Source organism: Leisingera sp. CC-HEC093 (genome assembly GCF_059429195.1).
In genome coordinates this window covers 3892433-4004281 of sequence record NZ_JCAIJR010000001.1, presented here as the reverse complement: position 1 = coordinate 4004281, position 111849 = coordinate 3892433, and the positions used below count along the sequence as shown (strand labels likewise).

General features: G+C 63.5%; 107 protein-coding genes and 5 tRNA genes (1 of these 112 running past the window's edge). 48 read left to right on the top strand and 64 right to left on the bottom strand.

The features are described from left to right. Positions 1-302, top strand: partial view of an ATP-binding protein gene (locus tag AC5STB_RS19720; RefSeq protein ID WP_495444468.1) — the 3' portion only. The gene continues 541 nt to the left of window position 1, outside the view; the window shows 302 of its 843 coding nt (coding positions 542-843); its start codon lies beyond the left edge, outside the window; it ends in the stop codon at positions 300-302. A 143-nt stretch (positions 303-445) separates the two neighbouring features. On the opposite strand, the gene AC5STB_RS19715 is transcribed toward AC5STB_RS19720, so the two are convergent. The 24 genes from AC5STB_RS19715 to AC5STB_RS19600 all read right to left on the bottom strand — a co-directional run bounded on the left by AC5STB_RS19715 (position 446) and on the right by AC5STB_RS19600 (position 23466). Beyond that, positions 446-1675 (bottom strand): peptidoglycan DD-metalloendopeptidase family protein, encoded by a 1230-nt coding sequence (locus AC5STB_RS19715; RefSeq protein WP_495444467.1) that lies wholly within the window; start codon positions 1673-1675, stop codon positions 446-448. A 102-nt stretch (positions 1676-1777) separates the two neighbouring features. Beyond that, the gene (locus AC5STB_RS19710) at positions 1778-2425 is read right to left on the bottom strand and encodes a protein-L-isoaspartate(D-aspartate) O-methyltransferase (RefSeq protein ID WP_495444466.1); all 648 of its coding nucleotides are present in this window, start codon (positions 2423-2425) and stop codon (positions 1778-1780) included. After that, positions 2422-3216, bottom strand: a complete 795-nt coding sequence (gene surE, locus AC5STB_RS19705; RefSeq protein WP_495444465.1) for a 5'/3'-nucleotidase SurE — start codon at positions 3214-3216, stop codon at positions 2422-2424. The genes AC5STB_RS19710 and surE overlap by 4 nt, the downstream gene beginning before the upstream one ends. A 155-nt stretch (positions 3217-3371) precedes the next feature. After that, complete coding sequence (locus AC5STB_RS19700; protein WP_495444464.1) at positions 3372-4019, bottom strand: SDR family NAD(P)-dependent oxidoreductase; 648 nt, start codon at positions 4017-4019, stop codon at positions 3372-3374. Between the two features lie 115 nt (positions 4020-4134). After that, the gene (locus AC5STB_RS19695; RefSeq protein WP_495444463.1) at positions 4135-4395 is read right to left on the bottom strand and encodes a hypothetical protein; all 261 of its coding nucleotides are present in this window, start codon (positions 4393-4395) and stop codon (positions 4135-4137) included. A gap of 195 nt (positions 4396-4590) precedes the next feature. Then, positions 4591-5178, bottom strand: coding sequence for a DUF2199 domain-containing protein (locus tag AC5STB_RS19690; protein WP_495444462.1), 588 nt, complete (start codon positions 5176-5178; stop codon positions 4591-4593). Between the two features lie 101 nt (positions 5179-5279). Next, positions 5280-6800 (bottom strand): amidophosphoribosyltransferase, encoded by a 1521-nt coding sequence (gene purF / locus AC5STB_RS19685; protein WP_495444461.1) that lies wholly within the window; start codon positions 6798-6800, stop codon positions 5280-5282. Between the two features lie 358 nt (positions 6801-7158). After that, the gene (locus AC5STB_RS19680) at positions 7159-7818 is read right to left on the bottom strand and encodes a hypothetical protein (protein WP_495444460.1); all 660 of its coding nucleotides are present in this window, start codon (positions 7816-7818) and stop codon (positions 7159-7161) included. 3 nt (positions 7819-7821) lie between these two features. Further along, positions 7822-9222: a selenium-binding protein SBP56-related protein gene (locus AC5STB_RS19675; RefSeq protein ID WP_495444459.1), complete on the bottom strand. Its 1401-nt coding sequence runs from the start codon at positions 9220-9222 to the stop codon at positions 7822-7824. A gap of 99 nt (positions 9223-9321) precedes the next feature. After that, a complete protein-coding gene (locus tag AC5STB_RS19670; RefSeq protein ID WP_495444458.1) occupies positions 9322-10002 on the bottom strand; it encodes a Hint domain-containing protein in 681 nt (226 codons plus the stop codon). A gap of 387 nt (positions 10003-10389) precedes the next feature. Then, positions 10390-10944: a CvpA family protein gene (locus AC5STB_RS19665; protein ID WP_495444457.1), complete on the bottom strand. Its 555-nt coding sequence runs from the start codon at positions 10942-10944 to the stop codon at positions 10390-10392. Positions 10945-10986: 42 nt separating this feature from the next. Next, positions 10987-12348 (bottom strand): DNA repair protein RadA, encoded by a 1362-nt coding sequence (radA, locus tag AC5STB_RS19660; RefSeq protein WP_495444456.1) that lies wholly within the window; start codon positions 12346-12348, stop codon positions 10987-10989. 200 nt (positions 12349-12548) lie between these two features. Next, entirely contained in the window at positions 12549-13331 is a 783-nt protein-coding gene (locus AC5STB_RS19655; RefSeq protein WP_495444455.1) for a DNA repair protein, read from the bottom strand. A 145-nt stretch (positions 13332-13476) separates the two neighbouring features. Continuing rightward, a complete protein-coding gene (locus tag AC5STB_RS19650) occupies positions 13477-13929 on the bottom strand; it encodes a paraquat-inducible protein A (protein ID WP_495444454.1) in 453 nt (150 codons plus the stop codon). Further along, the gene (locus AC5STB_RS19645) at positions 13926-14609 is read right to left on the bottom strand and encodes a hypothetical protein (protein WP_495444453.1); all 684 of its coding nucleotides are present in this window, start codon (positions 14607-14609) and stop codon (positions 13926-13928) included. The genes AC5STB_RS19650 and AC5STB_RS19645 overlap by 4 nt, the downstream gene beginning before the upstream one ends. Positions 14610-14624: 15 nt before the next feature. Further along, complete coding sequence (locus AC5STB_RS19640) at positions 14625-15371, bottom strand: ABC transporter ATP-binding protein (protein ID WP_495444452.1); 747 nt, start codon at positions 15369-15371, stop codon at positions 14625-14627. Next, entirely contained in the window at positions 15368-16150 is a 783-nt protein-coding gene (locus AC5STB_RS19635) for an MlaE family ABC transporter permease (RefSeq protein ID WP_495444451.1), read from the bottom strand. Before AC5STB_RS19635 ends, AC5STB_RS19640 begins: the two co-directional genes overlap by 4 nt. Further along, a complete protein-coding gene (gene alr / locus AC5STB_RS19630; RefSeq protein WP_495444450.1) occupies positions 16147-17184 on the bottom strand; it encodes an alanine racemase in 1038 nt (345 codons plus the stop codon). Before alr ends, AC5STB_RS19635 begins: the two co-directional genes overlap by 4 nt. Positions 17185-17288: 104 nt before the next feature. Beyond that, on the bottom strand, positions 17289-17414 hold the full coding sequence (locus AC5STB_RS19625) for an agmatine deiminase family protein (protein WP_495444449.1): 126 nt from the start codon (positions 17412-17414) through the stop codon (positions 17289-17291). 90 nt (positions 17415-17504) lie between these two features. Next, positions 17505-19031: a replicative DNA helicase gene (locus AC5STB_RS19620; protein WP_495444448.1), complete on the bottom strand. Its 1527-nt coding sequence runs from the start codon at positions 19029-19031 to the stop codon at positions 17505-17507. A gap of 334 nt (positions 19032-19365) precedes the next feature. Beyond that, a complete protein-coding gene (locus tag AC5STB_RS19615; protein ID WP_495444447.1) occupies positions 19366-20043 on the bottom strand; it encodes an orotate phosphoribosyltransferase in 678 nt (225 codons plus the stop codon). Positions 20044-20200: 157 nt separating this feature from the next. Continuing rightward, positions 20201-21244, bottom strand: a complete 1044-nt coding sequence (pyrC, locus tag AC5STB_RS19610; protein ID WP_495444446.1) for a dihydroorotase — start codon at positions 21242-21244, stop codon at positions 20201-20203. Between the two features lie 64 nt (positions 21245-21308). Further along, positions 21309-22265 (bottom strand): phosphoadenosine phosphosulfate reductase, encoded by a 957-nt coding sequence (locus AC5STB_RS19605; protein WP_495444445.1) that lies wholly within the window; start codon positions 22263-22265, stop codon positions 21309-21311. A gap of 139 nt (positions 22266-22404) precedes the next feature. Beyond that, on the bottom strand, positions 22405-23466 hold the full coding sequence (locus AC5STB_RS19600) for a glycosyltransferase family 2 protein (protein WP_495444444.1): 1062 nt from the start codon (positions 23464-23466) through the stop codon (positions 22405-22407). 209 nt (positions 23467-23675) lie between these two features. On the opposite strand from AC5STB_RS19600, the gene AC5STB_RS19595 reads away from it, so the two are divergent. From AC5STB_RS19595 to AC5STB_RS19565, 7 genes are all read left to right on the top strand, one after another. After that, entirely contained in the window at positions 23676-24581 is a 906-nt protein-coding gene (locus tag AC5STB_RS19595; RefSeq protein ID WP_495444443.1) for an AAA family ATPase, read from the top strand. A gap of 58 nt (positions 24582-24639) precedes the next feature. Continuing rightward, positions 24640-25890 carry a vWA domain-containing protein gene (locus AC5STB_RS19590; protein WP_495444442.1) on the top strand — a complete coding sequence of 417 codons (1251 nt, stop codon included), beginning with the start codon at positions 24640-24642 and terminating at the stop codon, positions 25888-25890. A gap of 72 nt (positions 25891-25962) precedes the next feature. Then, complete coding sequence (locus AC5STB_RS19585; protein ID WP_495444441.1) at positions 25963-26943, top strand: XdhC family protein; 981 nt, start codon at positions 25963-25965, stop codon at positions 26941-26943. After that, the gene (locus AC5STB_RS19580) at positions 26940-27941 is read left to right on the top strand and encodes a molybdopterin-binding protein (protein ID WP_495444440.1); all 1002 of its coding nucleotides are present in this window, start codon (positions 26940-26942) and stop codon (positions 27939-27941) included. Before AC5STB_RS19585 ends, AC5STB_RS19580 begins: the two co-directional genes overlap by 4 nt. Before the next feature lie 164 nt (positions 27942-28105). Beyond that, entirely contained in the window at positions 28106-28591 is a 486-nt protein-coding gene (locus AC5STB_RS19575; protein ID WP_495444439.1) for a (2Fe-2S)-binding protein, read from the top strand. 99 nt (positions 28592-28690) lie between these two features. Then, positions 28691-31060 (top strand): xanthine dehydrogenase family protein molybdopterin-binding subunit, encoded by a 2370-nt coding sequence (locus AC5STB_RS19570; RefSeq protein ID WP_495444438.1) that lies wholly within the window; start codon positions 28691-28693, stop codon positions 31058-31060. A gap of 86 nt (positions 31061-31146) precedes the next feature. Further along, complete coding sequence (locus tag AC5STB_RS19565) at positions 31147-31935, top strand: FAD binding domain-containing protein (protein WP_495444437.1); 789 nt, start codon at positions 31147-31149, stop codon at positions 31933-31935. A 55-nt stretch (positions 31936-31990) separates the two neighbouring features. Here the strand turns inward: AC5STB_RS19565 and AC5STB_RS19560 are convergent, their stop codons facing one another. Next, complete coding sequence (locus tag AC5STB_RS19560; protein WP_495444436.1) at positions 31991-32629, bottom strand: methyl-accepting chemotaxis protein; 639 nt, start codon at positions 32627-32629, stop codon at positions 31991-31993. A 126-nt stretch (positions 32630-32755) separates the two neighbouring features. Then, on the bottom strand, positions 32756-33217 hold the full coding sequence (infC, locus tag AC5STB_RS19555; RefSeq protein ID WP_495444633.1) for a translation initiation factor IF-3: 462 nt from the start codon (positions 33215-33217) through the stop codon (positions 32756-32758). A 457-nt stretch (positions 33218-33674) separates the two neighbouring features. On the opposite strand from infC, the gene AC5STB_RS19550 reads away from it, so the two are divergent. Then, complete coding sequence (locus AC5STB_RS19550; protein ID WP_495444435.1) at positions 33675-34244, top strand: hypothetical protein; 570 nt, start codon at positions 33675-33677, stop codon at positions 34242-34244. 98 nt (positions 34245-34342) lie between these two features. Here the strand turns inward: AC5STB_RS19550 and AC5STB_RS19545 are convergent, their stop codons facing one another. The 7 genes from AC5STB_RS19545 to cobA all read right to left on the bottom strand — a co-directional run bounded on the left by AC5STB_RS19545 (position 34343) and on the right by cobA (position 39880). Beyond that, a complete protein-coding gene (locus AC5STB_RS19545; RefSeq protein ID WP_495444434.1) occupies positions 34343-34849 on the bottom strand; it encodes a hypothetical protein in 507 nt (168 codons plus the stop codon). A gap of 135 nt (positions 34850-34984) precedes the next feature. Beyond that, on the bottom strand, positions 34985-35851 hold the full coding sequence (locus tag AC5STB_RS19540) for a ferredoxin--NADP reductase (protein WP_065269372.1): 867 nt from the start codon (positions 35849-35851) through the stop codon (positions 34985-34987). A gap of 141 nt (positions 35852-35992) precedes the next feature. Further along, positions 35993-36388: a DUF934 domain-containing protein gene (locus tag AC5STB_RS19535; protein WP_495444632.1), complete on the bottom strand. Its 396-nt coding sequence runs from the start codon at positions 36386-36388 to the stop codon at positions 35993-35995. A gap of 5 nt (positions 36389-36393) precedes the next feature. After that, positions 36394-37155 (bottom strand): phosphoadenylyl-sulfate reductase, encoded by a 762-nt coding sequence (locus AC5STB_RS19530; RefSeq protein WP_495444433.1) that lies wholly within the window; start codon positions 37153-37155, stop codon positions 36394-36396. Positions 37156-37159: 4 nt separating this feature from the next. Continuing rightward, on the bottom strand, positions 37160-38824 hold the full coding sequence (locus AC5STB_RS19525; RefSeq protein WP_495444432.1) for a nitrite/sulfite reductase: 1665 nt from the start codon (positions 38822-38824) through the stop codon (positions 37160-37162). Beyond that, complete coding sequence (locus tag AC5STB_RS19520; protein ID WP_495444431.1) at positions 38817-39125, bottom strand: DUF2849 domain-containing protein; 309 nt, start codon at positions 39123-39125, stop codon at positions 38817-38819. Before AC5STB_RS19520 ends, AC5STB_RS19525 begins: the two co-directional genes overlap by 8 nt. Continuing rightward, on the bottom strand, positions 39125-39880 hold the full coding sequence (gene cobA, locus AC5STB_RS19515) for a uroporphyrinogen-III C-methyltransferase (RefSeq protein ID WP_495444631.1): 756 nt from the start codon (positions 39878-39880) through the stop codon (positions 39125-39127). Before cobA ends, AC5STB_RS19520 begins: the two co-directional genes overlap by 1 nt. Positions 39881-40089: 209 nt before the next feature. Between cobA and AC5STB_RS19510 the strand changes: the two genes are divergently transcribed. Then, on the top strand, positions 40090-40557 hold the full coding sequence (locus tag AC5STB_RS19510) for an Lrp/AsnC family transcriptional regulator (RefSeq protein WP_495444430.1): 468 nt from the start codon (positions 40090-40092) through the stop codon (positions 40555-40557). Positions 40558-40578: 21 nt separating this feature from the next. On the opposite strand, the gene AC5STB_RS19505 is transcribed toward AC5STB_RS19510, so the two are convergent. Then, on the bottom strand, positions 40579-40860 hold the full coding sequence (locus AC5STB_RS19505; RefSeq protein ID WP_495444429.1) for a hypothetical protein: 282 nt from the start codon (positions 40858-40860) through the stop codon (positions 40579-40581). 86 nt (positions 40861-40946) lie between these two features. On the opposite strand from AC5STB_RS19505, the gene AC5STB_RS19500 reads away from it, so the two are divergent. Further along, positions 40947-41873: a LysR substrate-binding domain-containing protein gene (locus AC5STB_RS19500; protein WP_495444428.1), complete on the top strand. Its 927-nt coding sequence runs from the start codon at positions 40947-40949 to the stop codon at positions 41871-41873. 168 nt (positions 41874-42041) lie between these two features. On the opposite strand, the gene AC5STB_RS19495 is transcribed toward AC5STB_RS19500, so the two are convergent. After that, positions 42042-43223 (bottom strand): cytochrome P450, encoded by a 1182-nt coding sequence (locus tag AC5STB_RS19495; RefSeq protein ID WP_495444427.1) that lies wholly within the window; start codon positions 43221-43223, stop codon positions 42042-42044. 59 nt (positions 43224-43282) lie between these two features. Between AC5STB_RS19495 and AC5STB_RS19490 the strand changes: the two genes are divergently transcribed. The 5 genes from AC5STB_RS19490 (at position 43283) to AC5STB_RS19470 (ending at position 50100) form a co-directional block, all read left to right on the top strand. Further along, positions 43283-45025: a sensor histidine kinase gene (locus AC5STB_RS19490; RefSeq protein ID WP_495444426.1), complete on the top strand. Its 1743-nt coding sequence runs from the start codon at positions 43283-43285 to the stop codon at positions 45023-45025. Beyond that, a complete protein-coding gene (locus AC5STB_RS19485) occupies positions 45022-46251 on the top strand; it encodes a sigma-54-dependent transcriptional regulator (protein WP_495444425.1) in 1230 nt (409 codons plus the stop codon). Before AC5STB_RS19490 ends, AC5STB_RS19485 begins: the two co-directional genes overlap by 4 nt. A gap of 693 nt (positions 46252-46944) precedes the next feature. Next, on the top strand, positions 46945-47946 hold the full coding sequence (locus AC5STB_RS19480; RefSeq protein ID WP_495444424.1) for a DctP family TRAP transporter solute-binding subunit: 1002 nt from the start codon (positions 46945-46947) through the stop codon (positions 47944-47946). A 100-nt stretch (positions 47947-48046) separates the two neighbouring features. Then, entirely contained in the window at positions 48047-48724 is a 678-nt protein-coding gene (locus AC5STB_RS19475; protein WP_495444423.1) for a TRAP transporter small permease, read from the top strand. Continuing rightward, on the top strand, positions 48724-50100 hold the full coding sequence (locus AC5STB_RS19470; RefSeq protein ID WP_495444422.1) for a TRAP transporter large permease: 1377 nt from the start codon (positions 48724-48726) through the stop codon (positions 50098-50100). The genes AC5STB_RS19475 and AC5STB_RS19470 overlap by 1 nt, the downstream gene beginning before the upstream one ends. Positions 50101-50288: 188 nt before the next feature. Here the strand turns inward: AC5STB_RS19470 and tpiA are convergent, their stop codons facing one another. From tpiA to AC5STB_RS19450, 4 genes are all read right to left on the bottom strand, one after another. Beyond that, the gene (gene tpiA / locus AC5STB_RS19465; protein ID WP_495444421.1) at positions 50289-51038 is read right to left on the bottom strand and encodes a triose-phosphate isomerase; all 750 of its coding nucleotides are present in this window, start codon (positions 51036-51038) and stop codon (positions 50289-50291) included. Between the two features lie 138 nt (positions 51039-51176). Continuing rightward, positions 51177-51536, bottom strand: coding sequence for a HesB/IscA family protein (locus tag AC5STB_RS19460; protein ID WP_495444420.1), 360 nt, complete (start codon positions 51534-51536; stop codon positions 51177-51179). A 166-nt stretch (positions 51537-51702) separates the two neighbouring features. Continuing rightward, complete coding sequence (locus AC5STB_RS19455; RefSeq protein WP_495444419.1) at positions 51703-52926, bottom strand: glycerophosphodiester phosphodiesterase family protein; 1224 nt, start codon at positions 52924-52926, stop codon at positions 51703-51705. Between the two features lie 119 nt (positions 52927-53045). Next, positions 53046-53408 carry an SUF system Fe-S cluster assembly protein gene (locus AC5STB_RS19450; RefSeq protein WP_495444418.1) on the bottom strand — a complete coding sequence of 121 codons (363 nt, stop codon included), beginning with the start codon at positions 53406-53408 and terminating at the stop codon, positions 53046-53048. Positions 53409-53651: 243 nt separating this feature from the next. On the opposite strand from AC5STB_RS19450, the gene AC5STB_RS19445 reads away from it, so the two are divergent. Further along, a complete protein-coding gene (locus AC5STB_RS19445; protein WP_495444417.1) occupies positions 53652-54404 on the top strand; it encodes a hypothetical protein in 753 nt (250 codons plus the stop codon). Positions 54405-54460: 56 nt separating this feature from the next. Here the strand turns inward: AC5STB_RS19445 and AC5STB_RS19440 are convergent, their stop codons facing one another. The 3 genes from AC5STB_RS19440 to rimK form a co-directional block, all read right to left on the bottom strand. Then, positions 54461-54736 carry an NfeD family protein gene (locus AC5STB_RS19440; protein ID WP_495444416.1) on the bottom strand — a complete coding sequence of 92 codons (276 nt, stop codon included), beginning with the start codon at positions 54734-54736 and terminating at the stop codon, positions 54461-54463. Further along, positions 54736-55626: an SPFH domain-containing protein gene (locus tag AC5STB_RS19435; protein ID WP_495444415.1), complete on the bottom strand. Its 891-nt coding sequence runs from the start codon at positions 55624-55626 to the stop codon at positions 54736-54738. The genes AC5STB_RS19440 and AC5STB_RS19435 overlap by 1 nt, the downstream gene beginning before the upstream one ends. 257 nt (positions 55627-55883) lie before the next feature. Then, positions 55884-57290, bottom strand: a complete 1407-nt coding sequence (rimK, locus tag AC5STB_RS19430; RefSeq protein ID WP_495444414.1) for a 30S ribosomal protein S6--L-glutamate ligase — start codon at positions 57288-57290, stop codon at positions 55884-55886. Between the two features lie 70 nt (positions 57291-57360). Here rimK and tgt point away from each other — a divergent pair, with 70 nt between their 5' ends. The 4 genes from tgt to lon all read left to right on the top strand — a co-directional run bounded on the left by tgt (position 57361) and on the right by lon (position 63157). Continuing rightward, on the top strand, positions 57361-58491 hold the full coding sequence (gene tgt, locus AC5STB_RS19425; protein ID WP_495444413.1) for a tRNA guanosine(34) transglycosylase Tgt: 1131 nt from the start codon (positions 57361-57363) through the stop codon (positions 58489-58491). Positions 58492-58630: 139 nt separating this feature from the next. After that, positions 58631-59716, top strand: a complete 1086-nt coding sequence (locus tag AC5STB_RS19420) for an alkene reductase (RefSeq protein ID WP_495444412.1) — start codon at positions 58631-58633, stop codon at positions 59714-59716. Positions 59717-59849: 133 nt separating this feature from the next. After that, positions 59850-60509, top strand: a complete 660-nt coding sequence (locus tag AC5STB_RS19415) for a hypothetical protein (RefSeq protein WP_495444411.1) — start codon at positions 59850-59852, stop codon at positions 60507-60509. Between the two features lie 236 nt (positions 60510-60745). Next, positions 60746-63157 carry an endopeptidase La gene (gene lon / locus AC5STB_RS19410; protein WP_495444410.1) on the top strand — a complete coding sequence of 804 codons (2412 nt, stop codon included), beginning with the start codon at positions 60746-60748 and terminating at the stop codon, positions 63155-63157. Between the two features lie 318 nt (positions 63158-63475). On the opposite strand, the gene AC5STB_RS19405 is transcribed toward lon, so the two are convergent. Then, on the bottom strand, positions 63476-64531 hold the full coding sequence (locus AC5STB_RS19405) for a Glu/Leu/Phe/Val family dehydrogenase (RefSeq protein WP_495444409.1): 1056 nt from the start codon (positions 64529-64531) through the stop codon (positions 63476-63478). A 132-nt stretch (positions 64532-64663) separates the two neighbouring features. Between AC5STB_RS19405 and AC5STB_RS19400 the strand changes: the two genes are divergently transcribed. The 9 genes from AC5STB_RS19400 (at position 64664) to AC5STB_RS19360 (ending at position 68334) form a co-directional block, all read left to right on the top strand. Beyond that, positions 64664-65119, top strand: coding sequence for an Lrp/AsnC family transcriptional regulator (locus AC5STB_RS19400; RefSeq protein WP_495444408.1), 456 nt, complete (start codon positions 64664-64666; stop codon positions 65117-65119). A gap of 136 nt (positions 65120-65255) precedes the next feature. Further along, positions 65256-65732, top strand: a complete 477-nt coding sequence (locus tag AC5STB_RS19395) for an HU family DNA-binding protein (RefSeq protein WP_495444407.1) — start codon at positions 65256-65258, stop codon at positions 65730-65732. A gap of 13 nt (positions 65733-65745) precedes the next feature. Next, a tRNA-Val gene (locus AC5STB_RS19390) sits at positions 65746-65820 on the top strand. A gap of 116 nt (positions 65821-65936) precedes the next feature. Next, the gene (locus tag AC5STB_RS19385; protein ID WP_495444406.1) at positions 65937-66506 is read left to right on the top strand and encodes a histidine phosphatase family protein; all 570 of its coding nucleotides are present in this window, start codon (positions 65937-65939) and stop codon (positions 66504-66506) included. A 74-nt stretch (positions 66507-66580) separates the two neighbouring features. Next, positions 66581-66656 (top strand) — tRNA-Val (locus AC5STB_RS19380). Positions 66657-66856: 200 nt separating this feature from the next. Continuing rightward, positions 66857-66933: transfer RNA gene (locus tag AC5STB_RS19375), tRNA-Asp, on the top strand. Positions 66934-67015: 82 nt separating this feature from the next. Further along, positions 67016-67092: transfer RNA gene (locus tag AC5STB_RS19370), tRNA-Asp, on the top strand. Positions 67093-67159: 67 nt separating this feature from the next. Continuing rightward, positions 67160-67236 (top strand) — tRNA-Asp (locus tag AC5STB_RS19365). A 114-nt stretch (positions 67237-67350) separates the two neighbouring features. After that, positions 67351-68334 carry a DUF922 domain-containing protein gene (locus AC5STB_RS19360; RefSeq protein WP_495444405.1) on the top strand — a complete coding sequence of 328 codons (984 nt, stop codon included), beginning with the start codon at positions 67351-67353 and terminating at the stop codon, positions 68332-68334. 18 nt (positions 68335-68352) lie between these two features. Here AC5STB_RS19360 and AC5STB_RS19355 read toward each other — a convergent pair whose 3' ends face one another. The 4 genes from AC5STB_RS19355 to AC5STB_RS19340 all read right to left on the bottom strand — a co-directional run bounded on the left by AC5STB_RS19355 (position 68353) and on the right by AC5STB_RS19340 (position 71715). Continuing rightward, positions 68353-68736, bottom strand: coding sequence for a DUF4440 domain-containing protein (locus AC5STB_RS19355; protein WP_495444404.1), 384 nt, complete (start codon positions 68734-68736; stop codon positions 68353-68355). A 62-nt stretch (positions 68737-68798) separates the two neighbouring features. After that, positions 68799-69020 carry a hypothetical protein gene (locus AC5STB_RS19350; RefSeq protein WP_495444403.1) on the bottom strand — a complete coding sequence of 74 codons (222 nt, stop codon included), beginning with the start codon at positions 69018-69020 and terminating at the stop codon, positions 68799-68801. 126 nt (positions 69021-69146) lie between these two features. Continuing rightward, the gene (locus AC5STB_RS19345; RefSeq protein WP_495444402.1) at positions 69147-70025 is read right to left on the bottom strand and encodes an alpha/beta fold hydrolase; all 879 of its coding nucleotides are present in this window, start codon (positions 70023-70025) and stop codon (positions 69147-69149) included. 298 nt (positions 70026-70323) lie between these two features. Next, positions 70324-71715: a M20/M25/M40 family metallo-hydrolase gene (locus tag AC5STB_RS19340; protein ID WP_495444401.1), complete on the bottom strand. Its 1392-nt coding sequence runs from the start codon at positions 71713-71715 to the stop codon at positions 70324-70326. 386 nt (positions 71716-72101) lie between these two features. Between AC5STB_RS19340 and hemA the strand changes: the two genes are divergently transcribed. The 3 genes from hemA to ispG all read left to right on the top strand — a co-directional run bounded on the left by hemA (position 72102) and on the right by ispG (position 75924). Next, positions 72102-73337: a 5-aminolevulinate synthase gene (gene hemA / locus AC5STB_RS19335; protein ID WP_495444400.1), complete on the top strand. Its 1236-nt coding sequence runs from the start codon at positions 72102-72104 to the stop codon at positions 73335-73337. A 131-nt stretch (positions 73338-73468) separates the two neighbouring features. Then, complete coding sequence (locus tag AC5STB_RS19330) at positions 73469-74698, top strand: helix-turn-helix domain-containing protein (protein ID WP_495444399.1); 1230 nt, start codon at positions 73469-73471, stop codon at positions 74696-74698. Positions 74699-74802: 104 nt separating this feature from the next. Continuing rightward, positions 74803-75924, top strand: coding sequence for a flavodoxin-dependent (E)-4-hydroxy-3-methylbut-2-enyl-diphosphate synthase (gene ispG / locus AC5STB_RS19325; protein ID WP_495444398.1), 1122 nt, complete (start codon positions 74803-74805; stop codon positions 75922-75924). A 77-nt stretch (positions 75925-76001) separates the two neighbouring features. Here ispG and AC5STB_RS19320 read toward each other — a convergent pair whose 3' ends face one another. Together AC5STB_RS19320 and AC5STB_RS19315 are read right to left on the bottom strand one after the other, a co-directional pair. Then, entirely contained in the window at positions 76002-76766 is a 765-nt protein-coding gene (locus AC5STB_RS19320; RefSeq protein WP_495444397.1) for a DsbA family protein, read from the bottom strand. Next, the gene (locus AC5STB_RS19315) at positions 76763-78142 is read right to left on the bottom strand and encodes a M48 family metalloprotease (RefSeq protein WP_495444396.1); all 1380 of its coding nucleotides are present in this window, start codon (positions 78140-78142) and stop codon (positions 76763-76765) included. The genes AC5STB_RS19320 and AC5STB_RS19315 overlap by 4 nt, the downstream gene beginning before the upstream one ends. Here AC5STB_RS19315 and AC5STB_RS19310 point away from each other — a divergent pair. The 4 genes from AC5STB_RS19310 to AC5STB_RS19295 all read left to right on the top strand — a co-directional run bounded on the left by AC5STB_RS19310 (position 78141) and on the right by AC5STB_RS19295 (position 84097). Beyond that, on the top strand, positions 78141-79286 hold the full coding sequence (locus AC5STB_RS19310) for a pyridoxal phosphate-dependent aminotransferase (protein ID WP_495444395.1): 1146 nt from the start codon (positions 78141-78143) through the stop codon (positions 79284-79286). The genes AC5STB_RS19315 and AC5STB_RS19310 overlap by 2 nt on opposite strands. A 92-nt stretch (positions 79287-79378) precedes the next feature. Further along, complete coding sequence (locus AC5STB_RS19305; RefSeq protein ID WP_495444394.1) at positions 79379-80608, top strand: N-acetylmuramoyl-L-alanine amidase; 1230 nt, start codon at positions 79379-79381, stop codon at positions 80606-80608. Between the two features lie 10 nt (positions 80609-80618). After that, complete coding sequence (locus tag AC5STB_RS19300; protein WP_495444393.1) at positions 80619-81407, top strand: phosphodiesterase; 789 nt, start codon at positions 80619-80621, stop codon at positions 81405-81407. Between the two features lie 188 nt (positions 81408-81595). After that, positions 81596-84097: a penicillin-binding protein 1A gene (locus AC5STB_RS19295; RefSeq protein ID WP_495444392.1), complete on the top strand. Its 2502-nt coding sequence runs from the start codon at positions 81596-81598 to the stop codon at positions 84095-84097. 267 nt (positions 84098-84364) lie between these two features. On the opposite strand, the gene AC5STB_RS19290 is transcribed toward AC5STB_RS19295, so the two are convergent. Beyond that, positions 84365-84586 carry a hypothetical protein gene (locus AC5STB_RS19290; protein ID WP_495444630.1) on the bottom strand — a complete coding sequence of 74 codons (222 nt, stop codon included), beginning with the start codon at positions 84584-84586 and terminating at the stop codon, positions 84365-84367. Continuing rightward, positions 84586-84813, bottom strand: coding sequence for a hypothetical protein (locus AC5STB_RS19285; protein WP_495444391.1), 228 nt, complete (start codon positions 84811-84813; stop codon positions 84586-84588). The genes AC5STB_RS19290 and AC5STB_RS19285 overlap by 1 nt, the downstream gene beginning before the upstream one ends. 175 nt (positions 84814-84988) lie before the next feature. Between AC5STB_RS19285 and prfB the strand changes: the two genes are divergently transcribed. The 3 genes from prfB to AC5STB_RS19270 all read left to right on the top strand — a co-directional run bounded on the left by prfB (position 84989) and on the right by AC5STB_RS19270 (position 88681). Then, complete coding sequence (gene prfB / locus AC5STB_RS19280) at positions 84989-86116, top strand: peptide chain release factor 2 (protein WP_495444390.1); 1128 nt, start codon at positions 84989-84991, stop codon at positions 86114-86116. A 191-nt stretch (positions 86117-86307) separates the two neighbouring features. After that, entirely contained in the window at positions 86308-87717 is a 1410-nt protein-coding gene (locus AC5STB_RS19275; protein WP_495444389.1) for a calcium-binding protein, read from the top strand. A gap of 193 nt (positions 87718-87910) precedes the next feature. Continuing rightward, positions 87911-88681: a DUF2189 domain-containing protein gene (locus tag AC5STB_RS19270; protein WP_495444388.1), complete on the top strand. Its 771-nt coding sequence runs from the start codon at positions 87911-87913 to the stop codon at positions 88679-88681. 2 nt (positions 88682-88683) lie between these two features. Here the strand turns inward: AC5STB_RS19270 and AC5STB_RS19265 are convergent, their stop codons facing one another. Beyond that, positions 88684-89481 carry a helix-turn-helix domain-containing protein gene (locus AC5STB_RS19265; RefSeq protein ID WP_495444387.1) on the bottom strand — a complete coding sequence of 266 codons (798 nt, stop codon included), beginning with the start codon at positions 89479-89481 and terminating at the stop codon, positions 88684-88686. 112 nt (positions 89482-89593) lie between these two features. Between AC5STB_RS19265 and AC5STB_RS19260 the strand changes: the two genes are divergently transcribed. Next, positions 89594-90070, top strand: coding sequence for a S1 domain-containing protein (locus AC5STB_RS19260; protein ID WP_495444386.1), 477 nt, complete (start codon positions 89594-89596; stop codon positions 90068-90070). A 30-nt stretch (positions 90071-90100) separates the two neighbouring features. Here AC5STB_RS19260 and ilvN read toward each other — a convergent pair whose 3' ends face one another. From ilvN to AC5STB_RS19245, 3 genes are all read right to left on the bottom strand, one after another. Next, the gene (gene ilvN, locus AC5STB_RS19255; protein WP_222475237.1) at positions 90101-90661 is read right to left on the bottom strand and encodes an acetolactate synthase small subunit; all 561 of its coding nucleotides are present in this window, start codon (positions 90659-90661) and stop codon (positions 90101-90103) included. An 87-nt stretch (positions 90662-90748) separates the two neighbouring features. After that, the gene (locus AC5STB_RS19250) at positions 90749-92500 is read right to left on the bottom strand and encodes an acetolactate synthase 3 large subunit (RefSeq protein WP_495444385.1); all 1752 of its coding nucleotides are present in this window, start codon (positions 92498-92500) and stop codon (positions 90749-90751) included. Between the two features lie 197 nt (positions 92501-92697). Continuing rightward, positions 92698-92904, bottom strand: coding sequence for a hypothetical protein (locus AC5STB_RS19245; protein ID WP_495444384.1), 207 nt, complete (start codon positions 92902-92904; stop codon positions 92698-92700). On the opposite strand from AC5STB_RS19245, the gene AC5STB_RS19240 reads away from it, so the two are divergent. Together AC5STB_RS19240 and AC5STB_RS19235 are read left to right on the top strand one after the other, a co-directional pair. Beyond that, positions 92903-93754, top strand: coding sequence for a HalD/BesD family halogenase (locus AC5STB_RS19240; protein WP_495444629.1), 852 nt, complete (start codon positions 92903-92905; stop codon positions 93752-93754). The two genes, AC5STB_RS19245 and AC5STB_RS19240, sit on opposite strands and share 2 nt — an antisense overlap. A 167-nt stretch (positions 93755-93921) precedes the next feature. Then, the gene (locus AC5STB_RS19235) at positions 93922-95070 is read left to right on the top strand and encodes a lytic murein transglycosylase (RefSeq protein WP_495444383.1); all 1149 of its coding nucleotides are present in this window, start codon (positions 93922-93924) and stop codon (positions 95068-95070) included. 12 nt (positions 95071-95082) lie between these two features. Here AC5STB_RS19235 and AC5STB_RS19230 read toward each other — a convergent pair whose 3' ends face one another. Together AC5STB_RS19230 and AC5STB_RS19225 are read right to left on the bottom strand one after the other, a co-directional pair. Then, complete coding sequence (locus AC5STB_RS19230) at positions 95083-95727, bottom strand: response regulator transcription factor (protein WP_495444382.1); 645 nt, start codon at positions 95725-95727, stop codon at positions 95083-95085. Positions 95728-95789: 62 nt separating this feature from the next. Continuing rightward, complete coding sequence (locus tag AC5STB_RS19225) at positions 95790-97217, bottom strand: cache domain-containing protein (protein ID WP_495444381.1); 1428 nt, start codon at positions 97215-97217, stop codon at positions 95790-95792. Between the two features lie 282 nt (positions 97218-97499). Between AC5STB_RS19225 and AC5STB_RS19220 the strand changes: the two genes are divergently transcribed. The 3 genes from AC5STB_RS19220 (at position 97500) to AC5STB_RS19210 (ending at position 102012) form a co-directional block, all read left to right on the top strand. Continuing rightward, positions 97500-98582 carry a TRAP transporter substrate-binding protein gene (locus AC5STB_RS19220; protein WP_495444380.1) on the top strand — a complete coding sequence of 361 codons (1083 nt, stop codon included), beginning with the start codon at positions 97500-97502 and terminating at the stop codon, positions 98580-98582. A 133-nt stretch (positions 98583-98715) separates the two neighbouring features. After that, positions 98716-99642, top strand: coding sequence for a TRAP transporter small permease subunit (locus tag AC5STB_RS19215; RefSeq protein ID WP_495444379.1), 927 nt, complete (start codon positions 98716-98718; stop codon positions 99640-99642). 15 nt (positions 99643-99657) lie between these two features. Further along, on the top strand, positions 99658-102012 hold the full coding sequence (locus AC5STB_RS19210; RefSeq protein WP_495444378.1) for a TRAP transporter large permease: 2355 nt from the start codon (positions 99658-99660) through the stop codon (positions 102010-102012). A 149-nt stretch (positions 102013-102161) separates the two neighbouring features. On the opposite strand, the gene AC5STB_RS19205 is transcribed toward AC5STB_RS19210, so the two are convergent. From AC5STB_RS19205 to AC5STB_RS19180, 6 genes are all read right to left on the bottom strand, one after another. After that, the gene (locus tag AC5STB_RS19205; RefSeq protein ID WP_495444377.1) at positions 102162-102545 is read right to left on the bottom strand and encodes a VOC family protein; all 384 of its coding nucleotides are present in this window, start codon (positions 102543-102545) and stop codon (positions 102162-102164) included. Next, positions 102545-103369 carry an arginyltransferase gene (locus AC5STB_RS19200; protein WP_495444376.1) on the bottom strand — a complete coding sequence of 275 codons (825 nt, stop codon included), beginning with the start codon at positions 103367-103369 and terminating at the stop codon, positions 102545-102547. The genes AC5STB_RS19205 and AC5STB_RS19200 overlap by 1 nt, the downstream gene beginning before the upstream one ends. A 130-nt stretch (positions 103370-103499) precedes the next feature. Then, positions 103500-103931: an RDD family protein gene (locus AC5STB_RS19195; protein ID WP_495444375.1), complete on the bottom strand. Its 432-nt coding sequence runs from the start codon at positions 103929-103931 to the stop codon at positions 103500-103502. 86 nt (positions 103932-104017) lie between these two features. Further along, positions 104018-104473 carry a DUF2852 domain-containing protein gene (locus tag AC5STB_RS19190; RefSeq protein ID WP_495444374.1) on the bottom strand — a complete coding sequence of 152 codons (456 nt, stop codon included), beginning with the start codon at positions 104471-104473 and terminating at the stop codon, positions 104018-104020. Positions 104474-104851: 378 nt separating this feature from the next. After that, entirely contained in the window at positions 104852-104956 is a 105-nt protein-coding gene (locus AC5STB_RS19185) for a hypothetical protein (protein ID WP_495444628.1), read from the bottom strand. 353 nt (positions 104957-105309) lie between these two features. After that, positions 105310-106155, bottom strand: a complete 846-nt coding sequence (locus AC5STB_RS19180) for a hypothetical protein (RefSeq protein ID WP_495444373.1) — start codon at positions 106153-106155, stop codon at positions 105310-105312. A gap of 1360 nt (positions 106156-107515) precedes the next feature. Here AC5STB_RS19180 and AC5STB_RS19175 point away from each other — a divergent pair. Next, positions 107516-110323 carry a [protein-PII] uridylyltransferase family protein gene (locus tag AC5STB_RS19175; protein ID WP_495444372.1) on the top strand — a complete coding sequence of 936 codons (2808 nt, stop codon included), beginning with the start codon at positions 107516-107518 and terminating at the stop codon, positions 110321-110323. Continuing rightward, complete coding sequence (locus tag AC5STB_RS19170) at positions 110304-110576, top strand: hypothetical protein (RefSeq protein ID WP_495444371.1); 273 nt, start codon at positions 110304-110306, stop codon at positions 110574-110576. The genes AC5STB_RS19175 and AC5STB_RS19170 overlap by 20 nt, the downstream gene beginning before the upstream one ends. 19 nt (positions 110577-110595) lie before the next feature. Here the strand turns inward: AC5STB_RS19170 and AC5STB_RS19165 are convergent, their stop codons facing one another. After that, entirely contained in the window at positions 110596-111729 is a 1134-nt protein-coding gene (locus tag AC5STB_RS19165; RefSeq protein ID WP_495444370.1) for a WD40/YVTN/BNR-like repeat-containing protein, read from the bottom strand. Positions 111730-111849 lie beyond the last annotated feature (120 nt).

Below are 111849 nucleotides of genomic sequence, written 5' to 3'. Positions count from 1 at the left end.
TGATGCCGCGGGACATGATCGAAAACGAACGCTCCAGTGCCATCAACCCGTCGGAGGCGGTGGAGGAGAAGGTGTCACTCAGTGACCGGTTTGGTCTGTGGCTCGGGTTCCATCCCTGTGATCAGGACGAGTACCTGATGATGATCGAGGGCTATTGCGCGGCGTATGGCGTCACCGTGGACGCCGAAGAGCTGCGCGCCGAGGCGGTTGAATGGCAGGCCACCCGCGGCGCGCGCTCAGGCCGGGTGGCCTGGCAGTTCTTCACCGATCTGGCCGGGCGGCACGGGGTGGCGCTGCGCTAAGGCACTGAGACACAGCGGCGTCCTGCAAGCGGCAGGCGCTGGGCTGGCGGCTTCGCCCTGGTCCGGGCCCGGATGTGCCCTGTGCAACAAAAAAGCCCGGCCAAACAGTCGGGCTTTTCTTTATTAACAGAGACTTGCCGCTGTCAGTTCAGGTAGTTCAGCGGGTCGATGCTCTCAAATCCGTCGCGCACTTCGAAATGCACATAGGCGTCGTCACCGCCGCGCAGCGACGCGATGCGCTGGCCGCGGGCCACGCTTTCACCCTTTTTCACGGTGATGTTGTCGACGTTCTGGTAAACCGTCAGCAGCTTCTGGCTGTGGCGGATCACCACGATCGGCACGTTGCTGGAATCTTTGGTGATCGCCGCCACGGTGCCGGCTTCGGCCGCATTCACCGGCGCACCGGCCGTGCCGGCAATGTCGATGCCGTCATTGCGGCCTTTGGAGTAGGTCTTGATGATTTTACCCTGCACCGGATAGTCCATGGCTGCGCTGCTGGCACGGGTGGGGGCCGGCAGCTTCGGCTTGGGCAGGGTCTCAGCGGCGGGCTTGACCGCAGCCGGTGTGACCTGTTCCTCCGGCAGCGGTTTGCTGGCGCTGGGCGGCACCGGGGTCTCGGACCCGCTGCCCGGCTCGGTCACCACCACGGGCGCTGCCGCCGGGGCCAGCCGGGCCGCCGGTTCCTCTTTCAGCGGGATCAGCAGGAACTGGCCTTCGCGCACCGCAAAATCGCTGCCCAGGCCGTTCCACTCCGCCAGCGACTTCACTGGCACCTGATACAGCCGCGAAATGGTATAGGCGGTCTCGCCCCGCTTCACCTTGTGGCGCACCGGTTCAGGCCCGGCCTGCACGCGGGCGGGCTGCGGCTGGGGGGTGGGCTGGATTTCGGTGGTCGTCACCGACCCGGGGTTCGGGGAGGTGAGCGGTGCGGTATCGATGGCCTGGCCCGCCAGGGTGGCGATATCCACTGATCCGGGGGTGCCGCCTCCGGGCAGGCTGCCGGGCGCGCGCCGCGGCAGCGCCAGAACCTCGCCCTGGCGCATCTTGTCGCCGGCCTGCATGCCGTTGAAGCGGGCGACGTCTTGCGGCGGCAGGCCGATGCGGGCGGCCACGTCGGCAACCGTGTCGCCGCGCTGGGCCACTGCGACCTGGTAGGAGGGGTATGTGATCAGCCCGCGGGCATCGGGGGACGGGCGGCTGGCGGTGGCGGACTGGGCCGCGTTGGTGGTGTTGAAAGCGCCAAGCTGGCCGCGCAGGTCGTAATCCAGCGGGCCCTGGCAGGCAGCCAGCACCCCGGCCAGCGGCAGCAGGGCCAGCAGCCGAGCACGGGGCAGCCCGCGGAATGCGGTCCGGGAGTGGGGGGTCCGGGTCATGTCGCTCTCCTCAAAACACGGTTCCCCTTTTTCGCGGGGATTCTCTCGCGTCAATCACTATAGCCCATGCGGTTGGCACATGCGCTGAATTCCGCCGCCAGTTTACGTGTCTTTCCCCAGACCCTCAAGCAGGGGCACAAACCGGACCGGGCGCAGTTCGTCATACTCCAGCCCGTCGCCGGTCTTGCGCACCCGGATCAGGGTCTGCACGTGGTCGGACTGGCCCACCGGCAGCACCATGACGCCGCCGGTCTTAAGCTGCGCCAGCAGCGGGCCGGGCGGGTCCTCGGCTGCCGCCGTCACGATAATGCGGTCAAAGGGCGCCTGTTCGCTAAGGCCGTGGCTGCCGTCGCCCACCAGCGAGGTCACATTGGAAAGCTGCAGCTGGTCAAAGACGGCCCGCGCCTCGCGCACCAGCCGGGCGTGGCGGTCGATGGTATAGACCCGGCGCGCCAGTTTCGAGAGGATCGCCGCCTGGTAGCCGGAGCCGGTGCCGACCTCCAGCACCGTGTCGCGGGGGCTGATCTGCAGCGCCTGGGTCATCATGCCGACGACAGAGGGCTGCGAGATGGTCTGGCCGCAGGCGATCGGCAGCGGCACGTCCTCATAGGCGCGTTCTGAGAAGATGCCGCGCACGAACAGCCCGCGGTCGATCTCTTCGATCGCTTCCAGCACCCGCTGGTCGGTCACCCCGCGCGAGCGCACGGAAAACAGGAACTGCATCTTGGTTTGCGCGTCGGGCCCGCTCATGCGCCGGTGCTCTCAATCGCTTTCAGCGCCTCCATGGCGTCCCGCGCGGTCAGATCGGCGCGCATCGGGGTGGCAGAGATATAGCCATCCAGGTTCACCGCCGCGTCAGAGCCGGGGGCGGTCTCCACATGCTGGTTGCCGCCGCGGATCCACAGGCAGCGGCGGCCGGTGGGCGACAGCTGCTCCTCGGCCGTAAAATGAGTGCCGCGGCGGAAGCCCTGGGGGGCAACGCGGGCGCCTTTTACATCTGCCGCGGGCACCGGCGGAAAGTTGATGTTGTAAAACAGCCGGTAGTCCTGGCTGTCCTGCGGCTGGGCCGCGAGGATCTTATTGACCAGAGCTGCGCCATGCACTGCAGCGGCTTCGAACGGGTTTTCGGTCTCGCGGTTGGCGGGGCCGTAATATTGCGACAGGGCCATCGCCGGGATGCCCTGCAGTGCGGCCTCCATCGCGCCGCCCAGAGTGCCGGAATAAAGCGCATTTTCAGCCGAGTTGTTGCCGCGGTTCACGCCGGACAGCACCAGGTCCGGTTTTGCGCCATGCATTGCCACGTGAATGCCCGCCAGCACGCAGTCGGCGGGCGAGCCCTCAGCGGCAAAGCGGCGCGCGCCAAGCTGGCTGAGCATGGTGGGGCGGGTGTAGCTGATGCAGTGGCCGACGCCGGACTGCTCGAACGCGGGCGCCACGGTCCAGACCTCGCCATCCGGGCCTGCAACCTCATGGGCGATGGCGTCCAGAACCTTCAGCCCTTCGGCGCTGATGCCGTCGTCATTGGTGATCAGAATGCGCATGGGGTGCCTGCCGTCTTCAACCGGGTTTTCGATTGAATAGGACCTGTGCCAGAAGGGGGCAAGGTTTTCGCAAGGAGAAGCCGCATCCGCCGCAAAGCGGGGCAGGGAGGCAACAGGCGGGAGGCGCCGGAATGCACCGGCGCCGGTCTCAGGCGTCAGTCCGCCAGGATCAGCGGCAGGAGGCGCGCGACCTCGTCCTGGATCGGGGTCAGCGCATCGCGGTCCTCGCCCGGGTGGAAACGGGCGCGCAGCGCAGTGGCCATCGGCTGCGGCTCCAGGATTTTCACCACGGGGCCGGTGCGCGCGGTCTCAGCCTGCCAGCTGCGGGCCAGCGCCATCTGCGCCGCCTTTGTGGCGCCATAGGTGCCGTAGAATTTTTCGCCTGCGCGCGGGTCGTCAAAGAACACTGCACGGCCTGACTGACCCAGCAGCGGCGCCACGTAGGGGATCAGCACAGAGGCGGCAGTGGCATTGATCGCCACGGCCTTGGTCCAGTCCTTGGGCGCAACCGACGGTGCCGGGCACAGCGCAGTGGCATGGATCGCGGTGTGCAGCCACAGGTCCAGCTTGCCCCAGCGGTCATGGATGCCGCGGCAGAGCGTCGCCATCGCTTCTGGCACGGTGATGTCCATCGGCGCCAGAGTGGCAGAGCCGCCCGCCGCCTTGATGCGGTCGTCCAGCTCTTCCAGCGCGCCGGTGGTGCGGGCGACGGCAACAATGTGATGGGTGGGCGCAAGCGCCTCGGCCAGGGCCGAGCCCAAGCCGCGCGATGCACCGGTGATGAGAGCGATTTTGTCTGTCATGGCCGCCTTCTTGGGCTGCCCGCGCGGGCAGGTCAAGGGGCGGCGGCCCGGCCCAGGAATTTTCGAAAATTCCTGGCAATTTTCTTTCAGGAAATTTGCGCTGAACGCGGCGTTGTCAGCTGCCCGGCACCACCAGGCGCTTGGTTTCGCCGCGCTGGTTCAGCACCAGACCGTGCATGTCGACGGCGATAACCTGGCCCTGCGACAGGCGGGTGCCGCGGGTCACAGCGCGGGTGCGCCCGGAGGGCAGGCGAACCAGTGCGGTCATGCTGTTTTCCGGCCCGTAGATGCCCAGCAGGCTCAAGTTGCTGCGGTTCACCGCGTTGGGCTGGGTTGCCAGCCCTGCCACTTTGGCGGAGGTCTGATCGTTCGCCATCTTGTCCGTCCTTCGTTGATCCGGATGGCATCTGGCGTGTCGGCGCAGGTGTTTCAAGGAGGCGAACCGGGTCTCGGCGGAAAGCCGCAGCAGGCTGAGAGGAGGACCGCCGATGACCCGCGTCAGGGTGCGTGCGCCAGGTCTCGCGCCGGGCTTCGCGTCAGTCCTCAGTCCTCAGTCCTCAGTCCTCAGTCCTCAGGCGTCAAACACCAGGGATGGCAGGTCGTGGCCATAGGCATAGAGCAGCTCCAGCAGCTCCTCCAGCGCGGCGCCGTCCTTTTGCAGGGGGTAAAGCGGGTGGTTCTGCTCGGTGACCTTCAGCTCCGGATACTGGCCGCCGGGGCGCATTTCCAGCATGCAGCCCGCAGGCATCGGCATATCCGGCGGGATGGCATTGGCCAGCCAGGCAGGGCGGTCGCCCAGGTTTTCGGTCTCGCGCATCTCGAAGAGATCGAGATAGGCGTCGAAATCATCCCGGCTGAGGCTGGCCCAGGTGCCCAGGATGAACTCCTCGCCGCGGGTGCCGGACAGCGGAATCGCCAGCACCGCGCGGACAAAGCGCAGTTCGCCAAGGCGGCAGAAATCCTCGGTCAGGATGTCGCCGCGGGTGGCCAGCACCGCAGAGTTGTCCTCTACCTCCATATCCTCGGAGCAGATATCGGGCCGGTCGCAGCTGAGGCTGAGCAATTGCGCAAACGTCGCGCCGCAGCAGCGGCACTGGCGCGGGGAGGTCAGCATGCGGGCAAGATGCGCGTCCAAAGGGAGGCCTTTCGTCAGGAGCATAGGAAAAGGCGCGGGCCGTCATGGCCAGCGCCTTTCCATACAGAATTCCCGGCCCTCATACGCGGATGCGGACGGAAGTTCAAACCCCTGTTGGCGGAGCCTCAGCCAGTGGCCAGTTTGGACGCGTTCCACGAGGCGCCGGGGGCCGGCATGTCCTGGATCTTGGCGCTGACGCGGCTGCTGCCTTCCAGTGCGGCCAGGTATTCACCGGTGACGCCGGTGATGTAGTTGCCGTCAAAGCAGGAGCAGTCAAAACCCTGGATGTCCGGGTTGCCTTCCTGCGCCGCCCAGATCAGGTCATCGAGCTTCTGGTAGAACAGCGCATCCGCACCCAGCTCGTCGCGGATTTCCTCGATGCTGAGGCCGTTTGCGATCAGCTCGTGCTTGGTCGGCATGTCGATGCCATAGACATTCGGGTATTTCACCGGCGGCGAGGCAGAGGCGATATAGACCTTCTTGGCGCCGGCTTCGCGGCACATCTGCACGATCTTCTTGATGGTGTTTCCGCGCACGATCGAATCGTCGATCAGCAGCACGTTGCGGTCCTTGAACTCCAGCGGGATCGCGTTCAGTTTGCGGCGCACCGATTTCTGCCGCTCTGCCTGGCCCGGCATAATGAAGGTGCGGCCCACATAGCGGTTCTTCACCAGCCCCTCGCGGTAGCGGATGCCGGTGGAGTTGGCGACTTCCAGCGCCACGGGGCGGGCCGAATCAGGCACCGGGATGATGCTGTCGATTTCCAGGCCTGACTCCTGGATCTGCTTGGCCAGTGCCTGGCCCATGCGCAGCTGGGTCTTGTAGACGGACACGCCGTCCATCATCGAGTCCGGGCGCGCCAAGTAGACATATTCGAAAATGCAGGGGGTCAGTTTGCCCTCGACCGCCTGGAAGGTATGCAGCTTGCCGTCCAGGTCGATCAGCACCGCTTCGCCGGGTTTCACATCGCGGACTTTTTCAAAACCGTTGATGCCGAATGCCACGTCCTCAGACGCAATGCAGTAATCGTCGCCGTCGCCCTGCGCCGGGCGCTTGCCCAGCGACAGCGGACGGATGCCATGCGGATCGCGGAAGGCCAGCATGCCGACACCGGCAATCATGCACAGCACCGAATAGGCGCCCTGCACCCGCTCCATCGTCATCTTCACACCGGCAAAGATGTTGCGGATCGGCTCGGCATTACCATTGACCTTGATCGCATCGGCGACCTTGTCGGCCAGCACGTTCAGCAGAATTTCCGAATCCGAGGTGGTGCGCAGGTGACGGCTGTATTTGCCGGTCACTTTCTCGCGCTGCTCGGCGGTGTTGGTGATATTGCCGTTGTGGACCAGATAGATGCCGTAAGGCGCGTTCACAAAGAACGGCTGCGCCTCTGCCGCGCTGAGCGAGCCTGCGGTGGGGTAGCGCACATGGCCCATGCCGACGCGTCCAGTCAGGGTGTCCGCGTCGGCGGGGCCGAACACATCCTTGACCAGCCCGTTTGCCTTGCGCTCGCGGAAGAACTCGCCGGTGTAGGTTACGATACCCGAGGCGTCCTGACCGCGGTGCTGCAGCATCAAAAGCCCGTCATATATCTCTGCAAAGACTTCTGTGTCCCGGCTTGCGATCCCCAAAATCCCGCACATTGGCTGGCTCCAATCCCGATTAGGTCGATAGCTGATGGAAGCGGTGGTGGCGGCAGTCTAGCGCATTTTTCCGCGCCCGCGCCATTCTGGAGGCACCACAGCAGCTTGCCGGCAATACGTCCGGAGCCTGATGGCCGGTTGCAGCTCTGATCCCCGGTGCCAAGCGCATCAGGTCAGGTCCACAAGGGCAGGCGGGCAGCGTCTGCAGCAGCGGCAAGGCGGTGTGGCTCCGAATCCGTTTCCTGTTCGCGCCCTCACATAGAGGCTTTCGCTGCGTCTGTCATCAAAGGATCACATTTCCCTTCTGCGCTGCGGCAATAGGGCGGGCAACTGTGCTGGCCTGCCCAGGCTGCCCGCATCAATGCAGCGTCAGCAGTGACACCGCGCCGACCAGGACCAGGCTCAAAGCCCAGACCAGATCCAGGTTGAACCAGCCCCTGGACAGGAACTTCAGCCCCAGCCAGTGATAGATGCCAAAGGCCATCGCGCCGCCCGCCAGCGTCATCGCCAGCGTATGCGCCACGGCCACCAGCGCGGCGATGCCCGCGCTGCCAGTCATCAGCGCCCCTGCGGCGGCGTGGCCCGTGCCGAATTCCACCGTGGCGCATATCCCCAGGTAGATCGGCACCAGCATCAGCCCGGCGCCGTGCGCCATCGCCGCCAGGAACGACCACAGCGCCAGCCGCGACGGCGGCACCCGCGCCAGCATACGCGGGTGGCGGCGGTTCCACAAAAGGTACAGCCCCAGCGCAATCACCAGGCAGGCGGCGCCGATCTGGATCTCGCGCTGCCACTCTGCCAGCACCAGCAGCGCCGAGAATGGAAACAGCACCGCCGCCATTGCCAGCAGATGCCCCGCCGCCAGCGCGGCCAGCGCCCGCCACAGGCTGCCCTGCGACCGGTCCATCAGCGCGGCTGAGACCGCCAGCGGCCAGCCCATGCCGGGGTTCACACCGTGATACACGCCCGAAAGCGCAACGGCCCCCCACAGGGCCGCCGCCGTGCTGATCTCTGCCACGCGTCAGACGGAGGGGTAGCAGAAGCTGTCAGTGGAGCAGTCGCCGCCCTCCAGACGGATCTGGTGGCTGCGGTAGCCCTCGGGGAACTCGACATAGAAGTCCTTGTCCAGCTCCAGCCCGCCGTTTTCGCCGACGTTGGCCATCACCATCTGGCCGCCGCCGCTGTCCGGGTAGAACTGGTCGTCCCAGGTGGAGTAGAGCGAATTGGTCCAGTAGACCCGCTTGCCGTCGCGGCTGATCTCCACCATCTGCGGCCCATAGGCAAAATCCTTACCGTTGGGATGCTTGGCGCCCCGCGCAATGCCGCCAAGCTCCACCTTGCCGGCCAGCTTGGGGTTCATCGGATCGGAGACGTCGTACTGGTGCATCTCGCCCAAGCCCAAGCAGGCGACGTACAGATACTTGTCATCCAAGCTCAGGTCGATGTCGGTGACCAGCGGCGGCACCGCCTCAAACCCCTGCAGCAGCGGCGGCAGGTTTTCTGCCTGTTCCGGGCGCGGGTCGATGGTGATGGTTTTTTTGGCTTCAAACGTGCCGTCGTCCTTCTGCCACCAGGTAAAGATCGAACCTTGCAGGTTGGTGGTATCCACCACCACGCCGCAGAACCCGTAATCGCGCGAGGGATCATGGGCGGGCCGGATCTCCAGCGCCATCTGGTGGTTCTCACCCAGGTCGATGGTCTGCACGTTCTTGCGCTGGCGCAGGTTCCAGAAGTGGATCGAATGGCCATACTTGTTGCTCAGCAAGTCCTCTGCCACGATGCCATTCTCAAACTGCGGCGGCAGGCCCCATTCTGAACTCACCATGTAGTCCCGCGGCAGGTTCCACCAGAAATCGTAATGCTTGTCCTGCTTGCCGCGGTCCATCTCGTAACGGCCCAGGATCTCGAAGGTTTCGCAATCCATGATGAAGATGCCCGGCGGCCCGTCGGTGCCATCTTCGCCGCCGCCGCCCAGGGTCGAGACATAGATGCCCTCCGGGCCGCAATGGATGGTGTGCGGGCGGGAGTAGCCGGTTTTGGCAAAGACTTCCTCCGGTTCGATGATCTTGTGGATCTTCGCCTTCAGCGGCTCCTTCACGTCCACCACGTAGATCCGGCTGGAGCGGATGCCGGGAATGATCAGGTAGCGCCGCTCCAGGAACGCATGGCCCGACAAGGGGGACAGGGAGGAAGAGCAGGCGTTCCATCCGAAATGATGAAACTCATCGCCCTTGTTGGGCATGATCAGCTGGTGCACGATCTGGCCGTAGGTGTCTGACCCAGGGTCGACATCAACCACCGCCAGCCCGTCCGGTTGCGAAAAATCGGGACTCAGCATCAGGGTAAACGCCAGCTTTTCCGCCGGGGCCTCCATCGCCAGCTTGGGTGTTGCGTGAAATGTTGGGTCAGGCCGCAAATTCATCGTCAGATCCTCCCTTGGTACTGGCGCCGGGTGCTCTGCGGCGCCAAAGGAAAGGCCCGCACGAAGGCGGGCCCGAGGGGGGGAGGAATAGCGGGGGGCTCAGGCTGCCAGAATACGGTCCAGCAGGTTGTCGAACGGGCCGGGCAGGCGGGCATCAACTGCACCCATGCCGGTTTGCGACAGCGCGCGGCCTTCGTCGCTGGCCAGAACCTGGCGGGTCTCGGTCAGCGACAGCTGGTGAAAGGCAGACTCCAGGGCCGTGTCTGCGGCGGGCAGCAGCATGCCGCTTTCGGCCCAGATCAGTTCTTCTTCCTCGAACTCAAAGTGGATGCGGCCCAGGCGCTCCGGCGCCGCGGCTTTAATGCCCTTATAGCCGCTCAGCGCGATCAGCTTGGCGACCACCACCGGCAGGCCGAACAGCCGTTCCGCGGTGTCCATCTCCAGGGCCACTTTCTGGTCCGAGGGCAGCATCAGGTCGGTGTCGTTGCCAAGCGCGCCTGCCGGGATATGCATCAGGGTGGTCAGGCGCGGCACTGCATGACGGACCGCCTTCACTTCCTGCGCGCCGCCATCAAAGGTGAACACCATGTCGCCGGGTTTCACGTCGCGGGCCTGCTTGAAGCCTTCTTCGGTCTCTACCAGCGTATCGGGCAGAAAGCCGCCGCTGCGGATGCGGGCGCGTTTCGGTGCCGGGGCAGGGGTGCGCGGCAGGGGATTGTCCAGCAGCAGAACATCAACCGGCAGGTAGTCGGCGAAATCTGTGGTGTGATCCAGCTGCATTTTCGTGTCCCTTCTGAGCGTCTTTAGCCCGGCGTTTTGCCGTTGAAGCCATGTGGCCCCCGAATTGGGACCAAATTGGGGCGGGCTTGCGTCCCATTTCGGGATGGCGCGATTTTTTGGCGACAAAACCCGCTTTTTCAGGGGGATTGTTAACCTTTTGACCGGCGAGGGTGAGGATTTGTTAATTTTTGCCGCAAATTTGACGGTCCGGAAATTTGCCGCCCGATCTGCGATTCTCTTTGGTTAACAATGTCTTAATGAAAAGTTGCGCCGTTAACGATTGCGCCGTCCGCCCTGTGGATAACCTTGTGAACACATTGAAACCAAAGCAAAACGGGCGCCCAAGAGGCGCCCGCGTATCTGGCTTTTTGGGGTAATCCCTTGGACTTACTGGCCGCAGGCGCCGATCAGCGATTCATATTGCTCAGTGACCCAGCCCAGGGCCTGTTCCGGATTGCGCTCCTCAATCTTGCCGGTCATGCGCTCGAACACCACGGCAGATCGGCTTTCGTCAACAACTGTAAAGCTCTGGCCGGTCATCACCACGTCATAAAGGAAGAAGGCAATAGCGACCAAAAGGATGCCGCGCAGCACACCAAAGAAGAAGCCGGCACCCTGGTCCAGCCCGCCAAGCGCCGAACGCTGCACCAGGGTGGAGAACAGCGGGGTGAAGAAGGAGACCACGATCAGCGCCAGGGCGAACACCGCCGCAAAGGCGGCAATGATCGACAATTCGCAGCTGTCAGCGATGAACTCGCCAATCACCGGGATTTCCGCCATCAGCGGCTCCACCTGCGGGGCGAAGAGGAAAGCCAGCACACCGGCGGCAATCCAGCCGGCAATTGCCATCGCCTCGCGCACGAAACCGCGCGAATAGGCCAGCAGTGCCGATACGACAATGACCAGGGCGACCACCCCGTCGATGATTGTGAAACCTTCCATGTCCCTCGCCTGTTTGCCTGCGATCTCAAATTTTTTGCGACTTTAACCGGCCCCGAAGAATTCGCCAACAAAACCTGCCAGATCGCCCGACTTTCGCAAAGAAAGGCCGTTTACGGACACGGTTTTGCTGCCGCCAGGGGCAATCGCCGCCGTGAAACCAAGTTTTTGCGCCTCTTTCAACCTGTTTTCGGTCTGCGGCGCGGGCCGCAGCGCACCGGATAGCGAAATTTCTCCGAAAACCACCGTATCGGCGGGCAGGGCGACGTCTTCCCGCGCACTCAGCAGTGCTGCCGCAACGGCAAGGTCGGCGGCCGGTTCAGAGATCTTCATGCCGCCCGCCACGTTCAGATAGACGTCCAGGCCCGCAAAAGGGATGCCGCAGCGCGCCTCCAGCACCGCCAGGATCATCGCCAGCCGCGAGCTGTCCCAGCCAACCACCGCCCGGCGCGGCTGCGAGTGGGGCGAGGGCGCAATCAACGCCTGCATCTCGACCAGCACGGGCCTGGTGCCTTCGATGCCGGCAAACACCACCGATCCAGGCGACGGTTCGCCGCGCTCTGACAGAAACAAAGCAGAAGGGTTGATCACTTCGCTGAGACCGCTGCCGGTCATTTCAAACACGCCGATTTCATCCGCCGGGCCAAAGCGGTTCTTGACCGCGCGCAGGATGCGGAATTGATGGCCCCGCTCGCCCTCGAAATAGAGCACGGTATCGACCATATGCTCGACCACCCGGGGGCCGGCGATCTGGCCCTCCTTGGTGACATGGCCGACCATGATAATGGAAATCCCGTGCCGCTTGGCAAATGTGGTCAGCTCATGCGCCGCGGCGCGCACCTGGCTGACGGATCCCGGCGCGCTGTCCACATGGTCGGCCCACATGGTCTGGATCGAGTCGATGATTGCCAGCTGCGGCTTCTCCGCCTCCAGCGTGGTCAGGATATCGCGCAGGTTGGTTTCCGCGGCCAGTTGTACCGGTGCATCCGCCAGCCCCAGCCGCTGCGCCCGCATCCGCACCTGTGCGCTGGCCTCTTCGCCGCTGACATAGACGGTTTTGACGCCGGCCTGGGCAAACCGTGCCGCCGCCTGCAGCAGCAGGGTGGATTTGCCGATGCCCGGATCACCGCCCACCAGGATGGCGGAGGCGGCAACCAGCCCGCCGCCCAGCACCCGGTCAAGCTCGCCAACGCCGCAGCAGGCGCGCGGCGGCGGTGTTTCCCGCGTCGACAGGTCGGTCAGCTGGATAGTGCGGCCCCGCTTGACGCCCAGTGACTTTTTCGAGGGGCCGGAAGACAGCCCCTTGTCTTCAGTGATGGTATTCCACTCGCCGCAGCCCTCGCAGCGGCCGGACCATTTGGAAAAGCTGGCACCGCAAGCGGAGCAGGAGAAAGATGTTTTTGCCATGCTGGATCAGTGGCAGATGTTTCTGTTTTGTTCAAGGGGCTGCGGGTTCTGGACCGGCAGATGCGAGGCTCTGCCTCGCGCTCCGGGATATTTGGGGCCAGATGAAGAGGCGGGCTTCCTTCTTCTGGCTGGAAATATCCCGGGGGAGGCCCGTCAGGGCCGGGGGCAGAGCCCCTTTATCAGCTGCGAAGTGCGGCAGGTCAGTCGGCGCGCCGCGGCGGCTGGATCGGCACCACGCTGCTGCCCTCAGGGCCGGAGCCGTCCGGCTGGCCCTGCAATTGTGCCCACAGTTCCGGCAGCAGTTCGAACAGCTCGCCGCGCAGCCGTCCCAGATGCGACTTGGCGATGCTTTCCTCAATCTCCACGTCGCGGGTCCATTGGCGCAGCTCATGCATGATGATCTGCGCATCTTCCAGCCGCGCCTTGAAGGTCTCCAGCTCCTCTTGGCGCTGTTTCAGGAATTGCCGGGCGCGGGCGACCTTGGCATCGGAATAGGTTTCCGCCAGCTCGCGGCTGACCTGGCTCATCTGCGCGGCGATCTCCAGCACATCCGGTTCCAGCCCGGACAGATCCGGGTGAGACCGCAGAAACGCCAGCCGTTCCTTCACCGCGTCAAACTCCGAGGCCAGCGTGAACACGCCCGCGCGGTCGCCGGCATGAGCCAGCTGATAGGCCTGCAGCACGTCCTCCATGCTGAGCGCAAACCGCCGGTGCGAGGTCTCCAGCGCCAGGATGCGGGTGTTTGCGGGCAGAAAGAACACCAGCATCACTGCCAGCGCCGTCAGTGCGATCTGGGCCAGCATGCCGGCCTGCGGCATCACCTCGCCATCCAGCCCGGCCTGCAGCGACAGCCAGGGCCAGATCCCCAGCGCTGCCATCGCGGTAGCTGCCAGCGCCGCCGCGGCGGCAAAGCAGATCAGCAGGAAGGACAGCCGCATCAGCACAGTCTGCGCGGTGAACAGAATAGGTAGAATGCCGGACATAGCGCCCCCTCCAGCAGCAATACAAAACAAATGCCGGACCCGGCGGCCGGAGGGGGAGCCCAGCAGAAGGGCGCAGCAAGCCGGTCCCGTGCGAAACAGGTGTCGAAGTTTATGAAATGGGGCGGTTTACTGCCGGATCAAGGGTTTACCCCGTCTGCCGCTGCGCCCTGGCGGCGCGCTCCGTCAGCAGCCCCAACACGATTGAGGCAAGGATGCAGGCGGTGAACAGATAAAGCCCCCAGGCGGTCTCAACGGTGGCAAGGCCAATGCCCTTGGCCAGCGTGATGTAAAGCGCGATCAGGAAAATGTCGGCCATCGCCAGCTTGCCCAGCACATGCAGCACTTTCTGCACCCGCGCGTCCATCAGCTGCCACTGCACCAGAGCGGTGCCGATGGTTTTGAGGTAGGGGGCAAAGATCGCAAAGAAGGTGACGATCAGCGCCAGCACCGCGTCGCTGCCCCACAAGGACTGCAGCCCGGTGATCACTGAGATCTCGCTGAGGCCGAAGATCGGCAGCAGCCCCGCCCGCATCAAGGGCGCAAACCAGGCGAGGGGGTAGAGGATCAAGAGCGACAGGGTGAGGAGGCGGAGGGTCATTCGGCCCCAGTGTCTCGCTTGTCTTCGATCTGAAGAGGATCGGCATCCTTTTCAATCGCAGTTGCTTGTTTTCTCTGCCCTCTAATTGCGTTGGCAAGTTGTTCCACTCTGTCGAATGCCGGTTTTGCTTTCTTACCAGCTTTCCCTAGAGCCTCCCCCAAATCCACAACCTTTCCCAGAACTAGGTGAAAGTTGCTGAGTTCCTTATCGACTTCGGCTTGAACTGAGTTAACTGAACCTAGAACTCTTTGTTTTCGCTCGTCGCCGAGCCAATCACTCTTATAAACGACTTCACGCAGCTCTGAGATGATCTTGTGAATGCTGGTTTTGTGGTTCGTATCAAAGACAATGGCTTCCGAGAACTCACTGTTTGTTTCTTCATACTCGAGTGCAGCTTGAGCTTCGAGTTCAACAGCCAGAATTCTTGTCCTCCAATTCTGAACGTGCTCGTCGAACCGTTGTAGGATTTCTCCCATTTGGTCCTCCTCGCTACCAGTTGGCAAGTCCTCAGGGTACTCAAAGCCCGCCAGTTTTGCGGCTTTTCGGAAGCGAATGTCAGCAATTAGAAATGACTGATAAAAACTGGTATCCCAACTGTTGTCGTTGCTGGCCTTTTCTTCACCGTGCTTAGCTTCCTCGAATTCGTTAATGTGGCTAAGCAAAACTGAAAAATGATGCATTCTAAAATCCTTTGTCTACCGCACCGCCTCGATCGGACCCTCCGCGCGGCCGTGGATGAACTGCTCCACATAGGGATCGCCCGACTGGTCCATCTCGGCCACCGGGCCGGTCCATTGGATCACTCCGCCATGCAGCATCGCCACGTTGTCGGCAATGGCGCGCACGGATGTCATGTCATGGGTGATGGTCATGGCGGTTGCGCCCATCTCCACCACGATCTCGCGGATCAGGTCGTTGATGACGCCCGACATGATCGGGTCGAGGCCGGTGGTCGGTTCGTCAAAAAAGATGATCTCCGGCTCCGCCGCAATCGCGCGGGCCAGGCCGACACGCTTCTGCATCCCGCCCGACAGCTCGGCAGGCAGGCGGTCAGCAACATCTGCCTTCAGACCCACCCGGCGCAGCTTCTCAATGGCGATTTCCCGCGCCTCATCCGCCGGGCGTTTCAGCGCGCCGCGCAGCAGGCGGAAGGCGACGTTCTGCCAGACCGGCAGCGAGTCAAACAGCGCACCGCCCTGAAACAGCATGCCAAAGCGGGCCAGAAACTTGTCGCGGTCACCCGATCCGGCAGGTTTGCCATCGACATAGATCTGGCCCGAATCCGGCTGGATCAGCCCCAGAATGCTTTTCAGCGCCACCGATTTGCCGGTGCCGGAGCCGCCGATGATCACCATCGAAGTGCCCTGGGCGATCTCCAGGTTCATGCCGTTCAGCACGCGGTTGCCGCCAAAGGCCTTATGGACGTTTTCCATGCGGATCATAGCGAGAAGAACACCCCTGTGAGGACAAAGTTGGCGGCGAGGATCAGCACCGCGGCGGATTCCACTGAACCCTTGGTGGCGCGGCCCACGCCCTGGGCGCCGCGGCCCGACTGCATGCCGTAGTAGCAGCCCATCAGTGCCGCGATGGTGCCAAAGGCCGCGCCCTTGACCAGAGAGGAGATAATGTCGAGCGCTTCCAGGAAGTCGACCGTGTTCTTGAGATAGGCCGCCGGGTTGAAGCCGAGGTTCTGAACCGCCACCGTGTAGCCGCCCATGATGCCAATGACATCACCTGCGCCGACCAGAACCGGAACGGTGATCAGCGCGGCCAGCACCCGCGGCGCCACCAGGTATTTCATCGGATGGGTGGAGAGTGTCACCAGCGCGTCGATCTGCTCGGTCACCTTCATGGTGGCGATCTCGGCGGCAATCGACGAGGTGACGCGCGCGGCGATCATCAGGCCGACCAGCACCGGACCCAGCTCGCGCACCATGCCGATGGCCACGATTTGCGGCACCACGGCTTCGGCGTTGAAGCGGGCGCCGCCGGCATAGATCTGCAGCGCCAGCGCGCCGCCGGTGAAAATCGCGGTGAGGCCGACAACCGGCAGCGACAGCCAGCCGACGTTCAAGAGCGCCTGCAGGAATTCGCGCGGGTAATAGGGCGGGCGAACCATATGGCTGAAGGCCGAAAGCGCAAACAGCGCCGCGCGGCCAACCGCGGCCAGCGACGCCAGCGCCGTGCGGCCCAGCCGGGCCAGGAGGGCAACAGGGGTCATCCCAGATAGGTCCTTGCGGAGCGGTGGCCGGAGGAGGTCAGAATCTCATAACCGATGGTGCCGGCCGCATCGGCAAGCGTGTCCACCGTCTGACGCTCGTTAAGGATCGCCAGCATATCCGGCACCTCTGCCAGATCAGTGACATCCACGGTAATCAAATCCATCGAGACGCGGCCCACAACCGGGCAGGGGGTTTCGCCTGCATAGACGTGAATGCCGCCCGCACCCATCGCCCGGTGCAGCCCGTCGGCATAGCCCGCGGCAACGGTCGCGATGCGGCTGGGGCGCTGTGCCACCCAGGTATTGCCGTAACCGGCGCTTTCGCCCGGCTCCATATCGCGTACCTGAATAACCGGCAGATCCAGCTGCACCACCGGCACCGCATCGGTGAACGGCAGCCCGCCATACAGGCCGACGCCGGGGCGGCAGAGGTCGAAGTGGTATTCCTTGCCCAAAAGCATGCCGCCGGTCGCCGCCAGCGAGCGCGGCACCTCCAGCCCGTCGGTCATCTCTCGGAACACCTGCAGCTGCTGCGCGTTCATCGCGTGGCCCGGCTCATCGGCGCAGGCCAGATGCGACATCAGGAGAACCGGGTTCTGGCCCAGGGCGATCTCAGCCACCGCGGCCCATTCGCTGTGTTCCATGCCCAGCCGGTTCATACCGCTGTCCAGCTGCACGCCAAAAGGGTGGCCCGGCAGCGCCTCGAAATGGCGCAGCATCTGGTCCAGCGAGTTCAGCATCGGCGTCAGCTGGAAATCCTTCAAGAGCTTGGCGTCGCCCTCCATATGGCCGGAAAACACCGAGATACCGGGGCCCGGCCCCAGCGCGCGGCGCAGCGCGCCGCCTTCCTCGGCTGCCGCCACAAAGAAGTTGCGCGCACCCGCCTTGGCCAGCGCTTTGCCCACCCGGCCTGCATCCAGGCCATAGCCGTTCGCCTTGACCACGGCTGCGGTCTCGCAGCCGGTCAGCGCATCCAGATTCCGCCAGTTGGTGACCAGCGCATCCAGGTTGATTGTCAGTTTTGCCGTGCTCATGGCGTGTTCATGACATGGGAGGTGCGCAGGTCAAGGGGGAAAACCCGCCAAACTGGCCGATTGTTGCCTGCTTTCAGAGGGGTGAGCGGCCTGCGGCAGGTGCTTCAAGCAGGCATCTGCTGAGTGGCGCAATGGATGCCGCCGCCGAGTTCTGCCTGCAGGTCAGTATCGAGCAACACCAGTTCGCGTCCAGGGTAGAGGCGGCGCAGTGCCTTTGCGGCCAGCATCATCAGCACACGGTTTCCGCCATTCCCGATCCTCCTGCCGAGGACAGCGTGGCAGTCCCCGCAGCACCGGCCCCGGCCAGAAACCGGCGGCAGTTAATAGCCGCCGTCCTCGTGACCCTGCTGCCAGGCCTTGGCGAGGTTGCCGAAGCGGGTGAACTGCGCCTCGAACGACAGTTCCACCGTGCCGATGGGGCCGTGACGCTGCTTGCCGACGATCACCTCGGCCTTGGCGTGCAGCCGCTCCATCGCCTGCTTCCACTCTTCCATCTTCTCCAGCTCGTGGTCGCCGGGCTTTTCCCGTTCCTTATAATATTCCTCGCGGAACACGAACATCACCACGTCGGCGTCCTGTTCGATCGAGCCCGATTCCCGCAAGTCGCTGAGCTGCGGGCGCTTGTCCTCGCGGTTTTCCACCTGGCGCGACAGCTGCGACAGCGCGATCACCGGGATGTTCAATTCCTTGGCAATCGCCTTCATCCCCATCGAAATTTCGGCAATCTCGTTCACCCGGTTGTCCGACATGCCGCGGCACAGCTGCAGATAGTCGATCACCAGAAGGTCCAGACCGTGCGTCCGCTTCAGGCGGCGCGCCCGCGCGGCCAGCTGCGAAATCGGAATCGCCGGAGTATCGTCGATGAACAGCGGGCAGCTTTCCAGATCCTTGGCCGCCTGCACAAAGCGGCGGAATTCGCTTTCGGTCATGTCGCCCTGGCGGATCTTGTGCGAGGAAATCTCCGACGCCTCCGCCAGAATACGTCCCGCCAGCTGCTCGGCGCTCATCTCGAGCGAGAAGAAACCTACCACGCCGCCATCCAGCGCGCCTTCGGATCCGTCGGGTTTCACCCCGCGTTTGTATGCCTTGGCAACGTTGAAGGCGATGTTGGTCGCCAGCGACGTTTTACCCATAGAGGGGCGGCCTGCGAGGATAAGAAGGTCCGAGGGATGCAGGCCGCCAAGTTGTTTGTCGAGGTCTGTCAGGCCCGTCGAGACACCGGCCATGCCGCCGCCCCGCTGATACGCCTCGTTGGTCACATTGACCGCTTCTGTGACGGCCTTCAGGAATGACTTGAAACCGCTTTCCGTCTGGCCCTGCTCTGCCAGCTGGTAAAGCGACTGCTCTGCCTCAACAATCTGCTCTTTAGGTTCTGATGCCACGTCTACGCGGCGCGCCTTTTCTGCAATCGATTGGCCCAGGGCAATCAGCTCGCGCCGGATTGCCAGGTCATAGATCATCTGCGCGTAATCCCGCACCGCAAAGGCAGAGATTGATGCGCCGGCGAGCTTGGCCAGATAGGCAGGCCCGCCCAGTTCCTTCAGCCCTTCGTGGTCCTCCAGGAACGCCTTCAGCGTCACTGGCGACGCCAGCGCGTTCTTGGAGATCCGCGCCGCCGCCACCTCATAAATGCGGGCATGGACCGGATCATAGAAATGCGACGAGTCGATGATCAGCGCGATCTTGTCATAGACCTCGTTGTTGGTCAGGATCGCCCCCAGCAGCTGCTGTTCCGCCTCCACCGAATGCGGCAGCTCGTTGTCCGGCATCGCCTGGCTTGCTTGCGCAGGTTCAGGCATCGGGGCGGGGGGCGGCATATCGCCGTCAAAGGGGGTAATCTCGTTCATCACTGCTCTCGTCACTCGGCCCGCTTATACGGTGCCGCGCGGGTTTCTCCTATCTGGGAATCTCTGTGGATGCCCTGTGGATAACCGCGCATGGTTTGTGGGCCGTTTACCATGTTAGGCCAGTAAGCCTGTCCTGCTCAGGCTACATGATGCGGTATAATCTGGAAAGGCCCCAATATCTGTGTCTCAACCTGAGCGGGAAGCGATTCGGGCCGGGCTTGTCCACAGCCCGGCCTGTAACGCTTTCCCCAGCGTCAGGCGGTTCGCCGCCTGTCCGGCCGCTGACCGCAGAGCGGCGGGCAATCCGCCCGCCCTCCGAAGCCTTTGATCCGGTTTAGGCTTTATGCGCTTCCTGCCAGGCGCGCGGATCCTTCAGGAATTTCTCCACCTCGGCCAGAGTTTCCTCGCTGAAGCTCTTCTGCGCTTTTGCCTCGGCCAGAACATCCCACCAGGTGCACAGGTAATGCAGCTCAACGCCGTGGTCGCCCAGGCGTTTGGTGGTTTCGGGGAAGATGTCGTAATAGAAGATCACCGCGGTGTGGCCGCAGGAGGCGCCGGTTTCGCGGATCGCATCCACAAAGGACAGTTTGGAGCCGCCGTCAGTGGTCATGTCCTCCACCAGCAGCACCCGCTGATCCTCGGTCATCACCCCTTCGATGCGGGCATTGCGGCCATAGCCCTTGGGCTTTTTGCGCACATAGGTCATCGGCAGCGCCATGCGCTCGGCCACCAGCGCGCCAAAGGGAATGCCGGCCGTTTCGCCGCCCGCAATATTGTCAAACGCCTCGAAACCGGCGTTGCGCATCACGGTCACCGTGAGGAAATCCATCAGCGTGGTACGGATCCGCGGAAATGAGATCAGCTTGCGGCAGTCGATATAGCTGGGCGAGGGCAGGCCGGAGGCCAGCGTATAGGGTTCATCCGTATTGAAGTTCACCGCGCCGATTTCCAGCAGCATCCGGGCCGACAGGCGGGCGATTTCTTCTTTGGACGGGTACGAGGTGGGGATCATGTGGCAGCTCCGGAAATTGAATATCTTTCCCCTTGCGCAGCCCAAACGCTGCGCAGGTTTGCGCCCGGCCCGGGGGCGGGGGCGTATTCGCGCCCGCCCTGGGGGGCGGGTCGGGCGCAAACCGGACCGCAAGCGGTCCGGGGGATTTTCGCAATGGTCACGCCTGAACCGACCAGTAGACCGGGAATCCCGGATCAAACACGGTGACAGGCCCGTCGCCGCTCTCGATCTTCTCGGGGAATTGCACCGGAGCATCGCCCTTGCTCAGCGTCAGGCTCTCGCCGCTCACCGGCAGGCCATAGAACGCCGGGCCGTGTTCCGAGGCAAAGCCCGCCAGCTTGTCCAGCGCGCCCTCTTCCTCGAACACATGCGCCAAGAGGGACATGGTGTTGGTGGCGGTGAAACAGCCGGCACAGCCGCAAGCGCTTTCCTTGTTAGGGTCGGTATGCGGCGCCGAGTCGGTGCCCAGGAAATAGCGTGCATCGCCAGAGGTGGCAGCGGCGCGCAGGGCCAGACGGTGCTCTTCGCGCTTGGCCACCGGCAGGCAGTAATAATGCGGCTTGATGCCGCCGACCAGAATGTGGTTGCGGTTGATGATCAGGTGGTGCGTGGTGATCGTCGCGCCCAGATCCTTGTCCTGGCTCGCCACATACTCCGCAGCGTTTTTGGTGGTGATATGCTCCATCACCACACGCAGGCCGGGGGTTGATTTGCGGATCGGGTCCAGCACCCGGTCGATGAACACCGCCTCACGGTCAAAGATGTCGATATCGTGGTCGGTCACCTCGCCGTGGGTGCACAGCGGCAGGCCGATCTCGGCCATCTTCTCCAGCACCGCGCGGACGTTATCGAAATTGGTCACACCCGAGGCCGAATTGGTGGTCGCGCCTGCCGGGTACAGCTTCACTGCCTTGACCAAACCGCTGGCATGGGCCGCGGCGACATCGACCGGATCGGTGTCCTCGGTCAGGTACAGCGTCATCAGCGGCTCAAACGCCATCCCGTCCGGCAGCGCTGCCAGGATACGCTCGCGGTAGGCCGCGGCCTGGTCCCCGGTCACCACCGGCGGCACCAGATTCGGCATGATGATCGCACGGCCGAAATGGCGGGCGGTTTCGGGCAGCACGGCCTGCAGCATGGCGCCGTCGCGCAGGTGCAGGTGCCAGTCATCGGGGCGGGGGATGGTCAGCGTGTCGGTCATGCGCGTGCGTTAGCACATGGCGGCGGCGAAACAAAGCGGCGGATTGCGCCGATGCTGCAGGTGGTCAGCGCTTTGGCGGAATCCGGAATTCACCGCTTTCTGCGCGCTGCTCCAGCTCCTGCAGGCGGCGGCGGAACCGCGGCGCCCGCATCCGCTCGGTCACATTGCGGCACAGCAGCGCCACCAGATAGCTGCGCTCCTCCCGCTCCAGCCGGCCCAGCAGGCTGCGCAGGTAAAAGGAGTTGTTGCGGCGGCTGCGGAACAGCTTGCTGAAGGCGGCGCCGCTCAGCCGGCCGCTGCCGGCCAGCGACAGGATGTGATAGAGCATCTCCATCTCGATCAGCCGGGTTTGCACCGCGTCACCCATATAAGGCGCCCGCAGCAGGGTTACGTTCGCGCGGGCAAACAGCGACGCATGCATGGCGTCCAGCCGCTCCTGCGGGTCGTAGATCACATAGGCCTGGCCGGCCGCATCGACCATGTCCGGCGCATAGCCATAGCGGTCAGTAAAGGACAGGCGGCGCATCTCGGCAAAGCGGTCGTCCCATTCGGTCATCCGCGGGTCCAGCGTCGCCTGCGGCTGTACCGCCACCACGGTGGCGCCGGGCGCGGCCACCGAATAGGCCGCCGCCGCATAGCCGCAGGGGCCTGCGCCGTAGAAAATCACATTGTCGAACTCGTCAAAGAATCCGTCGTCGATCAGCTGATCAAAAAACCCGTAGATGAGATCATCGCGGAACCAGGTGTCGCCGTCAGAGATCACGCACATATGCGACCAGCCCAGGTTCTTCACCAGGTCGAACCCCAGGGGCTGCGCCTGGTCCGACAGGTTGTGGATGCCTTGAATGGTCTCAAACGTCACCAAAAGGGTGTTGCCCTGGTCGATAAAGGTGGCGAAATGCTTGGCTCCCAGCGCCTGGTACATGCCATGCTCTTCGGCCAGCGCTGCCATCCGCGCCTTCCATTGGGCCGGATTCAGGCCGGAGAGATCTTCATCCAGATTTTCAAGTCCGTCCTGCATGACTTCCACCTTTGGTACCCCCATACGCCTCGCGGCGCGTTTGTATGTTTACGGTTAGGTGACAAATAAGGCTAAAATTGGAAAATCTCAGGCCGCTTTACTGTCTGGCGGGCTGCCGCCGGCGGGCAATTGCCGGCCGCTATTCCGCCTGCCTGCCGTCCTCCGCGGCCTGGCCAAGCAGCGCAAAACGGCGCATCTGACCGCCCTGAGCCGCATCCAGGGGCCGCGCGGGCGGTGTCATCAGCAGCCGGGCGAACAGCGCCCGGTTCTCCTCCGCCAGCATCAGCTCCCGGAACCGCGCCTTGCGCCAGTCCACGGCCTCGCGGTGCAGCTGCGCCAGCCGGGCATCCGCCATCAGCCCAGCCTGCAGCGCGCCGCGCGGGGCGGCATAACGGGCAATCGCGCGGTCCTCGCAGGCGGCGTAATTGCGCTCCACCCAGTAATCCATGCCCAGCCCGGCCTGCCGGTTGACCCGGCCGCGGTCGGCCTTCACCACATAACTCTCCATCGCGCCGAGCGGATAGTGGTTCAGCTGCGCCAGCCGCGTGTTCGGCTGGCCGTAATCTGAAAACAGCCGCTTGGTCTTGAAGGCCGCGCCCAGCTCCCGCCCCTCGCAATCGAACCAGCGAAAGCGCTCCAGCCGCGCCTTGTCCTTCAAACTGCGGGGCCGGTGGACGCCGCATTTCCCATAGGTGCCATCGTTGCGGTAGAGCGTCTTGAACATCACCGCCCGCCAGGGCCAGTGGATCACCTCCGGTGCGCAGCGGGTAAACTGCCCGGTGACCGGGCGGTCCTCATAGTCCACCACGCCGCCATTGCCGAACAGCCGCCAGGTCAGGGTGATGGCATCCGCATCCGGCAGTGCCGCCAGCAGGTCCGCCACCGTCCCGCCGCCGGTCTTGATGCAGGGAAACTCGTCGATATCCGCGACCAGCACCCAATCCGCCGCCTGCATCAGCGGGTGCTTGTCCGCCATCTTCAGCGCGGTAAACTGAATACCCTCGCGTCCATAGGGCCCGTCGTTGCGCACATGCACCAGCTGCCCCGTCTTTTCCAGATGGTCCAGCATCACATCCGTGCCGTCCTGGCAATCGTTGGAAAACACCAGAAAGTCGGTGAATCCCGCCGACCGGTAATGGGCCAGCCATTCCAGAAGAAACGCGCCCTCATTGCGCACGCAAAGGACCGCCAGAACGCGCATCGTCAGACGCCCCCGCAGCGCCGGGCTGCTGGTTGGAACCGCATCTGGGGTGTCTTGCTCATGCCTCGGCTTTCCTTCTTGTTACGGCCAGTCTTACCCGAAGGCGGCTGCGATACAAACCCTGCCGCTTCGCCGCAGCGTCGCGGACGCCCGCGCTTGACCGATGCGCCTGCCCATGGCCTGTTGGGCGGGGTTAGGGGAGGTCAGACATGCAGGCACAGTCCATCGAACAGGTCCAGGAACTGCTCTCAGCCCAGGGCTACGTCTGCGGCCGCGCACTGGCCACCGTGGTGTTCCTGTCGCTGAAATTGGGCCGTCCTCTGTTCCTGGAGGGAGAGGCCGGAACCGGTAAGACAGAGATCGCCAAAGCGCTCGCCGCCGCGCTGGGCCGCCGGCTGATCCGGCTGCAATGCTACGAAGGCCTGGATGCCGCCAGCGCTGTTTATGAATGGAACTTTGCCGCCCAGATGGTCGCCATCCGCACGGCGGAAGCTGCGGGCAGCGCCGACCGCGCCGCGCTGCAGAACGAACTGTTTTCCGCCGATTACCTGATCGAACGTCCGCTGCTGCAGGCCATGCGCCCCGACGAACATGGCGCCCCGGTTCTGCTGATCGACGAGCTGGACCGCACCGATGAACCGTTTGAGGCCTTCCTGCTGGAGGCGCTCAGCGATTTCCAGGTCACCATCCCCGAGCTCGGCACCATCGAGGCGCCGGAACCGCCGATCGTCATCCTCACCTCCAACCGCACGCGCGAGGTGCACGATGCCCTGAAACGCCGTTGCCTCTACCATTGGGTCGACTACCCCGGCTTCAGCCGCGAGGTGGAAATCCTGAACGCCCGCGCACCGGAGGCCAGCGCACAGCTCAGCCAGGAGATCGTCGCCTTCGTGCAGGCCTTGCGCACCGAAGACCTGTTCAAGAAACCCGGTGTTGCCGAAACCATCGACTGGGCCAACTGCCTCTTGGCGCTCGACGTCATCGCCCTCAGCCCTGAGGTGATCGCCGACACCCTTGGCGCCATCCTGAAATACCAGGACGACATCGCCCGCCTGCACGGATCAGAGGCCAAGCGCATCCTTGATCAGGCCAAAGCCAGCCTGGACGCGGCCTGATGCTTCATCTTTCTGGAAATACTCCGGGGGTATGGGGGCAGCGCCCCCATGGCAGGTAATGCCTGACTATCCGCCGCTCTCTCTGCCTGACGCCCCTAAACTGGCCGTGAACATCACCCATTTCGCGCGCGCCCTGCGCAAGGCCGGGCTGCCGGTTGGCCCGGGCCGGGTGCTGGATGCGGTGCGGGCGGTGGCAGCGGCGGGCTTCACCAGCCGCGAGGATTTCTATTGGGCCTTGCACGCCTGTTTCGTCGCCAAACCGGAACAGCGCAGGGTGTTCGCCCAGGTCTTCCGCCTGTTCTGGCGCGATCCCCGCTATCTTGAACAGATGATGGCCGCGATGCTGCCCGCAATCCGCGGCGTGCAAGAGGAACGCGCTGCCAAGCCTGCGGAGAAACGCGCGGCAGAGGCGCTGCTGGACGGTATGCTCGGCCAGCCGGACACGCCGGAGGAAGAAGCGCAAGGAACCGAGATTGAGATCGACGCCTCCCGCACCATGTCAGCAGAGGAGCGGCTGAGGACGCTGGATTTCGAACAGATGAGCACGGCCGAGGTTGCCGCCGCCAAGCGCATCCTGGCGCAGCTGAAACTGCCGGTAACACCCGTCCAGTCCCGCCGCCTGATGGCCGCCCCGCGCGGGCAGCGGGCCGACTGGCGCAAAACCTTACGCGATGCGGCGCGGCAGGGCGGCGATTTGCAGACCATCGCCCGCGCCAAGCGCCGCATCCGCTGGCCCGATCTGGTGGTGCTCTGCGACATTTCCGGCTCGATGAGCCAGTACAGCCGCATCATCCTGCATTTTCTGCACGCCGCGGCGAATGCAAAGGGGCAGGGCTGGGCGCGGGTGCATGGCTTCACCTTCGGCACGCGGCTGACCAACATCACCCGTCATCTGGCGCAGCGCGACGTGGACGCGGCGCTGGCGGCCGCCGGGGCAGAGGCGCAGGACTGGGAGGGCGGCACGCGGATCGGCGATTGCCTGCATGCTTTCAACCGCGACTGGTCGCGCCGGGTGATGGGGCAGGGCGCGGTGGTGCTCTTGATCACCGACGGGCTGGACCGCGGCGACCCGGACGGGCTGGCGCGCGAAATGCAGCGCCTGCAGCTGTCCTCCCGCCGACTGATCTGGCTGAACCCCTTGCTGCGCTGGGACGGCTTTGCCCCCAAAGCGCAGGGCATCCGCGCCATGCTGCCCTATACCGACAGCTTCCGCGCCGGCCACTCCATCGCCTCGCTGCAGGATCTGGCACAGGCGATCTCCAGCCCCTCAGACGCGGGCGAGAAGGCCCGGCTGATGGCGCTGCTCTAGCCGCCGCTTGCAATCTGCCGCCCAAGTGCCGATTTTGATTGCAAACACCCCCGGAACCCGGAAGGCCCGCCGATGCAATCCATGACCCCGTTTGAGCATGCTCCGGAAACCGCGCTGGCGTGGCACCGTTCCGGCACCGGCGCGGCGCTGGCCACCGTGGTCCAGACCTGGGGCTCCGCCCCGCGCCGCACCGGCGCGCAGCTGGTTGTTTCCGGCGATGGGCAGATCGAGGGCTCTGTATCCGGCGGCTGTGTCGAGGGCGCGGTGGTGGTGGAGGCGCTGGAGGCGCTGCAGGACGGCCAGCATCGGCTGCTGGAATTCGGCGTCAGCGACGAGGACGCCTTTGCCGTGGGCCTTGCGTGCGGCGGCACCATCAAGGTGCTGGTGGAGCCGGTTGGCTCTGCCCTGCCGGAGGCGCTGCTGGCGGAGCTGGTAGAAACCCGCGCAGCCCGCACGCCCGTGGCCTATGAGGTGAACCTCGCCACTGGCACGCGGCAACTGCTGCGCGGCGAATACCCGGACCGGATGCGCATGGACCGCTCCGGGCTGGAAGACGACGGCGAGACTTTCGTGGCAGTCCACAACCCGCCGCTGCGGCTGGTGGTTGTTGGCGCGGTCCACATCACGCAGGCGCTGGTGCCGATGGCGCGGATTGCCGGCTACGATCCCGTCATCATCGACCCGCGCGCAGCCTTCGCCTCGGCGGAGCGTTTCCCCGGCGAGACGCTGATGGACGACTGGCCGGACGAGGCGGTCCAGAAGCTCGGCCTCGACAGCCGTACCGCGCTGGTGCTGCTGACCCACGACCCGAAACTGGACGACCCGGCGCTGCAGGCGGGCTTGGCGGCTGACGTCTTCTACATCGGCGCGCTGGGCAGCAGGAAAACCCACGCCGCCCGCGCCGCCCGGATGCAAGACGCCGGCTTCACCGACGCTCAGATCAACCTCATCCACGGCCCCATCGGCCTGGATATCGGCGCTGCCAGCCCGGCTGAAATCGCTGTTTCGATCCTGTCGGAAATGACCGCCGTCCTGCGCGGCAAGCAGCCATGAGGTTCGGCCCGGTTCCCCTGCACGACGCCAAAGGCGCCATCCTCGCGCATTCCCTGCAGGGCGCAGCGCGCAAGGTGGCCAAGGGTACGGTGCTGAGCACGGACGACCTCGCCGACCTCGCCGCCGCGGGCCATGAAACCCTGACCGTTGCCCGGCTGGACCCCGCCGACATGCACGAGGACGCCGCAGCAGAGGCGCTGGCGAACGCTCTGGTGCCGGACCCCTCCGCGCAGGGCATCCGCATTTCCGGCGCAGGCACAGGCCGGGTTAACCTCTATGCCACCGGCGCAGGCTTGGTGCGGCTGAACCGGGATAAGCTGGAGGCCGTCAACGCGGCCGATCCGATGATCACCGTCGCCACCGTGCCGGATTACCACCGGGCGGATGCGGGGGGCATGCTGGCAACAATCAAAGTCATCTCCTATGGCGTGCGCGCCGACGCCATCCGCCGGGCCAGCGAGGGGGCGGGGGACGCAATCCAAGTCCTGCCGCCGGTCCTGACTTCCGCCACGCTGATTGAAACAGCGGTCACAGAGGACACCCCTTCGGACAAGGGCCGTGCCGCAATGGCAGGCCGTCTGCACCGGTTGGGTCTCAGCCTGTCGCCGCGGGTGGTGGTGCCGCACCGGGAGGCGGAACTGGCAGCGGCCATCGCTGAGGCGCCCGGGCAGCTGGTGCTGATCCTCACCGGTTCCGCCACCTCTGACACCCATGACGTGGCGCCTCAGGCCCTGCGCAAGGCAGGCGGCACCGTGACCCGCTTTGGGATGCCGGTGGACCCTGGCAACCTGCTGTTTCTGGGCAAGCATCAGGACAAGCCGGTGATCGGCCTGCCGGGCTGCGCGCGGTCTCCAGCCCTCAATGGCGCCGACTGGGTGCTGGAACGGATCGTCTGCGGCCTGCCTGTCCGCTCTGCCGATATCGCCGCCATGGGTGTCGGCGGCCTGCTGAAGGAAATCCCCACCCGCCCGATGCCGCGCCGCGATGCAGAAGGCTGAATGCGGCGCTGCAGCGCGGGATCTGTGACGCAAGGTCACAACCCCGGGTAGGCCCGGCTGACGCGAATTTGCAATTCTGCTCCCCCGGAAAACACTTCGCGGAACGGGGGTGCCCGTGCTTAACTCCCCTCAGCCAGAATAAAATCAAGCTAAGGGAGGGTACTATGGCCAAGGTCGAAATGACCGTGAACGGCAAGGCTGCCAGCGGCGAGGTTGAAGGGCGCACGCTGCTGTCATCATTCCTGCGCGAGGAACTGGGGCTGACCGGCACCCATGTGGGCTGCGACACCAGCCAGTGCGGCGCCTGCGTGGTGCATGTGGACGGCAAGGCGGTGAAGGCCTGCACCATGCTGGCGCTGGAGGCCGAGGGGGCGGAGGTCGCCACCATCGAAGGCCAGGCCAATGCCGACGGCTCGCTGAACACAATCCAGCAGGCGTTCCAGGACCACCACGGGCTGCAATGCGGTTTCTGCACGCCGGGCATGGTGATGTCGGCGGCAGCGCTTCTGCAGGACAACCCCAAGCCGACTGAGGCTGAAATCCGCAATTATCTGGAAGGCAACCTGTGCCGCTGCACCGGCTACCACAATATCGTCAAGGCGATTATGGCGGCCTCAGGCCAGGATGTTTCCTCCATCGCGGCGGAATGACCGGACGACCCCAGGCCGGAACCGGCCTGAGCTGAACAAGGAGTGACTGATAAAGAGGTGCGCCCCCAAGGCAGCACCCTCCAGGGAGGAAGACCAGACATGCCCAAGGACAATGACAGCGGCATCGGCGCCAGCCCCAAGCGGCGCGAGGATGTGCGGTTCCTGACCGGAGCCGGGAACTATACCGACGATATCAACGTGAACGGCCAGGCCCATGTGCATTTCCTGCGCGCAGATGTGGCCCATGCAACCATCAACTCCATCAGCACATCTGCAGCGGCTGAGATGCCCGGCGTGGTGAAGATCTTCACCGGGGCCGATTTCGCCGAGGTCGGCGGCATCCCCTGCGGCTGGGGCGTCACTGACCGCCACGGCAACCCGCAGCAGGAGCCGCGCCACCCGATCATCGCCGATGGCACCATCCGCCACGTGGGTGAAATCGTCGCCGCCGTGGTCGCCGATACAGTGGAACAGGCCCGCGATGCGGCCGAAGCGATTGAGCTGGACCTCAGCGACAAGCCCGCGGTGGTCAATATGGCCGCGGCGCTGGGTGACGATAGCACCAAGGTGCATGAGGATCTGACCTCAAACCTCTGTTATGACTGGGTGTTCGGAAACGATGATGACGACGCGGTGCAGGCGGCCTTTGACAGCGCCGCCCATGTGACCACGCTGGAGCTGGTCAACAACCGCCTGGTTGCCAACCCGATGGAGCCGCGGGTGGCGATCGGCGACTACAGCCGTGGCACGGATGAATACACGCTCCACACCACCAGCCAGAACCCGCATGTGATCCGCCTCTTGATGTGCGCCTTTGTGCTGGGCCTGCCGGAACACAAGGTGCGGGTGATTGCGCCGGACGTGGGCGGCGGCTTCGGCTCCAAGATCTTCCACTACGCCGAGGAAGCCTTTTGCACCCATGCCGCCAAGGCCTGCGGGCGGGCGGTGAAATGGACCTCGACAAGGTCCGAGGCGTTTATCTCCGACGCCCATGGCCGCGACCATGTGACCAAGATCGAGCTGGCGCTGGACAGCCACAACAATTTCACCGCGCTGCGCACCAACACCATGGCCAATATGGGCGCGTATCTGTCGACCTTCTCGACCTCGGTGCCCAGCTACCTGCACGGCACCCTTATGGCCGGCAACTACAAGACCCCGGTGGTGCAGGTGAACGTGAAGACCGTGTTCACCAATACAGTGCCGGTGGATGCCTACCGCGGGGCGGGCAGGCCGGAGGCGACCTACCAGCTGGAACGTGTGATCGACAAAGCCGCGCGCGAGCTTGGCGCCGACCCGATTGCCTTGCGGCGTCAGAACTTCATCACCGAGTTTCCCTATGAAACTCCGGTGGCGCTGACCTATGACACCGGCGATTACGTGGCGACCATGGACAAGCTGGAGCAGGTCGCCGATGTGGCAGGCTTCGCCGACCGCCGCGCGGAGAGTGAAAAGAACGGCAAGCTGCGCGGCTTTGGCATCAATTGCTACATCGAGGCCTGCGGCATCGCGCCCTCCAACATCGTCGGCATGCTGGGCGCGCGCGCGGGGCTGTATGACGCCGCCACCGTGCGGGTGAATGCCACCGGCACCATCAGCGTCTTTGTCGGCGCCCATAGCCACGGGCAGGGGCATGAAACCTCTTTCCCGCAGGTTGTTGCTGACATGATCGGCATTGATGAGAGCATGGTCGATATCGTGCATGGCGACACCGGACGGGTTCCGTTCGGCATGGGCACCTACGGCTCGCGCTCCATCGCCGTCTGCGGGTCCGCCATGGTGCGGGCAACCGAGAAGATCATCAGCAAGGCCAAGAAGATCGCCGCCCATCTGATGGAGGCCTCCGACGCTGACATCGAGCTGAAGGACGGCCAGTTCACCGTTGCGGGCACCGACAAATCGGTGGCCTGGGGCGATGTCTGCCTGACGGCCTACGTCCCCCACAACTATCCGCTGGAGGAACTGGAGCCGGGGCTGGAGGAGACCGCGTTTTATGATCCCGCGAACTTCACCTATCCGGCCGGCGCCTATGCCTGCGAGGTGGAGGTGGACCGGGATACCGGCAAGGTCACCATCGAGCGGTTCTCCGCCGCCGATGACTTCGGCAATATCATCAACCCGATGATCGTCGACGGCCAGGTCCATGGCGGACTGGGGCAGGGCATCGGCCAGGCGCTGCTGGAAAACGCCGCCTATGACGAGGACGGCCAGCTGCTGTCGGCCTCCTACATGGACTACGCCATGCCGCGCGCCGATGACGTGCCGTTCTACCAGGTGGACCATTCCTGCCAGACCCCTTGCACCCACAATCCGCTGGGGGTGAAGGGCTGTGGCGAGGCCGGCGCCATCGGCTCGCCGCCGGCAGTGGTCAACGCGGTGATCGACGCGCTGCAGTCGGGCGGCAAGAACGTGGCCCACATTGACATGCCGCTGTCGCCTGCGCGGGTCTGGGCGGCGATGAATGGATGAGGTGTTCGCGGGGGCGCTGCCCCCGCACCCCCGGGATACTTCCAGCCAGAAGAAGAGCCTGAACGCTCTTTGGAAAGGAAAAGAAGATGTATGAATTCGAGTTCGAAAAGCCCTCAACCGTTGCCGAGGCGGTGGCCGCGCTGGCGGATGAGGACGCGCAGGCGCTGGGCGGCGGGCAGACGCTGATTCCGACGCTGAAACAGCGGCTGGCGATGCCGTCGAAGCTGGTCTCCCTCACCGGCATTCCGCAGCTGAAGGAACTGAGCGACAACGGCGGCATGCTGACCATCGGCGGTGCGGTCACCCATGCCGAAGTGGCCGAAGCCGCGGCTGGCAGCTATCCGGCGCTGGCTTCGCTAGCAGGGCGGATCGGCGACCCGGCGGTCAGGAACCGCGGCACCATCGGCGGCTCGCTGGCCAACAACGACCCGGCGGCCTGTTACCCGGCGGCGGCGCTGGGCAGCGGCGCCACCATCGTTACAAACGCCCGCGAGATCACCGCGGACGATTTCTTCCGCGGCCTGTTTGAGACCGCCCTGCAGGAGGGGGAGATCATCACCGCGGTGCGCTTCCCGGCGCCGCAGAAGGCGCATTACGAGAAGTTCATCCAGCCGGCCTCGCGGTTTCCGATGGTTGCAGTCTTCGTGGCGCAATACGCTGCCGGGGTGCGCGTCGCGGTGACCGGCGCCTCCGAGGAGGGCGTGTTCCGCTGGCGGGAGGCCGAGGCGGCGCTGGATGCCAGTTTTGCACCGGACGCCCTGGACGGCCTCAGCGTGGACGCCGGCGGCATGATCGGCGATCTGCACGGCACCAAGGAATACCGCGCCCATCTGGTGGGGGTAATGGCCAGACGCGCGGTGGCCGCCGCAGCCTGAAGCCGGTCCGCAGGGGAGATGCAGCAGGCACCGGTGGCCCGGTGCCTGTTTCGCCTCAGTGCTTCAGGTAGCCTGACATTTCCTCCAGCAGGGTCTGGGTCTTGCCGGACAACTCGCGGATTTCGGTCGCGATGACGGCAAACCCCTTGCCCATGTCGCCGATCCGGGCTGCCTCGATCGAGGCGTTGAAGGAAATGAACTTGATGTTCTTGCCGACACCCTCGGCATTGGCGATGGTGGCGCGCATCCGGGCATCGCGCTCTTCCTCGCGCTGCTGCTGCGCCTCGCGCAGTGTTTGCACCATGTCCTTAAGGAACGCCGACACCGCTGGTTCCAGCCGGTAGAGGCAGAGGGAGGTGAGGTCCGGCACTGCGCGCACCTGTGCCAGCGCGCCGCCATCTTCGGCAGTTACGGCGTGATGCAGCGGTGCCAGCAACTGCAGGCAGGCCTCGCGTTTTTCCTCAAGCTCAGCGGGCAGGGCGTAGCTGCACTCCGCCAGCAGATCCTCCAGACCGCTGCTGAGCATGCCGTGCGCCGCGCAAATGCGTTGCACCGAGAGGGCCAGGGCGTCCTCTGCATTGCCGCCGCCGGCGTCTCCCGGCGCCTGCGACAGCGCCAGCAGCGACAGGGCGGCGATGCGGCTGGGGCCGATGGCCATGAAGGCGGTGTTCTGGACGTCGGTCAAATTGGTCATGCGGGTGCCTTCATTGAGAATGGCACCTGTATAGCGGGCATGCATTAAGGCAGCGCTAACCCAGGAAAATAAAAACCCCGCAGGCGGCGGCCTGCGGGGCTGTGCCCTGCACCAGCGGTGCGCGGCTTACTTCTTGGCCAGCGGTCCGATCATCATGATCATCTGGCGGCCTTCCATCTTGGGCATGTTCTCGACCTTGCCCAGTTCCTTGGTGTCCTCGGCAACCCGTTCCAGCAGCTCGCGGCCGAGGTTCTGGTGCGCCATCTCACGGCCGCGAAAGCGCAGGGTGACCTTCACCTTGTCGCCGTTTTCCAGGAACTTGTAGACGTTCCGCATTTTCACATCGTAGTCATGAGTGTCCGTGTTGGGACGGAACTTGACCTCTTTGACCTCGATGATCTTCTGCTTCTTGCGGGCTTCGCTCTCGCGTTTTTGCTGTTCGTACTTGAACTTGCCAAAGTCCATGATCTTACACACGGGCGGATTGGCGTTGGGCGAGATTTCTACCAGATCAAGTCCGGCCTCAGCCGCCATGTCCATGGCTTTGGCCGGGTGCACGACCCCGACGTTTTCGCCATCGGCGCCGATCAGGCGGATTTCGGAGGCACGGATTTTTTCGTTGACGCGCGGGCCGGTGTCACGTTGGGGCGGCGCGTTATGAGGTCTGCGGGCTATGACTGCGATCCTTCTGTCATTGCAAAAAGTGCGGGAACGCTACTGCCCCCGCGCGTATGATTCAAGCGTTATGGGCGGTATGGCTGCAGGAAAGCCGCATTTCAAGGCCGCATATTGCAAATGGCGCTGAAATCGGCGGCGGGCAGCGCGCGGCAGCTGCTTGAAGGCTGCGGCGCAACAGCCTGAAAAGCCGGCATTGCGGCGGCGTTCCGCCAGTTTTGGGCAGATTGGCGGCAGCGGGCCGCCCGTGACGCGTATGGCGCAAACTTCCCCCTTGAGCTGTGCCGCGCGCTTCGCCATCTGGCAGGGCAGATGCCGCGACAACAGCGGCCCCGGCCTGCCGCAGGCCGGCAGGAGCAAGGAGAGGATTATGAAACAGTTGTTGATCGTGCTGGGGCTGGGTGCCGCAGCGGTGGCCGCCTACCTGCTGGTGGCCGGCCAGGACGCGCAGGAGCCCGCCCCGGCAGAAGCCCCTGCAGTGCAGGAAGAGCAGAGCAGCACCGCACCGGAAACCGCAGTGGAGCCGGCAGCGGAAGCTGAAGAGGCGGCACAGGACGCGGCGGAGGCCGTGGAAGAGGCCATCGATTCCGGTGCTGAGGCCGCAGGTGCTGCGGTTGAGGCGGCGCAGGATGCCGTGAACCAGGCTGCCGACGCGGTTTCGGAAACCGTGGGAGACGCGCTTGACGGCGCTGCGGAAGCGTCCGGAGAGGCCTCCGGCACAGCAGCAGATGCAGCCGCCACTGCGATTGACAGCGCCGCCGGTACCGCTTCCGGCGCGGTTGACAGCGCTGCGGACACTGCCGAAGGCGCGGCGGATGCCACCCAGGACGCCGCAAGCGAGGCGCTGGACAGTGCAACCACTACCGCTGATGAGCTGTTGAACCAGAGCGGTGCCGGCAGCACTGGCACTGCTGAAGAGGCCGCAACCGCGAGCGAATGAGACCGGCTGCTAAAGGGTCAGGTAAAGAAGAGGCGGCCGGGAATTCCCGGCCGCCTTTTTCGTTCAATCGGGTGTTTGCCCGGTCTGGCTGCGGCTGATCAGTTCGGCCGCGCCTGCGCCTGCTGCGCCAGGCGTGCCATGTGGGCTACGGGCGGCTGGGCTTCGGCCGGTTCCTGCGGCGGCATCACAAATGCCAGGAAGCTCTCCCAGCCGGCGCTGCTGCCGCCCTGCTTGCGGGCGCGCTGAATCTGCAGCTGCGCCACTGCGATCAGGTCCAGCTGCCGGCTGCTGTCATAGGCGCTGCCGGACAGGCCTGACAAATGGCTGCGGAAGCGTTCGCCCATGGAATTCAGCAGCAGCATCGGCGCGGTCATCGGATGGCCTGCCTGCACCAGCGCGTCGAACAACTGGTCGATCTCCTGCGGCCCCATGGCGCGCGTATCAAAACGCGCCTTGATGGCGGCAATCTTTTCCGGGGTTGAGGGCTGCACCTGGCCGGGGCGGTTCTGAAAACCGGCAACCGCCGCGTTGATACGGGCCTTGCCTGCCTCGCTTCTGACGGACTGAAAAAGAGGGGAGTGCCCGGGGGCCGTTTCGTTGTGCATCTGCTGTTGCTCCATTCTGGATCTCAGCAACCGGGATACCGATTCATCCCCAACAAAAGATAAACGGGAGGCGGCAGCCTCCCGTCAAATTCGTGTCAAAAATGGGGCTTGCCGCGGAGGGCGCCCGGTCTGGCATCAATCCAGAAACGCCTTCTCCACCACGAAATGCGCAGGCTTGGAATTGGCGCCCTCTTCGAGGCCATAGGTGTTCTCGAACAGGTCCTTGAGCTCCAGGTTGAAGGCCAGGTTGCCGCAGATCATCGCGCGGTCGCTTTCCGGGTTCAGCGGCGGCACGCCGAGATCCGCAAACGCCTCGCCAGAGCGCATCAGGTCGGTGATGCGGCCCATCTTGGGGCTCTCTTCGCGGGTGGTGGTCGGGTAGTATTTGATCTTCTTCCAGAAGCCCTCGCCGATCACCTCATTCAGCAGTTCGTCGTCCTTCAGGCTCTCGATCAGCTCGCGGCCATAGGTCAGCTCGCCTGCTTCGCGGCAGGTGTGGGTGATGATCACTTCATCGAATTTCTCATAGGTTTCCGGCTCGCGCAGCAGCGAGGCAAAGGGCGCGAAGCCGGTGCCGGTGGCAAAGAACCAAATCCGCTTGCCCGGAACCAGCGCATCATGCACCAGGGTGCCGACGGGCTTGGGGCGCAGAATGATCTCATCGCCTTCCTTGATGTGCTGCAGCTTGGAGGTCAGCGGGCCGTCCTGCACCTTGATCGAGTAGAACTCCATTTCCTCGTCCCACGACGGCGAGGCGATGGAGTAGGCGCGCAGCAGCGGTTTCTGCTTGCCGGTCTTGGGGTCCGGGTCGTTCATCAGGCCGATCATCACGAATTCGCCGGAGCGGAACCGCAACGACGCAGGCCGGGTGCAGCGGAAGGAGAACAGCCGGTCGGTCCAGTGTTTCACCTGGGTCACGGTCTGCGCATCGGGCAGGGCCGGCACGGCTTTGGCCGGTTTCGGGTCGGTTGCAGTGTCGGTCACGGGTGTCATCTCATTCATCGGGTCCACTGCCGGAGGAGTAGCCGGCACCTCTGATTAGTCTTTGATACAGGTCAGGAAAACCCCCTGTTTTGCGAAACCGGCCCCGCGTTTGACGCAACGGAGCCGGTTTCAGGGAGTGTCCCGGGTTACGGGGCTGGCTTAGCGGGCAGCGGTGCTGCCGCGCAGGCGGGCCTGATAGCTGTGGTCTTTCCAGTTGGCGCGGGCCAGCCACTGGTCCTCGGGCTGGCGGGCGGCGAGGTCGTCGCTCAGCTCCACCTCGTCAAAGCCGGAGCGGCGGACCATGGCGTACTGGTCGGCAATCACATGGCCAAAGGCGCGCAGGCGGCCCTCATAACCCTTCAGCCGCAGCTGACGGGCCAGGGTAAAGCCGCGTCCGTCGGCAAAGCTGGGGAATTCAACCCGCACCAGCTTCACGCCGTCCAGCGACACGTCATTCAGATTGGCGTCGGAAGCCAGCTCAAGCACATCCGAGCCCTCAAAACCGGTGGTCCAGTCGTCGGCCGCAAAGCCGGTGTCGGTCACGATAACAGTCATCTCACTCACGCTCCTGTGCGTACGAATTTGCCATCCACAACGTGGATGCCGCATTCTTCCTTGTTTTCCCCGCGCCACCGGCCGGCGCGCGGGTCTTCGCCATCCTTGACCGGGCTGGTGCAGGGGGCGCAGCCGATCGAGGGATAGCCCTTGGCGACCAGCGGATGGCGGGGCAGGCGGTTTTCATCCATATAGGCGCGCACGTCCTCGGGCGCCCAATGGGCCAGCGGGTTGATCTTGAGCCGCCCGGTGCCCTCTTCGACCTCGAAGAACTCCAGCGCGGCACGGGTGCCGGCCTGGAACCGCTTGCGGCCCGTAATCCAGCCGTCATAGCCCGCCAGCGCCTTTTGCAGCGGCACGGTTTTGCGCAGGGTGCAGCAGGCATCCTTGTCGCTGAACCTGAGCGCCCCGTAGGGGTCCTTCTCGGCGATGTCATCGGCGCGGATAATGCGCACATTGCGCAAGCCCAGCCGCTCGCTCACTTCCTGCTGATAGATCAGCGTCTCGGTGAACAGCAGTTCGGTGTCCACAAACACAACCGGCGTCATCGGGTCGATGACCGCGGCCATGTGCAGCAGCACCACGGATTCCGCGCCGAAAGAGGAGACCAGGGCGATGTGTCCTGCGTCCCGCAATGCGCCCTCCATCACCGAGGTGGCCGAATGGTGGCGGAAGCGCGAATTCAGCGCCTCCGCCTTGGCGGCCAGCTCCCGGTCCCGGAGAAGCTCGGCTTCTCCGGCGGGCCTATTTCCGGCTGAATGGAACATCAGATCAGGCGACCTTTTTCTGAGCCTCGGGATAGAGGGCTGCCTTGAACGGCTCCATGCCGATCCGGCGGTAGGTTTCGAGGAAGGTTTCCTCTGCGCTGTCACGCTGGGCCATGTAAACCTCGACGATTCGCTCCACGGCGGGAACAATCTCGTCATAGGCAAAGCCGGGGCCGGTGCGGGTGCCGATGGCAGCCGTCTCGGTGGCGTCGCCGCCCAGGGTGATCTGGTAGTTTTCAACACCGGCGCGGTCCAAACCAAGAATGCCGATATGGGCAACATGGTGGTGGCCGCAGGCGTTGATGCAGCCCGAGATCTTGATCTGCAGATGGCCGATGTCGTGCTCCATCTTCAGTTCGTCAAAGCGGGTTGCAATTTCCTGCGCGACCGGGATCGAGCGGGCGGTTGCCAGCGCGCAGTAATCCATGCCCGGGCAGGCGATGATGTCCGAGATCAGGCCGATGTTGGCGGTGGCCAGGCCGTTTGCCTTCAGCGTGGCGTGAATTGCCGGCAGGTCGTTCTTGTGGACATGCGGCAGGATCACGTTCTGCTGGTGGCTGATGCGCAATTCGCCATAGCCGTACTGCTCAGCCAGGTCGGCCATCACCCGCATCTGCTCCGCCGATGCGTCGCCCGGGGTTGCCCCATGCGCCTTGATCGAGATGGTGGCGATGGCGTGGCCCGCGGCGCGGTGCGCGTGCAGATTGGTGTCGGCCCAGGCACGGAACACCGGGTCGTTTGCATAGGCTGCATCGAACGCATCGGTCGGGGCGGAGCGGAATTCCGGCGCCTGGAAATGCGTCTTGATCTCTTCCAGCAGCTGCTGGTCGGTGCCGTCGTACTGGCCGCGGATCGCCATAAAGGCTTCCTCGGTCATCGCGCGGTAGGTGTCGATGCCGTTCTCGGAGACGGTGATCTTGATGCGCGCCTTGTACTTGTTGTCGCGGCGGCCCAGCACGTTGTAGACGGTCAGAACCGACTCCAGATAGGGCAGCAGATCCGCCTGCGGCAGGAACTCGCGCAGCACCTGGCCGATCATCGGGGTGCGGCCCAGGCCGCCGCCGACGATGACCTTGAAGCCCACCTTGCCGTCCTGTTCCACCACCTGCAGGCCCACGTCATGCGCCTTGATCACGGCGCGGTCAGCGCTGCTGCCGGTGATGGCGATCTTGAACTTGCGGCCCAGGAACTGGAATTCCGGGTGGTCGGTGGACCACTGGCGGATCAGCTCGGCATAGGGGCGGGGGTCGGTCAGCTCATCCGCGGCGGCACCGGCGAAATGGTCGGCGGTGGTGTTGCGGATGGTGTTGCCAGAGGTCTGGATGGCGTGCAGGCCGGCCTCACCCAGCGCATCCAGCATGTCCGGGATGTCGCGCAGCTTGGGCCAGTTGTATTGGATGTTCTGGCGGGTGGTGAAATGGCCGTACCCCTTGTCCCACTTCTCGGCCAGCAGCGCCAGCGTGCGCATCTGGTTCGGGTTCAGGGTGCCATAGGGGATCGCAACCCGCAGCATATAGGCGTGCAGCTGCAGGTAGACGCCGTTCATCAGGCGCAGCGGCTTGAATTCGTCCTCGGTGAGGGAGCCGTCGATGCGGCGCTCGACCTGGGCGCGGAACTGGGCGTTGCGTTCCGCCAGGAAGGCTTCGTCAAACTCGTTGTACTTATACATTGGCTTGCGCCTCCTGCTTGCCATGGAAGTAGTTCGAGGGGCCGGTGCGGCGGAAGTCCTCGCGGAAGTGGGTCGGCTCAGGCCCGTTCGGGCCTGCCTTGGCGTCGGCCAGATAGGCGCCGACGATCTTGATGTTCTGCTTCTCCGCTTCCAGCAGGCGCAGCTGGGCGTCTGCCTCGTCGGTGATCAGCTCAGCCTCCGACAGCTCACGGGTCCAGGTGTCCTGGGCGGTGAAGTAGATCACGTCGCCCTCAAGCAGGTCGTTGGCGGTGATGACTTTGGGTGTAAAGGCGCGGGCCATTATGCAAGCTCCGTTTTAAGATCGTTCAGGGCTGCCGCCGCCTGGCGCGGGGCAAGACCCAGGAAGGTGAGGGCAGGACCGTCGAATCCTGCCGCGTCCAGGTCGGCGGGCAGGCGGTCCAGTGTTGTTTCCAGCACCCGCTGATCGGGGCGCGAGGCGTTTTCGATGATCGTCACCGGCGTCGCGCGGTCGGCGCCATGCATGATCAGGCGGCCCTGCACGAAGCGGGCGGATTTCTTGCCCATATACACGGCTGCAACCTCGCCCGGGCGCGCCAGTGCCGCCCAGTCGTGATCGGCAAAGCCGGTCATCGCGTGGCCGGTCAGGAACCGCACTGCGGTATTGCGGCCGCGCTGGGTCAGGCTCTGGCCGATGGCGGCGGCGGCGGCCGACGCGGCGGTGATGCCGGGGATGATGCTGTAGGCAATGCCGGCCGCCTCGCAGGCGCTCAGCTCCTCATCCAGGCGGGCAAAGATCGCCGGGTCGCCGCCCTTCAGACGCAGTACCTTCTTGCCTTCCTTCGCCAGTTCCACCAGACGGGCGTTGATGTCCTCTTGCGAAACCTGGGCACCGAACCCCTCCTTGCCGGCATCCTCCAGCGCGGCCTGCGGGCCGGCCAGCGCGAGGATTTCATCGCTGACCAGACGGTCGTGCAGGATCACGTCGGCGGCTTGCAGCGCGCGCAGGGCTTTCAGGGTCAGCAGCTCCGCATCGCCGGGGCCGGAACCCGCAAAGGTCACCTGGCCTGCCACCATACAATCCATGCTGCCACGGGTGCGAGTGGCGGCATTGGCGGCATGTGTCGATGGTGCGGACATTCCTGTACCCTCTGTGCGTGTTTGACTTGAGGGTAGATATAGGAAATATTCCCGGTATTGCGCTATATGGGCGCGGAAATAAGAACATTGGTTTTGCCGCGGCGGGACATCGGGCCGATTGGTCCTCACATAAGGAGAAAACAGGAATGACGGTGCGGATCGACGGCACGGACCGGAAAATTCTGGCTGAACTGCAGCGCGACGCCAGCCAGTCGCTGGATGAAATAGCCCGCCGGGTCGGGTCTTCCAAGACCCCGGTGTGGAATCGCATCCGCAAGCTGAAGGAGGCCGGGGTGATCGGACAGCAGACAGTGCTGCTGGACCCGGAGGCGCTGGGGTTCGAGGCCTGTTTCTTTGTCCTCATCCGCACCTCGGAGCATGAGGCGGAATGGCAGGCCAAGTTCCTGAAGGCGCTGCAGGAACGCCCCGAGGTGCAGGAGGCGCACCGGCTGGCGGGCGACATCGACTATATATTGAAAGTGCGGGTGCAGAACGCGCGCGCCTATGATGTCTTCTATCAGGCGCTGATCTCCGAGGTGAAGGTGCACAATGTGACGGCGCTTCTGTCGATGGAGGAGATCAAGTCGACCACCATGCTGCCGCTGGGCGGCTAACGGGCCGCCCGTTCCTATCTGTCACAGCGGCGGGCGCAGCAGCAGGTGGCGCCCGTCCTGCAGCCGCCAGGGGGATGTCTCGCCAGAGGCAGCCTCCGGCATCACGCCAATGTCAGCCAACAGATGCGGAGATGTTTCCGTCAGCCGTTGCAGTTCGAGACGCGGCACCTGTACCGCGTTCGGGCCCGTTGCTGCACGAGGCTTAGTTTTCTTGTGCCCTAGGAGGGCGGCGAACCAGCCAAGGGCACCACGGGCCGGGGGGCTGATGTGCTGCACGCCTGCTTTCTCAATATTTGCAATCATGGCTGTTCCTCTGGTTTGGGCCTAAGGAATAGGGCCGCAGGGGGCTTGCGCGCAAACCAGTTAATCTCCACCATGGATCAGGAAAAATGACCCATGGTGATCTGATGCGTCTGCCGCCCCTCAATTCCTTACGCGCCTTTGAGGCCGCCGCCCGCCACCAGGGCTTCATCGCCGCTGCAGAGGAGCTGTTCGTGACCCGCGGCGCCATCAGCCGCCAGGTGAAGATCCTGGAGGACCACATCGGCGTGCAGCTGTTCCACCGCAATGCCCGCGGGGTGGAACTGACAACGGCCGGACAGCGGCTTTATCCGGTGCTGACTGAGGCTTTTGCGATGATGCTGCGCGAGGTGGAGCAGATCGCCGCGGATGCATCCGAGCTGCGGGTGATCTGCCCGCCGACGCTGTCGCTGCGGTGGCTGCTGCCCCGGATTGAACAGTTCCGCGCTGCGCATCCTGAGATCAAGCTGAGGCTGGCAACCGATTTTTACGGCAGCAAGGGATTTGACAGGGCCGAATACGATCTTGGCATTTCGCTTGAGAACATCCGCGGGCGGCCGGAGGATATCGAGGTTATGCCACTGTTCGGCATGATCCTTTCCCCGGCCTGCGCGCCCGCGCTGCTGCCGGTTTTGGCCGAGGGGCCAGCGGCGCTGGCCGGACTGCGGCTGCTGCACGAAACACCGCGCCGCGAGGATTGGTCAACCTGGCTGCGCCATTTCGGGGTGGAGGGAGTGGACCCGGCCGGCGGCGAAGTTTTCCCGAACCTCGACATGGCCACCCGGGCCGCGGTGCTGGGGGCGGGCGTGGTGATGGCGGATCTGGTTCTGTGCCGCGAGGAACTGGCACGGGGGGACCTGGTGCTGCCGTTCCCGGAGATGACCTGCGGCACCCCGTCCGGTGCCTATGCCCTGATCGGAGAGCGGCAGAAGTGGAATGACCCCAAGGTGGCTGTCTTCCGGGACTGGCTGCTGAACAGCTCCGGCCTGGCCGGAGCCCCGGGGGAGCTGGAGTAGCCCCCAAGAGGGGTATGGCAGGGGGCGCTGCCCCCTCGGCGCCAAGGCGCCTCACCCCTGGAGTATTTTTCCAAAGGTGAAATGGGGGCGCCGCGCCGCGTCAGCGGCGCCTGGCCCAACCGGGCAAAGGGATCTGTGATCCCTGCAGCGCGGGCGGGAGTGCTCCGGTCAGGCAGAGACCGTCAGCCGGGTCAGGCCGTGGAAGTGGTAGGTGTTCGAGTATTCCGGGTCTGCCGCCAGCTTCAGGTCCGGGCAGCGCTCAAACAGGATCGGCAGGGCGATCTGCATTTCCAGCCGCGCCAGCGGTGCGCCAACGCAGAAATGCAGGCCCCCGCCGAAGCTCTTGTTCACCTTGGGCGGCCGGGCCGGGTCAAAACGGTCCGGGTCGTCCAGTGCCTTAGGGTCGCGGTTGGCGGCACCCAGCAGCAGGGCCACCTGATCGCCGCGCTGGAAGGTGTGGCCGAACACCTCTGCCTCCTCATAGGCGTAGCGGGTGAACATGTGCAAAGGCGGATCAAAGCGCAGGATCTCCTCCACCAGCCCCTCGATCCCCTCAGGCGCCAGCCAGTCCGGCTGCCAGCCCTGTTGCAGCATCGTCTTCACGCCGTTGCCCAGCGAATGCACGGTGGCCTCATGGCCCGCGTTCAGCAGAAGGATGCAGGTGCCGATCAGCTCGTCCGTTGACAGCTTGTCGCCTTCCTCCTCAGCCGCGATCAGCCGGGTGATGAGGTCGTCGCGGGGATCATTGCGGCGCTCTGCGATGTAGCCGCGCAGAAAGTCCGTGAACGCCTGCGAGGCCTGCGCCGCGGCGTGTTCGGTCTCTTGCGTGCGCGACGCCTGATACATCGCCACCATCCTGTGCGACCAGTCCAACAGCTGCGGCGCCATCTCCTCCGGCACCCCCAGCAGGCGGCAGATGGTGATCACCGGCACTTGGGTGCAATAGGCGTCCAAGAGGTCAAAGGGCTGGTCCGGGAAAGCGCCGATCAGCTGGTGGCACAGATCCTTGATGCCCGGCTCCAGCGCCGCGATCTCGCGCGAGGTGAAGGCGCGCAGCACCAGGCGGCGCAGGCGGGTGTGGCGGGGCGGCTCGGCATCCAGCATCGAATGCGCCTCCACTGCCAGGAAAGGGGCAAGATGGGCTGGGCCGTCCTTGCGCAGCTCCTGAGGCACCTCGCGGCCAAAGCGGCGGTCGCGCAGCAGCATATGCACCGCGGAATGGCCGAAGGCGGCAACCATGCCGTAGTCCTGCCAGTGGTGCATCTGGCCCTCTGCCTGGGCCGCCGCATAGAAGGGATAGGGGTCCTGCACAAAGGCCGGATCGGTGGGGGATTGGATTAAAGTCTTCATACACCGGTTTTTGCCGCTGCGTCTGGTCAATGCAAGGGGCGCTTTGATAACGTGCCGCAATGAAAACACGCAAACTTCTTCGCTGGAGCCTGCCTGCCGGGTTCCTTGTGGCTGTGGCGGCGCTGGCGCTGGCAGTCTGGTCTTATGGCTACCGCCAGGCGCTGGACAGCCTGGCAGAGCGCAGTGCCGCGGATCTGGCGCTGGCGTCGGACCGCGTCAGCACTCAGCTGCAGGTCTATCAGGAACTGGCGGTGCTGACCGCAGAACACCCGGCGCTGGCGAATCTTTCCACCCCCGCGGCGCGGGAGGCCGCGGCGGAGCTGCTGCGCTCGGTTGCCGACAAGACCGCGGCGCTGGATGTGTTCTATGCTGCCGCTGACGGCCGGGTGCTGGCAGCCGCCGAGGGGGTGTCCGGGTCTGATGTTTCGGATCAGGCCTATTTTACCCGCGCCATGCAGGGGGCCATGGGCACCGGTCACGCGGTTTTGCAGCCGGGCGGGCGGCGGTCGTATTTCTATGCTGCGCCAGTGTTCCAGCCCGGCGGTGTGCGCGGGGCGCTGGTGGTGGCAGCGGATGTGAATGACGTCGAGCAGACCTGGCGCGGCTCGCTGCCGGCGGTGTTCTTTACCGGGAAGAGCGGCGAAGTGTTCATTTCCAACCGGTCCGAATTGCTGTTCTGGCAGCGCGGCGCGGAGGGGGAGATCCCGAGTGTCATCAGCCGGGACCGCTATGCCGGACATGCAATCTGGAGTCTTGAGGGCAGCCCCTATCTGCCTGACCGCGCACTGCATCTTTCCGTGGATTTGCCGCTGATCGGGATGACAGGGGAAATCCTGGTGGATGTGGCGCCGGCGCGGCGGATCGCGGCGCTGCAGGCGGCGGCGCTGGCGGCGGTGTGCCTGGCTCTGGGTGCCATGCTGTTCATTGTGATGGAGCGGCGCCGCACCCTGGCTGAGGCCAATGCGGTGCTGGAAAGCCGGGTCGAACAGCGCACCCGCGACCTGTCGGCGGCCAACACCCGCCTGCGCCGCGAGGTGCGCGAACGGGAGGAGGCTGAGGCGGCCCTGAAACGCGCGCAGGAGGAGCTGGTGCAGGCGGGCAAGCTGTCGGCGCTGGGACAAATGTCGGCGGGGATCAGCCACGAGCTGAACCAGCCCCTGATGGCGATCCAGCAATACGCCGAGAACGGTGCCGCCTTCCTGGAGCGCGGCAAGGCGGAGCGCACCGGCGAAAACCTGGGCCGGATTGCCGACATGGCCGCGCGGATGGCGCGGATCATCAAGAATCTGCGCGCCTTTGCCCGCAACGAGAGCGAGCCGATGGGGCAGGTGGACCTGGTGCAGGTGATCGATGCCGCGGTGGAGCTGACGGCGCCGCGGCTGAAGGCGGATTGTATCGACCTGCGCTGGCGCTCCGAAGCCTGCGGCGGGCCGGTTTATGCCTGGGGCGGCGAGGTGCGGCTGACGCAGGTTTTCGTCAACCTGATCAACAATGCCGCCGATGCGATGCAGGGGCAGGTGGAGAAGGTGATCTCGATCTCTGCTGACATTGGCCCGCGGCTGCAGGTGCGGGTGCAGGACAGCGGTCCCGGCATCAAGGAGCCGGAGAAGATGTTCGATCCGTTTTATTCCACCAAGGCGGTGGGCAGTTCCGAGGGCATGGGGCTTGGGCTGTCGATCTCCTATGGGCTGGTGCAGAGCTTTGGCGGTAATATCCGCGGCGCCAACACCGGCGGCGGCGCGGTGTTCACGGTGGAGCTGGAGCCGTGGCGCGAGGGCGCCGAAAAGGGGGATGCCGCATGACCCGCAAGGTGCTGCTGGTGGATGACGACGCGGCGGTGCGCGAGGCGCTGGCACAGACGCTGGAGCTGAACGATCTGGATGTGGTGGTCTGCGGGTCGTTTGTGGCCGCGAAGGATCACATCACCCCGGCGTTTGACGGCATTATCGTTTCCGACATCCGGATGCCGGGGCGGGACGGGTTTCACCTGCTGGACTATGCCCGCGGCGCGGATGAGGAACTGCCGGTGGTGCTGCTGACCGGCGAGGGCGACATTCCGATGGCGGTCAAGGCGATGTCGCAGGGGGCGTTTGATTTTCTGGAAAAACCCTGCGCGCCCGCTGATTTCCTGCCGGTGCTGGAACGCGCCCTGAAAACCCGTGCGCTGGTGCTGGAGAACCGGCGGCTGAAGCACCAGCTGGAGACCGGGGACCCGGCGGCGCGGCTGCTGTTCGGAACCTCACCGCAAGCCAAGGAAATGCGCCGGCGGGTGCGGGCGGTGGCACCGACAGGCGCAGAGGTGCTGGTCACCGGTGCGCCCGGCAGCGGCATTTCCAAGGTGGCGGAGGTCATCCACCTGATGTCACCCGCCGCGCAGGGACCGTTTGTGAAGCGTCCCGCTGCAGGGCTGGCGGCGGACACCGTAGCGGAGCTGTGCCAGGAGGCGGCGGGCGGCTCGCTGTTTCTGGATGAGGTGCAGGCGCTGCCGGAGGCGGCGCAATATGCGCTGCTGGCGCAGCTGGAGCAGGGCGGCGGGGTGCGGATCATCGCCGGCTCCAGCGCGAATCTGGCGGAACTTGCGCAGGCGGGCAACTTCAGCGCCGATCTGTTCTACAGGCTGGATGTGATGCGGGTGCGTATCCCGTCGCTGGCGGAGCGTCCCGGAGATATTCCGGTGCTGTTCCGCCACTACGTCGCTCAGGCGGCGGAGCAGGCGGGGATCGAGCCGCCGGAGATCAGCCAGGACCATCTGGCGGCACTGATGGCGCAGGACTGGCCGGGCAACGCGCGCTCATTGATGTCGGCGGCGATGCGGTTTGTGCTGGGGATGCCGGAGGAGGCGGCTGCTGCTGCGGGGCTGGGGCTGGCAGAGCAGATGGCGCAGGTGGAACGCTCCCTGCTGATAGCCGCATTGGGCCGGGCCAACGGGCGCGCGGCTGCGGCCGCGGAAGCCCTGAAGCTGCCGCGCAAGACATTCTATGATAAGCTGGCCCGCTATGGCATCCGGCCCGAGGATTACCGCCGCTGAGGGCGCTGGGTTCGGAGCCTTGCGGTTCGTTCTGTCCGGCGCTTGGGCCGGGGCCGTTAAGGAGGCGGCGCCGCCGGAAAGCCCCATCGGGGCCATGGGCGGAGGGAGGACGGGGGTCGCAAGCCCCCATGTCCGCTGAAGCCTTCGGTGCGGGACGCCCCTGCACCCAATGAAGAGGTGGTCTCGGGGGCCCTGTGATCTCCTGGTGGTGCGGGGTGTCAGCCCGCACCGGTGTCGCGACGGGATTAAGTATCGCAAACCGGGGTTAAAGAGCGGAAAGCGGTGCGTACGGCGGGTGCGCAACACCCCGCGGACGGCGTTAGGCTGAGAGGCCGGATGCCTCCCCCTCCCGGCGGCATAACCGCCTGACGAGCAGTGGGACGGGGATATTTTCAGCCAGAAGAAGGGCGGCGATTCCCTTGCAGTTCTGTCCGGCGCTAACATTTGTGCGGATTTCCGCACAAAGCCCGGAAGGCCCTGTGCGGGATTTCGCACAGCCTGCGTCAGGCGTTGATGACGCGGTTTTGAGTCGCCTCGCAAGCCTATGCAATTATGCGGAAAAACCGTGTTTTCAGTGATTCTCGAATCAAATGTTGAGCGGTTTTCCGCAACTTGGGATGCTTTGGTCAGGCCTCAGCCATGTGCTGAGCGCACCATCGGATTTACAGACGATTTTTCTGGGAGGAAAAGACCATGAAATTCCTGACAACTGCCGCTACCGCTTTGGCCCTGGCTGTTTCCGCAGGCGCAGCTTCTGCCGCCTGTGACGACGGCGAGATCGTGGTGAAGTTCAGCCACGTTACCAACACCGACAAGCACCCCAAGGGGATTGCCGCATCGCTGCTGGAAAAGCGCGTGAATGAGGAAATGAACGGCACCATGTGCATGGAGGTCTATCCGAACTCCACGCTGTACAATGACAACAAGGTGCTGGAGGCGATGCTGCAGGGCGACGTGCAGCTGGCCGCGCCGAGCCTGTCGAAGCTTGAGAAGTTCACCAAGCAGTTCCGCCTGTTCGACCTGCCGTTCATGTTCAAGAACATCGAAGCAGTTGATGCGTTTCAGGCCTCCGAGACCGGTCAGGAGATGCTGAACTCGATGCAGCGCCGCGGCCTGCAGGGGCTGGGCTACTGGCACAACGGCATGAAGCAGATGTCGGCGAACAAGCCGCTGGTCGAGCCGTCGGACGCCAACGGGCTGAAGTTCCGGGTGCAGTCCTCCGACGTGCTGGTGGCGCAGATGGAAGCAATTGGCGGCAGCCCGCAGAAAATGGCGTTCTCGGAAGTTTACGGCGCGCTGCAGCAGGGTGTTGTGGACGGGCAGGAGAACACCTGGTCCAATATCTACGGCAAGAAGTTCTTTGAGGTGCAGGACGGTATCACAGAGACCAACCACGGCGCGCTGGATTACCTGGTGGTGACGTCCGTTGACTGGCTGGACAGCCTGGACCCGGCGGTGCGTGACCAGTTCGTGACCATCCTCAACGAGGTGACCGCGGTGCGCAACGCCGAGTCGACCAAGGTGAACGGCGAGGCGCGCCAGGCGATCATCGACGCCGGCGGCGTGGTGCGCGAGCTGACCCCCGAGCAGCGCGCGGCCTGGGTCGAGGCGATGAAGCCGGTCTGGGAGAAGTTTGCAGGCGACGTCGGCCAGGAAAAGATCGACGCCGCGCAAGCCATCAACGCTGGCCTCTAAAGGCCACATCCGGGGTGCCTTTACGGGCGCCCCGTGACCGCAGGCGGCACGGGAATCCGCCGCCTGCACCCCTTCTTTCCGCAAAACTTGGGAGGCAGCCATGGCGGGGTCCAGAACCGGCCCGAGCGGGCTTATCAATTCACTCGAAGAAACTCTGATCGCGCTCCTCCTGGGGCTGATGACGGCAATTACATTTGCCAATGTGATCGCGCGGTTTGTGTTTAATTCCAATATTCTGTGGGCGCTGGAGCTGACTGTGTTCCTGTTTGCCTGGCTGGTGCTTCTGGGCGCGTCTTATGCGGTCAAGACCCACGCGCATCTGGGCGTCGATGCCATCGTCAACATGCTGGCGCCCGGCGTACGCAAGGCGGTGGGGCTGTTTGCTGCCGCCTGCTGCATCGTGTTTTCGCTGCTGCTGCTGAAAGGCGCCTATGATTACTGGGCAGTGTTTGCCGACCTGCCGCCCACCTCGGGCCGCTGGTTCCCGACCGGGCTGGACATGAAGGCGCGCAGCCAGAGCTTCTATGAGGTGCAGGACGTGCCGATGGTGGCGGTCTTCCGGTTCCTGGAGGATCTGATCAACTACGGCGAGTCTTACGAGAAGCTGCCGAAGGTGGTGCCGTATGTGGTGCTGCCGGTGTCGATGCTGCTGCTGGTGTTCCGCTTTATTCAGGCGGCGTTCCAGATCGCCCGCGGCGAGGCCGACCGGCTGGTCGCCAGCCATGAGGTCGAGGATGAAATCGCCCAGGTGCAGGCACAGCGCGGGGAGCATGACTGATGGAAGTGGTAATCCTCTTTGCGATGGTGATTGGCCTGCTGCTGATCGGGGTGCCGATTGCGGTGTCCCTGGGTCTCAGCTCCACCATCTTTCTGCTGATCTACTCCGACAGTTCGCTGGCCTCTGTTGCAGGCACGCTGTTTGAAGCCTTTGAGGGGCATTTCACCCTGTTGGCGATCCCGTTCTTCATTCTGGCCTCCAGCTTTATGACCACGGGCGGCGTGGCGCGGCGGATCATCCGCTTCTCCATCGCTTGCGTGGGCCATCTGCCGGGCGGGCTGGCGATTGCGGGCGTGTTTGCCTGTATGCTGTTTGCCGCGCTGTCCGGGTCGTCTCCGGCAACTGTGGTGGCCATCGGCTCCATCGTGATCGCAGGCATGCGGCAGGTGGGCTACACCAAGGAGTTCGCGGCCGGTGTGATCTGTAACGCAGGCACGCTTGGCATCCTGATCCCGCCGTCGATTGTGATGGTGGTCTATGCGGCGGCGGTTGAGGTCTCCGTTGGGCGGATGTTCCTGGCCGGTGTCATACCGGGGCTGCTGGCGGGCCTGTTCCTGATGGTCACCATCTATGTGATGGCCAAGGTCAAGAACCTGCCCAAGGGCGAGTGGAAGGGCTGGGGCGAGATCATCACCTCCGGCCGCGAGGCCGGCTGGGGGCTGTTCCTGATCGTGATCATCCTGGGCGGCATCTATGGCGGTATCTTCACGCCCACTGAGGCGGCGGCGGTGGCGGCGGTCTATGCCTTCCTGATTGCGAGCTTTGTCTACAAAGACATGGGGCCGCTGTCGAACGGCGAGGGCGAAGCCAAGACGCCGCTGATCAAGAAGCCCTATGCGCTGGTCACGGCGTTCTTCCACAGCGATACCAAGCACACGCTGTTCGAGGCGGGCAAGCTGACCGTTACGCTGCTGTTCGTAATCGCCAACGCGCTGATCCTGAAGCATGTGCTGACCGATGAGCAGGTGCCGCAGCATATCGCCAATGCGATGCTGTCGGCGGGCTTTGGACCCATCATGTTCCTGGTGGTTGTGAATGTTATCCTGCTGATCGGCGGCCAGTTCATGGAGCCCTCGGGCCTTTTGGTGATCGTCGCGCCGCTGGTGTTCCCGATTGCCATCGAGCTGGGTATCGACCCGATCCATCTGGGCATCATCATGGTGGTGAACATGGAGATCGGCATGATCACACCGCCGGTGGGCCTGAACCTGTTCGTGACCTCGGGTGTTGCGGGTATGCCGATGATGGGGGTGGTGCGCGCGGCCCTGCCGTTCCTGGCGGTGCTGTTCGTGTTCCTGATCCTAATCACCTATGTGCCCTGGCTGTCCACGGTGCTGCCAAACGCGGTGATGGGGCCGGAGATCATAACGAAGTAGGCTAATAGCCCTGCAAAAAAGGAAACGCCCCGGGAGACCGGGGCGTTTTTTGTTTCAGGGAAGGGGCGCTGCCCCTTTTGGCCCGTCGGGCCAATTCACCCCGGAGTATTTGGGCAAAGATGAAAACCGCCCGGGCTTCATCTTTCCAGAAAATACTCAAATCCGGGGCCAGCGCCGCAGGGCGCCGGTTAGCTGGCTTCCAGCGCGGTGATGATCGGGGAGAAATCCGCAGCCTTGAGGCTGGCACCGCCGACAAGCGCGCCGTCGACGTTGGAGACGGCGAAGATATCGCCCGCGTTGGAGGGTTTGACCGAGCCGCCGTAGAGCAGGCGGATGCTGTCCGCAGTCTCAGCTCCGAAGCGGGTGCTGAGTTCGGCGCGCAGGAAGTCGTGGACTTCGGCAATCTGTTCCAGCGTCGGCACCTTGCCGGTGCCGATGGCCCAGACCGGTTCATAGGCGATTACGGTGTTCTCGCCGGTGGCATTCGCAGGGACGGAGCCCGCGAGCTGGGTGCCGGCAACCTTGAGCGTGTCGCCTGTTTCGCGTTCTGCAAGGGTTTCGCCGATGCAGATGACGGCGGTGAGGCCCTCTGCGATGGCAGCCTCGGCCTTGGCGCAGACCAGCGCGTCACTTTCGCCGTGGTCGGCGCGGCGTTCCGAATGGCCGAGGATCACGGCAGAAGCGCCTGCGTCCTTGAGCATGGCCGCCGACAGATCGCCAGTGTGGGCGCCGGACGCATTGGCGTGGCAGTCCTGGCCGCCGATGGCGACGGCGCTGCCCTTGGCAGCGTCCGCGGCGCGCGACAGCAGGGTTGCGGGCGGGCAGATCAGGATGTCGGCAGCGGTGGCGCCATGGCTTTCCGCAAGCGCCGCCAGTTCAGCGAGGTTCGTGCCGGTGCCGTTCATCTTCCAATTGCCTGCTGCCAGTTTCCGCCGCATGGGGGTGCCTCCGAATGTTCTGTTTGGGCGTGACTGGTAGCACCGGCAGCGGGGCGGCGCAATTCGCTTGGGCGCCGGTCTAAAAAGCAAAAGGGCGGGGAAAGCCCCGCCCGGTCTTTTCTTTCCGTGTGCACCGGATCAGGTGCCGGGTGCTTCCTTGAAGGAAATCGACTCGCCGCAGCCGCAGGCCTCGGCCACGTTGGGGTTGTTGAACTTGAAGCCGCTTTCCAGCAGCGTCACCTCATAGTCGATCTGGGTCCCGAACAGGAACATCTGCGCCATCGGGGCGATCAGGATGCGGGCGCCGTCCTGTTCGACCACTTCGTCGTTGGGGTCGGCCTGGTCGACATACTCCATGGTGTATTCCATGCCCGCGCAGCCGCCCTTCTTGACGCCGATGCGCAGTCCGGCGCAGCCGTCCTTTGCCATCAGCTTGGCGATCTGGGCCGCAGCCTTGGGCGTCATGGTCACCGCCTGTTTGCCGGGAATGCCGAACATGTATGTCTCCTTGCGCTTCCCTTGTTATCTAGGATGGCTGCCGGGGCGGCTCAACCCCGGATACGAGGGGGAAGCAATAAGATATACCCGGTATGCAGAATTAAAAGGGGCCGCCTCCTGGGCAGGGAGGCGGCCACTGATGGGGTCCATCATCGGGGGACGGTGGTCAGAGCCCCATGCAGTTCGCGTAATAGGTGGTGGTGGCGGGCCAGTCAGAAAACACGCCCGCGACGCCAACGTCCTGCGCCAGCACGTCCAGGAGCTGGTAGTACATGCTGTCGTCTGCGGTCAGGTCCGCGACGGACTGGAAGTACCAGCCGCCGCCGGTCGCCAGCGGGCCGGAGCGTTCCAGGGTCCAGGTGATCAGCTTGAGGCCGGCGTCTTTGGCCGCCTTGGCATAAGCCGAGGGGACGATCTTGCCATCCTCAGAAGTGACCAGCATCCACATCGGCGGCGCGATGTAGTTGACGCCCTTGGCGTGCAGACCGGCAAAGTCGTGCGGGAAGGTCGCCGGGTTGTTCGGGTCGAAATCTTCGAGATCGTAGCTGTTGTCCAGAAACACCGCCTGCTTGCCGAATTCCGGCTCGTTTTCAATCCAGTAGAGCACGTCATCGAGGTTGAAGCTTTGCGGCCAGACGTCAGAAGCGGGGATGCCGGCGGATTTGTATTCGTCGATCAGTTTCTGGGCGTAGTCGGCCTGGCTGAAGCCGTTGAAGGGCATCTCCACCGCGGGGGATTTCAGTTCCGGGGTGAACTTGGCGCCAATTGACCTGAACAGGGCGATCGATTCCGCGTGGGTCATCGAGGTGGCGCCGCCGGCAAACAGGGTGGAGCGCCAGTCCGCGGTGCCGCGCTGGTAGGCCGCCGGGGTTGTGGCGGTTTCATCCGCACTGTCCATTTTGGGCTGCAGCGTGCGGAACTGAGCCAGCGTGATTTCAGAGGTGCGGCATTCGGCAGTGGCAGGTGTTTCGCCGTCTGCGGGCGCGAAAGGCGTGATGCAGGTCTCTGACAGATCCGAAGTCAGAATATTGGTGGTCGTGTGCAGGTCGTTCTGGGCATGGCGGCAGACCAGCTCCAGATCCTTGGTGAAGGTGACATCGCATTCGAGGATGCCCGCGCCCATCTGGGCGGCGGCGATGTTGGATTCGGCGGTGTGTTCCGGGAACATCAGCGGCGCGCCGCGGTGGCCGATGGAGAAATCTGTGCGCTGGGGCGTCTGGCCCGCGCAAGCCTGCAGCTTTTCCTTTAGCGCGCCCTCCGGCAGCTTGGAGATCAGATAGGCAGGGCGGGGGCCGTAGCTGAGGCCTGCATCCGCCGGCACAGGGGGATTGGCGGCAAAGGCGGCGGTGGACATAAGCAGGGCGGCTGCCGACGTCAGGGCAAGGCGCATAGGGGTTTCTCCGGTTTGTCAGTTTGCGGCGAGTGTGGCGCGCAAGTGTAACAGCCGGATTGCGCCCGCATGACGGGCGCAAGACAGTCTTGTGACAAATTGGGGGGACCCCGGGTGGCTTACATGAAGCCCAATTCGAGGCGGGCCTCGTCGGACATCATTTCCATGCCCCAGGGCGGCTCCCAGGTCAGCTCGACATCGACGCTCTTGACGCCGTCAACCGGCGAGACCGCATCAATCAGCCAGCCCGGCATCTCGCCTGCCACCGGGCAGCCCGGCGCGGTCAGGGTCATGATGATCTTGACGTCGTTCTCATCGTTGATGTCGATGGTGTAGATCAGGCCCAGCTCGTAGATGTTCACCGGGATTTCCGGGTCATAGACGGTGCGGCAGGCGTCGACGACGGCTTCGTACAGCGGGTGGCTGACGGAGGAGGGCGCGATCAGCGGGGCGCCTTCAAGCGGTTCGGCAGGGTTGGTCATGGGGATCCCGGTTCTATTTTCCGACGATTTATATAGGAAATATGCAGCCCGGCGTCCAGAGGCGGCGGCCGCGCCTGCGGCAAAGGAATTGCACAGGAATTTGCCCGCAGATTTGATTTGGGCCAGTGGCCGCTCTAAGTTGTGGTTCCCCCACGATGTTTTTAGAAACGGCTGCCAGGCTGCAGCGGACCTGCATGTGAGTGCTGTCTGTTGTGCTGTGCCCGGCCGGCCATGGGAGGCGCCATGCGAAATCCTTCTGTCCTGCGAGCGGCCGTCCGCAGCGTGCTGGCGGCGGCGGCCATAGCCGGGGCCGTGACCGCGTCTGCCGGGGACAGCTGGGAGTGGCAGCTGACGCCGTTTGTGGTGGCGCCTGCGATCGACAGCACAACTGAGCTGGGCAGGGCCGGGGGCGATGTGTCGATTGATGCGGGCGATGTTTTGGACCAGCTGCAGGCCGGCGGGATGCTGCAGTTCGAGGGGGTCCACGACAGCAACTTCGGCTTCCGCCTGCGCTATGCGGTGCTGGATGCCGACGCGGATGTGTTCAGCCCGGAGGAGGCGGGCGGGGTGCGTTATGACCAGAACCTGGGCGAGGCGCTGCTGACCTACAGGTTCGGACGCGGCCGGGATCTGTTCGAGGTGTTCGGCGGTGTGCGCCACTGGGATGTGGATGTGACTGCCAGCTTGCCGGGCGCCACCCTGGGGCGCGGGGCGGACTGGACCGATCCGGTTGCGGGGATGCGCTGGGAACGCCGGCTGTCGGACGAGTTCAGCTTTACCCTGGAGGGGGATATCGGCGGCTTTGGCGCCGGGTCGGAGCAGAGCTGGTCATTGATGGGCGGGCTGATCCACCACCGCTGGAAGAACGCCTCGATCTACGTCCTCTACCGCGGGCTGGGGGTGGAGTATGAAGAAGGCAGCCGCGGCACGCCCCGGTTTTTCCGCCATGACGCGGTGACGCATAGCCTGCTGGCGGGGGCCGGGCTGCGGTTCTGAGGCCGCAGGGCAGGCGGGGTGTGCGGGCGGGGCGCGCGGGGCGCCCCGGCCAACGGTCAGTCGTTGATATCGTGGTTGAAGGTCTTCACCTGGCCCTTGGGCAAGGCAAAGAAGCGGCGCATGATCAGCCAGGCCGCCAGCGACAGCGCTGCAAAGATCAGCAGGAGCGGCGCCAGACCGATGCCGGCACCGGCCAGCAGCAGCAGGGCCACCACCGCGGCGCCGATGGCAAAGCCCAGGAACACAAAACCAGGCGCCAGCACCTCAAGTATCACCAGCAGCAGCGCTGCGGCGCCCCAGACCCACCACAAGGCCCAGAAAGCCGTGTCCATCACTTGCCTCCTCTCAGCAGTTTGAAGGCATCGCCGAAGGCCTCCAGCGCGTGGGCGGGGACCAAGATGGTCTGCTTGCCTTCGCCCTTGCCCAGGGCGTTCAGCGATTCCACCTGCTTCAGCGCGACCTGATACTGCGCTGCCTCCAGCCCGTTTTCGGCAATCGCCTTGGCCACGACCTCAGTGGCATAGGCTTCGGCCTCGGCCTGGATGCGGCGGGCCTTGGCGGTCTGTTCGGCGGCATAAAGCTCGGCATCGGCCTGCAGCTCGACGGCGCGTTTCTGACCCTCGGCCTTGGTGACCTCTGCCCGGCGGGCGCGTTCGGCGTTGAGCTGCTGCAGCATGGCGTCGCGGGTGGCCTGATCCAGGTTCACGTCCAGAATTTCGGCGCGGGTCACTTCGATGCCCCAGTCATCCACCGCGGTCTCAACCGCTTCCTGAATGCGGGTGATCAACTGGGAGCGGTTCGATTGCACCTCATCGAGGTCCATCTTGCCGATTTCCGCACGCACGATACCGGCCACGGTGGTGGCAATGGCGCCGTCCACGTCGCGGATCCGGTAGACGGTCTTTTCCGGCTCCAGGATGCGGTAGAACACCGAGGTGTCGATCTGCACCAGCACGTTGTCCTTGGTGATTGCGTCCTGAGTGGCGTTCGGGAGCTGGCGTTCAAGGATCGAGATCTTATGGCGCGCCACATCCAGGAACGGCACGATGAAGTTGATGCCCGGGCCAAGCACCGAATGCAGGCGGCCGAAGCGCTCGACCACGTATTTTTCTGACTGCGGCACGATCTTGACGCCCTTCAGGACGACGACAATCAGCAGCAGGGCGCCCAGCAGGTACAAAAGATTGCCGGCCAGCAGCTCAAGAATCAGGTCTTCGTTCATGTAAAATTCCTTAGGTTGGTCAGCGGGGGCCGCAGGAGCGGCCGGCGCAGTCTGCGCTGCCGGTTCCGGCGGCCCGCCGGGCAGGGGCTGTGCGCCTGGCATTTTAGCCTTGTTCAATGGCACGCACCCTTGTGTGCAATGGTATACAAATGGGTTTAACCGGTCACGGATTCAAGACTTGGCCGGTGTCAAACGGGTATATGGCGCAAGGCGATGCAAGCTGGCAAGCCCCCGCAGTAAGGGACTGCCGCGCGGTGTCAGCTGCTGGAGGATTTGAGGCGGCGCACCGGTGCCGGGCGGACACGGTTCTCGATCTCCGCATAGATCAGCCCGGCGAGGTTCTTGGAAGAGGTCTTCTCGATCCCTTCCAGCCCGGGAGAGGAGTTCACTTCCAGCACCTTGGGGCCGGCTTCGGAGCGCAGCAGGTCGACGCCCGCCACATTGAGGCCAAAGGCGCGGGCTGCGCGGACGGCGGTTGCGCGCTCCTCCTTGCTGATGCGGACCGTCTCGGCGCTGCCGCCCAGGTGCAGGTTGGAGCGGAAGTCGCCCTCAGCCCCTGAGCGTTTCATCGACGCGACCACCTTGGAGCCGACCACAAAGCAGCGGATGTCGACGCCCGCGGCCTCTTTGACGAATTGCTGCACCAGGAAGTTAGCCTTGAGCCCGCGGAAGGCGGTGATGACGCTTTCGGCGGCTTTCTTGGTTTCCGCCAGCACCACGCCCTTGCCCTGGGTGCTTTCCAGAAGTTTCACGATCAGCGGCGCGCCGCCGACGATCTGGATCAGGCTGCCGGTGTCCTTGGGCGAGGCGGCAAAGGCGGTGGCGGGCATGCCAATCTTGTGGCGCGCCAGGATCTGATGCGCGTGCAGTTTGTCGCGGCTGGCGGTGATGCCTTCGGAGCCGTTGACGCAAAAGGTGCCGAGCGTTTCGAACTGGCGCAGCAGAGCGGTGCCGTATTGGGTGACAGAGGCACCGATGCGCGGGATCACCGCGTCGTAGCGGGGCAGGCGCTTGCCGTCATAGTGGATTTCCGGCGCCAGCGCATTGAGCGCCATGTAGCAGCGGGTGGTGTTGATCACCTCCACGGTGTGGCCGCGGTTTTCGCCCTCTTCCACCAGGCGGCGGGTGGAGTAGTTGTCCTCGCGGCTGAGCACGGCGATGCGCAGGGCGCGCTTGGGTGCCGATTTGCGGATATTGGAAGATGCGTAGACGGAATAGTCCAGCTCCTGCTGGCACATGCGTTCGCCAGGGACAACTGTCACGTTTTCGGTCAGCGCCTGGCGGCCCAGCAGCATATGCTTGGCCATGCCGCGCCGGTCGGTCAGCGTCAGCTCCACCGGCCAGGACTGGCCGCCGATCTCCATCGGCGTCTCGATCACGAAGCGCATTTCGCTTTCGCCATTGGAAGACGTCACCTCGCGCCGGTCCTTGATCAGGGCAGAGCAGGGGATTTCCAGATCGTACTGGCCGGGGATCGGGTGCACCATGAAACGCACCTTGGGGGCGTTTGCGGGCCCGAAGGTTTCAATCCCGGTGGCATGCAGCGAGGAGGTGCGGGCGCCCGTATCCACCTTAACCCGCAGGGCGGGCAGGCCGAGGTCCGGCAGGCTGACCCATTCCTCCCAGCCGAGTTTCAGTTGCGGCGCGGCGTCGGCTGTGGACATGGAGTTGGCTCCTTGGCATTAGGGGTGAATCACCGGGGTGCCGGTTTGATTGTAACGGCAGGAATACGAGATGGCAGAGCTTTTCAACTTTGAACTGAAGGCAACCGACGGCAAGGCGCGCACGGGCGTTATCAATACCCCGCGCGGCGAAATCCGCACGCCTGCCTTCATGCCGGTTGGCACTGCCGCAACGGTCAAGGCGATGATGCCGGAGAGCGTGCGCGCCACCGGGGCGGATATCCTCTTGGGCAATACGTACCACTTGATGCTGCGCCCGACGGCGGAGCGGATCGATCGGCTGGGGGGCTTGCACAAGTTCATGAACTGGGAGCGTCCGATCCTGACTGACAGCGGCGGGTTTCAGGTGATGTCGCTGGCCGGTCTGCGCAAGCTGACTGAGAAAGGCGTGACCTTCAAGAGCCATGTGGACGGCTCCAAGCACGAGCTGACGCCGGAACGCTCGATGGAGATCCAGCGCTTGCTGGGGTCGGACATCGTGATGTGTTTCGACGAATGCCCGGCGCTGCCTGCGGACCGCGACCGCATCGCCGAGTCGATGCGCCTGTCGATGCGCTGGGCGGAGCGCAGCCGCGAGGCCTTTGGCGACCGTCCGGGCCATGCGCTGTTTGGCATCATGCAGGGCGGACTGGAGCCGGACCTGCGCGAGGAAAGCGCCGAAGCGCTGAAAAAGATCGGTTTCGAGGGCTACGCGGTGGGCGGTCTCGCCGTGGGCGAGGGGCAGCAGGCGATGTTTGATTGCCTGGATTACGCCCCCGGTTTCCTGCCCGAGGACAAGCCGCGCTACCTGATGGGGGTGGGCAAGCCCGACGATATCGTCGGTGCCGTTGCCCGCGGTATCGACATGATGGACTGCGTGCTGCCGTCGCGGTCGGGCCGCACGGGGCAGGCGTTCACCCGCTATGGCGTCGTGAACATCAAGAACGCCCGCCATCAGGACGACCCGCGGCCGCTGGATGAGCAGTGTTCCTGCCCGGCCTGTTCAAACTACTCCCGCGCCTATCTGCATCATGTGTTCCGCTCGAACGAGATGATCTCCGGCATGCTGCTGACCTGGCACAACCTGCATTACTTCCAAGAGATTATGCAGGGCATGCGGGATGCGATTGCTGCCGGGACGTTCGAGGCCTGGCAGAAGGGTTTCCGCGACACCCGCGCGCAGGGCGATATTGAGCGGCTGTAAAGCCGCGCAATTGAACAGTTTGCTGTGCGCAGGTGAGCAGCAGTTCTGGCCGCCCCCTGCTTGAACGCGTGGGGCAGAATGCTCAGGTCTTTCCGGCAACGTTCCTGTTGCTGGAAACTTTGACCGGAGGGAAATCCCCGTGAGCCAAGAATTGTTTTCCGCCAGCACTGCTGGTGCAATCGAGCTGCGTAACCGCATTGTCATGGCGCCGCTGACCCGCAACCGGGCTGACGACCAGACCGGCGAGGTTCTGGACCGGCATGCGGAATATTATGCCCAGCGGGCGGGCGCAGGCCTGATCATCACCGAGGGCAGCCAGATCAGCCCCGAGGGCAAAGGGTACATCCAGACCCCGGGCATCCACACGGCAGCGCAGGCCGCGGCCTGGCGCAAGGTTACCGATGCGGTCCATGCGAAGGGCGGCAAGATTGTCGTTCAGCTGTGGCATGTCGGGCGGATCACGCATGACTCGCTGCTGCCCGAAGGTACCAAGGCCGTGTCATCCACCGATGCCGCGGCTGAGGCCCAGACCTTCACCCGCAATGGTTTTGAGCCGACGGCCAAGCCGCAGGCGCTGAGCATAGCTGGCATCCAGAGGGTCATCGCCGACTATGTACAGGCGGCAAAATACGCCAAGGATGCAGGGTTCGACGGTGTCGAACTGCATGCGGCCAACGGCTATCTGCTGGAGCAGTTTCTGAAAGACGGTGTGAACACCCGTACCGATGCTTATGGCGGATCGCCGGAAAACCGCGCCCGGATCGTTTTCGAAATTCTGGACGGGCTGCTGACGGTTTGGGAGGCCGGCCGCATTGGCCTGCGCCTGTCGCCCTTTGCTACGTTCAACGATGTGTCCGACAGCGATCCGGGGGGCCTGTACACACCGCTGATCCAGCGTCTGAACAGCTATGGCCTGGCCTATCTGCACATGGTCGAAGGGGAAACCGGCGGTGCACGGGACGGTGATTTCGACGCTCTGCGCAAGCTTTACACCGGCACCTACATGGCCAACAATGGCTATGACCGTGAAACCGCGCTGGCGCGGACGGCTTCCGGCGAGGTCGACCTCGTGGCCTTTGGGCGCCCTTTCATCGCCAACCCGGACCTGGTTGACCGGCTGGCAGCGGACGCGCCGCTGAACGAAGGCAATCCGGAAACCTACTATGGCGGCGGAGACGAGGGCTTTACCGATTACCCGGTGCTGGAGCAGGTAGCGGCCGAATAGCCCGCGTTCCCTCAGATCAGGGGTTTGCGGCCGGGCAGAACACGCCCGGCCGCCGTTAGCGGGCCATGCGCCCGCGTTCACCTGTTATGAAGACCTGATCCGCTATCCTGCCGCCAAAATGCGGAGGATGGCGATGACATTGTTGCGTTTGCTGGTTATGGCCGCCCTGCTGGGCAGTGCTCCGGCGGCAGAAGCGCAGACTGCGCAGAGCAACACAGCACCGGGGTCGCTGGCAGAGGCATCGAGTTTTTTCAAAGCACCGCCGCTGGATGGCTGCCGCATATCCCTGGAAGACCTGATCAAGGGCGGCTCGGAGGCGCTGCGCGGGCAGTGGATCGTGCAGAAGGGGCCGGGTGAAATCTCGCTGAATACCGGCGGGCGCATCGAAATGGTGCCGCTGCCGCAGCGCACGGGCGAGGTGCTGCGCTTGGCCTTCCGCAACGGCCGGATGGTGGCGGATTCCGCTGCTCTGGGGTTCCTGCCCATCGGGGTGGAGGACCGTGCACCAGTGAAGCCGGGCACCGGGCTCAGGGCCGGGAGCGTGGGCCGCGGCGACCTGGCTGAGGGCACGGAGGTTTTTCTGGATGAACTGACGCTGGGCGCGCTGCCCTGCAGTGCGGATCAGCTGTTACGGCTGAACCTTCTGGCAGAGCATGATTCCGGTACTGGAGAGGTGCTGCGGCAGGACATCCGCCTGTTTCTGATCGACCAGACCCGGATGAGCGGCACCTACCGGGAAACCGGTCCGGGCGGGCGGCTGGAGCGCGGGTTGATCACCCTGCTGCGGCGCTGATGGCCCTTGCGGAGTTATCCACAGGACCGCCTCTGCGCGGCCTTCATTATTTGCTCACCCTTCCTGCATTTGCGCCCTTGTGGTCCCGGCGTGCAGCAGGCAAGGTGAGCCTCAGCCTTGAGGTGCCGCGGTTGAAAAAACCGGGCCGCCCCACCAAGTAAAGACATCCAATGAGGAGACGGGCCAAAGCTGCCAATACCGGGGCCGGGCCGTCTTGCCTAACCAAAGGACCGAGTATGCAAGAGCCACTCAATTCCTCCTACCCAGTCCTGCCGCTGCGCGACATCGTGGTCTTCCCCCATATGATCGTGCCGCTGTTTGTGGGCCGGGAAAAATCGGTGCGCGCCCTGGAAGAGGTGATGGCCGACGACAAGCAGATCCTGCTGTCGAGCCAGATCGACCCCTCTGAGGACGATCCCGAAACCGATAGCATCTACACCACCGGCGTGCTGGCCAATGTGCTGCAGCTGCTGAAACTGCCCGATGGCACCGTCAAGGTGCTGGTCGAGGGGCAGGGCCGTGTGAAGATCACTGAATTCCTGGAAAACGACAACTTCTTCGAAGCCAAGGCCGAAGAGCTGAGCGAGATCCCGGGCGACGTCACCACCACCGAGGCGCTGGTGCGCACTGTGGGCGACGAGTTCGAGCGCTATGCCAAGGTCCGCAAGAACATCCCCGAAGAGGCGCTGTCTGCCGTTGGTGAAACCGCGGAGCCTGCCAAGCTGGCTGACCTGGTTGCCGGCCACCTGGGCATTGAGGTGGACCGCAAGCAGGAGCTGCTGGAGACGCTTTCTGTCAGCGAGCGGCTGGAGAAGGTCTATGGCCTGATGCAGGGCGAAATGTCGGTCCTGCAGGTCGAGAAGAAGATCAAGACCCGCGTCAAATCCCAGATGGAGAAGACCCAGCGCGAGTACTATCTGAATGAGCAGATGAAGGCCATTCAGAAGGAGCTGGGCGACGGCGAGGAAGGTGCCGGCGAGATCGCCGAGCTGGAAGAGAAGATCGCCGCCACCAAACTGTCGAAAGAGGCGCGCGAGAAGGCGGATGCGGAGCTGAAGAAGCTCAAGAACATGTCGCCGATGTCCGCCGAAGCGACCGTGGTGCGCAATTACCTCGACTGGATGCTGTCGATCCCGTGGGGCAACAAGTCCCGCGTCAAGAAAGACCTGAACAAGGCGCAGGAGATCCTGGATGCGGATCACTATGGCCTGGAGAAGGTCAAGGAGCGGATCGTCGAGTACCTGGCGGTGCAGCAGCGCTCGGCCAAGCTGAAGGGGCCGATCCTCTGCCTCGTCGGTCCTCCGGGCGTGGGTAAGACCTCGCTGGGTAAATCCGTGGCCAAGGCAACCGGGCGCGAGTTCATCCGCATTTCGCTGGGCGGCGTGCGCGACGAATCCGAGATCCGCGGCCACCGCCGCACCTACATCGGCTCGATGCCCGGCAAGATCATCCAGGCGCTGAAGAAGGCCAAGACCACCAACCCGCTGATCCTGCTCGATGAAATCGACAAGATGGGCCAGGATTTCCGCGGTGACCCGGCGAGCGCCATGCTGGAGGTGCTGGATCCGGAACAGAACAACACCTTCATGGACCACTACCTGGAGGTGGAATACGACCTGTCGAACGTGATGTTCCTGACCACCTCGAACAGCTACAACATGCCCGGGCCGCTGCTGGACCGGATGGAGATCATTCCGCTGTCCGGCTACACCGAGGACGAAAAGCGCGAGATCGCCAAGCAGCACCTGATTTCCAAGCAGGTGAAGAACCACGGCCTGAAGGCCAAGGAGTTCGAGCTGACCGATGAGGCGGTGACCGAGATGATCCGCACCTACACCCGCGAGGCCGGCGTTCGGAATCTGGAGCGCGAGATCGCCAAGGTGGCGCGCAAGTCGCTGACCAAGATCGTCAAGAAAGAAGCCGACAGCGTGACGGTGACGGCGGACAACCTGGATGACTTCCTGGGCGTCAAGAAGTTCCGCTATGGCCTGGCCGAGCTGGAGGACCAGGTGGGGGTTGTCACCGGTCTGGCCTATACCTCGGTCGGCGGTGAGCTGCTGTCGATCGAGGCGTTGCGGCTGCCGGGCAAGGGCCGGATGAAGACCACCGGCAAGCTGGGCGACGTGATGAAGGAATCGATTGAGGCGGCGTCGAGCTATGTGCGCTCGGTCAGCCCGCAGATCGGCGTCAAGCCGCCGCAGTTCGACCGTCTGGACATTCACGTGCACGTGCCGGATGGCGCAACGCCGAAGGATGGCCCGAGCGCCGGCCTGGCGATGGTGACCGCGATCGTATCGGTGCTGACGGGCATCCCGGTGCGCAAGGACATTGCGATGACCGGCGAGGTTACCCTGCGCGGCAATGCCAGCGCTATTGGCGGCCTCAAGGAGAAGCTGCTGGCGGCGCTGCGCGGCGGCATCAAGACGGTGCTGATCCCGCAGGAGAACGAAAAGGACCTGCCGGAGATCCCGGACAACGTGAAGGAGGGGCTGGAGATTATTCCGGTGTCCCATGTGTCCGAGGTTCTGGAGCACGCGCTGGTGTCCAAGCCCGAACCCATTGAATGGGATGAGGAGGCGGAGGAAGCCGCAGCAGCCAAGGCGGCGCTGAAAGGCTCCGGCGAGGGGACAGGCGCCACCGCGCACTGATCCGCTGATCAGGTGAAAAGTCAAAAGGAAAGGGCGGTCCGAGGGGGCCGCCCTTTTTCAGTTGTCTCTTCCGTTCTGGCCCTTCTTGCCGGGGCGTATGATCTTTGGCGTCTGCATGGCATCGCAGGGGCTCCCGCCCGCTGCAGGCAGCGCATTCTGCGCCGCCTGCAGCGGGCGTGGCGCCGCACCCCGGGTGCGGCGCGCGGCCTGCCCAGCGAAGGGCAGGCCGCCGGGCCCAAAATCCGGATGGGCACCGGCCGCAGGCCGGGGTCCGTGCGGGTGCGGGAGTGCCCCCTGCGGCCCGCAGGGAGGTCCGGGTCAGGCCGCCTTGCTGGCGTTCGCCATCTTGGCTTGCACGGTGGCAATGGCCATTTCCGCCGGGCTGACGTCCGCCGCCTTGGCCTGGGTCAGGATCGCCGCCATGGTCTCATCCAGCGCCTGCAGCTTCTCGGCGACAAAGCCCTCGCGGTCCTTGATCTTCTGGATCTCGGTCGCGACATTGATGATGCCGCCGCCGTTGGCCACGAAATCGGGTGCATAAAGAATGCCGCGGGCGTGCAGTGCGGCGCCGTCCTCAGGTGTGGCCAGCTGGTTGTTGGCGCCGCCTGCGACGATATCCGCCTTCAGTTGCGGGATGGTCTGGGCGTTCAGGATTCCGCCGATGGCGCAGGGCGCAAAGACGTCCGCTTCGGCGCCGTAAATTTCCGCCAGCGGCACTGCCTTGGCGCCGAATACCTCGATTGCCTTCTCGACACGGGCGTCGTCGATGTCGGTGACCACCAGCTTGGCGCCGGCCTCATTCAGGAACTGGCAGAGATACCAGCCGACGTGGCCCAGGCCCTGCACCGACACGGTGATGCCGGCCAGATCGCGGCTGCCGTGCTTGTGGGCGCGGGTGGTGCGGATTGCGTTGAAGATGCCGCGCGCTGTGATCGGCGAGGGGTCGCCGCTGGCGAACTCACCGTCCGCGAGGCCGGCAACGAAACGGGTTTCCTCCGCCAGGACCGCCATGTCGGCGGGGCTCATGCCCATGTCCTCGGCGGTGATGTAGCGGCCGTCCAGCCCCTCGATGGCGCGGGCAAAGGCGCGCAGCAGCTCCGGCGACTTGTCCTTGGCCGGGTCGCCGATGATCACCGCCTTGCCGCCGCCCAGCGTCAGGCCTGCCGCCGCGTTCTTGTAGGTCATGCCCTCGCTGAGGCGCTGCACGTCGGTCAGGGCTTCGTCCTCGCTGGCATAGGGGCGCATGCGCAGCCCGCCGGCCGCCGGGCCGAGCTGGGTGGAATGCACGGCGATAAAGCCGAGGAGGCCGACGGAGGGCTCCTCGACGCGGTAAATCTCTTCGTGGGTGCTGGACGCAACGGCGGTCACTGTCATCTGGATGGCTCCTCCAAAACTTTTCCCGATAATATCAGCGCGCAGACGCCGGTTTTCACCAAAAAGCACTGACCGTGCGGGAGTGTTTGGTGATAAGGTCCAGAGATCGTGTAAGTTTTAGGGGAAAGCTCCATGGATTCGATTGACCGCAGGATTGTGGCTGCGCTTCAGCGTAACGGGCGGCTGAAGATTTCCGAACTGTCGGAAATGGTCGGCCTGTCAGCCACACCCTGCGCCCGCCGGGTGGCAAACCTGGAGGATAGCGGCGTGATCAGCGGCTATTCAGCGCGGGTGGATCAGGCCAAGCTGGGGCTGCCGGTGACGATTTTTGTGGCGGTGGAGCTGGAGCGGCAGTCCACCGACGCGCTGCAGGCCTTTGAGAAGGCGGTGCGCAAGTTCGACCAGGTGATGGAATGCTACTTGATGACCGGCACCCGGGACATTCTCCTGCGGGTGGTGGCTGAGGACCTGCCGGATTTCGACCGCTTTCTGGAGGACCGGCTGATGCGGGTGCCGGGTATCCGCAACACCCGTTCCAGCTTCACCTTGCGCACCATGATCCAGCGTGACTCGCTGCCTGACTGCTGACCGGTTCACGGCGGCGGGGCGGGTATGCTAGGCTGATAGGCACAAGACAGGCCCGCCAGCGGGCTGCCGCTTGCATCAAGGGTGCGGCAGCAGAACCGGCAGGAGCGGGCGATCATTCAGGCGAGAAGGGCAGAAGATGGCAAGAACATCCAGCAAAGGCACGAAATCCGCGCGCAAACCGGCCGCAGGCAAGACTGCCGCGCCGACCGAAGGCGCGGCTAATCCGGAAGATGCAGCACCGGCAGCACGCGAACCGGTTGTTGTTGCCGCCGCCGCGCCGGTGGTGCAGGCTCCGGCCTTGGCCAAGAAGGAACTGGTGGAGCAGGCGGTTGCGCGCTCCGGCGTTAAGAAGAAGGACGCCAAGCCGGTGGTCGAGGCGGTCCTGGCGCTGTTGGGGGAGGCGGTTGCAGAGGGGTGCGAGCTGAACCTGAAGCCCTTTGGAAAACTGCGCATCAACCGCAGCCAGACGCGCGGCAACGGCAGGGTGTTCGTGTGCAAGCTGCGCCAGCCGCCAGCGGCCGCGGGAGCGGCAAACGCCGCGGCAGAAGAAAATGCGGAAGAAGGCCGAAATTCTTCCGTTGACCCTCTTGCAGAGCCGGCGGCAGACCGTTAAAAGCCTGCCTCACGGGTGATTAGCTCAGTGGTAGAGCGCTTCGTTCACATCGAAGATGTCAGGAGTTCAAATCTCTTATCACCCACCATCATTTCTGAAAGGCGCTCCCTGAGAAGGTTGAGCGCCTTTTGTTTTTCCGGGGTTTCGCCGGGGGATTTGTGCCGTTACCACTTTGCCTGAAAGAAAACGGGCAGGGGGCGTGTCATGCAATTTCCGAAAATCTGGCTGCTGCGGCACGGGCAGACCGAATGGAATGCAGAACACCGCATACAGGGCCAGCTGGAATCGCCGTTGACGCCGTTGGGGGTGGAGCACGCCCGCAGGCAGGCTGTACTGATGGCGCCGGTGGTGGCGCAGAAACCGGCCTGTTACGCCTCGCCGCTGGGCCGGGCACAGCAAACCGCTGATATTGTCCTGGGCGGTGCGCCTTTTCTGACCGATCCGCGCTTGGCGGAGGCTTATGCCGGGGTGTTTCAGGGCATGACGCTGGAGGATGTGGCGGCACAGTATCCACAGATCCACGGTGCCAACCCGCGCAATCTTGACCTGTTCTGCGCGGCGCCAGAGGGTGAGGGCTATGACAGTTTCCACGCCCGGATCCTGGACTTTATGCAATCTCTGGATGGCCCGTCGGTGGTGGTGGCGCATGGGCTGCTGGGGCAGGTGATGCGCGGTATAACTTGCGGGCTCACCCGCGACCGCATGGCGGCGCTGCCGAACGGGCAGGGGTGCGTTTATGTGCTGGAAAACGGGGCGGAAACGGTTTTGGAATAAGCCGCCCAGGCAGAGAAAAAATCTGCGATGCCCCCTTGCGCTGTCCGGCGGCATTGTCTAAATCCCCGCTCATCGGGTCGTTAGCTCAGTTGGTAGAGCGCTTCGTTTACACCGAAGATGTCGGGAGTTCGAGCCTCTCACGACCCACCATTCCCCACCCTCTCGGTTTTGATTAACCGCTTGCGCAAATGCTTGCCGTGGCCATGTTTTCCGTTCTGTTTCAACGTGTTATCCGGAGCGGATCATTTTTTTCCCGGAAAGTCCGGAAAAAGTCAAAACACTGCTTGACGGTGCAGGGGGCGAAGAATATTACAGCCCAACATTCAGCAGCGATGCTGGATGCGCAGCGGGCGGTTGTAGCTCAGTTGGTTAGAGTACCGGCCTGTCACGCCGGGGGTCGCGGGTTCGAGCCCCGTCAACCGCGCCACTGCTGTGCCCCGTCCCGGGGCTGAACAGGGACCGCCCCGGAGGGGAACAGGACCGGAAACGGTCTGCCGTAAGGTGAAAATGCGGTTGTAGCTCAGTTGGTTAGAGTACCGGCCTGTCACGCCGGGGGTCGCGGGTTCGAGCCCCGTCAACCGCGCCATTTTCGCCCGCCGCCCTGGCGTTTCAGGGTCCGCCCCGGACGGGGATAAAAGCCGAAAGGCCTATGCGCGGTTGTAGCTCAGTTGGTTAGAGTACCGGCCTGTCACGCCGGGGGTCGCGGGTTCGAGCCCCGTCAACCGCGCCACTTTCCTTTCCTATTCTCAGAACTCCTCATCAATCGGGTTGGCCTGTGATACATTCGCTGCGCGGCGGCTGGCCGCGTATTGTTGTATGTATTTACCATAAGGGGAGGCAGGCGATGGGCGTCGACGTGAAGGTCAAGCTGCCAAAGCCATCGAAGAAACCCTACAAAGTCTCAGCCATCGACATTGACGGTCTGCGTGATGCGCTGGACAAGAAGGATGCCTGGGGCAGCTATAATCCGGCTCCGGTGTTTGTGCCTAAATTCGCCAAGGACAAATCGGTTAGCCAGATCACGGTGTCCTGCAAGCCGGTGGTCAGGCAGCCCTCCTGGGCGGAATACGGCAAGACAACCAAGAAGCGGCAGGCGGAATGGGACAGGATGGTCCAGGCGCTGGAGAGGTATCTGACCGCGCTGCACAATCTGGCATTGGAATCGGCGGCGAAATTCGCGGCTGCGATGCAGGCCCGCAAGGAGCCGCTGCAGAAGGATGAGCTGAAGGCGCTGTTCAAGGATGCCAAGGAAGCGATGCTGGCCGCGGTGGAGGGGTATGCCTCGAAGACCTCGAACGGTTACACCGCGGGGGTCAAGCTGAACGACGTGCCGCCGGATCCTGCAGTGTTCAAGAAGACCATCCCCAAGCCCAAGGACGTGTCCTATTCAGTCAGCGGAAAGACCATCGAGGCGGTCTTCAAGGCGCTGAACAAACGCAGTTTTTGGGGGCGTTACCGGTCAAATGCCAGCTACTCGGCAAGTTTTCAGCTGGACGGCCATGTGAAGGAGTTCAAGCTGACCAGCAAGCCGGTCATCACGATGCCCAAGTGGAAGGAATACGGCAAAGGCAACAAGGGGCAGAAGGGCAGCTGGGACACGATGTGGAAGAAGCTTTATGCCCATGAGAACAACCACCACACGATTTTCACCGATTGCGTGACAGCGCTGGAGGCCAGCCTGGCGGCGGGGAATGTCCTGAAGGCGGATCTGAAGTCATTCTGGGAGACGGAAACCAAGGATTGGCAGAAGAAGCAGGATGCCTACGACAGCAAGACGGACCACGGGGTGAAGGAGGGGGTTGAGCTCGACGTCTCGCATGACCCCTGAGGCAGACCGGGCGGCCGGTCAGGCGGTTGGGGTGTCCTGGCTGAAGGTGTTGAGCCAGCCCTCTGCGCCCAGTTCCCAAAGGGAGGAGATCAGCATTTCCTTCCACTCCTGGCTGGCGGCGGGGCGGTAGGCGGCGCGGTAAGACAGCAGAACAGCCGCCCTGGTGATGACACGCAGCTGTGCGCCGCTGAGGCGGAATTCGGCCATCACCGGTCCGCTGGCCAGCTGCCCGCAGTGGCCGGCCTTATCCGAAAAGCCGCTGGGATAGACGCCGAGAAAATCAGCCGACAGCATCCGGCCGTCGGCCTCCGGGTCGCCTGCAGCCAGCGCATCCCAGACCTTGGTTTCAAGAGTGAGGAATTCGGCCAGCTGGGGTCCGTCGGTCAGTATCTTTGCGCTCATGGCGCCAGCCTGCCGCCGACCGCCGGTTTATGCAAGCGGTGCGCGTGCATGCGGCGGCACCATCAGAGCACAGGCGGGTTCGGGTCGGCCTCTATGTCGTGGCGCCAGCCGGTCAGCTCGGTGTTTACCCATTTCTTGAGACGCTCCAGATCCGGTTTCGGGCTGGATTCCAGGTAGCGCAGCAGTGTCCGGGTGCCATGCTGATATCCGGCGCGATAACTTTCCTCCGGGTCGGTCTGGTTGCCCTCGAAGCCGGGCGGGCGGTTAAACCTGCTTTGTGTCATGTGCTGCCTCCGTCTGCGTGTCGCTGCTTGCTTGTGCAAGGGTAGGGCAAGAGCGATAAGCGAGTCTTAACCGGGTGCGTAAAGCGAACAAAAAACGGCGTGCTTCCGGCGGGCTGCGCCGGGGTTTCAGGGTTGCGGCAGCTGTGCAAGAAAATCCAGCAGCGCGGCGGCGGTTCCCTCTGGGGCGCTATCGATGAAGAAATGCCCGCCGGGCACGCTGCGCACGGTCATGGTCTGCAGCCGCGGCGCCCAGGTTGCGGCAATGTCGCAGGTGCGGGCCATGGCGCCATCGGCGCCGTACAACACCAGCGAGGGGCAGCGGACCTTGCGGCTTAGGTCACGGACATCGTCGTGGAAGTCCACTTCTATCGCGGCCCGGTAATCGTTGCACATGGCGTGCACGCAGTCCGGGTCCGCCCAGGCGCGGCGGTAGGCCTCCAGCGCGGCAGGCGGGAAATCCGAGAGCGATGCGCCACCCCAGCCCAGGAGGCAGCTTTCGAAATAGGCCTGCGGGTCGGCGCCGATCATGCGTTCCGGCAGCGGTGCGGGCTGGGCGAGGAAAAACCAGTGGTAATAGGCGCGGGCGACCTGCTGGGTCAGCGCGTCCAGCAGCAGATGGGTTGGGATGATGTCCATCACCGTCAGGCTGGCGACGGCTTCGGGCGCGTCCAACGCCAGCCGGTGCGCGGTGCGGCCGCCGCGGTCGTGTCCGGCCAGGTGAAAGCGAGGGTGCCCAAGCGCCTGCATCAGCGCCAGCTGGTCGGCGGCCATGCTGCGGAAGCTCATGGCGTTTACGCCTTCGGGTTTTGAGCTGGCACCATACCCCCGAAGGTCCGCCGTCACCACGGTGAAGCGGCAGGAGAGAGCGGGGATGGTATTCTCCCACATCTCCTTGGTCTGCGGAAAGCCGTGCAGCAGCAGAAGCGGCGGGCCTTCGCCGTGCGAAGTATAGGCGATCTGCTGGCCATTCACCTGTATAGCGCCGGTTTCTTTGGCGGCTGGCATGGTCCTCTCCCCGGACGGCGGGTGTGTCCCGAGCATTGGAGCCGGTGCGGCGTGCCGGATCAAGCCTGCCGCTGCGTTCGGGCGGAGGCGAGTGCTCCCGCGCCTTGGTGCGGCATCTGAAATGCCGCACAGCAAGACTTGGGCCCGGCGCCGCGCAAATGCGCGGCGCACGCCGCCGTTGGCGGCGCCATGCCCAACGGGAAGAGGGGCTCGTCAGAGCACTGATGACGGGCGGGAGAGCGTCCTTTTTGGGAGGGGGCGGTGGCGGGGCGGACAACTTGTCCGCCCCGCCAACCCTTTACTTCTGTGTCAGCGCGTCCAGGATGCGCGCCCACGACCGGATGCCTTTGTGGAAGCTCTTCAGGTCGTATTTTTCGTTCGGAGAGTGGATGGCGTCATCCTCGTTGGCAAAGCCGGCCAGCATCGATTCCATGCCCAGGATCGACTTGAAGAAGCCCGCAATCGGGATCGAGCCTCCCATGCCGCAGAACACCGCCTCGCGCTGCCATTCATCCGTGAGCGCGGCGCGGGCGGCGGCAAACTCGGGGCGGGTGATGTCCATGACCGACGCCTTGGAGCCTTCGAGATCATTGTCCCAGACCACCTTGCAATCCGGTTTCAGCCGGTCCTCCACATGTTTGCGGATTTTCACCCGCAGCGCCTCCGGGTCCATGTCGCCGACCAGGCGGCAGGTGATCTTGCAGTGCGCCTCCGACGGGATCACGGTCTTGGAACCGGCACCGTTGTAGCCGCCCCAGAGGCCGTTCACCTCCAGCGTCGGGCGGGCCCATTGCTGCTCCAGCACCGAGCGGTCTTTTTCGCCGTGCGCCTGGGTGTAGCCAGCATTGTCGAGGTAGTCCTTTTCCTCAAATCCGCAGCCCTCCCATTGGCGCAGCTGGTCTTCGGGCACCTCGTGCACGCCTTCATAGAAGCCTGCGACGGCCACCTTGCCGGTCTCCTCATCATAGAAGGAGGCGACGATGCGGCTGATCTCGCGCAGCGGGTTGAGGCCAGGACCGCCATAGTGGCCAGAGTGCAGGTCGATGCGCGGGCCGATGAGGGTGAATTCATCCTTCAGCATGCCGCGCAGCTGCGAGGAGATCGATGGAACCCCGCGCGACACCATCGAAGTGTCGCAGATCAGGGCGATGTCCGCCTTCAGCTCCTCGGCGTTAGCCTCCATAAAGGGGACCAGCGAGGGTGAGCCGCTCTCCTCCTCGCCCTCAAAGAAGAAGGTGATGCGGCAGGGCAGGGAGCCGTTCACGGCCTTCCAGGCGCGGCAGGCTTCGACAAAGGTCATCAGCTGGCCCTTGTCGTCCGACGATCCGCGGCCGCGGATCACCGTGCCGTTCGGGGTTTCCTCCAGCTGCGGTTCAAACGGCGGCGTGTTCCACAGGTTCAGCGGGTCGACCGGCTGCACATCATAGTGGCCGTAGAACAGAACATGCGGCGCGTCCGTGTTTTCCTCGCCCACATGGCCCACCACCATCGGGTGGCCCGGGGTGGCACGCTTTTCCGCTTTGATGCCGATGGAGTTCAGATCTGCCACCAGCCAGTCGGCAGCCTTGTCGCATTCGGCCTTGTAGGCCGGGTCGGTGGAAATCGACTGGATCCGCAGCAGATCCATCAGCCGTTCCGTTGCGGCGTCCAGCTCTGCGTCGATCCGGTCCAGAACGTCATTCAATGCCATCTCTTGCTCTCCTGCTTGTCCGGGAGGCCCCGGAAAGGAGCCAATTTGCCGCGGACCCTAGCAGCGAGGATAGGGAGGGGCCAGAGGTCTCATCGCTGGAAATTCCTGGCACTTTCTACTGCTGCGGTTTCCGATCCTGCACATTATATGGCAAAACTGGAAACAGATACGACGCAAACGGCCGCGGGTTGGCCGCAGCTGTCCTTGCCCGGCGCCTGTTTAAGTTTTATTTGACCTGCATCAATGTTGCGCACCCTGGGCGGCGCGTATGCAGTTGATCGAAGGGGACGGCTAAGGTAACCATTCGCGAACGTGATTGCGGCCTTACCGTCGATTGACCCGTGCCCTTTACACAGCCCGCGTGCTCTGCAAGAGCACATTTAGCTATGGAGATGCCGGTGGACTATACCGCGAAACTGGACGCAGCAATTGCCAGCCTTCACGAAGAGGGCCGTTACCGGACCTTCATCGACATTGAACGCAAGAAGGGCCATTTCCCGCATGCGGTCTGGAACCGGCCCGACGGCACCAAGCAGGACATCACCGTCTGGTGCGGCAACGATTATCTGGGCATGGGGCAGAACCCGGTGGTGCTGGATGCGATGCATGACGCCATTAACGCAACCGGCGCAGGCTCCGGCGGGACCCGCAACATTTCCGGCACCACGGTTTACCACAAGCAGCTGGAGGCAGAGCTGGCTGACCTGCACGGCAAAGAAGCTTCGCTGCTCTTCACCTCTGCCTATATCGCCAATGACGCAACCCTGAGCACGCTGCCCAAGCTGTTCCCGGGGCTGATCATCTATTCCGACGCGCTGAACCATGCCTCGATGATCGAAGGCGTGCGCCGCAACGGCGGTGCCAAGCGTATCTTCCGCCACAATGACGTCGCCCACCTGCGTGAGCTGCTGGAAGCCGACGACCCCGCAGCGCCCAAGCTGATCGCCTTCGAATCGGTTTACTCGATGGACGGCGATTTCGGCCCGATCGCGGAAATCTGCGACCTGGCGGATGAATTCGGCGCGCTGACCTATATCGACGAGGTGCACGCGGTTGGCATGTACGGCCTTCGCGGCGGCGGTGTGACTGAGCGCGACCGGCTGGCGCACCGTATCGACATCATCAACGGCACCCTGGCCAAGGCCTATGGCGTAATGGGCGGCTATATCGCCGCTTCGGCCAAGATGTGCGACGCCATCCGCTCCTATGCGCCGGGCTTTATCTTCACCACCTCGCTGGCGCCTGCCGTGGCTGCTGGTGCAGCGGCGTCTGTTGCCTATCTGAAGGGGGCGCAGGACCTGCGCGACAAGCATCTGGACCAGGCCAAGGTGCTGAAACTGCGCCTGAAAGGGCTGGGCCTGCCGATCATCGATCATGGCAGCCACATCGTGCCGGTGATTGTTGGCAACCCGGTCCACACCAAGGTGCTGTCCGACCACCTGCTGGAAGATTACGGCATCTACGTGCAGCCGATCAACTTCCCCACCGTGCCCCGCGGGACCGAGCGTTTGCGCTTCACACCGTCGCCGGTGCATGGGCCCAAGGAGATCGACGCACTGGTCCATGCAATGGACGCATTGTGGTCGCATTGTGCGCTGAATCGTGCCGAACTTGCCGGGTAACTTACTGATCAGTGTAAATTAACACTGAGTGTGTTACGCTGTTGCTAATCAATGAACGGATCTGAGTCGCAAACGTGATTCTTTCACCGTTTGGAAACGATGGCGGCAGGCATAGTTATGGGACGGCAGGCATGATCGGGCGCTTCACCCAGCGCAAGCAAGATGACCGTGGCGGAACGTCGGAGCCGAAGGGTTTTGACGATTTCGAACTCAAGCTCGGCGACGTGATGCGCGGCGAGCGGGCGACAATGGGCAAATCGCTGCTCGACGTCCAGCGCGAACTGCGGATCAAGGCCTCCTACATCGCTGCCATTGAAAACTCCGACCCTTCCGCCTTTGACACACCCGGATTCATCGCGGGCTATGTGCGTTCCTATGCGCGCTATCTGAACATGGATGCCGAGCTGGCGTTCCAGGACTTTTGCAGTGAAAGCGGTTTTTCGGTCGCCCACGGCATGTCGGCGGAAGCCTCCAGCCGCAAATCCGGCAGCGCGCCCGCCCCTGCATCAAAAGGGCTGGGCGGGGATGCCTTCGCCTCGCCGAACACGCCGTTCATTCCCGCGTCCAGCAGTATTCTCAGCCAGATTGAGCTGCGGGCCGTCGGCTCGCTGATGGTGCTGGCCGCGCTGATCGGCGGCATCGGTTACGGCGGCTGGGCAGTGCTGAAGGAGGTCCAGCAGGTGCAGTTCGCGCCGGTTGACCAGACCCCGGCAGTGCTGGCCGACCTCGACCCGCTCAACGGCGCTGTGCTGGCGGATGCCGGAGACGCCCAGGACCCCGCAGCGGAGGCGCTGGACCGGCTTTACCGTCCGCAGGCGCTGGATGTGCCGGTGCTGGTGGCGCGTGATGCGCCGATCTCCACCATTGACCCGTCCACGCTTGGCAATTTCGCAGCACCTGAACTGCCCACGGTGGCCCTGGCAGAGGCCAGCCTGCCGTTTGACGGCTTTGGCCCCCTGCAGCAGCAGAACGCCGAAGGCCCGCAGGTGCCGCAGGTCGTGGCCGAGATTGCACCGGGTGTGGAAATGGTTGCGGTGCGCCCCTCCTGGGTGCAGGTCACCGCGGCGGACGGAAGCGTGATCCTGGAAACCATCATGGACGCGGGCCAGCGGTTCCAGGTGCCGGTGACTGAGGACGCGCCGAAACTGCGCACCGGTGAAAGCAGTGCCATCTACTTTGCCGTCAATGGCCAGCATTTCGGCCCGGTCGGCGAACGCGGCCAGGTCACCAAGAATGTCGAGCTGTCGATGAATGCGATCACCGGCCGGTTTGAACTGGCGGATCTGCAGGATGGCAGCAACGCGGCGCTGGCCACCCTGGTGGCGCAGCTGCAGGCAGAAGTGCAGCAGCCCTCCGAGTAATCCCGTCGCAGGAATTCGCGCAAGACGCCCGGTGCCGCCATTGCAGCGCCGGGCGTCTGCACGTATCTAGGCGGTAACAGGATCCAGCCGGGACACCCGCCGCAATGTCGATGAACCACATCCGCCCCTGGCGCAATATCGAGCGCCGCAAAAGCCGCCAGATCCATGTCGGCAATGTGCCTGTCGGCGGCGATGCCCCGATTGCGGTGCAGACCATGACCAACACGCTGACCACCGATGTCGCTGCAACCGTCGCCCAGATACAGGCCGCAGCGGAGGCGGGCGCCGATCTGGTGCGGGTCTCCGTCCCGGATGAAGCATCCTCCAAGGCGCTGAAGGAGATTGTGCGCGAAAGCCCGGTGCCGGTCGTCGCCGACATTCATTTCCACTACAAGCGCGGCATCGAGGCAGCCGAGGCCGGCGCTGCCTGCCTGCGCATCAATCCGGGCAACATTGGTGACGAAAGACGTGTCGCCGAGGTCATAAAGGCCGCCCGCGACCACAATTGCTCGATCCGCATCGGGGTCAATGCAGGGAGCCTGGAAAAGCACCTTCTGGATAAATACGGCGAACCCTGCCCGGAAGCGATGGTGGAGTCGGGCCTTGACCACATCCGCATCCTGCAGGATCACGACTTTCACGAGTTCAAGATCTCGGTAAAGGCTTCCGACGTCTTTATGTCTGCCGCCGCCTACCAGCAACTGGCGGAGGCCACCGACGCGCCGATCCACCTTGGGATCACCGAGGCCGGGGGTTTTGTCTCCGGCACCATCAAATCTGCAATCGGCCTGGGCCAGCTCTTGTGGATGGGCATCGGCGACACGCTGCGCGTCAGCCTGTCTGCCGATCCGGTGGAGGAGGTGAAGGTGGGGTTCGAGATCCTCAAATCCCTCGGCCTGCGCCACCGCGGCGTCAACATCATCTCCTGCCCCAGCTGCGCGCGCCAGGGATTTGACGTGATCAAGACGGTGGAAACACTGGAAGAACGGCTGGCCCATATCCACACGCCGATGAGCCTGTCGATCATCGGCTGCGTGGTGAACGGCCCCGGCGAGGCGCTGATGACCGATGTCGGCTTCACCGGCGGCGGCGCGGGCTCCGGCATGGTCTACCTGGCGGGCAAGGCCAGCCACAAGATGTCCAACGAACAAATGGTCGACCACATCGTCGATGAGGTCGAAAAAAAGGCCGCCCAAATCGAGGCGGCCCAGGAAGCGGCGGAGTAAGCTTCCGCTTCTTCACCTTTGCGAAAATACTCCGGGGTCCGGGGCAAAGCCCCGGTACCTACAGATCAGCCTGACGCTTAGCTCTGCTGCTCGCGGATTTCAGCCACCATCAGTTCCATCTGATCGGCGGGCAGGTAGCCGCGCAGGAGTTCGGTGCCCAGCACAAATGTCGGAGTGCCGGAGATCGCCATCTTCTGGGCAAGAGCGCGGGTCTGGCGCAGCTCGGCAGTCACGTCCTCGCTATCCATCTTTGCGAAAATCGCCTCTGCATCCAGCGACAGCCCTGCGGCCAGGCGGCGCAGGGCGACCTCGTTCGGCTCGCCGCCAAACTCGATCAGGGCGTCATGCACATCCTTGTAGGCGTCACCGCCCGCCACATGCTTCGTGGCGACAGCAAAGCGCGCCGACAGCACAGAGGCGTCGCCCAGGATCGGGAATTCCTTGATCACTAGGCGGATGTTGCCGTCGCTTTCCAGCAGCTTGGCCACCTCGGGTGCAGCCCGGCGGCAGTACCCGCAACGGTAGTCCATGAATTCTACCAGGGTGATGTCGCCATCCGGATTGCCGCCAACCCAGGAATAGCCGTCGTTCTGAAGCTCTGCCAGATTGTCGGCGACCAGAGTGTCATCGCGAACTGCCTCGGCCTGCTGCTGGCGCTGCTCGAGCAGGTCCACGGCCTCAAGGATCAGTTCCGGGTTGGCCAGAATGTATTCGCGCACCTGCGCGCCAAAGGCCTCGCGTTCAGCCTCGGACATCGCGTTGATGTCAAAGGCTTGCGCCGGGGCACCCAGCAGGGCGAGGGCCGTGGCAGCCGCGGCGGCGGTGCGGGTGATAAGGGTCATTTTCGTCTCTTTCTCTTCTGAGCTTGTTCATAGGCCGACAGCACATCCTGCGCCCGGCGGGCGGTGGGGGACCCTGCCGGAAGCTGGGCAACGGCCCGTTTGGCATGAATGCCTGCGTCGTTCAGGCGCCCTTGCAAGGCATAGCGTTCGGCGGTGACCAGGGCGGCCATGCCGTTTTGTCCGGTTTTGGCATAGGCCAGCGACATGTCGCGCAACAGCACTGGATTGCGGAAATCAATGGCTCGGGCGCGTTCCATGGACTTGAGCGCGGCCTTCGGCTGGCCCGCGGCCAGCTGGGCGCGGCCATAGCCGGTCAGGATAAGCGGATCCTTGGGTGCAAGGCTCACAGCCTTGCCGTAGGCGGACAGCGCTGCGGACCATTGGCGGTTTTCAATCAGAATCTGGCCCTTGAGCTCATGATAGAACGGGTCGGAGGGCCGCACCGCCAGCGCGCCGTTTACCGCCTTCAGCGCCTTCTTCAGGCTGTTCTGCCGGTGGTAGGCCGCGGCCTCGCGGACCAGGCGGACGTCTTTGTACTGTTCCTCGCGGACCCGGCGCAGGGTCCATTTCGGCGCCCGGGTGAAGGCCGACAGCTTGCCGCGCGCACGGGCGAACCAGTACTGCGCCTCAGGGCTGGACCGGCCCTTGTCGCCATGCGCTGCCAGATAGGCCTGCGCTGCGCGAATGCGGTCGCGGCTTAGGGGGTGGGAACGGGTATAGGGGTCCTGGGTGCCCGCGCTGAGAACCTCTTGACCGGCAAAGGCGCGGTGCAGATCGACCAGCCCTTGCGGGCTGATGCCCGCACGGTTCAGGTAATCGGCGGCAGAGCGGTCGGCGGAGCTTTCCTCGGCCCGTGTATGGGCCAGAAAACTGCGCAGGGCGGAATTCTGGGTGCCGATGGCAATCCCGCCTGCAGCTTCGCCTGCGCCCGCTGCTGCGGCCAGCGCCGCAAGTGCCAGTCCCAGCCCCGCGGCACTGGAGGCAGAGCGCAGGTTTTGCATTCGCCGCGACAGGTGGCCATTGGTGATATGGGCGGCCTCATGGGCCAGCACCGCCTGCAGCATTTCCGGCGACGTAACCTTCAGGATCAGTCCGTAATGCACGAAAATCGTTCGCGAATCCAAAACGAAGGCATTGAAGGAACTGTCGTTGACCAACAGGATGCGCACCCGGTTTGCATTCAATCCCGCGGCGCGCAGCACCGGTGCCGCCAGCCGATTCAGCCCGTGTTCGATATCCGGGTCGCGCAGCAATGAAATGGAGGCCGCCTGCGCCGCAGCCGCAAATTGAACCAGCGCGCAAAGCATAAGAGCCGGGATTGACGCCAGCCGGAAGAAACGGTCAAAACTCATGCGCGCACATTGGGAGATAAGCATGCGAAACTCAAGCCGGTCCGAGGTCGATCCCTTCATTGTGATGGATGTGATGGAAGCCGCCCGCAAGGCTGAGGAGGCCGGCCGCCACATCATCCACATGGAGGTAGGGCAGCCCTCGACCGGGGCACCGTCCGGTGCGCTGAAGGCGCTGGGGAATGCGCTGGAAAACAATGCCTTGGGATACACGGTTGCCCTGGGACTGCCAGCCTTGCGCAAGCGCATCGCGCAGCTTTACGGCGACTGGTACAACGTCGATCTGAACCCGGAGCGGGTGATTGTGACGCCGGGCTCCTCCGGCGCTTTTCTGCTCAGCTTTACCGCCCTGTTCGACAGCGGCGACCGGGTGGGGATCGGCGCGCCGGGCTATCCCTCCTACCGGCAGATCCTGAAGGCGCTGGGGCTGACGCCGGTGGACATTCAGACCGCGCCGGAAAACCGGCTGCAACCGGTGGCGGCGGACCTTGCGGGACAAAACCTGGCAGGGCTGATGGTGGCGTCGCCCGCCAACCCGACCGGCACCATGCTGGACCACGCGGCGATGGGCGCGCTGATTGATGCAGCAAAGGGAGAGGGCGCCAGCTTCATCTCCGACGAGATTTATCACGGGCTGGAGTATGAGGCGAAGGCAGTGACTGCGCTGGAGCTGACAGATGACTGTTATGTCATCAACTCCTTCTCCAAGTTTTTCTCGATGACCGGCTGGCGGGTCGGCTGGATGGTGGTGCCGGAGGATCATGTGCGGGTGGTGGAGCGGATTGCTCAGAATATGTTCATCTGTGCGCCGCACGCCAGCCAGGTGGCGGCGCTGGCCGCACTCGATTGCGAGGACGAGCTGCGCGGGAACCTGGCCATCTACGCAAGGAACCGCCAGCTGATGCTGGAGGGGCTGCCAAAGGCCGGTTTCACCAAGATCGCGCCGCCGGACGGGGCGTTCTATGTTTATGCCGATGTGTCGGACCTGACTGGCGACAGCCGCAGCTTTGCCGCGGAAATTCTCGAAAAGGCGGGCGTTGCGGTGACACCGGGCCTGGATTTCGACCCGTTGCGCGGCGCCACGACGCTGCGGTTCTCCTATGCGCGCTCGACCCAGGATATCGAGGAAGGGCTGGCGCGGCTGGCGTTGTTCATGGCGTCGCGGGGCTAAGGCGGGGATAACCGCAGAAGGCGGATTTCCAAGCCCGTGCAAATTGCCTAGTCTGCCGGCCAAAAGGCCAACAGGCCGGGCAAGAGGCAAAAATGGGCAGACTGATCACACTCATCGCACTGATCTGGGCCTTGGCGGCAGGCGCCTGGGCACAATCCGGCAGCAGCAATTTCAGCGGCCTGGCACGCATTGACGCCGCCGTCAGCCAGGTGCGGGACGCCGGGCAGGGGGCGGAGATCACCCTGGGCCTCAGCCAGGGGGTGCCGTACCGGCTGTTCATCCTGACAGAGCCGCCACGGCTGGTGCTGGACTTTCAGGAAGTTGACTGGACCGGGCTGACGGCTGGCAAACTGTTGCGGGGTGAGCGGATCACCGCCGCGCAGTTCGGCACCTACGTGCCGGGCTGGTCGCGTTTGGTGCTGCAATTGGCGGAACCGATGACGGTGGCCAGCGCTGCGATGCAGGTGGACCAGGTGACCGCTGCAGCCCGGCTGTCTGTGGCAATGGAACCGTCCACGGCAGAACGGTTTGCGGCCAGCGCCGGGGCGCCGCAGGATCCGCGCTGGGACCTGCCCGCGCCGGAAGCGATCGAAGGCAAGGCTGGGCGGGACGAGAATGCGCCGCTTCTGGTGATGCTGGACCCGGGCCATGGCGGTATTGATCCGGGCGCAGAGACAGAGGTTGCCGTCGAAAAGCACCTGATGCTGCAATTCGCCCGCGAACTGGGCGAGGCGCTCGTGCGTTCCGGCCAGTTTACTGTGCGGATGACCCGCGACGATGACTACTTTGTCTCGCTGGAGCGGCGCATTGCGCTGGCACATCAGGCCGGGGCGGATGTGTTCATCTCGCTGCATGCCGATACCATTTCCGAGGGGCGCGCGCATGGCTCCACCATCTATACCCTGTCCAAGGACGCCTCGGATGCGGCCTCAGCCAAGCTGGCGGAACGCCACCTGCGCGGCGACCTGCTGTCGGGCACCGACCTTAGCCAAGCGGATGATGGGGTGACGGCTGTGATGCTGGACCTGGCCCGGCAGGAAACCCAGCCCCGCAGCGACGCGCTGGCGGCGGCGCTGATCGGCGGCTTGCGTGCGCAGGGTCAGCCGATCAACAACCGGCCGCTGCGCTCTGCCGGGTTTTCGGTGCTGAAATCGGCTGATATCCCATCGGTGCTGGTGGAAATCGGCTTCTTATCCAGCAAGCGTGACCTGAAGAACCTGGTGGACGCGGAGTGGCGCGCCAAGGCCGCCCGCGGCATCCTGAACGGACTGATCACCTGGCGCGCCCAGGATGATGCCCGCCGTGCGCTGGTGCGCAAGTGAAGGGGCCGTTATGAAGCTGATCTGGATGTCCGATCTGCATTTCGAGGCCGAGGGCTTGGTGCTGGGCCACGACCCGCGGCTGCGGCTGCAAGCGGCTGTGGAATACATTGCGGAACACCATGCAGACGCTGCGGCCTGCCTGATTACCGGGGACTTGGTGGAAACCGGAACCGTGCAGAATTACAAGGCGTTGAAACAGGTTCTTGACCAGCTGAGGATGCCGGTCCTGCCAATGGCGGGCAATCATGATGACCGCGGCGCGCTGCGCGAGGCCTTCACCCTGCCGGATGCCGCGATGTGCGGCTTTATCCAGTACCGGGCCGATTTCGGCGGCTTGGCACTGTTGTGTCTCGATACGCTTATTCCGGGCGAGGCGGCGGGCATCTTGTGCGAAGACCGGCTGGGCTGGCTGGAAGCGGAGCTGCACGCGCTGAACGGGCAGCCTGTCATCGTGGCGTTGCACCATCCGCCGCTGAAGCTGGGGCTGCCGATGCTGGATCCGGACAATCTGCGCAACGGCGACGCACTGCTGGACCTGCTCTCGGGTTTTCCGAATGTGCTGCATGTGCTGGCGGGCCATGTCCACCGGCCCTGTTCCGGCACCGCGGGCGGGATACCCTTTGCGACTGCGAAATCTGTGCTTTACCAGGCACCGCCGCCGCATCCCGCCTGGGATTGGGAGAGCTTTAGTCCAGCCGCCGAAGACCCGGCACTGGTGGTGATGGAACACACCCCTGGCAGGCTGATCCTGCAGCAATGCGGGTTTTGCAGCTATGGCCTGGGCGGTCCCGCAGCGTAACGCGCGGCAGCAGGGGCAATCGGCGTTTTCGCGCCGGTTTGGCTGTTTGCCGCGCAATTGGCGGCATGCCGGGGTGAAAACTGGTAGGATTTTCCCACCCTTCCAGGCGAAGAACATCTGTTTCCCGTTTTGACGCGGACGTTAGCCGCCCCTATATAGGCGGCACTCCGCGTGAAAGGCTAAACTCCGTGCTCAGGTTCATCTTCTCCTTCTTCGGCTCTATTTTCAGCACCATCACCCTGGGCGTGGCGATGGTGGCGCTGACCATCGGGGCGGTGTTCTGGATCTACGGGCGCGACCTGCCGAGCCATGAGTCGCTGGCGCAGTACCAGCCGCCGACGATCAGCCGCATTTACTCGGGCGAGGGGCACCTGATCGACGAGTTCGCCAAGGAGCGCCGCCTTTTTACCCCCTCGGAAGAAATTCCGGAGCTGGTGAAACAGGCATTTATCTCGGCGGAGGACAAGAATTTCTACAGCCACTCGGGCTATGATGCGCGCGGCATCGCGGCCGCCGCGATCGAGGCGGTGCGCTCGCGCGGGCAGAACGTGCGCGGCGCCTCCACCATCACTCAGCAGGTGATGAAGAACTTCCTGTTGTCCGGCGACCGCCGGGCCGAGCGCAAGATCAAAGAGATCATCCTCGCCACGCGGCTGGAGGAAACGCTCGACAAGGAACGGATCCTGGAACTGTATATGAACGAGATCTTCCTGGGCCAGAATTCCTATGGTGTGACCGCCGCGGCGCAGACCTATTTCAACAAGACGCTAAGCGAGCTGGAACCGCACGAAGCTGCAACGCTGGCTTCAATGCCCAAGGCTCCATCCGATTACCACCCGGTGCGCCAGAAGGACCGGCTGCTGGCGCGGCGCAACTACGTGCTTCGGGAAATGCGCGAGAATGGCTTTATCTCCGGGGACGTCTATGAGGTCGAGGTGGCGCAGCCTCTGCGCTCTGTTCAGAACGGCGATTTTGAGGCGTTCCGCACTGCGCTGCCGCCGCGGGACTATTTCACCGATGAAATCCGCCGCCAGCTGACCGAAGATTTTGGCGAGGGTGAGTTTTTCACCGGCGGCTTTACCGTGCGTGCGACCATCGATCACGAGATGCAAGCCGAGGCGGCGCTGGCGATGCGCGGCGGCTTGGAGAAATACGACCGCTCTCGCGGGAAATGGCGCGGCACCGGGGTGACCCTGGCCGAAGAGCAGCTGAAGGATGAGGCAACCTGGCGCGAGGCGCTGGCAAACGCCGATGTCTCCCGCGATATCGTGCTGGGCGGCCGCTGGTATCCGGCGGTGGTGCTGGAGGTTGGCAGCGAAAGCCTGACTGTTGGTGTTGAACACAGCGAAGGCACCGGCTCCGTGCCGCGTTCCGACATCAAGTGGATGAAGGGCAGCTTTGCCGACAATTTCACCCGCGGCGACGTGGTGCTGGTGCGGGCCGAGAAAAAGGACGATGCCTTTAGCCACTGGTCGCTGCGCCAGGTGCCCGAGGTGCAGGGCGGCTTTGTTGCGATGGACGTGAATTCCGGCCGGGTTCTGGCGATGCAGGGCGGCTTCTCCTACCAGCATTCGGTGTTCAACCGCGCCACCCAGGCGATGCGTCAGCCGGGCTCCAGCTTCAAGCCGTTTGTCTATGCGGCGGCGCTGGACAGCGGCTACAGCCCGGCGACGATCGTCGTGGACGCCCCGATCGAGATCAACACGCCGCAGGGCCTGTGGCAGCCCAAGAACTCCAGCAACAAGTTCTACGGGCCGACACCGCTGCGCACCGGCATCGAGATGAGCCGGAACCTGATGACCATCCGTCTGGCGCAGGAGGTCGGGATGCCGGTAGTGGCGGGGTACGCCGAACGCTTTGGCGTCTATGACAACATGGGCGCCTATCTGGCCAACTCGCTGGGGGCTGAGGAAACCACGCTGTACAAAATGGTGGCAGCCTATGCGATGTTCGCCAACGGCGGCGAGCGGGTGAAGCCGACGCTGGTAGACCGGGTGCAGGACCGGTTCGGAAAGACCATCTACCGCCATGATGACCGCGATTGCGTCGATTGCGCCGACCCGGCGCTGGCGCCCGGCCAGGCACCGCGCATCGTTACCGACCGTGAGCAGGTGATGGACCCGATCACCGCCTATCAGCTGACCTCGATGATGCGGGGCGTGGTTGACCGCGGCACCGCGTCGAGCGTGATCAACCTGCCGGTGCCCACCGCGGGCAAGACCGGCACCACCAACGATTCCCGCGATGTCTGGTTTGTCGGCTTCACCTCCAACATCGTGGCAGGCTGCTACATGGGCTTTGACCAGCCCCGCCCGATGGGCCGCGGCGCCTATGGCGGCACCATGTGCGGCCCGGTGTTCCAGCAGTTCATGAAGAAGGCGACCGAGAAATTCGGCGGCGGCCCGTTCGACGTTCCGGAGGGCGGCCATTTCATTAAGATTGACCGTTACACCGGCGCGCGTCTGCCTGACGGCGCCTCTGGTGCCTATGTGGTGGCTGAATACTTCCGCGACGGGGCCGAGCCGATCTTTGGCCTGACCTATGACGGCGGTTTTGCGATGGGGTCGAACCTGCCGCTGATCGAGGAAGTTCAGCAATCCGGCCGCCAGGTTACAACGTCCAGCGGCGGCACCGCGGTGCTGGGCCCCAAGGCGACCTTTGGCACCGTCAGTTCCGGCGGGCTTTACTGATCCGGCGGGAATAGCGGCCGCAGCAGCGCGGCCTCATAGCGCGAGGCGCAGAGGCGGGCCCTGCGTCCGCCTTCGCCGCTGTGCCAGCGCATGTCCGGCATGAAGAGGAGCAGCTCCTCGCGCTCAGGTTCCTCCAGCGCTGAGACGGTCTGAACGCGGGGGTGGAAGCTTTCGGAAGCGGCGCATTCTGCTTAGATGATCGCATCCTGGCCGAACAGCACATGCACATAGGGGACGGTGCTGCCTGGCTCACGCCGGATGGAGCGGTCATTCAGCATATGCGCGGCAGAGACCAGGCCTCCGGTTCGCCAAACAGCAGGCTGGCCTGAGAACCGGTGAACAGCATCCGGTGCTGAGGCGAGAGACCAGCAGGCCGCGCTCTGCCCCGAACTGGCCCGCCTTGATGCGGGCCGGGGCCAGGTTGCCGGTCGGGGGCACCGTTGATTGGCTGATCCAGTGTACAGGCTGCAAGCCATTGTCGCGTGTCATCACCAGATCGCCCGGGCGTAAAGTTTCGATGGCGCGCAAGCCCGCAGGGGGGGGGCGATGCGGGTGCCAGCCGTGAAGCAAATGATGTTCTCGGTGCCGGAGAAATAGACCGTGCTGCCGTCCATCAACTGGGCGCTGCTGGTCTTGCTGCCGCCGCCGCCGCCGGTGACAAAGATGTCATTGGCGCCAGAACCGCCGGTGTCGGCGACGGTACCCCTGCGTTCCAAAGGTCAAGAGTGGTCAAGGCCTCCTGAATCCGGGTGTTTTCCACAATGAATACTGCTCGGCATGTTATCTGAAGTTTCCAAAGCTGCCGGGGTGTTCTGGTGTGGCCTGCCCGCTTGCCCGCGGCGCAAGGGTGGTTTATCACGCAAGCCTGATCTCAGATTGCAAGGACCTCCCATGCGTGCGGAAACCCAGAATATCGTCGCAGACATCGAGAAATCGCTGGAGCTGCTGGCCCAGCGGATGAACTGGGAAACCGCCGAATACCGGCTGGAGGAATTCAACGCGCGGGTCGAAGATCCGAACCTTTGGGACGACCCCGAAGCCGCGCAGAAACTGATGCGCGAGCGTCAGGCGCTGGTGGATTCGATCGAGACCTATAAGGGCATCCAGCAGGACCTGTCCGACAACATCGAGCTGATCGAACTGGGCGAGATGGAAGACGATGCTGAGGTGATCAAGGATGCCGAGGCTGCGCTGGCGGTATTGAAAGAGAAGGCGGCCGAGAAGGAGCTGGAAGCGCTCCTGGACGGCGAGGCCGATGCCAACGACACCTTCCTGGAAATCAACGCTGGCGCCGGCGGAACCGAAAGCTGCGACTGGGCCTCGATGCTGGCGCGGATGTATGTCCGCTGGGCCGAGAAGAAGGGCTACAAGGTCGAACTGCAGTCCGAAAGCGCGGGCGATGAGGCGGGCATCAAATCCGCTGCCTACAAAATTTCCGGCCACAATGCTTATGGCTGGCTGAAATCCGAAAGCGGCGTGCACCGGCTGGTGCGGATCTCGCCCTATGACTCGGCGGCCAAACGGCACACCTCTTTCAGCTCGGTCTGGGTCTATCCGGTGGTGGATGACAATATCGAGATCGAGGTGAACCCGTCGGATATCCGCGTCGACACCTACCGCTCCTCCGGTGCGGGCGGCCAGCACGTCAACACCACCGACTCGGCGGTGCGGATCACCCACATCCCGACCGGTATCGTGGTGACGTCGTCAGAGAAGTCCCAGCACCAGAACCGCGACATCGCCATGAAGGCGCTGAAATCGCGCCTCTACCAGCAGGAGCTTGACCGCCGCAACGCAGCCATAAACGAGGCGCATGAGGCCAAGGGCGATGCCGGCTGGGGCAACCAGATCCGCTCTTATGTGCTGCAGCCCTACCAGATGGTGAAAGACTTGCGCACCCAGCATGAGACCTCTGACACCAAGGGGGTGCTGGACGGCGACCTGGACGGTTTCATGGCCGCAACCCTGGCGCTCAATGTGTCCGGCAAGAGCCGCGCGGACGCGCAGGCCGACGACTGATCCAGCACCGCTGCAAGGTACCAGTAATCTGAATTTCCAGAGCCTCAAGGCATCCGTCTTGGGGCTCTTTTTCCATGCTCGTTCATTTAATTGTCCACTTCTGGTAAACTAAACCTGCGGTTTTGGCTGATTGTTTCCAGTCCCGGGCCCGCTGTTAAAGATTTCAATCCGTTAGTGAGAAGGACAGTGCCATGGCAGATGTTGAGCTGAATCTGACTTTTGATGGTGAAACGGAAATTCCCCGGCGCGAAGGGCAGCCCACGGTCCCGTGGGATAACAGGTTCCTGAATACCTACAACGTCTTTGAAGGGAACCCGGACAACCGCCTGGTGGCTGACGTCAGCCTGACTGGTGAGAAATGGACGGCCAAAATCGTCCGTTTCGGCGATGATGCGGGAACCAATCTGACGCGGATCACCGACACCGACAGTGGCGCTGAACGCCGGATCGACTATCTGGAGGTTGGCTACAATTCCGAGATTACCCTTGATTCCACCCGTATACGGCAGATCAACGGCTGGGATGGTGAAAGGCACATGGTTACCCTGGGCAACAACCAGGAAGGCAGCACCTTTTCCATTTTCCTGTTTGCTGAGGAAAATATCCTGACCACGGGGAATGAGCATGTCTTCAACATTCAGACCGGTCTTGGCAGCAGCGATGCTGACCGCGCCAAGGGCGATTTGATTACCATCGGCACCGGCGGCGCGGGGACTGTGCGTACCGGGGCGGGGGACGACAAGGTGGTGGTCCGCGAGGGGTTTGCCGACTTTGTCAGCACGTCCGGCGGCGACGACAAGGTGATTGTTGGCGCCAGCGGTGCCGGTGTGATCCGCACCGGGGACGGCAGGGACACCATCCGCACCGGATCGGAGTGGGTGGAATTGATCTCAGCCGGCGGTGGCAACGACACTGTTGTAATTGGTTCTGGCGGCGGCGGCGTGGTCCGCCTGAGCAGCGGCCGTGACGTGGTGAAAGTCTCGGAAACTGATCCGGAGGCCGGCCTGTACATCGCTGGCGGCAGCGGTCGGGATACCGTGGATTTCTCTAAGTTTTCCATCGGCGTCGTGGTCTCGTTGAACCTGAAAGGTGCCTGGCAGAACCCCGGTGCGCCGGGCGGCAAGCTGGATGAAGACGGCAGCGGGTTCCTACAGCTGACGGGCTTTGAAAATCTGGCGGGCACCGCAAAGGGCGACAGGATGACAGGAGATGGCGGTGCCAACCTGCTTGCTGGCAAAGGCGGCCACGACCGTCTGTTTGGCCTTGCCGGTGCCGATACGCTGAACGGCGGCGGCGGCAACGACCGGCTGAAGGGCGGGGCCGGCAGCGACACGCTGAACGGCGGTGGCGGCAATGACACGCTCACCGGCGGCGGCGGCGCCGACACCTTTGTGTTCGGCTCCGGAGGCGGCGATGATCTGGTCAGGGGCTTTGCTGATGGCACTGACCTTTTGCAGATACGGGGCCACAGCGGCGGATTCGCCAGCCTGGAAATCTGCGACGACGGCGGCGACCTCCTGATCGCATACGACGGCGGAACCATCCGGCTGGATGGCGAAGCGGGTCTTGGACTGGCCGCAGATGACTTTGTCTTTGTCTGACGCCGGTCTGCGGCGCAATCTCAGGGCGGGCCGGATGGCCCGCCCTGCTTTTTGGGGGCAAGAGAGCAGAGGCGGGGCACGGGCGCGCAGCCTTCCGCGCGGCACCGGTCAAACATTTATTCAGGAGGCATTTTTTAATGGCTGGTTCGCGGCTAGGCTGTCAGAAAGGCAAGAAGAGGGAGGATTATCTGCAATGGCATCTGAAAAGCCCTTTGGCGTGCCGCCGCTGAAACCGGTCACGACGCCGATGCTGGTCGAGGCGCTGCGCCGGGGCTGGGCGGACTTCTGTAAGAAACCGCTTTTCGGGCTGTTCTTTGCCGCGGTCTATGTTCTGGCAGGCTGGGGCATGGCCTGGATCACTGTGCGCACCGGCACTACCTACTGGCTGGTGCTGGCCGCGATCGGCTTCCCGCTGATCGGCCCGTTCGCCGCGGTCGGGCTATATGAGGTCTCGCACAGGCTGGAGCGGGGCAGGGGCATTGCGGCCGGCCGGATCCTGGGCGTGGTCCTGCAGCAGAGCCGCCGCCAGCTGCCGTCGATTTGCGCCATCATAGTGGTGGTGTTTTTGTTCTGGTTCTTCCTCGGCCACATGATCTTTGCCTTGTTCATGGGCCATGCCACCATGACCAATATCTCCACCTCGGCGGAAGTGTTCCTGACAGCCAACGGTCTGACCATGCTGGCCGTCGGCACCGTGGTCGGCGCGCTGTTTGCGCTGCTTCTTTACATGATAACGGTGATCGCGCTGCCGCTCTTGCTGGACCGCGAGGTGGACTTTGTGACCGCAATGATCACCAGTTTTCAGTATGTGCAGCAGAACTTCACAGTGATGATGATCTGGGCGGCGCTGATCGCTGCCGCCACCTTTGCTGCGCTGTTGCCCTGGTTCCTGGGGTTGTTCCTGGTGCTGCCGCTGCTGGGCCACGCCACCTGGCACATCTACCGCCAAGCTGCGGCTGAATAGCGTTAGCGGAAGGGCTGGCCGGTTTGCAGCAGGCGCCGGTGGAAAGGCAGAAGCGCCGCTTCATCGGTAAAGCCCGCGCTGCGGGCGGCGGCCAGCACCGGCCCGGTGGCGCGGCCCAGGTGCTCATAGACCATCCGCGTCACCCGTTCCCCGGCACCGCCTTCGCGCACCGTGCGGGCGACGTAGCCGCACCAGAAATTGTTCTCCAGCGAGGCAACCCGCGCCAGATAGTTGAAAGAGTAGGTCATCGATTTGCGGCGGGCGATGACAAAGGCGACACCGTCCTCGTGGCCGCTGACGTAGCCGCGGAACTCGCGCACGCCCGGGGTGGCCGGCAGGCCCTGGCTCAGCATCGCCTCCTTGGCCTCAAAACCTTTGATATATGTGACGCCTGCGCCGCGGAACACATAGACCAGTCCGATTACGAACTTGTCCTCGCTGATGAAGCTGCGGCGGGTGAAGCGGTAAAAGCCGGAGGGAAAGAACTCCTCGCTCAGCTGCTGAACGCCATGTCCCAGGAAATCGGCCAGATAGGCACCGTTGATAACCTGCCCGGCTTTTGACAGGGTTTCCACCGGGTCCAGAAGAATACGGGCATCGACGTCAAAAAAACGGCAAATACGGTCCAGAACGTCCGGCCGCGGAAAACTCTCGCCGGACAGGTACCGGTTGAATTGGGTGCGGTTGATACCCAGCTGCCGGGACAGTTCGGAAATTGACGGGTACTGCCGCGCCAAAAGACGCAGATTGGCGCCAAACATGTTCCGCAGGTCGGCCGGAGAGCGGTTCTGGCTGTTCATTCTGGTTCCTGTCGATTCTGCTTTTGCGCAGGATTATTCCCGCTTCCCGGTGGCTTATGCGAATTTTCCGCACTGTATACGCAGGTATTGCTGCTGATTGCAGACACTGCTGATGCTAATTAACGTCAGAAGGCTAGTTGAACTGACACAAATTGCAATAGCACAGGCCGCTTTTTATCGTGTTGGCGTCAGTCTATTTGTTTCAGAATTAACTTGGGGCAAAACGAGGACTGGTATGATTGGAGTTATTTTATGGAACGACGATCCCCTCACCAAAGCCGTGATCTGGTGTGATGACCAGGGGGATCTTGCTTTCTACACAAACAAAGCCGGTGCCGATTTTGGGGAGCTGAATCCTGGGGATTGGGTTGAGTTCGACATCAGCTTGAGCGGCAACCTGCGGATTGCCGAAAATCTGACTGTGCTGCTGGAACAAGGCAGCCCTGGTCTGGCTGACCGGCTGTGCACATCGGCAGGCCGCGGTCAGGAAACTGACGCCGGCTCTCAGGAGCCGACAGTTGTTCCGTTTCCGATGCAGGCTGCAAAAAAGCGGCGCGCTGCCGCACCGCTTCAGGTCATTCGAAGCTAGAACCGGCCCGGTTTCGGGCCGGTCAAAGGGTCAGTTGCCGCGCAGCAGGGCGGCAACTCCGGTACGGGCGATCTCGCTTAGGCCCAGCGGGCGCATCAGATCGGCAAAGGCGTCGATCTTCTCCGGCGCGCCGGTGATTTCAAACACAAAGCTGTTCAAGGTGCTGTCGACTACATTGGCGCGGAAGATATCCGCAAGCCGCAGTGCCTCGACGCGCTTGTCGCCTTCACCTGCCACTTTCAGGATTGCCAGCTCGCGCTCCACTGCGGCGCCTTCGACAGTCAGGTCGTGCACGTCGCGGACCGACACGATCCGGCCCAGCTGCGCCTTGATCTGTTCGATCACCTGCGGGGTGCCGGTGGTGACAATGGTGATGCGGCTTAGATGGCCGGTATGGTCGACCTCGGCCACGGTAAGGCTTTCGATGTTGTAGCCGCGGCCCGAAAACAGGCCGATCACACGGGCTAGAACGCCGGGTTCGTTTTCCACCAGAACCGCAATGGTGTGGCGTTCCTGCACGTCCGAGAATGTCGGGCGCAGGTTGTAGGCGGAATGGCGGGTGGAGCCTTTTTTGATATGCAGGGCAGACATTCGTGGTCTTCCTCTCGTATGTCGCTGCCAGGAAAACTTGAATTTTCCGGGCTGATTTCGTCGAAGAAAATTGCGGCGCCGCCGCGGTTACACCAGCACCGCGCCGCCGGCCTGGATGACGCCCTGCGTTTCGGCCTCGCCCAGCAGCATCTCGTTGTGCGCCTTGCCTGACGGGATCATAGGGAAGCAGTTCTCATGCTTCTCGACCAGGCAGTCAAAGATCACCGGCCCGTCGTAGTCGATCATTTCCATGATCGCATCATCCAGATCGGCGGGGTCGCTGACGCAGATGCCCTTGGCACCAAAGGCTTCAGCGAGCTTCACAAAATCGGGCAGCGCTTCGGACCAGCTGTGGCTGTAGCGTTCGCCGTGCAGCAGCTCCTGCCACTGGCGCACCATGCCCAGGCGCTCGTTGTTGAGGATGAACTGCTTGACCGGCAGGCGGAACTGAACCGCGGTGCCCATCTCTTGCATGTTCATCAGCCAGGAGGCCTCGCCTGCGACGTTGATCACCAGCGCATCAGGATGCGCCATCTGGGCGCCGATGGAGGCCGGGAAGCCATAGCCCATGGTGCCAAGCCCGCCGGAGGTCATCCAGCGGTTCGGGTCTTCAAAGCCCAGGTACTGCGCCGCCCACATCTGGTGCTGGCCGACCTCGGTGGTGACATAGCGGTCGCGGCCTTTGGTCAGTTCCTCCAGACGCTGCAGCGCATACTGCGGCTTGATTGTCTTGTCCGAGTTCTTGAACGACAGGCAGTTCACCGCGCGCCATTCATCAATCTGTTTGTGCCATTTCTCCATCGCCTCGCGGTTCATCTTGCGGCCGCGCGATTTCCAGACCTTCAGAATATCCTCCAGCACATGGGCGACGTCGCCGACAATCGGGATATCGACCCGGATCACCTTGTTGATCGAGGAGGGGTCGATGTCGATATGCGCCTTTTTTGATTTGGGGCTGAAGGCGTCGATGCGGCCGGTGATCCGGTCGTCGAAACGGGCGCCGATGTTGATCATCAGGTCGCAGCCGTGCATCGCCATGTTGGCCTCATACAGCCCGTGCATCCCCAGCATACCCAGCCAGTTCTTGCCGGAGGCCGGGTATGCGCCAAGCCCCATCAGGGTTGAGGTGACCGGAACGCCGGTGCCGTCCACCAGCTCGCGCAAGAGCTGGCTGGCCGCATTGCCGGAGTTGATGACGCCGCCGCCGGTATAGAACACCGGCCGCTTGGCAGTTTCCAGCGCCTCGACCAATTCGGTGATCGCTTCCATGTCGCCCTTGACCTGCGGCTGGTAGTGCGAGGCCGACGGTTTCGGCGCCTGATACTTGCCATTGGCGAACTGCACGTCCTTGGGGATGTCGACCAGAACCGGGCCGGGGCGGCCGGACTTTGCGACGTGGAACGCTTCATGCAAGGTGCCGGCCAGCGCATTGGTGTCCTTAACCAGCCAGTTGTGCTTGGTGCAGGGGCGGGTGATGCCGACAGTGTCAGCCTCCTGAAAGGCGTCGGAGCCGATCATGAAGGTCGGCACCTGGCCGGTCAGAACCACGATCGGGATCGAGTCCAGGAGCGCGTCGGTGAGGCCGGTGACCGCATTGGTGGCGCCGGGGCCGGAGGTCACCAGAACAACGCCGGGCTTGCCGGTGGAGCGGGCGTAGCCTTCAGCGGCGTGCACGGCACCCTGTTCATGGCGGACCAGCACGTGACGGATGTCATTCTGCAGAAAAATCTCGTCATAGATCGGCAGCACGGCGCCGCCTGGATATCCGAAGACTACGTCCACACCCTGATCCTTCAGGGCTTGGACAACCATCTTTGCGCCGGTCATTTCACGTGTCATCTGCTTTTGCTCCAATTGGCGGCATCGTCCGTTACGCATAAAAAAAGCCCCCGATTTTCATTCGGAGGCGCATGGGTTCGATTATGGTTTACCGTTACCGGCCCATGCGCTTGGTTCCTACGATTACGACTAGGGTGGTCACTGCCACAGGCTCCTCTTTGCGTTGCGGGCGACATTATGTCTGCCGGACTGGGGCGTCAACCGCGAAAGCTGTCAAAAATTGCCTGTTCAGGGACATTTTCTTGCTTCTGCCCGTGGCGTGGCGAAACTTCCGCGAAAATGGATGCAGATTCCCGGGCGGATTCGTACAAAACCGGCACGCCCGTGTCCCGTTTGTGCCAGATCGCCCCCGCGCCAGCAGGCAAGCTGACCGTAATAGGGGCAACAGGAAGAGGCATGGACATGGTTGAACTTGCAGAACTGGTGGACCTGGGGCGCTACCCGATCGACAGGCCGGACTCTCCTGCCTATGCGCGGATGATGGCGGACGTGCAAGGAGAGCTGGAGGCTGATGGCTGCGCGGTACTGCCGGGATTTGTGCATGCAGAGGGCATCGGCAGGCTGGTGGCAGAGGCAGATACCGTTTCGGGGCACGGCCATAAATCGTTCAGCCGCACTAACGCATATTTTTCCAAAGACGATCCGTCTCTGCCGGAGAACCATCCGGTACGGCAGTTCTATGATCGTTCCAACGCCTTTATTCCGGCGGACAACTTCGGTGCTGCCAGCCCGTTGCGGACGATCTACGAATTTCCCGGCTTTATGCCCTTCATCCGCGCGGCGCTGGGGGAGCCTGAGGGCCGTTTCTTCCGTTATGACGATCCGCTGGCCGATGTGATCATCAACATGGTGGAGGAGGGCGACGGCTTTCCCTGGCATTTCGACACCAACAACTACACCGTGACGCTGGCCATTCAGAATGGTGAAGCGGGCGGCGAATTCGAATACGCGCCGATGCTGCGCACCTCCGCGGACGAAAACTATGACGGCGTGGCGCGGGTGCTGGCGGGCGGCTCGCCCCTGGTGCGGCGGCTGGTGCTGCAGCCGGGCGACCTGCAAATCTTCCGCGGCCGCTATTCGCTGCACCGGGTGGCGCCGGTTGAGGGCCCGCGCAAGCGCTATGTCGGCATCTTCTCCTTTGTCGAGACCGAGGGTATGTGCGGCGGGGTGGAGCGCACCAGGCAGCTTTATGGCCGCGTCCTGCCGCGCCACTATGAGCGCGAGGGACTGCGCGCCGACGCGCTGCGCGACTGAACTGGCGGCGCGCGTCTGGCTTCATGCAGATCCGTTTCCGCCTGCGGCGGGTCTTTGCTGCGGGGGAATTCCGGGCCTTGGCGCTCCTCCCGGTTTCTGGCAGCATGGCTGACAAAGGATCCGGATGTTACCGGACGGCGAAAACAATCAGCACAACGGGCAGCAGCATGAGCATCACACGGCGTCACTTCGGATTTGGACTGGCCGCCTTCGGGCTGGCGGCCTGCAGCAGCACGGTGCCTTCGGGCGGCGGTCCCGGCGGCGCGTCCAGCCTGCCTGCGGACCTGCGCCCGGTGCCCAATGCGGGGTATAACGCCTGGATCGCGTCCTTCCGCACACGGGCCGAGGCGCGGGGCATTTCCCAGTCCACCCTGCGCGCCGCCTTCCGCGGTGCAGGCTACCTGCCGGGTGTCATCAAACGCGACCGCAACCAGACCGAATTCAAACGCTCGCTGGAGGACTACCTGTCCATTGCTGTGTCAGACGAGCGCCTGAGTAAGGGCCGTGCTGCTTTTGCCCGCCACCAATCCACCCTGCGCACGCTGGAGCGCACTTATGGTGTCGATGCGGAAATCATCTGCGCGATCTGGGGTCTGGAGAGCTTCTTTGGCGAACGCCGCGGCAACGTGCCGGTGATCTCAGCCACCTCGACACTGGCCTATGACGGGCGGCGCGGTGCTTTTTTTGAAAAACAGCTGCTGGCAGCGCTGAAAATCCTGCAGAACGGTGACATCACGCCCGCCCGGATGACCGGCAGCTGGGCCGGCGCCATGGGGCATACGCAATTCATTCCGACCTCCTATCAGGCCTTTGCAGTGGATTTCACCGGCGACGGGCGCCGTGATATCTGGTCCGAGGACCCGACCGATGCGCTGGCCTCCACTGCGGCCTACCTGCAAAGAAACGGCTGGAAGCGCGGCGTGAAGTGGGGCGGCGAGGCCGGAGCGCCCGGCACCCCGTCGGGACGCAGTTTGCAGCCGCAGCCGGGCGGGCCGGTGTTCTCTGTCACCAGCAATTTCAATGCGATCAAGCGCTACAACAATTCGGATTCATATGCGATCGGGGTGGGCCATCTGGCAGACCGTATCGCAGGCGGCGCCCCGCTGCGCGCCAGCTTCCCGCCGGACAAATACGGGCTGACCAAGGACGACCGCATCCTGCTGCAGAAACGGCTGACCGCGCGCGGTTTTGACACCGGCGGAGCAGACGGGGTGCTGGGGCCGAAAAGCCGTGCCGCGGTCAGCGCCTACCAGTCCAGCCGGGGCCTGCCGGCGACCGGTGATCCGTCTCAGGCACTGCTGGCCAGCCTGAACTAGGGGCAGGGCGTTTCAGAACCCGGCACCGGTGCCCTGCAGCACGCCATGTTCCAGCGCATAACGGGTAAGGCCGGCGGTGGAGGAAATGCCCAGCTTACGCTTAATGTTCTTGCGGTGGGTCTCAACAGTTCTGACTGATATATCAAGAGCTTGCGCGACTTCTTTGTTGGATTTTCCCTGCGCTAGCTCCAGCAGAATCGTCTGCTCGCGCCCGGTCAGCGCTTCGCGGCTGTTGCCGTCCTTGGGCTTCAGTGAGCCTTCGGCGCCGGTGCAGAGGTAGGTCTGCCCCTCCATCACCGCGTCAATGGCCTGCTTAATCTCTTCCGTCGGCACGTCCTTCAGCACATAGCCCATCGCGCCATGGCTGAGCGCGGTTGTGATATATTCGGCGCTGTCGTGCATCGACAGGATAAGGATGCGGGTGCCGGGATGCTGTTCCAGGATGATCTCGGTGGCTCCGAGGCCGCCAAGCTTGGGCATGTTGAGATCCATCAGCACCACGTCAGGCGCCAGGCGGCCCATCTGCTCCACCGCATCGCGCCCGTCGGTCAGGGAGCCGACAACCTCGATATCGTCGTAGCTTTCCAGGATCGACTGGATGCCTTCGGCGACCATCGGGTGGTCATCCACGATCAGAACTTTAACCGGATCAGCCATCATTCCCCCGATGCAGCTTTCCATTATTCAAAGGCCGTGCAGACCGCCGCGGCATCCTCCGGTCACGGCAATTGCACAGGTGTGCCTTCCTCGCCCGGCGGCAGCAGGTGGCTCAGCGGCAGACTGGCCTCAATCACCGTACCGCTCTGGGTGCCCCGTGATGACAGAATGCGCAAGGTTCCGTCAAGCTGCTCAATCCTCTCCTGCATATTGCGCAACCCGATCCCCGGTCCGGTGCGGGCATCGCGCGGTGGCAGGCCGCGGCCGTTGTCGGAGATCCGCATGGTGGCGCCGCGGGTGTGGCCGCGCAGGTCGATTCTAACCCTGGTTGCTTCGGCGTGGCGCTCAATGTTGGTCAGCGCTTCCTGGGCGATGCGGTACAGCGCGATCTTGGAATCCTGGTCCAGACGGTTGCGGAACACCACTGTGGAAAACTCGGTCTCAATGCCTGTCCGCACCGCAAAATCATCGGTCAGTGCCTTCAGCGCCGGGCCCAGGCCCAAATCGTCCAGCACGCCGGGGCGCAGGTCGCGGCTGATCCGGCGTACTTCTGTAATTGCGGTCAGCAGGCTCTTGGTGCCTTTCTCCAGCGGCGCTGCTGCACCCTCGCCATCACCGCGCGACAGGCGGCGGCGGGTGTTGTCCAGCGCATAGCGCACCCCCACCAGCAGTTGGCTGATACCGTCATGCAGCTCCCGCGCCACGCGGCCGCGCTCCTCCTCCTGGGCGTCGAACACCCGCTGGGTCAGCTCCTTCAGCTTGGCATCCGCCAGCCGCCGCTCGCGGATGTTCAGGAACATGCCGGAGGCAAAGACCAGCACCAGTGACGTCAGCGTGATCGCCCCGATGTACAGGAACGTGCGGCGCACCCGCGCCTCCACCTCCGCGCGCGAGGCGGCCACCGTGGCCAGCACATCGTCAATAAAGACACCAGTGCCGATTGCCCATTGCCAGTCCTGCAGGCCCAGCACATAGGCGATCATCTGCGCTTCTTCGCCGGTGGAGGGTTTCTCCCAGGTGAAGCTGTGCCAGCCTGCGCCATCGCGTGCCAAACGGATGAACTCATCCACCACTGGCACGCCGGCGCTGTCGGTGAGCCCGGCCCAATTGCGGTTAATGTATTCGGTCTGCCGCGGGCTCACCAGGTTGGTGCCATTGTAGTCGTAGACAAAGAAGAACCCGTCCTTGCCGTAGATCATCGCGCTGAGGATCTGGGTCACCCGCTCCTTGGCTTCGCCGTCATCGGGCGCCGCCAGGCCATAGATATGCGCAAAGCCATTGCGCGCCTGGGTCACGTAATTGCGCAGTTCCGCCTTCTTGGCTGCCAGCAGCTGCATCTCCAGCGCCTGGATTTCGCGCTCTGCCAGGCTGCGCGACTGGTAGCCCACCAGCACAGCAATGGCTGCGCCGGCCACGATCAGCGGCAGGGTCATCAGCAGCGACAGCTTCTGCGCGTAGGTCGGGCGCAGGAGGGCATGAAACAGGCGCATCGTCACTCCGCAGCAATTGGTCAGATTCGTGTACCGAATCATTGCCCAGCCGCCCAGTAGAATCAAACAGGGCAGGGCGGAATACCCTTGATGCGGGAGAGGGTGGCGTTCGCCACCCGCCTGAAATGCGTGCGATTTGCCGCAATACCCGGCAAAAACGTTCGGTTCTACGCAGTACTAGGTATTCACATAAAATTCATCGCCGCTAGGCTGGCCGCACTCGAACCGATCCGCCCCGGGGGGACCTAGGGCAATCCGAATTGATAATGGGAGGAATAATTAATGGATCGCCGTTCTTTCTTGAAAACATCCGCGCTGGGCGGGTCCGCAGCAGCAGCCAGCACCCTGGCGGCACCGGCCTATGCCCAGGGCAACCGCACCCTGACCATGGTCACCACCTGGGGCCGCGGTTTGGCCGGCGTGCATGACTCGGCGCAATTCGTGGCCGACACCATCACTGCCATGTCCGACGGCAGCCTGACCGTCGACGTGAAAGCCGCAGGCGAGCTGGTTGGCGCGTTTGAAGTGTTCGACGCCGTGACCGCAGGCCAGGCCGACATGTATCACGCCGCTGACTATTACTTCGTCAGCCAGCATCCGGGCTACGCCTATTTCACCGCCGTGCCCTTCGGCATGACCCCGCAGGAACTGGTGAACTGGTACTACCACGGCGACGGCCATGCGCTGCATGACGAACTGGGCCAGATCTTCGGCCTTAAGTCCTTTATCGGCGGCAACACCGGTCCGCAGGCCGGCGGCTGGTACAACAAAGAAATCAACGGCCCCGAGGACTTCAACGGCCTCAAGTTCCGGATGCCGGGCCTGGGCGGCAAGGCTCTGGGCAAACTGGGCGCATCCGTGCAGAACATTCCGGGTTCCGAAGTGTATCAGGCGCTGTCCTCCGGCGCGATTGACGGCACTGAGTGGATCGGTCCCTGGGCCGACGAGAAGGCGGGTTTCCAGGAAATCACCAAGACCTACTACACCGCTGGTTTCCACGAGCCGGGCGCGGCGCTGTCGGTTGCCACCAACCGCGAAGTGTTCGAAGGCCTGTCGCCCGCTCATCAGAAGATCATCGAGATGGCATCGGCCGCCGGCCACCAGTGGAGCCTGGCGCAGTTCATGAACAACAACGGTGCAGCGCTGCAGCGTCTGCAGTCCGGCGGCGTGAAGACCCTGGAATTCCCCGACAGCGTCTGGGATGCCTTCGGCAAGGCCACCAAGGAAACCCTGGACGAGTTCATGGGCGACGAGCTGTTTGCGAAGATCCGCGGCAGCGTAGAATCCTCGATGAAAGCCTCCTCCGGCTGGATCACCAAATCCGAAGGCGCCTACCGCGTTCAGCGCGACCGCGTTCTGGGCTGATCCGCCTGACCGGTATCAACCGGATCCTCCGCGCACGCCGCGGGGGATCTTTTTCCAGTTGCGTGATGCGGGGCTTCGGCCGGCCGAAAGGCCGCGCGCCTGACCCGCCGCAGCAAAGACCCCCGGGGGAAACATGCAGGAAGAGAGTGGCCTCACCTTCTTCGGCGCCATAGCGGGCGGACTGCTCTGGCTGGTCCAGAACATCGCCGGCGCCTTTTACAATTTCGGCTATGCCGTCACCCATCCGCAGCTCTGGCTCGACTGGTCCGACAAGGCCTCGATCATGCGTTTCGTGTATTACGGCGGCTCGGTCGAGTTCTTCTTTGTCGTCTTCACCACCTTCCTGGTGCTGACCGCCATTGGCATCTACTTCCGCGGCTTCATGTGGGGCATGGTCCGCGGGCTGGAAGGCCTGGCCAATACCGTCGGCCGCTTCTTCGCCTGGGCGGGCCTGCTGATGGTTTTGCAGCAGATCATCATTGTCTTCATGCAGCGGGTGTTCGCGCGGCCGGACATCAGCTTCGGCTTTGGCATCCCGTTCAGCCATGACATCAGCTGGTTTGCCGAGGAATTGAAGTTTTACAATGCCTTGGTGGTCTGTCTTTGCGTGACCTATACCTTCGTGCAGGGCGGCCACGTGCGGGTGGACCTGATCTACTCCGGGATCAGTTTCCGCGCCAAGCGAGTGGTCGATATGCTCGGCTCTTTGCTGTTCATGATGCCTGCGGCGGTGCTGACGTGGATGTACGGCTGGTTCTTCCTGTGGCGCCACCTGATCGTTCCGAAACCCTCGGCCTCGGACACGCTTGACCGGCTGGTGATGAAATCCCGCGCCCTGCGCTGGAACGTGGAAACCATCGGCTTCAGCCCCAACGGGTTCAACGCCTACTTCCTGTTCAAGATCCTGCTGATCGCCTTTGCAGGCCTCGTGTTCCTGCACGCCATTGCCTTCTTCTACCGCTCGTTCCTCGAGTTTGTCGAAGGCCAGGGCAGTGAAAACAAATACCTCGACAAGGATAGCCTTGGAGAGGGTGAAGAAGCCTACGAAGGCACGCACTAAAGGGACGTCGGAAACATGCTATTTGGACTTGATGGCGTCGAGATCGGCCTGCTCATCGTATTTTTTTGCCTCTTCGGGGGCATTCTCTCCGGCTTTCCGGTGGCCTTTGCCATCGGCGGCGCCGGGATCATCTCCTTCGGGATCATCGCCGCGCTGGACAGTTCCGGTATCCTGATCCACCAGGCCATCGACACGTCTTCGCAGGCCTACCGCGATCTGGTGGGCTCCGGCATCAGGCCGGACAAGATATCGGTCTTCCGATACCCGGATTTGCCCAGGCTAGCCGAACCTGTGTTCACCCAAGGGTGGGAAGTGGCGCTGGACCGCAACGTTTCCTTCATCGTCAACCGGATGAATGAACGGGTGCTGGCGGGTGCGTCGATTGAAACCCTGCTGGCGGTGCTGATGTTCGTGCTGATGGGCATCACCCTGGAACGTTCCAAGATCGCCAATGACCTGCTGACCACCATGGCGCGCGTCTTTGGCCCGCTGCCGGGCGGCCTGGCGGTGTCGATTGTTGTCGTGGGCGCGTTCCTGGCGGCCTCCACCGGCATTGTTGGCGCGACCGTGGTGACCATGGGCCTGCTGGCGCTGCCCACCATGCTGCGCAACAACTATTCGCCGGAACTGGCGACCGGCGTGATTGCGGCCTCCGGCACCCTGGGCCAGATCATCCCGCCCTCCATCGTGATCGTTCTCCTCGGCACGCTGGCAGGCGACCTATACTCCACCGCGCAGGAAACCCGCGCGATGGAGGCTGGCTGCTCCGATGCGCTCACCTACTTGGGCGAACCGGCGGTGGTTTCCGTCGGTACATTGTTCCAGGCAGCACTGCTGCCGGGCATCCTGCTGGCGATCCTCTATGCCACCTATGCCTTTGGCTATGCGCTGCTGAACCCGCACAAGGCGCCGGCGGTCAACCTGGAAGGCGGCACCGGCGAGGTGATCACCCGCAACGAAGGGCTGATCTGGTTCCTGGGGGTGCCTGCGGCGCTGATCGGCGGTGCCATCCTGCTGTCCAGCTTCAACGTTATCGGCAGCCAGAACATCGTCGTCTCCACCTTCTCGGACGCCGGTGAGACAGCCAGCCTGCGCACCAATGTCGGTGCCGAATGCAAGGCCTCGATGATCGAGCTGCACGGGCAGGACGCCTGGGATGCCGCGGTGGACGAGCAGAAAACCATCAACGAGGCCGGCGGTGTGACCCTGGCCGAGCGGCTGAGTGAAGAGCAAATCGCTGCCGCCCGCGAGGCCAAGATCGCAGCGGCACCCCCGATTGGCACCGGTATCACCGCGATCATGGTGCTGCTGGGCCTGGTGCTGGCCTTTGGCCGCGGCGTGGCGCCTTCGCGCGATGCCAAGCCTCTGATCCTGGGCGCCATCGGCATCTTGCTGATTGCGCTGGTGGATCTGGTCGCGATTGCGCCGACCACCTCTGCCGGTGTCACGGTGCTGTGGATCGCCTTGCCGCTCTTGCTGGCGCTATGGGGCTGCCGCGAGGCTGCCGCCCGCTGCGCCAGGAATGATCTGATCCGGGTGGTATTCCCGCCGCTGGTGCTGATCGTTGCGGTGCTGGGCTCTATTCTCGGGGGCATCACCAACCCGACGCCGGCCGCGGCGCTGGGGGCAGGCGGTGCCATCATGCTGGCGGCCTACCGCAAGCTGCAGGACGAGGGCAAATCGGGCAAGATCATCATCTGGTCCACCTTTGCTGTCATGCTCTGCATCCTGATCGGCATGAACTTCGATCTGCGGGTGAACCAGGGCGGCGTCAGCGTCGAAAGCTGGATCGCCTTCATCGCCGCTTATGCGATGTACCTCTACGCGCTGTTCGGACTGCTCTATGGCTGCTGGGTTCTGTTCCGCTCCGGCGTGCTGACCCCGGTGGTGCGGGAAACCGCCAAGGTGACTTCGATGGTCTTCACCATCCTGATCGGCTCGCAGCTGCTCAATCTGGTAGTGATCTCATTTGGCGGCGAACACTACATCCAGCAGTTCCTGAAGAGCTTCGACAACGAGATGACGGTCTTCCTGATCGTGATGCTGGTGCTGTTCTTCCTGGGCTTCGTCCTGGATTTCCTGGAGATCATCTACATCGTGATCCCCATCGTCGGGCCGGTGATCTATGGCGGGTCGTTTGATCCGAAGTGGGTGACCATCATGGTGGCGGTGAACCTGCAGACCTCCTTCCTGACACCGCCCTTCGGCTTTGCGCTGTTCTACCTGCGCGGGGTGGCGCCCAAGGAGGTGACGACAGCCCATATCTACCGCGGGATTGTGCCCTTCGTGCTGATCCAGGTGGTCGGTATCGGCATCCTTTGGATGTTCCCGTCGATCGTCACCATCGTGCCGGCGCTGATCCCGAACTGATCCGGGCAGCAGGACAAGAAACGGAAAAGGGGCCCGATTCGGGCCCCTTTGCATTGAGACAAGGAAAGGGCGCTGCCCCTCTGCGCGCGTGGCGCGCATTCACCCCGGGATATTTCCAGCCAGAAGAACAGGGGGCCTTGCGGAGAGCGTCAGGCGAACTGGATCAGGTCCCAGCGGTTGCCGAAGGGGTCGCGCCAGACGGCGACGGTGCCATAGGGTTCATGGCGCGGCTCTTCTTCGAAGGTGACGCCCTTGGACAGCATCGCCGCGTGGTCACGGGCGAAATCCTCAGTGGCCAGGAACAGGCCGATGCGGCCGCCGAACTGATTGCCGGTCACCGCCTCCTGCTCAGGCCCTTCGGCGCGGGCCAGAATCAGGCTGCCCTGTCCGGCGCCCGGCGGCAGGATCCGCACCCAGCGCTTGCGGCCCTGGTCCACGTCCTCTGCCAGCTGCCAGCCCAGCTGGCCGCAGTAGAAGCCGATGGCGGCGTCGTAATCCGGCACCAGCAGCGAAACGGCGTGGAGATACTGCACTAGCTGCCCCGGTGAATGGGTTGTTCCGGCAGCTGGATATTGGCGACCTGCTCTGCAATCGGATCGGTGGACAACGGGTGGCTGGCGGCCTCGAATTGCTCCGGGTTGAACATTTTTTTCCATTTGCTCTGGTGGTAGATCTCAAGCCCGGAGAACTTGGCCTTGTAGCCCATCTTCTGGCTGCCGGGCACCCAGTAGCCGAGGTAGACGTAGGGAAGCCCCGCCTCCTGCGCGATCTTGATGTGATCCAGGATCATGAAGGTGCCGAGCGAGTCCTGCGGCCGGTCCGGGGCGTAGAAGGAATAGACCATGCTGAGGCCGTCCTCCAGCACATCGGTCAGCGATACCGCGGTCAGTTCGCTGCTGCCCGGCGCGGCATATTCCACCACCCGGCTGCGCACCGGGGTTTCCTCGATCATCGCGGCGTATTCAAAGACATCCATATCGGCCATGCCGCCATCGGCATGGCGGCTGTCCAGATAGCTGCGGAACAGGGCGAACTGGTCCTCTGTCGCCCAGGGCGAGGTGGCGCGCCGCTCCAGATGCGCGTTGCGTTTCAGGGTGCGTTTCTGGCTGCGGGTGGGGCGGAACGCGGCGACGTCGATCCGCGCCGACAAACAGGCCGAACATTCCGAGCAGGACGGCCGGTAGAGCACGTTCTGCGAGCGCCGGAAGCCCTGCTGGCTGAGGCTGTTGTTGAGCTGCTCCACCCCATCGCCCTGCAGCGCGGTGAACAGCTTGCGCTCCATCCGGCCCGCCAGATAGGGGCAGGGCTGCGGCGCAGTCACATAGAACTGCGGTGCAATAGGAAGCGTATGGCGCATAGGAACCCGTCAGCAGTTTCACAGGGCAGGCGGAACAGATCGCCTGCGGTCTCTGGGATGATAGCAACGCGGTTCCAGCGCGCCAAGCGGTCTTGTGGAAAATGGTTTAACGGTATCTTGCCGTTTCCGGTCAAACCCGGCGGTTCAGCATCACCGTGCCGAGGAAATGGTCGGTCAGCCCCTGGCCGCGCGACGAGGTCAGCATCAGGATGACCGAGATCACCTGCAGGACCGGAAGCGCCAGCGACAGCGAATAACCTGCGGTATGAAGTGCGGCCATTCCGCTGTCGAGCCGCTGGCCGGCGCTGTCGCGCAGCTCAATCCCTGCAAAGCGCATGCCCCAGGTGGCAGAACCATTGGCGATGGTCACCGTCCGGTAGGCAAAGCCCACCGCCAGGTACAGAAGCGGCCAAATCAAAAGGCCGGTAAAGGCAGTCAGCACCACAGCACCGGCGCTGAGACCAAAGATCAGGATGCAGTCTATGATCCAGGCGATCAGCCGCTTGGCGGGCACTGACGCATAGAATTCTGCCTGGTAGTCGGGATCGGGCAGGGCGGTCATGCAGGGGTCCTTTGCCAGTTTGCTAAAGGGTAAGAGAGGCAAAGCCCCGCCCGGACGGCGGGCGGGGCTGCCGGAGGTCAGCGGGATCAGCGGCGCTTGGGTTCGCCCTGATCCGCGTCTTCGTCCTCCAGATCTTCGCTGGAGGCCGCGTGGGCGCGCTCGTCCATGAACTGGTCGAACTCGGCCTTGTCCTTGGCTTCGCGCAGGCGGTTCAGGAAGGCCTCGAAGTCATGCTGCTCCTGCTCCAGACGGTGCAGCGTGTCAGCCTTGTAGGCGTCAAAGGCGCTGTTGCCTGAGGGCTTCATCGCCGAGTATCCGTGGCGGGCCCAGGACTTGCGGTGGCGGCAGGAGGATTTGCTGAACATGCGTTTACTCCAGATCATGTAGAAGAGAAGGGCCAGGCCGACCGGCCAGAAGAACACGAAGCCCAGCACCATGGCGGCGATCCAGGCGCCCTTGCCTTTGCTGTCCAGCCAGGCTTCGCTGCGGGAAAACCAGCCCTGCACCGGCGCAGCGGGGGCGGTTGGGGTGAAACTCGTCATGGTGTCCTCCAGGTTTGGGTGAATGTAAATCCCTTTCACATGATTGCATATCGGAAGCCGCCGGGAGTCTTTCAAGGCCTCATGTAAATCTTTTTCACATTTTATGCTGGCAGCGGCAGAGCACGGTGAAAGCCTGCGGAAACAGGGTTGTTGAGGTCGTTTGTAGCGGGACATTTCGCGTTGCAGTGCGGGACACTTCAAGTTGCAGCAACTGATTTCCCCGAATTCCCTGATTTCTAGGGCGTATGCGGGTGAACTTCCAGTCCCGGTGCGGCGCAAGCGGCAGCTTTCAGGGCGGCACGCGGGCGGACACTTCGCATTGCAATTTCGGGAAGCCCACCCTCCAAATCGTTTAAAACCGCTACGGCGAGCAGTCATTTAAATGCCCTTTGAACAGACTTGAAACTGCTGCCCGGGGAGCTGCACCGCGTCAGCACGTTCGATGTCTTCCTGAACTTCCCGGTGCTCTTTGCCCGATCCCAGGCCGCCGGTCTTGGCGTCGGTGGTGGCCGTCTGCCCCAGAACCGCCTCGAGGTCTGCTCGTCCAGCCAGACGGCCCGCTCCTAGTAGAGGTCATTCGAGGAGCTGGCGCTTTTGGCTTCGATAAACTCGATGGACATGCTGTCAGGAACGATATCGACGTCAAATGTCGTATTCCGCATCCTTGCGATATCGGTACTCTTCAAATCAAGCGGCCGGCAGGCTGGCGCAGGGTTTGGAAGACCGAGGCGCTGGGTGATGTCTGATGTCGAAGTTCAGTTCCCATTTGGCAAGCGCGGGTTCAAAGGGCTCGAGGCCAAAGTGAACATAATGGTGCTTATTAGCGGGAACAGTGACTATAAGTCTGCTGCACGTAGCGCGAACGCGTAAGGGGAAGACGTTTCAGGTTTGGGGATTTTGGACTGGATTGCAGAGATCAGCTTCGCACCGTTTAGTCCTGCAATTGCACCTAAAACTGTCCCTGGTATTCCTCCAGCGGCAGCTCCGGTAACGGCAGCAGTAATGGCTACAGCATACTCCAATGTCACCAATCCACCTTTGGCTACACTGGCTTGAGCCTTCGTTATGTACCCGTCAAGCTCATCTTCAAGCCGAGCTTGAGCTTGCAGAAGTGGTTCTTCTTCATCGCTCAGGCTTTGGTATTTTGCGCTCAGTTCATTCAATGCAAAGTGCACGCTCCGAAGGGCACTTAGGTTGTTTTCCCGGAACTCAATGATTTTCTTTGGGTTCACTGTTCCACTTGGTACGGGAAGCTTCTTCGCAAGTTGCATATGAAGCGCGCTTTGACGCGAAACGCCCAAGTCTTCCGAGAGTTTGGACAGGTTGGAAATGTTGTCATCCTCCTCGAACGGAAGCAACGCCCAGTTTTCTCCAGGTGTGTTGCGTTTGGTTTCGTACAGACGGAGCAACCGCTTATTATTGGGCTGAGTGGAGTAGCTTACTGCGTTCATCGTTGCAACGTACTGGGGAATGCCTATGAGACCTTCCTTGTGTAGGGCTATCAACTTCTTAGAGTAGCGCGTCTCAATAAGCCGTGGACTCGTAAGAAGCGGCGCAGCTACATCCTCCCAATACAGCAACGCTCGGTTGAGGTTTCTTGACAGCAGCAAGTCTCCAGGCATGAAAAAGGAAACATCTGAACTGATGGAGATCGGAGGCAGAATAACACCGTTTTTCAGCAAGCTTTTGGTCTCCTGTAAGCCTGGACGCCACACGTGGACATACCCATTAGGTTCAGAAAGTTGCAGAATTCAGTTCCAAGTTCAAAGGGTAAATACCAGTGCTCAAATTCTCCTAACGTTATGTTTATTAAGACCTAACTGTTAACTGGGAAGCAGGTGCCAACTTCGCAGCCTATTTCCAAGTTCGGGAACGGGACTTCAGAAGCCTTCTGGCCGCGTGCTCTTCTTAAGACCCTATTCTACGGGCGTTTCAGGAGGGGGACAGTTTGCAATGGGAGATGTCCTAGATCAGTCTTCAGGCGCCATATGGGCCATTTTTCCGAGTATTGAAGGACAAAGGTTCCGGGCGGGGTTCCGTGCTCATTCCTCCCTGAAAGCCCTTTTTTCTATTGCTCAATCCGGGTTCTTCCGGGTTCTTCCGGCCTCTTCCGGTTACTGCAATATCAAGTGTCCCCTAACAACAGGGGTGTTGAGGTCGTTCGCGGTCGACACCCGGTACATATCGCGCCGTTTGGCTGCTCACGATGCGGCACACACGAATTCGTAGATGTTAAGTATCGCTTTCCGCAACCTGGTGATATTGAGGTGGTTATGCTCCGGCGGCCGGCAGGCTCGCGGATGGTGTGGAAAACCGCGGCGCTGGGGGATGTATGACGCTCCAAAATCAGTTCCAAGTTTGAAACGCCGATGTCTGCCGCTGTTTTTTCCTAAGCCTATGTTTTTCCGCCGGTATCCCTATTCTGGGAAGTGTCCGCCAATTTTTGAGGCTAGTTCCAAGTTCGGAAACGCGATTTTGAAAGCCTGCTTGCCGCTGCGCCAGCGTTAAATCCCTTATTATGGGCCTTTCAGGGGTGCTTGAGAGTTTGCAGCGGGGAGTTGGCCCAGATTTGCCTTCAGGTGCCGTACGGGATATTTTGCCGGGTGTTGAAGGACAAACGCCCCGAGCCTCATTCCGAGTTTATACTGTTCTGAAACCCCTTTTTCATAAGGCTCCATCAGGTTTCCTCGGCCTCTTTCGGTTACTGCAATATCAAGTGTCCCCTAACAAACGGCGGCTGCAAGCGAATGTACAGGAGGGAAGCCGGTTATGCTCCGGTTGCGACACCGGATGGGGCAGGCTGCAGCGGAAACCCTCCGCCGCCGGGACCGGTCCAAAACCACGGACTGATCCGGGCCACCCCAGACAACAAGATACTCAGTAAACCAACACAGCTCCGCAACGGGAGCATAACCGTATCGTAAATGATGCCTTAAACTATGACTGAAATCTATTCAGGTATTCCTGACCTAAGGGAACCCTGCGCGGCAGCGCGGCAATTGGGCCATTGACGCGCCCTGGCCGGCGGCACAGTCTCTGTCCATGAAGACTGGCCTGACAATTTCCCGCATTCCCCGCCCCTATGATACGGACCTTGGCGCCGAGGCGCGCGCGCTGGTGCCGGCTCTATCCGGAGATATGGCGGATCTGGTGGCGGGGGCTTGCGGCTCCAGCCCGTATCTCAAGGAGCTGACGGACCGCGAGGCGGACTGGCTGCCGGAGGCGCTGGATGATCCGCAAACCGCGCTGCAGCAGGTTTTTGCGGACTGCCGTGCGCTGGAGGCGGCGCAGTTGAAACCGGGCCTGCGCCAGGCCAAGCGGCGGCTAGCGCTCTTGACAGCGCTGTGCGATCTCTCGGGCGGCTGGAGCCTCGAGCAAGTGACCGGAGCGCTCACCGATTTCGGTGCGCTTTGCGCTGACGTGGCCATTAAGGCAGAGATCGCCAATCTGATCCGCCGCAAGAAGCTGCCGGGCCTGACAGACGACGACGTTGAGACTGCGGGCGGCCTCACCATCCTGGCGATGGGCAAGATGGGCGCGCATGAGCTGAACTACAGCTCTGACATCGACCTGATCTGCCTGTTCGACGAAACCCGGTTTGATCCGGATGATTTCTACGAGGCGCGCCAGGGCATGGTGCGCGCCACCAAGAACATGTGCGCCGCGCTTAGTGACCGCACCGGCGACGGCTATGTGTTCCGCACCGATCTGCGGCTGCGCCCGGACCCGGCGGTCACCCCTGTCTGCCTGGCAATGGAAGCGGCGGAGCGCTACTACGAGAGCCTGGGACGCACGTGGGAGCGCGCCGCCTATATCAAGGCGCGCCCCTGCGCCGGCGACATCGCCGCGGGGGAACGGTTCCTGAATGCCCTGCGTCCCTTTGTCTGGCGGCGGCATCTGGACTTTGCCGCCATTCAGGACGCTCACGACATCCGCCTGCGCATCCGCGAGAACAAGGGCACGGGCGGCGCTCTCAAGGTGCCGGGCCACGACATGAAACTGGGCCGCGGGGGCATCCGCGAGATTGAGTTTTTCACCCAGACCCGCCAGCTGATCGCCGGCGGCCGCGACGAAAGCTTGCGTCTGCGCGGCACGGTCGAGGGACTGGCGGCGCTGGCCGGCAAGGGCTGGGTGCCGCCGGAGGCGGCAGAGACCCTCAGCGTCCATTACCGTGCCCACCGCGAGGTCGAGCACCGTATCCAGATGGTGCATGACGCCCAGACCCACCAAATGCCGAAATCCGAAGACGGCATCGCCCGTATCGCCTGTCTGATGGACCGCGGCCCGGCAGACCTGCAGGCCGAAATCAGGACCCGCCTGGAAGAGGTGCATGAGCTGACCGAGGGCTTCTTCTCCCCCGGGGCGGCACCGCCCCCGGCGGCACTGCCGGAAGCAACCGCTGAGCTGGACGGCGCTATCATCGCCCGCTGGCCCACCTATCCGGCGCTGCGTTCGTCGCGCGGCGCACGTATCTTCGAAGGGCTGAAACCGGAGCTTCTGTCCCGCGTGGCCAAAACCGCCAAGCCCGCCGAAACCCTGCTGGCACTGGACGGTTTTCTGGCTGGGCTGCCTGCAGGCGTGCAGTTGTTCTCGCTCTTGGGCGCCAATCCGCAGCTTATTGACCTGCTGGTCGATATTGCCGGCACCTCGCGCGATCTCGCCTCTTTCCTGTCGCGCAACTCCGGTGTGTTCGATGCGGTGATCGGCGGCTCCTTTTTTGACCCCTGGCCGGGGGCAGACAGGCTGCGGGCAGAGCTGGCGGCGCGGATGGAACAGGAAGACGACTATGAGACCCGGCTGGATGCCACCCGCCGCTGGTGCAAGGAATGGCACTTCCGCATCGGCGTGCATCATCTGCGCGGGCTGATTGACGGCCAGCAGGCCGGCGCCCAGTATTCCGGCCTGGCAGAGGTGGTGATCGCAGGCATCGTTCCGGAAGTGGTGGCGCATTTCTCCAGGAAGCACGGCCCCCCGCCCGGCCGCGGCGCCGCGGTGCTGGCGATGGGCTCGATGGGGGCCGGGCAGATAAATTCTCAATCCGATCTCGACTTGATCGTGATCTACGATCCGGCGGGGGTGGAAATGTCGGAGGGCAAGCGCCCGCTGGCCACGCGCCCCTATTTCGCGCGCCTCACCCAGGCCTTTGTCACCGCGCTGTCGGCACCGATGGCGCAGGGCCGCCTTTACGAGGTTGATATGCGCCTGCGCCCCTCCGGCACACAGGGGCCGGTGGCGGTCAGCCTGGCGGGTTTCACGCTCTATCAGCAGAACGAGGCCTGGGTATGGGAGCATCTGGCCCTGACACGCGCCCGCACCATCGCAGGCGACGCCAGCCTGACCGCCGAGATTGAGGATTTCCGCGCAGGCTTCCTGTCGGAGCCGCGGGCGTGCGGCACGGTCCTGCGTGAGGTGGCCAAGATGCGGGAACGCCTGGCTGCGGCCAAGCTGCCCGCGGGCGTCTGGGATGCCAAAAACGGCGCGGGCCGGATGATGGACATCGAACTGCTGTCGCAGGCCGGCGCGCTTACCTCAGGCTCGGCGGCCCGCGGCGTGGCCTCAGGTCTTCAGGGCGCTGTCGCTGCCGGATGGCTGAATGACGCGGATGCAGAATACCTTACCGGCGCTTACCGGCTATTCTGGTCCGTGCAATGCGCAGCCCGGCTCCTCTCCGCCAAGGCCATCGAGGCGGAAACCATGGGAGAGGGCGGGGCGCAGTTCCTGTGCCGCAGCACCGGTTTCGACCGGCTGGATATGCTGGAGCAGGAACTGCAGGACCGCTACGGCCGCTGTGCTGCGCTGATTGGCGAAACCTTAGAAAGGGAAGCGGCGGATGAAGACGGGCAGCACTGAACAGGACCCGCGCGGTCTGATCTACGAGGCCTACCGGATCGAGGGCATTACCGATGCCCAGTGCCGCAGCATCTTTTTCGACTGGGCGCTGGGCATGGATGCCGCCCGCGACAGCCGCACCGACATGGAAACGCTGCTGGCGCTTTACGGCGATGCCCAGCCGGAACATCCGATGACGGCGGTGCTGCGCGAGGGCCTGCAAGGCGCTGTAAAACCCCGCCGCCGCGGCGGCTGGCGCTCGCGCGAGCGTTAGGGGCAGGGCGGGCAGACCGTTATTTGCGGGTTAGTGTTTCAACAGACAGGATTGTCGGCAGGTGCCGGGCGATTTCCGACCAGCTTTCACCGGCATCGAAACTGGCAAAGACTGAGCCGGTGTTGGTGCCGAAATACACCCCTGCCTCCGTGTCAGTGGCCATGGCCTGGCGCAGCACGGTGAAGAAACACGCACCCTGCGGCAGCCCATCGCGTTTGGCTTGCCACGTCTCTCCGCCATCGGCGGACTTCCAAACTGCCGCCGAGGCATCCGGCGGAAACCGCCCTGCGGCATCATCGTTCAAGGGCAGCACCCAGATTGTATCCGGATCCTGCGGATGCACCGCTATGGGAAAGCCGAAGGTGGAGGGCAGCCCAGCGGTAATGTCACTCCAGGTGCGGCCGCCATCGGTGCTGCGGTAGGTGCCATGATGGTTCTGCTGATAGAGAAGGTCACCCGGGCCGCGCTGAATGTTGTGCACGCAATGGCCGGTCTCGCCGTCGCGCGGTGCTGCGGGGTGATGATGCTCCGAGCAGACTGTGTCATTTGACAGGCGGTTGCGCCGCTCCCAGCTGTTGCCGCCATCCTCTGTGGCAAAGACCCCAGCGGCTGAGATGCCCAGCCACAGCTTGCCAGCGTTCTCCGGATCGCTCAGCAGCGTGTGCAGAACCAGCCCTGCGGCACCTGGGTTCCAGCTTTCGCGCGACGGATGGCCGTCGAGCGCGGCATTCCTCTCCCAAGTCCTGCCGCCATCCGCGCTGGTCAGCAGCGCAGCCGGCTTGGTGCCCGCATAAAGAACCCCATGCGCGCTGTGCAGCGACCACACGGACTTAAGATCGTCAAAGGGCACCTCAACGGGTTCCCAGTTGAAGAACGCCGCTGTTTCCGGGTCTGCGGCCGCCCATTCATCAATCTGGCCATTGGACAGCTTGCACAGCTCCCACACCTCGCCATCCGGGGAGCGCCAGACACCGGCACCGGGCCACTCGCCGCCGCCGCCGGCCCACAGCATGCCGCTGTCCGGATCGCCGATCACGTGGTTGATGCACCAGCCGTCGCAGTGGGGACCGGTGACAGACCAGTCCGTGCCGTCCGGCGTCAGCACAAAGGCGCCCTTGGTGGTGCCAAGAAGGATTCTTGCGGATGTGCTCATGGCGGGTCCTCCAACTGCAAGGCTACCACAGGTTCCTGCCTATGTCGCATCCGGTGGGGCAGCCGAACCAGATGCAGAACTGGCGCGCTCAAACGCGGAACTTCCTGAGGCCAGGAGCCA

Bases quoted from the DNA above. Each gene is read 5' to 3' on its own strand.
- AC5STB_RS19715 (WP_495444467.1), bottom strand. From the start codon at position 1,675: ATGACCCGGACCCCCCACTCCCGGACCGCATTCCGCGGGCTGCCCCGT.
- AC5STB_RS19710 (WP_495444466.1), bottom strand. From the start codon at position 2,425: ATGAGCGGGCCCGACGCGCAAACCAAGATGCAGTTCCTGTTTTCCGTG.
- surE (WP_495444465.1), bottom strand. From the start codon at position 3,216: ATGCGCATTCTGATCACCAATGACGACGGCATCAGCGCCGAAGGGCTG.
- AC5STB_RS19700 (WP_495444464.1), bottom strand. From the start codon at position 4,019: ATGACAGACAAAATCGCTCTCATCACCGGTGCATCGCGCGGCTTGGGC.
- AC5STB_RS19695 (WP_495444463.1), bottom strand. From the start codon at position 4,395: ATGGCGAACGATCAGACCTCCGCCAAAGTGGCAGGGCTGGCAACCCAG.
- AC5STB_RS19690 (WP_495444462.1), bottom strand. From the start codon at position 5,178: ATGCTCCTGACGAAAGGCCTCCCTTTGGACGCGCATCTTGCCCGCATG.
- purF (WP_495444461.1), bottom strand. From the start codon at position 6,800: ATGTGCGGGATTTTGGGGATCGCAAGCCGGGACACAGAAGTCTTTGCA.
- AC5STB_RS19675 (WP_495444459.1), bottom strand. From the start codon at position 9,222: ATGAATTTGCGGCCTGACCCAACATTTCACGCAACACCCAAGCTGGCG.
- AC5STB_RS19670 (WP_495444458.1), bottom strand. From the start codon at position 10,002: ATGCAGCTGGATCACACCACAGATTTCGCCGACTACCTGCCGGTTGAT.
- AC5STB_RS19665 (WP_495444457.1), bottom strand. From the start codon at position 10,944: ATGGAAGGTTTCACAATCATCGACGGGGTGGTCGCCCTGGTCATTGTC.
- radA (WP_495444456.1), bottom strand. From the start codon at position 12,348: ATGGCAAAAACATCTTTCTCCTGCTCCGCTTGCGGTGCCAGCTTTTCC.
- AC5STB_RS19655 (WP_495444455.1), bottom strand. From the start codon at position 13,331: ATGTCCGGCATTCTACCTATTCTGTTCACCGCGCAGACTGTGCTGATG.
- AC5STB_RS19650 (WP_495444454.1), bottom strand. From the start codon at position 13,929: ATGACCCTCCGCCTCCTCACCCTGTCGCTCTTGATCCTCTACCCCCTC.
- AC5STB_RS19645 (WP_495444453.1), bottom strand. From the start codon at position 14,609: ATGCATCATTTTTCAGTTTTGCTTAGCCACATTAACGAATTCGAGGAA.
- AC5STB_RS19640 (WP_495444452.1), bottom strand. From the start codon at position 15,371: ATGATCCGCATGGAAAACGTCCATAAGGCCTTTGGCGGCAACCGCGTG.
- AC5STB_RS19635 (WP_495444451.1), bottom strand. From the start codon at position 16,150: ATGACCCCTGTTGCCCTCCTGGCCCGGCTGGGCCGCACGGCGCTGGCG.
- alr (WP_495444450.1), bottom strand. From the start codon at position 17,184: ATGAGCACGGCAAAACTGACAATCAACCTGGATGCGCTGGTCACCAAC.
- AC5STB_RS19625 (WP_495444449.1), bottom strand. From the start codon at position 17,414: ATGATGCTGGCCGCAAAGGCACTGCGCCGCCTCTACCCTGGACGCGAA.
- AC5STB_RS19620 (WP_495444448.1), bottom strand. From the start codon at position 19,031: ATGAACGAGATTACCCCCTTTGACGGCGATATGCCGCCCCCCGCCCCG.
- AC5STB_RS19615 (WP_495444447.1), bottom strand. From the start codon at position 20,043: ATGATCCCCACCTCGTACCCGTCCAAAGAAGAAATCGCCCGCCTGTCG.
- pyrC (WP_495444446.1), bottom strand. From the start codon at position 21,244: ATGACCGACACGCTGACCATCCCCCGCCCCGATGACTGGCACCTGCAC.
- AC5STB_RS19605 (WP_495444445.1), bottom strand. From the start codon at position 22,265: ATGCAGGACGGACTTGAAAATCTGGATGAAGATCTCTCCGGCCTGAAT.
- AC5STB_RS19600 (WP_495444444.1), bottom strand. From the start codon at position 23,466: ATGCGCGTTCTGGCGGTCCTTTGCGTGCGCAATGAGGGCGCGTTTCTT.
- AC5STB_RS19595 (WP_495444443.1), top strand. From the start codon at position 23,676: ATGCAGGCACAGTCCATCGAACAGGTCCAGGAACTGCTCTCAGCCCAG.
- AC5STB_RS19590 (WP_495444442.1), top strand. From the start codon at position 24,640: ATGCCTGACTATCCGCCGCTCTCTCTGCCTGACGCCCCTAAACTGGCC.
- AC5STB_RS19585 (WP_495444441.1), top strand. From the start codon at position 25,963: ATGCAATCCATGACCCCGTTTGAGCATGCTCCGGAAACCGCGCTGGCG.
- AC5STB_RS19580 (WP_495444440.1), top strand. From the start codon at position 26,940: ATGAGGTTCGGCCCGGTTCCCCTGCACGACGCCAAAGGCGCCATCCTC.
- AC5STB_RS19575 (WP_495444439.1), top strand. From the start codon at position 28,106: ATGGCCAAGGTCGAAATGACCGTGAACGGCAAGGCTGCCAGCGGCGAG.
- AC5STB_RS19570 (WP_495444438.1), top strand. From the start codon at position 28,691: ATGCCCAAGGACAATGACAGCGGCATCGGCGCCAGCCCCAAGCGGCGC.
- AC5STB_RS19565 (WP_495444437.1), top strand. From the start codon at position 31,147: ATGTATGAATTCGAGTTCGAAAAGCCCTCAACCGTTGCCGAGGCGGTG.
- AC5STB_RS19560 (WP_495444436.1), bottom strand. From the start codon at position 32,629: ATGACCAATTTGACCGACGTCCAGAACACCGCCTTCATGGCCATCGGC.
- AC5STB_RS19550 (WP_495444435.1), top strand. From the start codon at position 33,675: ATGAAACAGTTGTTGATCGTGCTGGGGCTGGGTGCCGCAGCGGTGGCC.
- AC5STB_RS19545 (WP_495444434.1), bottom strand. From the start codon at position 34,849: ATGCACAACGAAACGGCCCCCGGGCACTCCCCTCTTTTTCAGTCCGTC.
- AC5STB_RS19540 (WP_065269372.1), bottom strand. From the start codon at position 35,851: ATGAATGAGATGACACCCGTGACCGACACTGCAACCGACCCGAAACCG.
- AC5STB_RS19535 (WP_495444632.1), bottom strand. From the start codon at position 36,388: ATGACTGTTATCGTGACCGACACCGGCTTTGCGGCCGACGACTGGACC.
- AC5STB_RS19530 (WP_495444433.1), bottom strand. From the start codon at position 37,155: ATGTTCCATTCAGCCGGAAATAGGCCCGCCGGAGAAGCCGAGCTTCTC.
- AC5STB_RS19525 (WP_495444432.1), bottom strand. From the start codon at position 38,824: ATGTATAAGTACAACGAGTTTGACGAAGCCTTCCTGGCGGAACGCAAC.
- AC5STB_RS19520 (WP_495444431.1), bottom strand. From the start codon at position 39,125: ATGGCCCGCGCCTTTACACCCAAAGTCATCACCGCCAACGACCTGCTT.
- cobA (WP_495444631.1), bottom strand. From the start codon at position 39,880: ATGGTGGCAGGCCAGGTGACCTTTGCGGGTTCCGGCCCCGGCGATGCG.
- AC5STB_RS19510 (WP_495444430.1), top strand. From the start codon at position 40,090: ATGACGGTGCGGATCGACGGCACGGACCGGAAAATTCTGGCTGAACTG.
- AC5STB_RS19505 (WP_495444429.1), bottom strand. From the start codon at position 40,860: ATGATTGCAAATATTGAGAAAGCAGGCGTGCAGCACATCAGCCCCCCG.
- AC5STB_RS19500 (WP_495444428.1), top strand. From the start codon at position 40,947: ATGACCCATGGTGATCTGATGCGTCTGCCGCCCCTCAATTCCTTACGC.
- AC5STB_RS19495 (WP_495444427.1), bottom strand. From the start codon at position 43,223: ATGAAGACTTTAATCCAATCCCCCACCGATCCGGCCTTTGTGCAGGAC.
- AC5STB_RS19490 (WP_495444426.1), top strand. From the start codon at position 43,283: ATGAAAACACGCAAACTTCTTCGCTGGAGCCTGCCTGCCGGGTTCCTT.
- AC5STB_RS19485 (WP_495444425.1), top strand. From the start codon at position 45,022: ATGACCCGCAAGGTGCTGCTGGTGGATGACGACGCGGCGGTGCGCGAG.
- AC5STB_RS19480 (WP_495444424.1), top strand. From the start codon at position 46,945: ATGAAATTCCTGACAACTGCCGCTACCGCTTTGGCCCTGGCTGTTTCC.
- AC5STB_RS19475 (WP_495444423.1), top strand. From the start codon at position 48,047: ATGGCGGGGTCCAGAACCGGCCCGAGCGGGCTTATCAATTCACTCGAA.
- AC5STB_RS19470 (WP_495444422.1), top strand. From the start codon at position 48,724: ATGGAAGTGGTAATCCTCTTTGCGATGGTGATTGGCCTGCTGCTGATC.
- tpiA (WP_495444421.1), bottom strand. From the start codon at position 51,038: ATGCGGCGGAAACTGGCAGCAGGCAATTGGAAGATGAACGGCACCGGC.
- AC5STB_RS19460 (WP_495444420.1), bottom strand. From the start codon at position 51,536: ATGTTCGGCATTCCCGGCAAACAGGCGGTGACCATGACGCCCAAGGCT.
- AC5STB_RS19455 (WP_495444419.1), bottom strand. From the start codon at position 52,926: ATGCGCCTTGCCCTGACGTCGGCAGCCGCCCTGCTTATGTCCACCGCC.
- AC5STB_RS19450 (WP_495444418.1), bottom strand. From the start codon at position 53,408: ATGACCAACCCTGCCGAACCGCTTGAAGGCGCCCCGCTGATCGCGCCC.
- AC5STB_RS19445 (WP_495444417.1), top strand. From the start codon at position 53,652: ATGCGAAATCCTTCTGTCCTGCGAGCGGCCGTCCGCAGCGTGCTGGCG.
- AC5STB_RS19440 (WP_495444416.1), bottom strand. From the start codon at position 54,736: ATGGACACGGCTTTCTGGGCCTTGTGGTGGGTCTGGGGCGCCGCAGCG.
- AC5STB_RS19435 (WP_495444415.1), bottom strand. From the start codon at position 55,626: ATGAACGAAGACCTGATTCTTGAGCTGCTGGCCGGCAATCTTTTGTAC.
- rimK (WP_495444414.1), bottom strand. From the start codon at position 57,290: ATGTCCACAGCCGACGCCGCGCCGCAACTGAAACTCGGCTGGGAGGAA.
- tgt (WP_495444413.1), top strand. From the start codon at position 57,361: ATGGCAGAGCTTTTCAACTTTGAACTGAAGGCAACCGACGGCAAGGCG.
- AC5STB_RS19415 (WP_495444411.1), top strand. From the start codon at position 59,850: ATGACATTGTTGCGTTTGCTGGTTATGGCCGCCCTGCTGGGCAGTGCT.
- lon (WP_495444410.1), top strand. From the start codon at position 60,746: ATGCAAGAGCCACTCAATTCCTCCTACCCAGTCCTGCCGCTGCGCGAC.
- AC5STB_RS19405 (WP_495444409.1), bottom strand. From the start codon at position 64,531: ATGACAGTGACCGCCGTTGCGTCCAGCACCCACGAAGAGATTTACCGC.
- AC5STB_RS19400 (WP_495444408.1), top strand. From the start codon at position 64,664: ATGGATTCGATTGACCGCAGGATTGTGGCTGCGCTTCAGCGTAACGGG.
- AC5STB_RS19395 (WP_495444407.1), top strand. From the start codon at position 65,256: ATGGCAAGAACATCCAGCAAAGGCACGAAATCCGCGCGCAAACCGGCC.
- AC5STB_RS19385 (WP_495444406.1), top strand. From the start codon at position 65,937: ATGCAATTTCCGAAAATCTGGCTGCTGCGGCACGGGCAGACCGAATGG.
- AC5STB_RS19360 (WP_495444405.1), top strand. From the start codon at position 67,351: ATGGGCGTCGACGTGAAGGTCAAGCTGCCAAAGCCATCGAAGAAACCC.
- AC5STB_RS19355 (WP_495444404.1), bottom strand. From the start codon at position 68,736: ATGAGCGCAAAGATACTGACCGACGGACCCCAGCTGGCCGAATTCCTC.
- AC5STB_RS19350 (WP_495444403.1), bottom strand. From the start codon at position 69,020: ATGACACAAAGCAGGTTTAACCGCCCGCCCGGCTTCGAGGGCAACCAG.
- AC5STB_RS19345 (WP_495444402.1), bottom strand. From the start codon at position 70,025: ATGCCAGCCGCCAAAGAAACCGGCGCTATACAGGTGAATGGCCAGCAG.
- AC5STB_RS19340 (WP_495444401.1), bottom strand. From the start codon at position 71,715: ATGGCATTGAATGACGTTCTGGACCGGATCGACGCAGAGCTGGACGCC.
- hemA (WP_495444400.1), top strand. From the start codon at position 72,102: ATGGAGATGCCGGTGGACTATACCGCGAAACTGGACGCAGCAATTGCC.
- AC5STB_RS19330 (WP_495444399.1), top strand. From the start codon at position 73,469: ATGATCGGGCGCTTCACCCAGCGCAAGCAAGATGACCGTGGCGGAACG.
- ispG (WP_495444398.1), top strand. From the start codon at position 74,803: ATGTCGATGAACCACATCCGCCCCTGGCGCAATATCGAGCGCCGCAAA.
- AC5STB_RS19320 (WP_495444397.1), bottom strand. From the start codon at position 76,766: ATGACCCTTATCACCCGCACCGCCGCCGCGGCTGCCACGGCCCTCGCC.
- AC5STB_RS19310 (WP_495444395.1), top strand. From the start codon at position 78,141: ATGCGAAACTCAAGCCGGTCCGAGGTCGATCCCTTCATTGTGATGGAT.
- AC5STB_RS19315 (WP_495444396.1), bottom strand. From the start codon at position 78,142: ATGCTTATCTCCCAATGTGCGCGCATGAGTTTTGACCGTTTCTTCCGG.
- AC5STB_RS19305 (WP_495444394.1), top strand. From the start codon at position 79,379: ATGGGCAGACTGATCACACTCATCGCACTGATCTGGGCCTTGGCGGCA.
- AC5STB_RS19300 (WP_495444393.1), top strand. From the start codon at position 80,619: ATGAAGCTGATCTGGATGTCCGATCTGCATTTCGAGGCCGAGGGCTTG.
- AC5STB_RS19290 (WP_495444630.1), bottom strand. From the start codon at position 84,586: ATGACACGCGACAATGGCTTGCAGCCTGTACACTGGATCAGCCAATCA.
- prfB (WP_495444390.1), top strand. From the start codon at position 84,989: ATGCGTGCGGAAACCCAGAATATCGTCGCAGACATCGAGAAATCGCTG.
- AC5STB_RS19275 (WP_495444389.1), top strand. From the start codon at position 86,308: ATGGCAGATGTTGAGCTGAATCTGACTTTTGATGGTGAAACGGAAATT.
- AC5STB_RS19270 (WP_495444388.1), top strand. From the start codon at position 87,911: ATGGCATCTGAAAAGCCCTTTGGCGTGCCGCCGCTGAAACCGGTCACG.
- AC5STB_RS19265 (WP_495444387.1), bottom strand. From the start codon at position 89,481: ATGAACAGCCAGAACCGCTCTCCGGCCGACCTGCGGAACATGTTTGGC.
- AC5STB_RS19260 (WP_495444386.1), top strand. From the start codon at position 89,594: ATGCTAATTAACGTCAGAAGGCTAGTTGAACTGACACAAATTGCAATA.
- ilvN (WP_222475237.1), bottom strand. From the start codon at position 90,661: ATGTCTGCCCTGCATATCAAAAAAGGCTCCACCCGCCATTCCGCCTAC.
- AC5STB_RS19250 (WP_495444385.1), bottom strand. From the start codon at position 92,500: ATGACACGTGAAATGACCGGCGCAAAGATGGTTGTCCAAGCCCTGAAG.
- AC5STB_RS19240 (WP_495444629.1), top strand. From the start codon at position 92,903: ATGGTTGAACTTGCAGAACTGGTGGACCTGGGGCGCTACCCGATCGAC.
- AC5STB_RS19245 (WP_495444384.1), bottom strand. From the start codon at position 92,904: ATGTCCATGCCTCTTCCTGTTGCCCCTATTACGGTCAGCTTGCCTGCT.
- AC5STB_RS19235 (WP_495444383.1), top strand. From the start codon at position 93,922: ATGAGCATCACACGGCGTCACTTCGGATTTGGACTGGCCGCCTTCGGG.
- AC5STB_RS19230 (WP_495444382.1), bottom strand. From the start codon at position 95,727: ATGGCTGATCCGGTTAAAGTTCTGATCGTGGATGACCACCCGATGGTC.
- AC5STB_RS19225 (WP_495444381.1), bottom strand. From the start codon at position 97,217: ATGCGCCTGTTTCATGCCCTCCTGCGCCCGACCTACGCGCAGAAGCTG.
- AC5STB_RS19220 (WP_495444380.1), top strand. From the start codon at position 97,500: ATGGATCGCCGTTCTTTCTTGAAAACATCCGCGCTGGGCGGGTCCGCA.
- AC5STB_RS19215 (WP_495444379.1), top strand. From the start codon at position 98,716: ATGCAGGAAGAGAGTGGCCTCACCTTCTTCGGCGCCATAGCGGGCGGA.
- AC5STB_RS19210 (WP_495444378.1), top strand. From the start codon at position 99,658: ATGCTATTTGGACTTGATGGCGTCGAGATCGGCCTGCTCATCGTATTT.
- AC5STB_RS19200 (WP_495444376.1), bottom strand. From the start codon at position 103,369: ATGCGCCATACGCTTCCTATTGCACCGCAGTTCTATGTGACTGCGCCG.
- AC5STB_RS19195 (WP_495444375.1), bottom strand. From the start codon at position 103,931: ATGACCGCCCTGCCCGATCCCGACTACCAGGCAGAATTCTATGCGTCA.
- AC5STB_RS19190 (WP_495444374.1), bottom strand. From the start codon at position 104,473: ATGACGAGTTTCACCCCAACCGCCCCCGCTGCGCCGGTGCAGGGCTGG.
- AC5STB_RS19175 (WP_495444372.1), top strand. From the start codon at position 107,516: ATGAAGACTGGCCTGACAATTTCCCGCATTCCCCGCCCCTATGATACG.
- AC5STB_RS19170 (WP_495444371.1), top strand. From the start codon at position 110,304: ATGAAGACGGGCAGCACTGAACAGGACCCGCGCGGTCTGATCTACGAG.
- AC5STB_RS19165 (WP_495444370.1), bottom strand. From the start codon at position 111,729: ATGAGCACATCCGCAAGAATCCTTCTTGGCACCACCAAGGGCGCCTTT.